This window comes from Paenibacillus sp. FSL L8-0470 (assembly GCF_038008625.1).
In the GTDB taxonomy this organism is placed as follows: Bacteria; Bacillota; Bacilli; order Paenibacillales; family Paenibacillaceae; genus Paenibacillus_AQ.
In genome coordinates this window covers 6,151,597-6,266,939 of the sequence record NZ_JBBOZM010000001.1, presented here as the reverse complement: position 1 = coordinate 6,266,939, position 115,343 = coordinate 6,151,597, and the positions used below count along the sequence as shown (strand labels likewise).

General features: G+C 50.5%; 93 protein-coding genes, 2 pseudogenes and 1 riboswitch (2 of these 96 only partly in view). Of the genes and pseudogenes, 69 read left to right on the top strand and 26 right to left on the bottom strand.

All coding sequences use genetic code 11. The annotated features are described in order from the left end of the window. Positions 1-2,928: the 3' portion of a GH32 C-terminal domain-containing protein gene (locus NST99_RS28485; RefSeq protein WP_341096199.1), read on the top strand. It extends 876 nt beyond the left edge of the window; only the last 2,928 of its 3,804 coding nucleotides appear in the window; the start codon falls outside the window, past its left edge; it ends in the stop codon at positions 2,926-2,928. Positions 2,929-3,034: 106 nt separating this feature from the next. On the opposite strand, the gene NST99_RS28480 is transcribed toward NST99_RS28485, so the two are convergent. Together NST99_RS28480 and NST99_RS28475 are read right to left on the bottom strand one after the other, a co-directional pair. Next, positions 3,035-3,403 carry a hypothetical protein gene (locus NST99_RS28480; protein WP_341096197.1) on the bottom strand — a complete coding sequence of 123 codons (369 nt, stop codon included), beginning with the start codon at positions 3,401-3,403 and terminating at the stop codon, positions 3,035-3,037. Between the two features lie 74 nt (positions 3,404-3,477). After that, positions 3,478-3,951 carry a DUF2798 domain-containing protein gene (locus NST99_RS28475; RefSeq protein ID WP_341096196.1) on the bottom strand — a complete coding sequence of 158 codons (474 nt, stop codon included), beginning with the start codon at positions 3,949-3,951 and terminating at the stop codon, positions 3,478-3,480. A gap of 351 nt (positions 3,952-4,302) precedes the next feature. Between NST99_RS28475 and NST99_RS28470 the strand changes: the two genes are divergently transcribed. After that, the gene (locus NST99_RS28470; protein WP_341096194.1) at positions 4,303-4,719 is read left to right on the top strand and encodes a MarR family winged helix-turn-helix transcriptional regulator; all 417 of its coding nucleotides are present in this window, start codon (positions 4,303-4,305) and stop codon (positions 4,717-4,719) included. Positions 4,720-5,450: 731 nt separating this feature from the next. Next, positions 5,451-7,697 carry an AraC family transcriptional regulator gene (locus NST99_RS28465; RefSeq protein WP_341096192.1) on the top strand — a complete coding sequence of 749 codons (2,247 nt, stop codon included), beginning with the start codon at positions 5,451-5,453 and terminating at the stop codon, positions 7,695-7,697. A 93-nt stretch (positions 7,698-7,790) separates the two neighbouring features. Here NST99_RS28465 and NST99_RS28460 read toward each other — a convergent pair whose 3' ends face one another. Beyond that, entirely contained in the window at positions 7,791-8,675 is an 885-nt protein-coding gene (locus tag NST99_RS28460; RefSeq protein ID WP_341096190.1) for a carbohydrate ABC transporter permease, read from the bottom strand. Positions 8,676-8,970: 295 nt separating this feature from the next. Between NST99_RS28460 and NST99_RS28455 the strand changes: the two genes are divergently transcribed. The 11 genes and pseudogenes from NST99_RS28455 to NST99_RS28405 all read left to right on the top strand — a co-directional run bounded on the left by NST99_RS28455 (position 8,971) and on the right by NST99_RS28405 (position 28,428). Further along, on the top strand, positions 8,971-9,912 hold the full coding sequence (locus NST99_RS28455) for an ABC transporter permease (RefSeq protein ID WP_341097778.1): 942 nt from the start codon (positions 8,971-8,973) through the stop codon (positions 9,910-9,912). An 86-nt stretch (positions 9,913-9,998) separates the two neighbouring features. Further along, positions 9,999-11,546: an extracellular solute-binding protein gene (locus NST99_RS28450; protein WP_341096188.1), complete on the top strand. Its 1,548-nt coding sequence runs from the start codon at positions 9,999-10,001 to the stop codon at positions 11,544-11,546. 102 nt (positions 11,547-11,648) lie between these two features. Then, complete coding sequence (locus NST99_RS28445) at positions 11,649-12,803, top strand: glycoside hydrolase family 88/105 protein (RefSeq protein WP_341096186.1); 1,155 nt, start codon at positions 11,649-11,651, stop codon at positions 12,801-12,803. A 10-nt stretch (positions 12,804-12,813) separates the two neighbouring features. Beyond that, complete coding sequence (locus tag NST99_RS28440; RefSeq protein WP_341096184.1) at positions 12,814-14,184, top strand: glycoside hydrolase family 28 protein; 1,371 nt, start codon at positions 12,814-12,816, stop codon at positions 14,182-14,184. Positions 14,185-14,217: 33 nt separating this feature from the next. Continuing rightward, a complete protein-coding gene (locus NST99_RS28435) occupies positions 14,218-15,804 on the top strand; it encodes a glycoside hydrolase family 43 protein (protein ID WP_341096182.1) in 1,587 nt (528 codons plus the stop codon). A 75-nt stretch (positions 15,805-15,879) separates the two neighbouring features. Beyond that, positions 15,880-23,253, top strand: a complete 7,374-nt coding sequence (locus tag NST99_RS28430; protein ID WP_341096180.1) for a pectinesterase family protein — start codon at positions 15,880-15,882, stop codon at positions 23,251-23,253. Positions 23,254-23,517: 264 nt separating this feature from the next. Next, positions 23,518-25,344 carry an APC family permease gene (locus NST99_RS28425; protein WP_341096179.1) on the top strand — a complete coding sequence of 609 codons (1,827 nt, stop codon included), beginning with the start codon at positions 23,518-23,520 and terminating at the stop codon, positions 25,342-25,344. Positions 25,345-25,415: 71 nt separating this feature from the next. Continuing rightward, positions 25,416-25,640, top strand: a complete 225-nt coding sequence (locus NST99_RS28420; protein WP_341096178.1) for a DUF6199 family natural product biosynthesis protein — start codon at positions 25,416-25,418, stop codon at positions 25,638-25,640. An 81-nt stretch (positions 25,641-25,721) separates the two neighbouring features. Beyond that, positions 25,722-25,886, top strand: a pseudogene (locus tag NST99_RS28415) (alpha-N-arabinofuranosidase); the annotation flags it as partial. Continuing rightward, positions 25,850-26,896 carry a LamG-like jellyroll fold domain-containing protein gene (locus NST99_RS28410; RefSeq protein WP_341096177.1) on the top strand — a complete coding sequence of 349 codons (1,047 nt, stop codon included), beginning with the start codon at positions 25,850-25,852 and terminating at the stop codon, positions 26,894-26,896. The pseudogene NST99_RS28415 and the gene NST99_RS28410, both read left to right, overlap by 37 nt. Before the next feature lie 782 nt (positions 26,897-27,678). Then, a complete protein-coding gene (locus tag NST99_RS28405; RefSeq protein WP_341096176.1) occupies positions 27,679-28,428 on the top strand; it encodes a hypothetical protein in 750 nt (249 codons plus the stop codon). Positions 28,429-28,674: 246 nt separating this feature from the next. Here the strand turns inward: NST99_RS28405 and NST99_RS28400 are convergent, their stop codons facing one another. Beyond that, positions 28,675-31,008, bottom strand: coding sequence for an AraC family transcriptional regulator (locus NST99_RS28400; RefSeq protein ID WP_341096175.1), 2,334 nt, complete (start codon positions 31,006-31,008; stop codon positions 28,675-28,677). Between the two features lie 214 nt (positions 31,009-31,222). On the opposite strand from NST99_RS28400, the gene NST99_RS28395 reads away from it, so the two are divergent. From NST99_RS28395 to NST99_RS28350, 10 genes and pseudogenes are all read left to right on the top strand, one after another. After that, positions 31,223-32,746 carry an extracellular solute-binding protein gene (locus tag NST99_RS28395; RefSeq protein WP_341096174.1) on the top strand — a complete coding sequence of 508 codons (1,524 nt, stop codon included), beginning with the start codon at positions 31,223-31,225 and terminating at the stop codon, positions 32,744-32,746. A 681-nt stretch (positions 32,747-33,427) separates the two neighbouring features. Continuing rightward, a complete protein-coding gene (locus NST99_RS28390) occupies positions 33,428-34,990 on the top strand; it encodes an extracellular solute-binding protein (RefSeq protein WP_341096173.1) in 1,563 nt (520 codons plus the stop codon). Between the two features lie 128 nt (positions 34,991-35,118). Continuing rightward, positions 35,119-36,087, top strand: coding sequence for an ABC transporter permease (locus NST99_RS28385; RefSeq protein ID WP_341096171.1), 969 nt, complete (start codon positions 35,119-35,121; stop codon positions 36,085-36,087). Between the two features lie 22 nt (positions 36,088-36,109). Next, entirely contained in the window at positions 36,110-36,985 is an 876-nt protein-coding gene (locus NST99_RS28380; RefSeq protein WP_038596255.1) for a carbohydrate ABC transporter permease, read from the top strand. 42 nt (positions 36,986-37,027) lie between these two features. Continuing rightward, positions 37,028-38,131: a glycoside hydrolase family 88/105 protein gene (locus NST99_RS28375; RefSeq protein ID WP_341096169.1), complete on the top strand. Its 1,104-nt coding sequence runs from the start codon at positions 37,028-37,030 to the stop codon at positions 38,129-38,131. Between the two features lie 59 nt (positions 38,132-38,190). Then, positions 38,191-38,612, top strand: a pseudogene (locus NST99_RS28370) (glycosyl hydrolase family 28 protein); the annotation flags it as partial. Positions 38,613-38,844: 232 nt separating this feature from the next. Then, the gene (locus tag NST99_RS28365) at positions 38,845-39,855 is read left to right on the top strand and encodes a ketoacyl-ACP synthase III (RefSeq protein WP_341096167.1); all 1,011 of its coding nucleotides are present in this window, start codon (positions 38,845-38,847) and stop codon (positions 39,853-39,855) included. Positions 39,856-40,191: 336 nt separating this feature from the next. Beyond that, positions 40,192-41,193 carry an ROK family protein gene (locus tag NST99_RS28360; RefSeq protein ID WP_341096165.1) on the top strand — a complete coding sequence of 334 codons (1,002 nt, stop codon included), beginning with the start codon at positions 40,192-40,194 and terminating at the stop codon, positions 41,191-41,193. Positions 41,194-41,236: 43 nt separating this feature from the next. Next, on the top strand, positions 41,237-42,469 hold the full coding sequence (locus tag NST99_RS28355; RefSeq protein ID WP_341096163.1) for an MFS transporter: 1,233 nt from the start codon (positions 41,237-41,239) through the stop codon (positions 42,467-42,469). An 89-nt stretch (positions 42,470-42,558) separates the two neighbouring features. Continuing rightward, positions 42,559-42,720 carry a hypothetical protein gene (locus NST99_RS28350; protein WP_341096161.1) on the top strand — a complete coding sequence of 54 codons (162 nt, stop codon included), beginning with the start codon at positions 42,559-42,561 and terminating at the stop codon, positions 42,718-42,720. A 2-nt stretch (positions 42,721-42,722) separates the two neighbouring features. Here the strand turns inward: NST99_RS28350 and NST99_RS28345 are convergent, their stop codons facing one another. Beyond that, positions 42,723-43,739 (bottom strand): LacI family DNA-binding transcriptional regulator, encoded by a 1,017-nt coding sequence (locus NST99_RS28345; protein ID WP_341097777.1) that lies wholly within the window; start codon positions 43,737-43,739, stop codon positions 42,723-42,725. Positions 43,740-44,028: 289 nt separating this feature from the next. Next, positions 44,029-44,586, bottom strand: a complete 558-nt coding sequence (locus NST99_RS28340) for a GbsR/MarR family transcriptional regulator (RefSeq protein WP_341096159.1) — start codon at positions 44,584-44,586, stop codon at positions 44,029-44,031. 254 nt (positions 44,587-44,840) lie between these two features. Between NST99_RS28340 and NST99_RS28335 the strand changes: the two genes are divergently transcribed. From NST99_RS28335 to NST99_RS28290, 10 genes are all read left to right on the top strand, one after another. Then, positions 44,841-46,040 (top strand): quaternary amine ABC transporter ATP-binding protein, encoded by a 1,200-nt coding sequence (locus NST99_RS28335; RefSeq protein ID WP_341096157.1) that lies wholly within the window; start codon positions 44,841-44,843, stop codon positions 46,038-46,040. Then, the gene (locus NST99_RS28330) at positions 46,037-46,867 is read left to right on the top strand and encodes an ABC transporter permease (RefSeq protein ID WP_038596241.1); all 831 of its coding nucleotides are present in this window, start codon (positions 46,037-46,039) and stop codon (positions 46,865-46,867) included. The genes NST99_RS28335 and NST99_RS28330 overlap by 4 nt, the downstream gene beginning before the upstream one ends. Before the next feature lie 21 nt (positions 46,868-46,888). Then, positions 46,889-47,749 (top strand): glycine betaine ABC transporter substrate-binding protein, encoded by an 861-nt coding sequence (locus NST99_RS28325; RefSeq protein WP_341096154.1) that lies wholly within the window; start codon positions 46,889-46,891, stop codon positions 47,747-47,749. Between the two features lie 178 nt (positions 47,750-47,927). Next, positions 47,928-48,599 carry a TVP38/TMEM64 family protein gene (locus tag NST99_RS28320; RefSeq protein ID WP_341096152.1) on the top strand — a complete coding sequence of 224 codons (672 nt, stop codon included), beginning with the start codon at positions 47,928-47,930 and terminating at the stop codon, positions 48,597-48,599. Between the two features lie 140 nt (positions 48,600-48,739). Further along, positions 48,740-49,873: a sporulation protein YunB gene (gene yunB, locus NST99_RS28315; protein ID WP_341096151.1), complete on the top strand. Its 1,134-nt coding sequence runs from the start codon at positions 48,740-48,742 to the stop codon at positions 49,871-49,873. Between the two features lie 122 nt (positions 49,874-49,995). Further along, entirely contained in the window at positions 49,996-51,483 is a 1,488-nt protein-coding gene (locus tag NST99_RS28310; RefSeq protein ID WP_341096149.1) for a hypothetical protein, read from the top strand. Beyond that, positions 51,480-52,751, top strand: a complete 1,272-nt coding sequence (locus NST99_RS28305; RefSeq protein WP_341096147.1) for a hypothetical protein — start codon at positions 51,480-51,482, stop codon at positions 52,749-52,751. Before NST99_RS28310 ends, NST99_RS28305 begins: the two co-directional genes overlap by 4 nt. Continuing rightward, the gene (locus tag NST99_RS28300) at positions 52,744-53,484 is read left to right on the top strand and encodes a glycosyltransferase (RefSeq protein WP_341096146.1); all 741 of its coding nucleotides are present in this window, start codon (positions 52,744-52,746) and stop codon (positions 53,482-53,484) included. Before NST99_RS28305 ends, NST99_RS28300 begins: the two co-directional genes overlap by 8 nt. 663 nt (positions 53,485-54,147) lie before the next feature. Then, positions 54,148-54,816, top strand: coding sequence for an alpha/beta hydrolase (locus tag NST99_RS28295; RefSeq protein ID WP_341096145.1), 669 nt, complete (start codon positions 54,148-54,150; stop codon positions 54,814-54,816). A 206-nt stretch (positions 54,817-55,022) separates the two neighbouring features. Beyond that, entirely contained in the window at positions 55,023-56,723 is a 1,701-nt protein-coding gene (locus NST99_RS28290; protein WP_341096144.1) for an alpha amylase N-terminal ig-like domain-containing protein, read from the top strand. A gap of 39 nt (positions 56,724-56,762) precedes the next feature. On the opposite strand, the gene NST99_RS28285 is transcribed toward NST99_RS28290, so the two are convergent. Beyond that, entirely contained in the window at positions 56,763-57,854 is a 1,092-nt protein-coding gene (locus NST99_RS28285; protein ID WP_341096142.1) for a M23 family metallopeptidase, read from the bottom strand. A 242-nt stretch (positions 57,855-58,096) separates the two neighbouring features. On the opposite strand from NST99_RS28285, the gene lipA reads away from it, so the two are divergent. Both lipA and NST99_RS28275 read left to right on the top strand, forming a co-directional pair. Further along, positions 58,097-59,059 (top strand): lipoyl synthase, encoded by a 963-nt coding sequence (lipA, locus tag NST99_RS28280; RefSeq protein ID WP_341096140.1) that lies wholly within the window; start codon positions 58,097-58,099, stop codon positions 59,057-59,059. A gap of 266 nt (positions 59,060-59,325) precedes the next feature. Further along, a complete protein-coding gene (locus NST99_RS28275) occupies positions 59,326-60,048 on the top strand; it encodes a YutD family protein (protein WP_341096138.1) in 723 nt (240 codons plus the stop codon). Between the two features lie 111 nt (positions 60,049-60,159). Here NST99_RS28275 and NST99_RS28270 read toward each other — a convergent pair whose 3' ends face one another. The 4 genes from NST99_RS28270 to ylbJ all read right to left on the bottom strand — a co-directional run bounded on the left by NST99_RS28270 (position 60,160) and on the right by ylbJ (position 65,193). Then, positions 60,160-61,596: a S41 family peptidase gene (locus NST99_RS28270; protein WP_341096136.1), complete on the bottom strand. Its 1,437-nt coding sequence runs from the start codon at positions 61,594-61,596 to the stop codon at positions 60,160-60,162. A 59-nt stretch (positions 61,597-61,655) separates the two neighbouring features. Further along, entirely contained in the window at positions 61,656-62,837 is a 1,182-nt protein-coding gene (locus NST99_RS28265) for a copper amine oxidase N-terminal domain-containing protein (RefSeq protein WP_341096134.1), read from the bottom strand. Between the two features lie 188 nt (positions 62,838-63,025). Further along, on the bottom strand, positions 63,026-63,829 hold the full coding sequence (locus NST99_RS28260; protein ID WP_341096132.1) for an NAD kinase: 804 nt from the start codon (positions 63,827-63,829) through the stop codon (positions 63,026-63,028). A 125-nt stretch (positions 63,830-63,954) separates the two neighbouring features. Beyond that, complete coding sequence (gene ylbJ / locus NST99_RS28255; protein ID WP_341096131.1) at positions 63,955-65,193, bottom strand: sporulation integral membrane protein YlbJ; 1,239 nt, start codon at positions 65,191-65,193, stop codon at positions 63,955-63,957. Positions 65,194-65,616: 423 nt separating this feature from the next. Here ylbJ and NST99_RS28250 point away from each other — a divergent pair, with 423 nt between their 5' ends. Both NST99_RS28250 and NST99_RS28245 read left to right on the top strand, forming a co-directional pair. Then, the gene (locus NST99_RS28250; protein ID WP_076112530.1) at positions 65,617-66,000 is read left to right on the top strand and encodes a globin domain-containing protein; all 384 of its coding nucleotides are present in this window, start codon (positions 65,617-65,619) and stop codon (positions 65,998-66,000) included. A gap of 31 nt (positions 66,001-66,031) precedes the next feature. Further along, entirely contained in the window at positions 66,032-66,736 is a 705-nt protein-coding gene (locus NST99_RS28245) for a DUF2225 domain-containing protein (RefSeq protein WP_341096127.1), read from the top strand. 104 nt (positions 66,737-66,840) lie between these two features. Here NST99_RS28245 and NST99_RS28240 read toward each other — a convergent pair whose 3' ends face one another. Both NST99_RS28240 and NST99_RS28235 read right to left on the bottom strand, forming a co-directional pair. Beyond that, the gene (locus NST99_RS28240; RefSeq protein ID WP_038596195.1) at positions 66,841-67,071 is read right to left on the bottom strand and encodes a hypothetical protein; all 231 of its coding nucleotides are present in this window, start codon (positions 67,069-67,071) and stop codon (positions 66,841-66,843) included. Then, the gene (locus NST99_RS28235; RefSeq protein WP_038596193.1) at positions 67,068-67,259 is read right to left on the bottom strand and encodes a YycC family protein; all 192 of its coding nucleotides are present in this window, start codon (positions 67,257-67,259) and stop codon (positions 67,068-67,070) included. The genes NST99_RS28240 and NST99_RS28235 overlap by 4 nt, the downstream gene beginning before the upstream one ends. Positions 67,260-67,468: 209 nt before the next feature. Here NST99_RS28235 and NST99_RS28230 point away from each other — a divergent pair, with 209 nt between their 5' ends. Continuing rightward, positions 67,469-69,259, top strand: a complete 1,791-nt coding sequence (locus NST99_RS28230) for a M3 family oligoendopeptidase (RefSeq protein ID WP_341096122.1) — start codon at positions 67,469-67,471, stop codon at positions 69,257-69,259. A gap of 415 nt (positions 69,260-69,674) precedes the next feature. After that, positions 69,675-70,082 (top strand): O-methyltransferase, encoded by a 408-nt coding sequence (locus tag NST99_RS28225; RefSeq protein ID WP_341096120.1) that lies wholly within the window; start codon positions 69,675-69,677, stop codon positions 70,080-70,082. A 124-nt stretch (positions 70,083-70,206) separates the two neighbouring features. Here NST99_RS28225 and NST99_RS28220 read toward each other — a convergent pair whose 3' ends face one another. Continuing rightward, positions 70,207-70,440, bottom strand: a complete 234-nt coding sequence (locus NST99_RS28220; RefSeq protein ID WP_038596187.1) for an alpha/beta-type small acid-soluble spore protein — start codon at positions 70,438-70,440, stop codon at positions 70,207-70,209. Between the two features lie 107 nt (positions 70,441-70,547). Beyond that, positions 70,548-71,516 carry an aldose 1-epimerase gene (locus NST99_RS28215; RefSeq protein ID WP_341096119.1) on the bottom strand — a complete coding sequence of 323 codons (969 nt, stop codon included), beginning with the start codon at positions 71,514-71,516 and terminating at the stop codon, positions 70,548-70,550. 433 nt (positions 71,517-71,949) lie between these two features. Here NST99_RS28215 and trpS point away from each other — a divergent pair, with 433 nt between their 5' ends. Continuing rightward, positions 71,950-72,939 carry a tryptophan--tRNA ligase gene (trpS, locus tag NST99_RS28210; RefSeq protein WP_341096117.1) on the top strand — a complete coding sequence of 330 codons (990 nt, stop codon included), beginning with the start codon at positions 71,950-71,952 and terminating at the stop codon, positions 72,937-72,939. On the opposite strand, the gene NST99_RS28205 is transcribed toward trpS, so the two are convergent. Together NST99_RS28205 and NST99_RS28200 are read right to left on the bottom strand one after the other, a co-directional pair. After that, positions 72,936-73,124, bottom strand: a complete 189-nt coding sequence (locus NST99_RS28205; RefSeq protein WP_341096116.1) for a hypothetical protein — start codon at positions 73,122-73,124, stop codon at positions 72,936-72,938. The genes trpS and NST99_RS28205 overlap by 4 nt on opposite strands. A gap of 242 nt (positions 73,125-73,366) precedes the next feature. After that, positions 73,367-74,371 carry a metal-dependent hydrolase gene (locus NST99_RS28200; protein WP_341096114.1) on the bottom strand — a complete coding sequence of 335 codons (1,005 nt, stop codon included), beginning with the start codon at positions 74,369-74,371 and terminating at the stop codon, positions 73,367-73,369. A gap of 258 nt (positions 74,372-74,629) precedes the next feature. Between NST99_RS28200 and cyoE the strand changes: the two genes are divergently transcribed. Further along, on the top strand, positions 74,630-75,562 hold the full coding sequence (cyoE, locus tag NST99_RS28195; protein ID WP_038596177.1) for a heme o synthase: 933 nt from the start codon (positions 74,630-74,632) through the stop codon (positions 75,560-75,562). An 18-nt stretch (positions 75,563-75,580) separates the two neighbouring features. Further along, entirely contained in the window at positions 75,581-76,198 is a 618-nt protein-coding gene (locus NST99_RS28190; RefSeq protein WP_341096113.1) for an SCO family protein, read from the top strand. 76 nt (positions 76,199-76,274) lie between these two features. On the opposite strand, the gene NST99_RS28185 is transcribed toward NST99_RS28190, so the two are convergent. Then, entirely contained in the window at positions 76,275-76,637 is a 363-nt protein-coding gene (locus NST99_RS28185; RefSeq protein ID WP_341096111.1) for a DNA primase, read from the bottom strand. Positions 76,638-76,925: 288 nt separating this feature from the next. Beyond that, on the bottom strand, positions 76,926-78,098 hold the full coding sequence (locus tag NST99_RS28180; protein ID WP_341096110.1) for an MFS transporter: 1,173 nt from the start codon (positions 78,096-78,098) through the stop codon (positions 76,926-76,928). A gap of 242 nt (positions 78,099-78,340) precedes the next feature. Between NST99_RS28180 and NST99_RS28175 the strand changes: the two genes are divergently transcribed. The 13 genes from NST99_RS28175 to NST99_RS28115 all read left to right on the top strand — a co-directional run bounded on the left by NST99_RS28175 (position 78,341) and on the right by NST99_RS28115 (position 92,511). Beyond that, positions 78,341-78,787 carry a hypothetical protein gene (locus NST99_RS28175; RefSeq protein WP_341096108.1) on the top strand — a complete coding sequence of 149 codons (447 nt, stop codon included), beginning with the start codon at positions 78,341-78,343 and terminating at the stop codon, positions 78,785-78,787. 36 nt (positions 78,788-78,823) lie between these two features. After that, positions 78,824-79,969 (top strand): transglutaminase domain-containing protein, encoded by a 1,146-nt coding sequence (locus NST99_RS28170; protein WP_341096106.1) that lies wholly within the window; start codon positions 78,824-78,826, stop codon positions 79,967-79,969. A 224-nt stretch (positions 79,970-80,193) separates the two neighbouring features. Beyond that, positions 80,194-82,305, top strand: coding sequence for a peptidoglycan D,D-transpeptidase FtsI family protein (locus NST99_RS28165; protein ID WP_341096105.1), 2,112 nt, complete (start codon positions 80,194-80,196; stop codon positions 82,303-82,305). Between the two features lie 73 nt (positions 82,306-82,378). Beyond that, on the top strand, positions 82,379-83,116 hold the full coding sequence (locus NST99_RS28160; protein WP_340896700.1) for a Cof-type HAD-IIB family hydrolase: 738 nt from the start codon (positions 82,379-82,381) through the stop codon (positions 83,114-83,116). Positions 83,117-83,150: 34 nt separating this feature from the next. Next, positions 83,151-83,636: a DUF456 domain-containing protein gene (locus NST99_RS28155; protein ID WP_341096103.1), complete on the top strand. Its 486-nt coding sequence runs from the start codon at positions 83,151-83,153 to the stop codon at positions 83,634-83,636. A gap of 21 nt (positions 83,637-83,657) precedes the next feature. Next, positions 83,658-85,283, top strand: coding sequence for a putative polysaccharide biosynthesis protein (locus NST99_RS28150; protein ID WP_341096101.1), 1,626 nt, complete (start codon positions 83,658-83,660; stop codon positions 85,281-85,283). A gap of 107 nt (positions 85,284-85,390) precedes the next feature. Beyond that, complete coding sequence (locus NST99_RS28145) at positions 85,391-85,735, top strand: thioredoxin family protein (protein ID WP_341096098.1); 345 nt, start codon at positions 85,391-85,393, stop codon at positions 85,733-85,735. Positions 85,736-85,871: 136 nt separating this feature from the next. Beyond that, positions 85,872-86,804 (top strand): COX15/CtaA family protein, encoded by a 933-nt coding sequence (locus NST99_RS28140; RefSeq protein WP_341096096.1) that lies wholly within the window; start codon positions 85,872-85,874, stop codon positions 86,802-86,804. A gap of 99 nt (positions 86,805-86,903) precedes the next feature. Then, positions 86,904-88,679: a UbiD family decarboxylase gene (locus tag NST99_RS28135; protein WP_341096094.1), complete on the top strand. Its 1,776-nt coding sequence runs from the start codon at positions 86,904-86,906 to the stop codon at positions 88,677-88,679. 144 nt (positions 88,680-88,823) lie between these two features. Continuing rightward, positions 88,824-89,564, top strand: a complete 741-nt coding sequence (locus NST99_RS28130) for a Cthe_2314 family HEPN domain-containing protein (protein ID WP_341096092.1) — start codon at positions 88,824-88,826, stop codon at positions 89,562-89,564. Positions 89,565-89,653: 89 nt separating this feature from the next. After that, positions 89,654-89,796: riboswitch (SAM riboswitch) on the top strand. A gap of 99 nt (positions 89,797-89,895) precedes the next feature. Next, positions 89,896-90,912, top strand: coding sequence for a methionine ABC transporter ATP-binding protein (locus tag NST99_RS28125; protein WP_341096090.1), 1,017 nt, complete (start codon positions 89,896-89,898; stop codon positions 90,910-90,912). A 38-nt stretch (positions 90,913-90,950) separates the two neighbouring features. Continuing rightward, the gene (locus tag NST99_RS28120) at positions 90,951-91,580 is read left to right on the top strand and encodes a methionine ABC transporter permease (protein WP_445745050.1); all 630 of its coding nucleotides are present in this window, start codon (positions 90,951-90,953) and stop codon (positions 91,578-91,580) included. A 52-nt stretch (positions 91,581-91,632) separates the two neighbouring features. Then, positions 91,633-92,511: a MetQ/NlpA family ABC transporter substrate-binding protein gene (locus NST99_RS28115; protein WP_341096085.1), complete on the top strand. Its 879-nt coding sequence runs from the start codon at positions 91,633-91,635 to the stop codon at positions 92,509-92,511. A 224-nt stretch (positions 92,512-92,735) separates the two neighbouring features. Here the strand turns inward: NST99_RS28115 and NST99_RS28110 are convergent, their stop codons facing one another. Next, positions 92,736-92,984: a NifU family protein gene (locus NST99_RS28110; RefSeq protein WP_038596139.1), complete on the bottom strand. Its 249-nt coding sequence runs from the start codon at positions 92,982-92,984 to the stop codon at positions 92,736-92,738. An 82-nt stretch (positions 92,985-93,066) separates the two neighbouring features. Between NST99_RS28110 and NST99_RS28105 the strand changes: the two genes are divergently transcribed. Beyond that, positions 93,067-93,321 carry a YuzB family protein gene (locus NST99_RS28105; RefSeq protein WP_341096083.1) on the top strand — a complete coding sequence of 85 codons (255 nt, stop codon included), beginning with the start codon at positions 93,067-93,069 and terminating at the stop codon, positions 93,319-93,321. Positions 93,322-93,356: 35 nt separating this feature from the next. Here the strand turns inward: NST99_RS28105 and NST99_RS28100 are convergent, their stop codons facing one another. Then, positions 93,357-94,418: an NAD(P)/FAD-dependent oxidoreductase gene (locus tag NST99_RS28100; RefSeq protein WP_341096082.1), complete on the bottom strand. Its 1,062-nt coding sequence runs from the start codon at positions 94,416-94,418 to the stop codon at positions 93,357-93,359. Positions 94,419-94,500: 82 nt separating this feature from the next. Beyond that, positions 94,501-95,607, bottom strand: coding sequence for an aminofutalosine synthase MqnE (mqnE, locus tag NST99_RS28095; protein ID WP_038596132.1), 1,107 nt, complete (start codon positions 95,605-95,607; stop codon positions 94,501-94,503). Positions 95,608-95,958: 351 nt separating this feature from the next. Here mqnE and NST99_RS28090 point away from each other — a divergent pair, with 351 nt between their 5' ends. Both NST99_RS28090 and NST99_RS28085 read left to right on the top strand, forming a co-directional pair. Further along, positions 95,959-96,318: a HesB/IscA family protein gene (locus NST99_RS28090; protein ID WP_038596130.1), complete on the top strand. Its 360-nt coding sequence runs from the start codon at positions 95,959-95,961 to the stop codon at positions 96,316-96,318. A gap of 174 nt (positions 96,319-96,492) precedes the next feature. Beyond that, positions 96,493-97,029 carry a GNAT family N-acetyltransferase gene (locus NST99_RS28085; protein WP_341096079.1) on the top strand — a complete coding sequence of 179 codons (537 nt, stop codon included), beginning with the start codon at positions 96,493-96,495 and terminating at the stop codon, positions 97,027-97,029. A gap of 411 nt (positions 97,030-97,440) precedes the next feature. On the opposite strand, the gene NST99_RS28080 is transcribed toward NST99_RS28085, so the two are convergent. Beyond that, complete coding sequence (locus tag NST99_RS28080; protein WP_076112514.1) at positions 97,441-97,650, bottom strand: hypothetical protein; 210 nt, start codon at positions 97,648-97,650, stop codon at positions 97,441-97,443. Between the two features lie 311 nt (positions 97,651-97,961). On the opposite strand from NST99_RS28080, the gene NST99_RS28075 reads away from it, so the two are divergent. Next, a complete protein-coding gene (locus NST99_RS28075) occupies positions 97,962-98,624 on the top strand; it encodes a YheC/YheD family protein (protein WP_341096077.1) in 663 nt (220 codons plus the stop codon). A gap of 325 nt (positions 98,625-98,949) precedes the next feature. Then, positions 98,950-99,093 (top strand): sporulation histidine kinase inhibitor Sda, encoded by a 144-nt coding sequence (locus tag NST99_RS28070; protein ID WP_076112513.1) that lies wholly within the window; start codon positions 98,950-98,952, stop codon positions 99,091-99,093. Between the two features lie 131 nt (positions 99,094-99,224). Here the strand turns inward: NST99_RS28070 and NST99_RS28065 are convergent, their stop codons facing one another. Further along, positions 99,225-100,199, bottom strand: a complete 975-nt coding sequence (locus NST99_RS28065; protein ID WP_445745049.1) for an NAD(P)/FAD-dependent oxidoreductase — start codon at positions 100,197-100,199, stop codon at positions 99,225-99,227. Positions 100,200-100,527: 328 nt separating this feature from the next. Here NST99_RS28065 and NST99_RS28060 point away from each other — a divergent pair, with 328 nt between their 5' ends. The 3 genes from NST99_RS28060 to NST99_RS28050 all read left to right on the top strand — a co-directional run bounded on the left by NST99_RS28060 (position 100,528) and on the right by NST99_RS28050 (position 108,597). Beyond that, a complete protein-coding gene (locus NST99_RS28060; protein ID WP_038596116.1) occupies positions 100,528-101,721 on the top strand; it encodes an NAD(P)/FAD-dependent oxidoreductase in 1,194 nt (397 codons plus the stop codon). A gap of 1 nt (position 101,722) precedes the next feature. Then, entirely contained in the window at positions 101,723-101,971 is a 249-nt protein-coding gene (locus NST99_RS28055) for a hypothetical protein (RefSeq protein WP_340896714.1), read from the top strand. Between the two features lie 200 nt (positions 101,972-102,171). Continuing rightward, complete coding sequence (locus NST99_RS28050) at positions 102,172-108,597, top strand: phosphodiester glycosidase family protein (protein ID WP_341096074.1); 6,426 nt, start codon at positions 102,172-102,174, stop codon at positions 108,595-108,597. A 122-nt stretch (positions 108,598-108,719) separates the two neighbouring features. On the opposite strand, the gene hemQ is transcribed toward NST99_RS28050, so the two are convergent. Beyond that, a complete protein-coding gene (gene hemQ / locus NST99_RS28045; protein WP_038596109.1) occupies positions 108,720-109,478 on the bottom strand; it encodes a hydrogen peroxide-dependent heme synthase in 759 nt (252 codons plus the stop codon). 257 nt (positions 109,479-109,735) lie between these two features. On the opposite strand from hemQ, the gene NST99_RS28040 reads away from it, so the two are divergent. The 3 genes from NST99_RS28040 (at position 109,736) to dnaI (ending at position 112,756) form a co-directional block, all read left to right on the top strand. Next, positions 109,736-110,032 carry a YuiB family protein gene (locus NST99_RS28040; RefSeq protein WP_038596106.1) on the top strand — a complete coding sequence of 99 codons (297 nt, stop codon included), beginning with the start codon at positions 109,736-109,738 and terminating at the stop codon, positions 110,030-110,032. 201 nt (positions 110,033-110,233) lie between these two features. Beyond that, positions 110,234-111,775 carry a DnaD domain protein gene (locus NST99_RS28035; protein WP_038596104.1) on the top strand — a complete coding sequence of 514 codons (1,542 nt, stop codon included), beginning with the start codon at positions 110,234-110,236 and terminating at the stop codon, positions 111,773-111,775. Positions 111,776-111,799: 24 nt separating this feature from the next. Continuing rightward, positions 111,800-112,756, top strand: coding sequence for a primosomal protein DnaI (dnaI, locus tag NST99_RS28030; protein WP_038600668.1), 957 nt, complete (start codon positions 111,800-111,802; stop codon positions 112,754-112,756). 266 nt (positions 112,757-113,022) lie between these two features. Here dnaI and NST99_RS28025 read toward each other — a convergent pair whose 3' ends face one another. Next, positions 113,023-113,181, bottom strand: coding sequence for a YqzM family protein (locus NST99_RS28025; RefSeq protein ID WP_144024388.1), 159 nt, complete (start codon positions 113,179-113,181; stop codon positions 113,023-113,025). Positions 113,182-113,532: 351 nt separating this feature from the next. Between NST99_RS28025 and trxA the strand changes: the two genes are divergently transcribed. Further along, positions 113,533-113,850, top strand: a complete 318-nt coding sequence (trxA, locus tag NST99_RS28020) for a thioredoxin (RefSeq protein ID WP_038596102.1) — start codon at positions 113,533-113,535, stop codon at positions 113,848-113,850. A gap of 130 nt (positions 113,851-113,980) precedes the next feature. After that, positions 113,981-115,343, top strand: the 5' portion of a protein-coding gene (gene uvrC, locus NST99_RS28015) for an excinuclease ABC subunit UvrC (protein ID WP_341096068.1). It continues 647 nt past the right edge of the window; 1,363 of the gene's 2,010 nt are visible here — the first part of the coding sequence; its start codon is at positions 113,981-113,983; the stop codon falls past the right edge of the window.

Sequence of the window (115,343 nt, the reverse complement as noted above, 5' to 3'; positions counted from 1 at the left end):
GCCTCTCTTGCGAAAGAAGGAAATCAGGTACATGTCACTTTAACAAAAGCAAACGGCACGGTAATTGCCAGCTCCAAGCGGACTTATTCGAGTCCAGCGGGGGCAAAACATGCGGTGGAAGTGCAGGCGAAGGGGAACCGGATTCAGATTTTCGTGGACGGGTATACTCCGGCAGCAATAGATGTTAAGGACAGTTCATATGCTACCGGATACGCCGGACTTGTCGTAAATCATGGAACCGCTTACTTTCAAGACACCTATGTTACGGACGCTGGCAGTTATAATAATGAAAAATACCGGCCTCAGTATCATTATACGCCGATCCGCGGTGCCGTTAGTGATCCGAACGGGCTTGTCTATTTCGAAGGGGAATATCATCTCTTTCATCAGGATGGAGGCACATGGGCTCATGCCGTCAGCAAAGATATGCTGAACTGGAAACGCCTGCCGATTGCCCTTCCATGGAATGAGTACGGACATGTCTGGTCCGGGTCTGCTGTGGCAGATTTGAAGAATGCCTCCGGTTTGTTCTCGGATTCAGGCGGCAAAGGCCTTCTTGCCTACTACACCTCCTTTAATCCGGATGCCTCTAACGGCAACCAGCGTATAGGTCTGGCCTACAGCAAGGATCAGGGGCGGACATGGGAAACTGCCAAGGATCGTCCAATTGTCATTGAGAACCCCGGAAAGAACGGAGAAGAACCCGGGGGATGGGATTTCCGTGATCCCAAGGTGATCCGTGATGAGGAGAATAATCGCTGGGTCATGGTGGTATCGGGCGGTGATCATATCCGCTTTTTCACATCAACTAATTTGCTTGACTGGACGTTGACCGATAATTGGGGTTATGGGGCTTATGTCCGTGGCGGGGTGTGGGAATGCCCCGACTTGTTTCCGCTTACTGTACAGGGAACGACAGAGAAGAAATGGGTTCTAATGATTAGTACAGGAGCGAACCCGGCAACAGGTGGTTCAGATGCGGAATATTTTGTAGGGAGCCTGACTAAGGAAGGTAAATTCGTGAACGACAACCCGGCTGGAACCGTGCTGAGGACAGACGCCGGCAAGGAGTTTTATGCATCCATGTCCTTCTCTGATATGCAAGACGGGCGCAGAGTGATGCTGGCCTGGATGTCCAACTGGGATTATCCCTTCGCCTTTCCGACATCTAACTGGAAGGGAGAACTGACGATCCCGAGAGAAGTTACCCTAATCAACACCCAAGACGGAATTCGTCTTGCCCAGAGTCCGGTGAAGGAGCTGGAATCCCTGCGCAGTGAACTCTATTCCGCAGCTAACAAGGTGGTCATTCCTTCTTCTCCTAATCTGCTGAAAGGCATGACCTCAGGTGCCTATGAAATTGAAGCTACCCTGGAGATTCCCGCCGGCAGCAGCGTATCGGAGTTCGGCTTCAACGTACGTGAGGGAGCGGATCAGAAGACAGTTGTAGGTTATAAGCCGGGCGGGAGCACAATGTTTGTGGACCGCTCTCTTTCCGGGGAAACAGATTTTTCCAGCCTGTTCAGTACGAGACATGAAACGAAAATGCCGACAGAGAACGGCCAAATCAAGCTGCGGATTCTGGTGGATGAATCTTCGGTTGAGGTTTTTGTAAATGAAGGGAAGTCTGTGTTCTCCGAGGTCATTTTTCCGGACCCGGCCAGCAGGGCAATGAGTTTCTACACCAAGGGCGGCAACGTGAAGGTTGTTTCTCTGAAAGTCTATAAGCTTGGGTCGGTATGGAATCCTGAGTCGGGTTCGGCAACACGGATTGCTCTGGATACCAGTGACCGTGAACTGGGGGTTGGGCAAAGCGAAACAGTGCAGGCGATCGTAGAAAACGGACCCGGCAACGGCGCCCAGCCTTTGAACTGGAAGTCCAGCAATGAAGATGCCGTAATCATAAAAGCGGCAGGCAATTCCCGTGCAACCCTTGAGGCAAAAAAAGCGGGCGAGTCCATCATTACGGTATCTACACCGAATGGAAAGGCATCCGCAAGTTTCCGTGTGAAAGTGTTCGGCGGAACATTTCATACCAACCTCAGCGGCTGGATGCAAGACGTGTCCATGGCTTCCTGGCTGGTTAGCGGGGACGGAATTCGCGGAAGTCACTCCAGCGACGCAAATTATGTTGCTGAGGAGAAGGCGGGAGACTTCTCGTATGAAGCCGAGATGAAACTTGGCAAGTCCGGCGGCGCAGGTTCCCTTCTGTTCCGTGCAAGTCCGGACGGACGCAACGGTTATTACTTGAATCTGGATCCTAATATGAAGGCAATCCGTTTGTTCTACAAAATCGATGGACGTTTTGAAGAACGGCAGGTTCTGGCGAAAGTTCCAGCCTTCATTCTGCCGGACCGGACGTATAGTTTAAAGATACAAGCGGACGGACCTCATATTGTGGTGTATCTGGGCGGGCAAAAAATAATGGATCTGCAGGACGGAACTTTTGCAGCAGGCCATTTTGGACTTCATGTCTTCGGCGGATCTGTCTCCTACCAGAATGTTAATGTGAACGGGGCAGCAGCGGAGAACTTGATAACATCAAGCCTGGTAAACGAAACGTTCCTGAAATCCATTTATACAGCAAATCCGGTGAAGGGTGAAGCCGTAACGGTTCAGGATGCAAATGAAATATCCGATCAGAAGTGGGTATTTGTGCCGACGGGAGATGACGTGGATTCCTACTCGATCCGTACGGCCTCAGGTCAAGCCCTTGATCTGAACATAGAACATAATTCAATTCAGCTTTATGACTATCTGGGTTACAATAATCAGCGCTGGATCATCCATAAGAATGGGGATGGTTCAGCGGCCATCCTCTCTGCCCATAATCAGTTGGCGCTGGCTGTATCTGAGGATGGCTCGAAACTGACGTTAGAGGCTCCTCAAACCGGTGAAGCCCGTCAAAAATGGCATATTAAATTCTGAATGTAATTTCAGCACAGTAGAAATTACTTGTAATACGTTAAACAGTCCCGATGCAGATCAAAGGCATCGGGACTGTTTTTATTGCTGGAAAGCAGGAACAGGGAATTTAAATTTGCTTGCCGTTCTCGCCCTTTGTCTCCTTGCGCAGCAGGAGGGATTCGGCATAAGTAATCATGGCCTGAAGGAAAAGGATCAGGATTTGATTAAGCCGTCCCATGTCCGAAGTGATGATGATGACGAAGGCGATGAGGCCGGTAAGCAGCGACAGAAGGATCAAACCTACAGACGGAGTCCGGCTTCTGCTGGACCTGAACAAATTCAGGAGAGTAATAAACACACCCTGGGAGAGGATACAATTCACTAATAAAGTGAATTTGGTCCACATCATTTCATCAAGTGAATTGCCAAATACATTAATGAGCACAAGCGCCACGACTAGAATAACAAGAGAGACACCGTCCTTTTTGTTAAGCATGGCGAACATCCTTTCTTGAAATGCTCTGAATATATACCCACTATTACCCATGGCGCCGGGCAATCAAGCAAAGCCTATGCGCTTTGCACAGCACTGTTTACCGGGTAGATCCGGGTGAACAGGAAGCGGGTCAGCGGCCCTACAACAATCAGCTGCAGCGGCAGGGCGCAAATGATGTTCAGTCCGGCAGTGGACAGATAGTGACGGAGGAAGTTGTCTCCGAATCCGTAGTGTGCTAGTGTGCCATATAGGGACATGCAGAGCACCATACCGCAGACCATGAAGAAGGAAATGAACAGCACCTTTTTAATCATGGGATCGGCCGTTTTAACCAATCTAAAGGCCAGACCTTTGGCCGCTTTACTGACGATGATAACATCACAGAATAAGGCGACGACGAGTGCCGGAAGTAAACCGACCGCAACATCACGGAATAAAGTATGGGTTAAGCCAGTGTTTAACATCACGTTGTAAAAGCTCATTCCTACGACCATCAACACACACATCATACAGGTGAATACTAAAGCTTCTTTCTTGTTTCTGCCCATTGTTCAAACTCCCTTAACATATAAGTTTTTCAAACTTCACTCATAGTATCAGGGGGTGGAATTATTGTCAACCTAGTTGACAATAATTCAATCTGTATAGAATGAACTTAATAACTACATAAAAGGGCAAAAGTAACGGAGGGGAATTTTGGAACTGTAGGAGCGATAGCGACCGCCTTTGTCACCGGATTCCCACCGCAAATAGCGGGTTAGATCAAGAAATCTGGGGACAACAGCGGCCGGAAGTCCAAATATTCACCGTAGTTACGTCCTCGCCCAAATGGGGAAATCTTAAATTCATTCTATATGGTTGTTTATTCTAATTGTATCTTTATATTGGGGGCCTTTTTTATGAAAGACTATATCCTTAGTTTGAACTTGATAGATTTAGTCAGTGAGAAGCATAATGCTCTGCGGGAAAAAGTAAATGAAACCAGCGGTGAGCAGCTGAACAAGACTGAAACGCATATTCTGGCGAAGCTGGAGCTGCATGGCATGCTCACGATTTCGGAAATCAGCAGGCAGATCAGCATTTCCCGCCAGGGTGCGCAAAAAACGATTAACGTTCTGCTGGCTGAAGGATATGTGGAAACCGCCGTGGTAGAAGGGAACTCCCGTGACAAGCATATCGTGCTCACTCCCAAAGGTATTGCGGTCTGCCGGAGCATGCTGGAGATCAAGCAGAGCATTGAGGCGGAGATCACCGCCAAAATTGGCCGGGACCAGGTGGAAACGTTGAGAAAGCTGCTTACGGAGGATTGGCTCTGAGACTGTACGGGTCAGCTGAGGAACTGAGGTGCTGAGGTTCTAAAAGACTCTGAGGTTCTAAGCACTAAGGTTTCTGGGTTCTAAAGCGCACAAGCGGGTTCAAGAAGAAACGTTACTTTGGAGGCGGCGGGCGTAAGTTATAACGGACTGAGGAGACGCTATTGTCCCGAAAAACGCCAATTATTCATCCAAGCGGACCTGAGAGGCAAAAAAGCAGCTGCCGCGTTGTGAAATAAGCAAATAAGGCCGCTGGGGTCTGCAAGACTCCGCCATTAGCCCGATTTCAGCAAATAGCATCTCTGGAGTCCGTTACGAGGAGAATGGTGGCCGGGGAGGGCAGTTTGGTCACCAGCAGAGCGAGCGCAGCTGTCCGTCTGCCTGCAGGATTTTCAAAGAAACCTTGCCCGGGAGCCTATGGAGACTTCGGATTCAAACGCACAACGCTGCGCATTAAGGATATGAGTGTTCCGATCCAATCCTCAGCTGCTCGCGAAGCCGGATGTGTGAATCCGATAAATATTTTTTTTCGGATTAGATGAGTTCGATAAATCAAGGTTCCCGGTGGCTTACGGTGAGCCTTTTTGTTTTGGGCGGGATGTTTCCTTTTCCTGTCTAGGCAGGGAAGAAGCTTGCAGGTTTCAGCGGGCGTTATGCACACGTTAAAAATCCTTGGATTTCGATTCGTGAAAACGCTATAATTGAAAATGATTACTTATTGAAGGAGCCTATGTATGAAAAAAGGCAGGATGTTTTATAAGATTTTTATTCCGATTCTGGTATTGGGCGTCGGCCTCGTCATCAGCTTCGGCAGCTATATTTATTTGACGACGATTCATTCGGTTATTGATAGTGTTGCCAGCGGCAAGCAAAGCCTGATCACCCAAATCAAAAATACGCTGGAGCAGAAAATTAAAACCATAGAGTATGCCTTCAATACTTACAGTACGACCAGTTCCTTCAGCGAGGTCGTCAACAATCCGATGACAGAGGAGGACTTTCAGGCGTACCGGGATATCAATTCCCAGCTCAACTATATCGCTACGATGGGGATGGATGTCGGCGTAAAATATTCACTGATCAGTCTGGTGCAAGACTGGAAAATTTCTGATGGAAGCCTTTCTCTTCTAACAGAGGAAAACCGGAAGAATCTGTACGAAAGTTATATCAACAATCAGAACAAGGGATTGTTCTGGATCAAGACAGATAAAGGAATCCGTTTTGTGAATACGCTTCCTGTATTCTCTCAGAACAAGCAGGCGATTGGCCTAGCCGATATTTCGCTGCAGACACTGCGGAATATCCTGCAGACGGAGGACAACACCACGGTGTTCATTCTGAACCGGCAGGGTGATCTGCTGTATGAATCGGCAACCGGAAAGAACCTGTTGACCAGCGGGCAAATGCAACGCATCACCAATATTGCCGAGAATGAAAGCCAGACTGGGACAGTAGCCCTGGAGAAGGCCAATTATCAAAAGGTTGAAGCCATTTATGCCAAATCTTCTTATAATAATTGGATTTATGTCACGCTTCTGGACCAGCAGGAAATCTCCAATGCCCTGGCCACGACCCGTGTCGGCTTAATCATCCTGGGAGTGGTGATCACCTTGCTAATTGTTGTGGTGGCCTATGTAATCTCCTTGCATTTCACCAAGCCGATCCGCCAGATTCAGCGCAGGCTGGCGGTCAGCACCCAGCCGGAGGACAAGAATGAGATCGACTGGATTATCAATTCGATTGATACGATTCTGTCGGAGAAGGAAAGTCTGGAGGGACTCTTAGAGTCAGAATTGCCGCAGCTGGAAACGCAGTTTATGCTGAACCTGTTCCGCAGCCGGATTACCGCCGAAGAGCTGGAGCTCAATATGTCCCGCTTCGGTTATTCCCCAACGGAGGATTCAGTGTATTCCACCATGCTGATCCAGCTTGATAATTACGGGGAACGCCAGGCCAGCGATAAGGATCTGCTGCTTGTCGCAGTCAACAAGATGGTGGAGGAATTGATTCCGAAAGCGCGGAGAATGATTCCAATCTTGCTGAATGACCGGACGCAGGCAACCATTCTGATCTATGAGGGAATGAACGAGCAGGAACACCGGAAGCAAGCGCTCGAGGATGCGAAGAAAATTATTAAAACAGTCAGGGATATCCTGAAGCTGTCAGTCAGTGTTGGCATTAGTAATCTCTATCAGGATCTGGCTTCCAGCAAGGAAGCCTGCGAAATGAGCAAGCAGGCACTGCATCATCGTCTGAATCTGGGCAAAGAGTCAATTATTTTTTATGAAGATATAGCAACGGTTATTTCAGGGCCTGTCCTGCTGCATTATCCGGTAGAACTGGAATCACAGCTGTTTGACGCCATCCGGCTCGGGGATGAGGAGCTGGTATCGCGATCCTTGTACCCGCTTCTCGGCGAAATGATGAAGCATAGCAAGAACCCGCTCAATTTCGAGGTTACGCTGATCCGGTTCGTGAACAATCTGATTCAGCTGGAACAACTGATCGGCGTAGAGGTGCTGCTGACCCAGGACAATTATGCTTTGTATCACCGGCTGCTGGATATCCGCAATCCGGAGGAGATTGAACGAATTCTGGTGAAGGAAGTCATCCAGCCGATGGTAACCAGCATGAAGGAGAAGACGACCCGCCAATTCCGCAGCCTCTCCGACCAGATTGCGGCCATTGTACGCGCTGAATTTGATCAGGAGCTGTCTCTGGAGATTATCGGCGAACGTCTGCATTACAGTCCGAACTATTTGAGCAGCATCTTCAAGAAGGAGTTTGGTATGACTTTCAGTGAATATGTCATGAGCTACCGGCTGGAAATGGCCAAGAAATGGCTGGTGGAGAGCGAGATGACCATTAAGGAAATTGCCGAGCGGTTGCAGTACCATAATCCGCAGAACTTCATCCGCTCCTTCCGCAAGAAGGAGCATGTGACACCCGGTGCGTACCGCGCAATGAAGCAGGACAAGTAGTCGGTGGAGCAGACCAAAACAGCCAGTCTCCGGGATACCGGAGGCTGGCTGTTTTGTTTACTGTAAGTGCGGGAAGGTAAAGGGGATAGCGTATCAGCCCTTTACCGCGCCCAGCAGTGCGCCTTTCGTGAAGTGCTTCTGCACAAACGGGTAAGCAATCAGCATCGGGACGGTGGCAACAACGATAACTGCCATCTTGATTGTTTGTGCAGGAGGAACGACATCGACCGAAGTGCCTTCCGCCTGCATCCCGCTGGAGACAATAACAATCTGGCGCAGCAGGACCTGAATCGGCCATTTTAAAGAGTCCGTGATATACAGAATGGCGGTAGTGTAGGTATTCCAGTAAGACACCCCGTAGAACAGGGAGAGGGTCGCAATCGAAGGCAGTGCGAGCGGCAGCATGATTTTGAGGAATACACCAAAATCATTCGAGCCGTCGATCTTGGCTGACTCCTCCAGACTGTCCGGAAGCGCCTGGAAGAAGTTGCGCATGATGATCAGGTTGAAGGCATTGATGGCCACAGGGAAGATCAGCGACCAGTAAGAATCAATCAGCCCGAAATACTTAACAACGAGGAAGGTAGGGATCATACCGCCGCTGAACAGCATGGAGAACACCACGACAAAATTGATGAAGTTTCTACCATATAAATATCTCCGGGATAATCCGTAGGCCATCAGAGCAGTAAGGATCATACTTACCACCGTACCTACCAGGGTTACTCCGATGGATACGGCCAGTCCTTTAAAGATCGTAGGAGTTGAAAGGATATAGCGGTAAGCGTCCAGGGAGAATGTAGTCGGAAATAGAATGAACCTCTTCTCTACTACCTCCTGCGTTGAGGCAAAGGAGCTGGCAAATACATTGATAAAGGGTAAAAGACAGACGAGGGCAATGAGAGTCAGCAGGGTGGTGTTTACTATGGTAAACAGCCGGGAGCCTAAAGTTTCTTTTTTGAATGATGATTGCGCCATGCGGTTTTCCTCCTTGTAATCGTTTCAATGAAACTTTATCAGGGGTGTTGTATTCCGTATATAATCATTAGCTATGGCTTTGTTTAGGCTATAAAAACGAGGTGAAAGGGACCATGATCTTTAGATATCATAGTAATCCGAATAAGGGATAGAATCCGGAAAAACAGCATAACAGCGCGGTTTGTGGCGCCTCCGTAACTAATGATTATATACGTAATCGGCAAATGACCGTAATCTGGGAATCGTAAAGAAACGCGATCAAGGAGGCCGAACATTGAAAGAGGCAAATGTCACCATGGAGTTGAATGCTGCGCCGGTGAGGAAAAAGCAAACGGCACACAGCCTGCTGAGTTTAAAAAGACACAAGCTATTGTATCTGATGATACTGCCGGGATTTTTGTATTTTGTTATTTTTAAGTACCTGCCTATGGGCGGAATGATTATTGCCTTTCAGGATTATCAGCCGTATCTGGGCATCACGGGAAGTCCTTGGGTGGGGCTTAAGCATTTCATCCGTTTGTTTACGGAACCTACTTTCTTTATGCTGCTGCGCAACACACTCATCTTATTTGCGCTGAATATTGTAATCTTTTTTCCGCTGCCGATTATTCTGGCACTGATGCTGAATGAGGTCCGGAACAAGATGTTTAAGAGTGCGATCCAGACGATCATTTATATCCCGCATTTCCTGTCATGGGTTATCATTGTCTCCATTACTTATGTATTCATGAATGTGGACGGCGGGGTGTTGAATGAAATCATTGCTTCGTTTGGCGGACAGAAGATCAGCTTCCTGACTTCGCCAGAGTGGCTGCGTATCGTGTATATCGGACAGATCATCTGGAAAGAGCTTGGCTGGTCGACTATTATCTATTTGGCAGCTATTACTGTAGTAGATACCCAATTGTATGAAGCTGCAGAGATGGACGGTGCAGGAAGATTGCGCAAAACCTGGCATGTCACCCTGCCGGCAATCCGCCCGGTAATCATCACCCTGCTGATTCTGAAAATCGGACATACGCTGGATCTTGGATTTGAGCACATGTATCTCTTGATCAACTCCCTGAACCGCGAAGTCGGGGAAATCTTCGATACTTATATTTACACCGCCGGTCTCAAGAATGGCCAATTGAGCTTCAGTACCACAGTCGGCCTGTTCAAGGGCGTGGTTGGCCTCGTCCTGGTCATGCTGTCAAACAAGCTGGCCAAGAAGGTTGGAGAAGACGGCGTATATTAAGCCATGCACACACTGAATTCAACCCCTGCCTTTGGCGGGGGTGGAAGATACAGCAACACCATTACGTATAAAAAGGGGTAGTGTACATGAATCGCAATTACAAGAAGCTGGCAGCTCTGATGTTGTGCAGCGGGCTTGTGCTCTCAGCTTGCGGAGGAAACTCTAATAACGCGAACAACGGACAGGCGGAAGCCACGAATGCAGGGGGGAACTCATCCGAGGCAACAACGGAGACGGCCAAAGCCAAGATTAGCTGGCTGAACATCCTGCATACGGCATCACCGCCAACGGACACCGTGCTGAACAAAATTGAAGAATTGACGAATACGGACATTGAATTCTCCTGGATTCCTGATGCTTCCAAAGAAGAGCGCATCAATACTTCACTTGCTTCCGATTCCCTGGCGGATATGGTCACGTTGACGATCCTGGATAACTCCTCAGTCCGCAATGCCTTGAAATCGGGCATGTTCTGGGAAGTAAGCCCTTATCTGGATGAATTCCCGAATCTGGCGGCGATTTCCCAGGATACCCGCACCTCGGCATCGATCGAAGGGAAGCTATATGGCATACCATTCCAGAAAGCGGTAGCCAGAAATGGTGTCATCATCCGCAAGGACTGGCTGGATAAGCTGGGTCTAGCGGTGCCGAAGACTACAGACGAGCTGATGGAAGTTGCGAAAGCGTTTACGGAGAAGGATCCTGACGGCAACGGCAAAAAGGATACAACCGGCTTTATGGACCGCAGCGACCTCGTCTACGGAGCATTCAAAACATTGAGCTCTTATTTCGGAACCCCAAACATCTGGGCGGCGGATGAAGCGGGCAAGTTGACACCGGAGTTCGATACGGAATCTTACATTAAAACCATGGATTACATGAAAGCCTTGTATGAAGGCGGCTACATCAACCAAGACTTTGCCGTAACGGCCAAAACCGACCAGCAGCAGAACTTTGCACAAGGTAAAGCCGGAATTTATGTAGGTGCTCTGTTTGACAGCAAAAACCTGATGAAATCGGCCAAGGGCATCCAGGATAACATGGAGCTGGTTATGGTCAATGACATCACCTCAACGGGCAATGAAGCGGACCGTGCGATTTGGGCGGGCGCCAACGGCATTGGCGGCTTGCTGTCCTTCCCGAAATCGGAAGTCAAGGATGAGAAAGAGCTGAAGCGTATTCTGAAATTTGTGAACGATACCATGAGCGATGAAATCTACGCCCTCATGACTTACGGCATTCAGGATGTTCATTATACGGTGGATGCCGATATGGCTGTTACGATTAAGGATGCCGATCTGTGGCAGCAGGAAGTGCAGCCGTTCGCGTCCTCCCGTGTGAAAGAAACCGGATATAAGATTCATGATTCCGATCCGCTCAAGGTTGAAGCAGAACGGCTGATTGAAGAAAATGCCAAGTATGGAGTGCTTAATCCTGCCTTTTCACTGGAATCCGAGACCCACACAACCCAAGGCTCCGAGCTGCAAAAGATTGTTACGGATGCCACTTATAAATATATCCTCGGAAAAATTGACCTGAACGGCTATAAATCTGAGATCGAAAAGTGGAAAAAATCAGGCGGCAGCAAGATTATTACCGAATATGAAGCTGCCTACAAAGCAGTTAACCCTTAATAGAGCGAAAGCTGCCGGTACTGTGAATTAAGCATAGCAAAGAGGTCCTATCTGCCGATGATGGCGGATAGGACCGTATTTTATCCAACCAAGGAGGAACACATGGCAAACACGACTAAATCTTCAGCAAACTTGAACTGGGCTGTAAAGATGGCGGATTCCATCATGGAACGGACGCCTAGATTATATGAGGACAAAGGGTATCAGGGCAAATGGTCTTATGATTACGGTGTTATTCTGAAAGGCTTCGAACTGCTGTGGAAACAGACCGGTGAAGCGAAGTATTACCATTATATTCAGGAAAATATCGACTATTTCATCGGGGAAGACGGCTCAGTGAAGGGCTACCGGCTCGAAGAATACAATATTGATCATCTCAATAACGGAAAGCTGCTGTTCGTTCTTCACCGGGAAACAGGCCAGGAGAAATACAAAAAGGCAGCCGCATTGTTAAGGAAGCAAATCACAGCGCATCCCCGGACCTCGGAAGGTGCATTTTGGCATAAAAAAATTTATCCCTACCAAATCTGGCTTGATGGCTTGTATATGGGATCACCCTTCTATCTGGAGCATTTGCTCACCTTCGAAGAAGGGAAAGGTCTGGATGATGTAACCCGCCAGTTCATCCTTTGCGCGCGCCATACCAAGGACGAACACACGGGACTCTTGTATCATGCCTGGGATGAACAGCGTGTTCAGCCGTGGTGCGATCCTGAAACCGGACTGTCGCCGAATTTCTGGGGGCGTTCCCTGGGCTGGTATGTGATGGCACTGGCTGATGTACTTGAGATGCTTCCGGCCGGACATGCCGATTACGGCACGCTGGTGAGTATTCTTCAAGATACGCTCTCCACTTTGCGCAAGTATCAGGATCAAGACAGCGGGGTATGGTATCAGGTTGTTAATGAGGGTGGACGCAAAGGCAATTACTTGGAGGCCTCCGCTTCCAGCATGATTACCTATGCGATCGCCAAGGGCATCCGGCTTGGTGTGCTGGATAACAGCTGGCTCGAAACGCTGGACAGCGCCTATCAGGGGCTGATCGCGGAATTCGTGCTTGTGACCAATAGCGGCTGGGTTAACCTGAACAAAAACTGCCAAGTCGCCGGACTCGGCGGGGATGACCGGAGAGACGGCAGCTACGCCTACTATATCAGTGAGCCGATCATCACCAATGATCAAAAAGGGCTTGGCGCATTCCTGCTCGCTTGCGGAGAGTACGAATTCCTGCAGCGTCCGGCCGCCGGGAAGGAATAGGTGAAGCCATATGTCATTCTACAGCATTGATGATTTTGGAGCACACAAGAACAGCACGGAGCTGTCGACGGCAGCTATTACCGGGGCGATTCAAGCGGCGAGCGAAGCCGGGGGCGGTACTGTTTATATTCCTTCCGGCACCTATCGTACAGGCGCGGTCATTCTTAGCAGCAATATCGAACTGCGTCTAAGCCCCGGTGCTGTCCTCTCCTTCAGCTCGGACCCTGAGGATTATCCGGTAGTGGAGTCCCGCTGGGAGGGAGTGAAGCAGGGGGTTCATGCTTCCTGCATCTTCGGCATGAACTTGGTTAATGTGTCAGTGACCGGCGGCGGCAAACTGGATGGTAACGGCGGGCCGTGGTGGGAGAAGCAGCGCAATTCCCCCGAAGAGCTGCAGTATCCCCGGCCGAAGCTGATCAGCTTCGACGGCTGCAACAGGGTTACGCTTAAAGATTTGACCTTGGTAAACTCCCCGAGCTGGACGGTCAATCCCATCCGCTGCCAGGATGTGACCATTGATAATCTTTCGATCCACAACCCGGCCGATTCACCCAACACAGATGGCATTGATCCGGAATCGTGCGTGAATGTGCGGATCAGCAACTGCCATATCGACGTGGGTGATGACTGCATCGCCATTAAGGCGGGGACAGAGGACACGAAGGAACGGATTGCTTGCGAGAATATTGCAATTACGAACTGCACCATGATTCACGGTCACGGCGGTGTGGTGCTGGGCAGTGAAATGAGCGGTGATATCCGCAATGTTGTCATCAGCAACTGCGTGTTCAAGCAGACGGACCGCGGCATCCGGCTAAAGTCCAGACGCGGGCGCGGGGGTGTGGTCGAAGACATCCGTGTCAGCAACATTGTGATGGAGGACGTAATCTGTCCGTTTATTCTGAACCTCTATTACTTCTGCGGTCCACGCGGCAAGGACAAATATGTCTGGGACAAAAATCCCTATCCGGTAACGGAGGAAACTCCAAACTTCAGACGGATTCATTTTGCCAATATTACCGCGCGGCAGGTTCATGCCGCAGCAGGTTTTCTCTACGGTTTGGCAGAGCGATATATCTCGGAAATTACCTTCTCCGATATCGATATTTCCATGGCGGAGAATGCCGTACCGGGGCGTCCGGCGATGATGTCCGGGATTCAGGAGATGAATAACCGCGGCTTCTATCTCGGTAATGTCAGGGATATCCGCTTCCGGCAGGTAACGATAGAGAATCATGAAGGGCCGGCGTTTTATATTGAGAACGGGGAAGAGGTGGAAATCAGCGGCTGCCAGTCCCGAAATACGCGCCAAGCGGAGGAACTGGTGCAGCGGGTTACAGTAGCCCCTTCACAGGAAGATCTCAGCAGTCTGGAAGAATGATGTTGGAACATGACAAACGGAAGGAGCCAGGGAATGATTTCAGAGCACACGAAGACCGGCATTATACAGAATCCAATATTAAGGGGCTTTAACCCGGATCCTTGCCTGGTACGGGCAGGAGAAATGTATTATATCGCGGTATCCTCGTTTGAATGGCTGCCCGGTGTGCGGGTGTACCAGTCCGCAGATCTGGCCGAATGGGAGCATTGTACGGATATTCTGACCCATCAGGTGGATCTGAGGGGGAATCCGAAAAACTGCAGTATCTGGGCGCCGCAGCTCAGCTATCAGGATGGATTGTTTTACCTGATCTATACAGATGTGAAGAGCACGAAACGGCCGTTCAAGGACTGCCATAACTACCTGATCACCGCCCCGGACATCGAAGGACCCTGGAGTGAGCCGGTGTATCTGAACAGCAGCGGCTTTGATCCGTCGCTGTATCATGATGAGGACGGGCGGAAATGGCTGCTGAATGAACTATGGGATTACCGCATCACCGAAGGCAATAAATCCTCCGGCATCGTCATTCAGGAATACGCTCCGGAGCAGCGCCGGTTAATCGGTGAACCGGTCAAAATCTTCGACTGCACCGAACTCAAGAAGACCGAAGCACCGCATATTTACAAGTGCAGCGGCTATTACTACCTGATTACCGCGGAGGGCGGCACCGGTTCCGGCCATGCTGTAACTGTGGCGCGTTCCACTTCACTGCTTGGACCATACGAAGTAGATCCGCTCAATCCGATGCTGACCTCCCGCAATAATCCTGAGCTGCCGCTGCAATGCGCCGGTCACGGCAGTCTGGTCGAGACACCGGACGGGGAATGGTATATGGCACATTTATGCACACGTCCACTGGAGGGTGAATATGCCATTCTCGGGCGTGAAACTGCCCTGCAGCAGGTATATTGGACCGAAGACGGCTGGCTGCGGCTGACCTCCGGGGGCAGCACACCTCTGCTGGAGGTGCAGGCACCGAAAGGAACGAAGGTCGGGAAGCAGAACCGCGCCTTAGATTTCGAGGATGATTTCAGCGGCCCGGTGCTGAAGAAGAACTGGAATACACTGCGGATAACGGCAGATGAAAGCTGGTGTTCTCTGGCAGAAAGACCGGGACGGCTGCGGATCAGGGCCGGAGAATCGGTGCAAAGCCTGTTCCGGCACCATATTCTGGCCATCCGCCAGACGGACAGCAGCTTCCGCGCAGAGACAGCGCTTGAAGCCGAGCCAGCCAGCTATCTGCAGATGGCCGGTCTCCTGCTGTACCTCAATGAAGATAATTATCTGTACGCCTATATCAGCCATGAAGAAGGACGCGGTAAAGTGCTGCGGCTGATGCGCTGCGCAGCCGATGAATTTACTGCCGAGCCTGTCATCATTGACCTGAATGCAGGTGAAACTGTGCAGATTGCAGTGGAAGTGAGCGAAGTGAACGCGCAGTTTATGTATCTCGCCGGTCAAGCGGCGGCGTGGAAGCCGCTGGGCGGAGAATATAATATAAGCTTCCTTTCTGGAGGCTTCACAGGCAACTTCGTAGGTATTGCTGCGCATGATATGGGGCAGTTCGGAGGCAGCAGCGCCGATTTCTCGTATTTCCGCTATCAAGGGAAAGCATAAAGAAGGCTTCACTTTCGGAGAGTTCCGGCAACTGCCGGAGCTCTCCGCATTCTCATATAACCTAGGAGGTTTTGTATGAAGAAAAAATGGTTGGCGAAGCTGCTGATAGCCGGTCTCCTTGCGACAAGTGTTCCATTCGGCACTGCTGAGGCCGCACTTTTGGAAGCGCTTCCCGCTTTCCCTGGTGCAGAGGGCGGCGGCAAATATGTAACCGGCGGCAGGGCACAGGCTGTGTATGAGGTTACAACGTTGGCTGATTACGGGCGCAACGAAACGCCGATTCCCGGTTCTCTCCGCGATGCGGTAAGCGGGAGCAACCGGACGATCGTATTCCGTGTGGGAGGAACGATCCGTCTGAAGGAGTCGCTGAAGATCACCGGCTCCAATCTGACGATTGCCGGCCAGACCGCACCGGGTGATGGCATTACCGTAGCCGATTATACGACATCCATAGAAGCCGACAATATCATTATGCGTTATATGCGTTTTAGACTCGGAGACCGGATTGTCAGTGAAGATGATGCCTTCGGTTCGCGGTATCACAAGAACATCATCATTGACCACAGCTCGTTCAGCTGGTCGGTCGATGAAGTGGTCAGCCTGTATGACAACGAGAATACTACGGTGCAATGGTCGATCTCCGCAGAAAGCATGCTGATGACCAGCCATCATAAAGGGCGGCACGGCTACGGCGGCATCTGGGGCGGCAAAAATGCCAGCTATCATCATAACCTTATTGCCCATAGTACCAGCCGCAATCCCCGACTGCCCACGATAACGAGGCTGGTTGATCTGACGGAAATGACGAACAATGTTATTTACAACTGGGGTTTCGCATCGACCTATGGTGGCGGAGCTGAAGGTTATTTGTACAATATCAGCAACAACTATTATAAAAATGGCCCCAATACTTACAGCAGCGTGAAAAAGCAGTTATTCGGGGAAGTAGCGCCGGTTACGAAGCTTTATCTGGCAGGAAATGTGATGGACGGCAGTCCGGAGGTCACAGCGGATAACTGGAAAGGCGTTCAGAGCTACTCGGACAGTTCAAAGCTGGCGGAGCCGGCAGTGATGCCGAACCCTTATGCGGAAGAGCCGGCCAGCGATGCGTATGCGAATGTTCTGGCCGATGCAGGAGCCACTTTGCCGAGACGGGATGCCTACGATGCGCGTGTGATGAATGATGTAAAGAACCGTACCGGGCAGCATATCAATTCTCCATTGGAAATTGGCGGGTATCCCGACTACCCGGAGACCGCTTCAAAGGTGGTTGACCAGGATCATGACGGAATGGCCGACGCCTGGGAAACAGCAAGAGGCCTGTCGCCGTCCGATCCTGCCGACGGCAACGGAACGTCGCTGTCAAGTGAAGGCTACACCAATCTTGAAGTTTATCTGAATGATCTGATTGTTCAGGCCACAGCAAGCGGAGAACATACCGACAATCCTGTAACCGCTATCAGTTATCCAACCAACAACCAGATTCTGGAGGCAGGCAGTGATGTCACCTTAACGGCTTCCGCCAGCGACAAAGACGGGATAGCCAAGGTTGAATTTATCGTAAATGGTGTGAAGCAGGGAGAAGCTGCCACAGCGCCTTACCGTTTCGAATGGAAAAATGTGCAGGACGGAACTTATTATCTCGTTGTTCAGGCCACCGACAACAAAGGCCTTAAGACGCAGTCGGACAATGTTGCAGTTCACGTCAATACCTCAGGCAGTACCGGTCCATGGACCTCAGCGGATATCGGAAATCCGGGCATTGCCGGACAGACCTCGGTTAATGCAGAGACCGGGCAGGTCACGGTTAAATCGGCGGGGCTGGTTGGTGCCACCTCGGAGAGCGTTAAAACAGAGGATAACTTCCACTTTGCCTATCAGACCCTGGAGGGCAACGGAGAACTGATTGCCAAGATTGATTCCGTAACGGCGACAGATGACGATGCGAAAGCGGGAGTGATGATCCGCGACAGCCTGCAGCCTGATGCCAAGATGGCGATGATGGCGATTCCTTATGTAAAATATGGCAAAAAAGGAGTTCTGATTACCCGCTCCGTTACAGGGGACAAGGTAGTTAGGACGGAACCTGATAGTTTTATCACCACCCCTTATTGGGTGAAGCTGGTCCGGCTTGGCGATGAAGTGACAGGGCTGATCTCGCCGGATAAGGTGGCATGGAGCAGGGTGGGCACAGTGAACCTTGGGCTGAAAGAGACGGTTTATATGGGTCTTGCCGCCGATGCTGCAAAGGCGGATAACGAAGTCAACCGCTATAATATCTCCCGCTTCAGCGGTGTGGAACTGAAAATCCTTGACGATAAGTACCCGGCAACACCCCTTGGACTTACAGCTGCGGGAGGCAGCAAGAAGGTGGAGCTGAAATGGGAGCCGGTCCCATATGCCAAGACCTACGGCATTAAACGAAGTGAGGTTTCGGGCGGGCCTTATACCCTGGTAAGCAAAGACAACTCAGGCAACCTCTATACCGATCTTGATGTAAGTCCGGGAAAAACCTACTATTACACGGTCAGTGCCGTGAACGAATTCGGTGAAAGCTTCGATTCGGACGAGGCGAGTGCCGAGCCTATGGCTGAAGCGGGCAATATCTATTATGTGGATGAGGATTTCGAGCGGGTGGCTGCGGGCACCACGCCGGAGTATTATGAGGTATCTCCGAATCCACAGACCGATGCGCAAAAATTGGTTGTGTCTGCCACACCATCCGGAAGCAAGGGGAACTCGTCGGCACAAGTGCTGAATGTGTATGATTCCGCGAACGGCAATGTGCAGTTTATCCGCAGGTTCACCCCAATGACAGGTGCGCTGGTGATTGATACCGATTTTATGTTCGCTGCGGAATCGGGCACTTCAGTGTTCCTGCAGGCCCAGAGTGCGGATGGAAGCAAAACCGCGTTCTCCATTGAGAGCCGCAAACCGACGCTTCCGGCCGCAGCGGGCAAATACACACTGACGATGAGCAGGGGGAGCAGCCAATACCATCAGCTGATGAACGCCTACGCACTCAACCAGTGGTATAACCTGAAGCTGAAGGTGGACGTGCAGGGTGATGAAGTCGATGTCTATATCGACAACCAGCTTGCAGGCTCTTTTCCGTTCACCACCACAAATTTTGCGGGATATGGTATCGGGCGGATCCTGTCCAAAACACCGGGCGGCGGGTCCGGCAATTATTATCTGGATAATCTGAAGGTTTACGTGGAGCCAGTCGCAACGCCGCTCGGCTTAAACGGTCTTCCCGGCAACGGAGCGGCGCAGCTGAAATGGCCTGCACTTGAAGGGGCAGCCTCCTATAATGTTAAACGGGCACTTACGGCCGGCGGCCCCTATGATACAGTTGCCAGTGCCATTACGGAGACTTCCTATGTGGATAAGGAGCTCACCAATGAAACCACGTATTATTACGTTATTACAGCCGTGGCTCTATCCGGCGAATCGGGCAACTCCAATGAAATCAGCATAACTCCTTCCGCTTCGGCAGTGAAATTGCCCGCGCCGGAGCAGCTTGCGGCGGTAAGCCGGAATGCCCAGCTAGAGCTGAGCTGGAATGCGGTGAAATATGCGGAGAGCTATACCGTCAAGCAATGGAATGCAGCAGCGGACCGCTATGAACCGGTGGCGGAGGGCCTCACGGATACCGCTTACCGCATCGGCGGGTTAACCAACGGGCAAACTTACCGTTTTATCATCTCAGCGGTCAATGTTGCCGGGGAGGGTGAGGACTCACTGCCTGTGGAAGCAAAGCCGCTCCCGGCCTTGGCAACGCCTGAAGTAACCGTCCAGGCCGGTGATAGTGCCGTTAAGGTAAACTGGACGGCCGTCGGGGACGCGCAAAGCTATAGAGTAACGCGGGCATTGTCGCCGGAAGGCCCATATGAATTGCTCGCTGCCGAGATCAGCGGCACCAGCTATGACGATACCGGACTGGCGAATGGTACGCCATATTATTATAAGGTGGCCGCCGCCGATGGTACCCGCAGCGGGCTGGCATCGGATGCAGCCGGAACGGTTCCGTTCCAGAATGCCGGCCAGCCCGGAATTCCTCAAGGGGTTGCGGCTGAACCTGGCAACGGGGAAGTGAAGCTGAGCTGGGCTGCATCTGCAGGCAACAGCAGCTACCGGATTATCCGTTCGGAGACTGGCGGCGACTATAAGGTAGTTGCTGAAGGAATCGGTGAAGCAGCGTATACCGATACCGGACTGGCAAATGGAACCGCTTATGATTATGCAGTAATCGCCGTTGACGGCAGCGGAGGCGCGGCAAGTCTTCCGTCCATGGCAGTCAGCGCGGTTCCGGCCCCGGTTATAGTAGTCGATCAGAGCGGGGCGGGAGATTACAAGACCCTCAACGAAGCAATCCTGGCTTCACCCGATAACAGCACGCTCATGACGATCATCAAGGTGAAGAACGGAACGTATCCAGAGAAGGTGCTGGTGCCGGCAGGCAAGAAGAATCTGCGCATCATCGGCGAAAGCCGGGAAGGCACCTTGCTCGTCAACGCAGACTCGGCCAAGACGATAGGGCCGGACGGCAAAGAAATGGGCACCAGCGGCAGTTATACGCTTAAAGTGGCGGCAACAGATTTCACGCTGGAGAATATGACGGTTCAGAACAGTGCTGGCCGGACTGCCGGGCAGGCTGTAGCTCTATATGCCGAAGGGGACCGGGGCGTATACCGCAACGTCAAGCTGCTCGGCTATCAGGATACGCTGTTCGCAGATAAAGGAAGAGCTTATTTCGTAGATAGCCATATTGAAGGGACTGTGGATTTCATCTTCGGCAACGCCGCTGCGGTGTTCGTGGACAATGTCATTCAAAGCGCGGGCGCCGGCTATGTAACTGCTCCTTCCACGGAAGCGGGTAAACCGGGATATGTATTCCTGAATAACCGCCTGACTGCCGGTGAAGGGGTGGCCGCGGGGAGCGTGGACTTGGGCAGACCGTGGAGAGACTATGGCAGCTCCACCTTCATCAATACGGATATGGGAGCCCACATTAAGCCAAGCGGCTGGCATGAATGGTATGAAGGCCGTTCCCGGACGGCACGTTTCTCCGAGTATATGAGCTATGGGGAGGGGGCCAACGCAGCCGCACGCTACAGCTGGTCCAAGCAATTAACGGCAGAAGAGGCGCAGGCCATTACCGTTCAGGCTGTGCTGGCCGGCAGCGACGGCTGGAATCCGCAGCCGCCGATGCGCCTCTTGAGCCAATCTCAAGTGCCAGGAGAGAAGGTCTCTTCCATTACTGTAAGTAGTGAAGAGGGGAGGAAGACGATCGAAACGGATAAAGGTGTTCTTCAGCTCCAGGCAGTTGTGCTTCCGGAGAATGCGGCCAACCGCAACGTGCACTGGACTGTGACGGAGGCTGACGGAATAACTTCTACCCCTAAGGCCTCCATTGATGAGAATGGGCTGCTTGCGGCAAAAGCAAACGGGACCGTTCTAGTGACCGCGGCTGCGCTCGACGGCAGCCGGATCAGCGGCAGTCTGGAGGTGGTAATTAGCGGCCAGGCGGAAGTTGCGGCCGGGTTGCCTTCGGCGACGCTGAACGGGCCTGTCACCGTGTCGCCCGGGCAGGAATTTGCCTACCGGGTCGGTATTGCCAATGTTACTGATTCCGTCTACAAGTCGGTATACTCCGCAGACTTTACGCTGGATTATGCTGCGGCAGGGATAGAATTTATCTCCGCCCGGAGTCTCGTTGAGGGGATTACGCTTACTCCTATCTCCGCAGATCATCCGGGGCAACTCAGCGTCAGTGCAGCAGCGGCGGAAGGAGTTGCTCTGACCGACGCCAAGGAATTTATCGAAATCAGCTTCCGGGCCAAGGAGACGGCAGCTGAAATTTCAGTGCCGCTGAAATTCGCTGCTTTCAGCGGTTCGAATGGGATCCTGAATTTCCCGATTAAGCATGAGACGCAGGCTGTTGTCCGGGTCATTCCTAAAGTTGCTACCCAAATAAACGTCACTTCTGCAGGCAACGTGAGTGTACTGCAGACCGGGCAAAAGCTGCAAATGCATGCGGCTGTCCTGCCCGTAGGTACCACCGGTACTACGGTTACGTGGTCCGTGTATAATGCCGACGGTTCTTCTACGGTCAGGGCAACCATTACGGAAACGGGTCTGGTCACTGCAATAGCTGCCGGAAAGATCACCGTGAAGGCAGCCTCCAGTGAGAGTCCGGGCGTTGCGGGGACGATGAATCTGGAGATCAAGGATGGCCAGACCCCGCAACCGGGCGGAAATCTGCCGTCTACCGTGACAGCCGGCAAACAACCGCAAATTGCAGCAGGTGCCAATGGAATTACAGTTTCCCTGGCAGCAAATGTGAATGGAAAAGCCACGGCAGAGCTATCCGCAATAACGATCACACAGGCGGTGGAAGCCGTTCAGACGGACACACTCCGGATTGAAGTGCGCTCCCCTGCGGATACCACGGCCGTGCAGCTGACGCTGCCGGCGCAGGCAATGGTTCAAGCCGTTTCCGGGAGAATCCGGACGGTGGAGATAGACTTGGGACTGTCCAGCCTCCGGCTGGATGCGGAACTTATTCGGCGGGCAGCCGGATCAGCTTCCTCAAGCCTGACATTTGCTGTTGCCAAATCAGGCAGTGAACAGATTGCGGTTCTGGGTAACCTTGGCAATATCTATGAACTGGGCTTCTCCGTTGACGGGCAGCCGGTGAAGCAATTTGACGGCGGCCTGAAGGTGTCGCTGAATTATGACCGTCCGGCTGCAGCTGCAGCCGAGAAAATAGTCATTTATCATATCCTTGATAAGGGTCAGGCGGAGGTCATCAGAAATTCCAAATACAACCTGCTGACCGGGAAAGTGGACTTCAGTCCGGCGCATTTCAGTAAATATGCTGCAGGTTATGCAGAGAGTACCTTCGGCGATATTGCCGGACTGGAATGGGCGAAGGGCAGTATTGAAGCACTTGCCGTCAGGGGAATCCTTGAGGGGCCGGATACACATACTTTCGGGCCCGGCTTGAAGGTAACCCGGGCGGAGTTCCTGAAGATGCTGATGCTGGCGCTGGATTTGGACGATAGCGAAGCGGCAAGCACCTTCACCGATGCGGCACCGGATGACTGGTATTACAGTTCCGTTGCGGCAGCCCAGCAGCTGGGCATCGCACTGGGCAGACCGGACGGAACCTTTGGTGCGGACACACCCATCACCCGTGAGGAAATGGCGCTGCTTGCATTCCGCGCAGCCCGGCAGGCCCATCTGCCGCTTCAGGGTTCGGGCCAATCCGCTGCATACAAGGATGCATCCAACATTTCCGGATACGCACTGGCAGCAGTTCAAGCCATGAGCGGAGCGGGGATTATTCAAGGCGTAGGCAATAACAGCTATGCGCCTAAAGCGCAGGCTTCCCGGGCGCAGGCGGCAGTTATTGTACAGCATTTGTTCCTGTTAAGACCGTAATTTCTTAAGCAATCCGTTGTCATCCACCAGTCAGCCTGAACCGCAGCTCACAACGAGCAGCCGGTTTAGGCTGATTGTTTTTGGCTGTCCAGAGATAGTCATAATTAAATCTATTGCGCAATCCGTTGCCGAAATGTATATTTATGGGATGGATTGTACCGATCAAGATACTTTAAGCAATAAGGTAATTTATACTCCGGTCGGACTCAGATTATTTTTTACTTCCAAGGGTAATATAACATTAAAAAAGTGCGGGTGAGGCTGATGATGTCTTCGGTAAAAAGATTGCTAATTGGACGTCCGCTTAAGTCGGATCAACTGGGCGACCAAAAACTGAATAAAACCAAAGCGCTGGCTATTTTATCTTCGGATGCTTTATCCTCTGTCGCTTATGGTCCTGAACAAATCCTGCTGGTTCTGATCACCATTAGTGCAGCAGCCTTCTGGTATTCCATCCCGATTGCCATCGGTGTTCTGGTGCTGCTGACGGCCCTGATTTTATCTTACCGGCAAATTATTTATGCTTATCCTCACGGCGGCGGAGCCTACGTCGTTTCCAAGGAAAACCTCGGGAAGTATCCCGGCCTGATTGCGGGCGGCTCGCTATTGGTCGACTATATATTGACGGTTGCGGTGAGTGTATCCGCCGGTACTGACGCGATTACTTCGGCTTTTCCAAGCTTGCATCCGTATAATGTAATTATTGCCGTTCTATTTGTCCTGCTGATTACGACGCTGAATTTGCGGGGGGTTACAGAATCGGCCTCCTTCCTTGCTTATCCGGTCTACTTATTTGTTCTTGCATTGTTTATTATGATCGGACTTGGTCTGTTCAATGTTCTAACAGGCCGGGTGCCTGCTGAACTGCATACCCCCATCGGTACACCGGTAGCCGGGATCAGCCTGTTTCTGCTCCTGAAGGCTTTTTCCTCCGGGAGCTCGGCGCTGACGGGAGTGGAGGCCATTTCCAATGCCATTCCTAACTTCAAGGCTCCGGCACCGAACAATGCGGCCAAAACATTGGCGGCGATGGGGATCCTACTTGCGGTCCTGTTTTCCGGAATTGTGCTCTTGGCTTATTATTACGGGATCATCCCTAATGAAGAGGTTACGGTGGTCTCACAAATTGCCGAGCAGGTCTTTGGCCGGAACTTTATGTATTTCTTTGTGCAAGGCACAACGGCCTTGATTCTGGTTCTGGCGGCTAATACCGGATATTCGGCTTTTCCGCTGCTTGCGGTCAATCTGGCCAAGGATAAATTTATTCCGAGAATGTTCACGGTCCGCGGCGACCGGCTGGGGTATTCCAACGGGATTGTCAGTCTTGGCGTATTGTCCATTATTCTGATCATTGCTTTTGAAGGCCGGACTGAACATTTGATTCCGCTGTATGCGGTGGGCGTATTTATTCCCTTCACCCTCTCACAGACCGGAATGATGATCAAATGGATCCGCCAGAAGCCGGAAGGCTGGGTTCCTAAGCTGATTATCAACACAACCGGGGCAGTCATCAGCTTTGTCGTCACGATGATGTTTTTCATGACTAAATTTACGCAGGTGTGGCCAGTGCTGATCTTTTTACCGCTGATTATCCTGCTCTTTTACCGTATCCGTAAGCACTATGAAGCGGTGGCTGATCAGCTGCGGATTACGACCTGCGAACCGCCTCTGGCGATTGAGGGGAATATTATCATCCTTCCGGTTGCCGGAATTACGCATGTGGTGGAGAATTCGCTGCGTTATGCCAAGTCGCTGTCCGCCGAACAGATTATTGCCGTCCACGTTCCTTTCGAGCGGGAGGATGATGCTATATTCGAAGAGAAGTGGAAGAAATTCCATCCCGAAGTGAGGCTGGTGACGTTGTATTCGCCTTACCGCAGCATCATTCATCCGCTGACCAAATTTATCGACACCGTGCAGCGCAAGGCGAGTGAATCGAATTACCAGGTGACCGTGATTGTACCGCAGTTTATTCCGAAGAAGGGCTGGCACAACATCCTGCATAACCAGTCCAGCCTGCTGATCCGTGCACATCTGCTTTACCGCAGGAACGTTATCATAACTACAGTGCCTTATCATTTGAAAAAATAGTATTCCGAAAAAAGGAATGGCAAGAAACACTTTCCGGGTATGCCCGTATAATCTCGAAAGGGGCTGATTATATGCTTACCGGAATTGTCATCATGATTCTCGGACTCTCCACTGTAGCGTTCGGGATATATATCCGCAAGAATCCAGCCAGTGGATGGCGGATGAATGTGGGATGGAAAGTGAAAGGGGATGCCGATCCCAGCGATTACTATCTGGAATCGGTTAAATTTTCCGGAACAATTGCCATATGTGCGGGTGCGCTTTTTACGATATTAGGAATCTTACCGATGCTTTAAATGCTTTAATTACAGGAAACCTTGATTGGCGAAATGCCTTTCAAGGTTTTTTTGTCGCTTTTGTATCCGGTTACAATTGGGAGGACGGTGGAGACCAATGAAGTGGCAACCAATGAATTTATCCGCTGGGCAAAAGAATTAAATGCCGAGGTGATGATGGCCGTCAACCTCGGAACCAGAGGTGCCGATGCTGCCCGCAACCTGCTGGAATGCCTGCACTGCCTGCCGGCGAGTGGAAACATGTGGCCGTGACGCTCACGGGTACTCAGGGTGTCCTGTATATCGACGGTGTGGAGGCGGGGAGAAATGACCACATGACGCTCCGGCCTTCCGACCTTGGCAAGACCAAAAATAATTACATCGGCAAATCACAATTCGCAGATCCGTATTTTGACGGTCTGGTTGACGACTTCCGCATTTACAGCAGAGCCCTTAGTGCTGCCGAAATTGCAGCTCTAATCGCGCCTGCCGGAAATATTGTTTCGGTCGAGGATGCCATGCTGACTACTCCGGCTCAGGATGCGCCGAAGCTTCCGGCAACGGTCAAGGCGACACTGGAGGACGGCAGTGTGTCCGAGGCTCCGGTACAATGGGAGCCGGTAGACCCTAGTCTGTATGACAAGGAATGCAGCCTGTTCACAGTGAATGGAACCGTTGTGGGCACGGAAACGAAAGTCCAGGCTCATGTAACAGTGACGAAACGGGTTATTGCTCCCTTCCCGGAGCTTGCACTCCGCTATACCTTTGATGAAGGTCAGGGAATTACGGTTCAAGATGTTTCGGGAAGCGGGCGTGACGGAACACTTCACGGCTCGCCCGATTGGAGCGGACAGGGACACAAGAACCAGGCGCTCACCTTCAGCGGAACAAGCGGCAACTTTGCCCATGCGGGCAACGATCCAAAGCTGCAGCCGGGCAGCCTGACGCTGTCCTACTGGATTAAGCGCACCGGCGCCATGAATGACAAGGAGAATGTGCTGTTATGGTTCAAACCGGAGGGCAGCTTTGCCGGCAACGGATTTTTTGTCACCTACAACGGCAATTCCAGCATTGTATTCGTTGACGGAGCTAACGGCTTCTATGTGAAGCAGTCACCGGAGGAGTTTCTGCCGCTGAATGAGTGGACGCATATTGTCTTTACCTATTGTGAACGGCACGGTGGAGGGAACGGGTGTGGCAGCCAAAGCAACAGTTACTGTAATTGGTGCTGCCCCAACGCCGACGCCAACGCCAGCACCACTTTGTTTAAAATATAAGCCTCTTTCTGAACACAGGATAAAATGATTGGGTTTGAAACCACGCCGCGAATGGTTTAGACTTCTACGAAGCGGACTGCTATCATTAGAACTGTGAAAGACCATAGAAAGCCACTCTGCCCATGGAATGAAAGCTTCGCACCGATATAAATGTATTTCCTGCAACTATATCAGGCCGAATCTGCTTTTTTTGAGAGATAGTTGCAGCTTGTGCAATTAAAAAATAGTTTTGTGTGTTTTTAGCTAGATTTGGTTCATATAAGTGTATGGAGTGCAACTAACCTCCCCAACGCAGCGAAACGGTCGGTTTTAGCTGTACAAAATACAACTATATAGATTGAACTAAAAACTTGAGATAAAGGAAAGGAGCAACGGAGGGGATTTTGGAACTGGAGGAACGGTAGTGTCCGTCTGAAAGCTTTCTGAAGGAAAGCTGGCATCGAAAGCATAAGCAGTCTTCGGATTTCTACCGCTAAATAGCGGTTAAAATCAAGAAATCCTTACGACAACAGCGGCCGGAAGTCCAAATATTCACCGCAGTTGCGACTGATCCTGTACTCTAAAACCACAAATTCAATCTATATAGTTTGCCCGGTAGAAGAACTACTCTGGCGGATGAATACCGGATGACTTGCTGACTTGCTGACTTGCCAGGATAAAGGAAAAAGAGGTGCAACTGAAGGAGAGCTTTTGGTGGGGCGGATATGAGGAATGATTAGAATAAACGCGTATCGCATATACAGCATCATAAAAAGACGAAAAAGAAGAATGGAGGTGCGGCATTGAACTTAAGACAACAGCAGCAATCGATGCTGCCCTCGTTAGGGCGGCGCAGACGTTACTTTGTGGTTCTGATGATTACAATGGTTGTTCTGCTTACCGGCTGTGCCAGTGGTACGGCGCATATGACGGTGAAGAAGGATGGGAGTTTGGAGCTTGCATTCAGCATTTTATTGGATTCCCGGGCGGAGGCGATGGTTGGCGGAAAGCTGGAAGAGGTGCTGACCACCAGGCTGGAGGCTGCCGGGATTGAATTGAAAAAAAGCCAGAACGGTAAATCTACAGAATATCAATTCCTCAAAGCCTATGCTTCGCTGCAAGACCTGCAGGCAAACGCTGGCAAGCTGGACATTGTGGACACGCAGGTTGAACAGGTTAATAATTGGCTGTACACCAAATACGATGTGGTAGCCCAGCCGAAGCTGAATGCCTATTCGGATGAAATTATTGACGGGATCGGAAGTCTGAGCGTGCCGAAATCTCTGGTCCGCATGCTGCTGCAGAACCTTGCGGTCGATTTTAAATTAACGCTTCCTTATGATTTGTATGGGGCCAACAATGCCGCCGAACAGGACGGAAATACGTTGACTTGGCATATTACAATGGCTGATTCGCAGCCGCTCGAGATGGTCGTTTACGTGCCAAACGTCAGGAATATCGTCATTGCCGGTGGCGGCGTAGTGCTAATCCTGGCAGTTGCCATCATTTGGTTCATAAGAGCAAGAAAAGCGCGCAAGCCTAAGAGTGCCTGAAAGTAACCCCAATGGGGCCAACACCCTATCCCTATTATCATCCAAAAGAGCCGTCAGCCTCAGCGTACACCTGCTGGAATGTTGACGGTTTTTGTCAAAATATAAGAATTTATATGTTTCACACGATAACTTATCCTTCTATTTCTCGCTGAAACGGTACCGTCCTTAAAAAGGACGGCAAAGCCGTTTCCACTTGTCTAAATCTGGCTGTTTAGGATTCACAACCGGCAGAGGATTCCCCGATACTTATCCGGTCCCGCCTTGGGCTCTGGAGCTTACGTTGTCACGGTACTGGCCGGGGGTCATCCCTTCCTGCTTCCGGAAGGAGCGGATGAAATTTTGCGAATTGTTGTATCTGAGCCTTGCGGCAATGTCCTTAATTGGCATGTCGGTTTCTTCCAGCCATTTTTTGGCCATTTTGAACCGGTACATCGCCAGGTACTCACTGAAATAATATTGGGTCTCCTTGCGGAAGACGCTGCTGAGATAGTTGGCGTTGTAATGAAGGCGTGAAGCGCACTCCTCTAGCGTAAGATCCTTGTCATAATCATGCTGGACAATATCAATAATTTTCTCTGAAATGTTGTGATATTGGGCATTTTGCCGGCTGTGAAAAATCCGGATCATCGGCAGAATAACCATACTCCAGAACCAGTCCTCGATTTCGGCTACAATGTGGAGGTCGGTCAGCTCTTCGAATAAGGAGCCGTTCACATGATAAATCTGCTTCAGGCTAATTCCCGATTCCTGCATCATAATCAGGATATTATTGAGCAGACGGGTCAGCGGAATCTGGTACTCCTGCGGGGACAGTCCCAGCGCAAAAATACACTTGAACAGCTTATGCAGCAGCTCCTTCGCTTTTTCAGTATCGGCCAGCTTGATGGCGTCCATCAGATCATTTTCGGTATGCGAAGGATAGTTTAAGTTCAGATAATGTTTGCCGGAGTTGATGTTCTCGTATTGGATAATGATGCCTTTGCCGAGCGTAATCCGGTATTTGAGAGCTTCCAGGCCTTCTCTGTAGGCGATAGATATTTTATCAAAGGAATGGAAGGGCAGACTCAGGCCAATACTGACCTGCAGCTTCAGGTAGTTATTGATCTCCTGCTGCAGATTCTCTGTCAATGAATAGAGCGACCGGTGAAAAGCTTCTGCATTGCCCTCCTTGCTGCCAATCAAGGTCACCACGGCATGATCCATAATGACAGGCGCAAGCCTGCTGTCCGGGGGTACCAGTTCCTCGATCATATTATGCGCGGCAAATAACAGCAGATGGAGATCCTTTTTCTCATAGCTGGTATCCTCAGAGAAGTCGATGCTCAACGTGATGACAGCCATCGTCTTCCATTCTTCCATCTGAGTGTGATAGCCATATTGCTCCAGCTCTTCGAGCAGCTCGCGTTTTTTGACATTGCCCTGAAAGGCTTTGGTCAGGAAAAAGGTGCGGACCTGCCGGATATGCTGGCTGACCTCCTTCTCCAGCTGTGATTTGGACTGAAATAAATGATGCACCTGTTCGCCGATAAACTGGAACTCATCCGTATGCCGGGATTTGATTCCGGGTCTGCGCAGCCCCATCTGGTTGAGCAGTCTTTCGATCGGGCTGTACATACGGCGGGAGCCGAGCCATGCGAACAGGATGGACAGCAGCAGCATCACGGCACATACATACAGGGTATAGGTTCCGATTTTGTTGGATTCCTTCGTCAAACTCTCAATGGAGGTGACCGAGAGATAGATCCAGCCGTTCAATTGGGAACGCAGATAAGTGACGGAATAGTCCTTTTCGTCCATGACGGCTTTGAATTGTCCCGAAGGTTTATTGAGATCGGAGACGAGCGAAAGATCCGCAAATCCGCCCTTTTGCACAGGCTCTCCGATCATCGAACGGTCCGGGTGAAGCAGTATGGTGCCGGACTCATTCAGCACAATAATGCTGTCCAGCGGATCTACTTCCGAGTTGATGAAGTCCTGCAGGCTGCAGGCTGGAATATTTGCCAGGGCAAGTCCGTATTTTTGCAGTTTGTTGGTCGGCAGCTTTTTAATCAGACTGATGCTGTAGTCGCAGCCCGTCACATTGATGCTCTCCTCACTGTAGAACAGCGAGGAAGGGTTCAGCACCCAGGAGGTGTTGTCGGGAACATTCATCAGATTGGAGAGCTGCTCATAATTCTTATATTCGTTCAGGCGGTAGAGGCCGGAGTTTTTGATCATCCAATTTTGCCGTTGATTTAACAGGATCACATCTTCGAGCTTTGTATCAAAGGACTGCATATTACGGATTTCGTTTCTTAAGTCATTATATAAAATGAAATCGGTTACATTTAACGGGTTATTTAGTGCTTTTTTTAATACCGAAGAATTCACAACCTGGTTTAAGGTTTGGTTGACAGTAGTCAGCTTATGCTCTACATTTGAGTTAATTTGTAAAATAAGTTCCATTTTGCTTTTGTTAACATTTTTTTGAATTTCGCTGGAGGATGTGAGATAGGAGAAAGAGCCAATGAACACCACAGGCAGCGTACTGATGACAAAGGCGAATAAAGTTAATTTACTCAGGAAGCTTAAGTGTTTCACTGATTTTCAGCACCTTTACTTGGGTAGTAGCAACCGCCTCATTTAAGTGTATTCATCAGCTAGGATAATAACAATAATCATCTGGTGCCGCAATAATCATTATCTCTAATTATTACTTTGTATAGAAGATTATTCAATAATTAGCAGTTATATTTCACAAATGGGCGTAATTATGCTAGGTATGTACTGACCAAACTTTTAGGAGGATAAAGGGATGTCCAGAGTTTTTGCAGGGAGAACGGTGCGCCGATATTGCTGTTGGGTGTTGCTGCTCTCGTTCATTTTGTTAAGCGCTTGCAGTGACAACGAGTCACCCCGGACCGGTCCCGGAGAGACCGCGCCGTTCATTTCCATCCTGGCACCTCTGCATTTCCCTCAGCAGCCCTCCAAGGATATTATGGCAGAACTTGAGAAGCTGACAGGGGCTAAGCTCGACATTACCTGGGTTCCTGAAGGCGTCTACACAGATAAAATGAATACAGCATTGACAACCAATTCGTTAGGCAAAGTCACCTTTGTGAAGTTCACGGATTATAATCTGCTGAAAAGTGCGATCCGCTCAGAAGCTTTCTGGGAGATCGGGCCTTATCTGCAGGAGTTCCCGAATTTGAAACAGCTGGACCCTGCGATTCTTAACCAGGCTGCTGTAGACGGCAAAATCTATGGATTGTATACCGAGCGCCCTTCCTCCAGGCAAGGAATCATCATCCGCCAAGACTGGCTGGACCATCTTCAGTTAAGCAAGCCGCAAACACTGGATGAACTGTATGAGGTCATGAAGCAGTTTACGTATAATGATCCGGACGGAAACGGCAAACAGGACACCATTGGCCTGGTCGACCGCAACGATCTCGTGTACGGCGTGTTTAAGACACTCAGCTCCTATTTCGGTACTCCGAATAACTGGAAGCTGGAGAATCATCAGTTTATCCCTGAGTTCGTGACCCCTGAATATATGAACACCATGAATTTCATGCGGAAATTATATAATGAGAAAATGATAAATCAGGATTTCGCCTTAACCAGCAAGGAGGTCCAGCGGGATAAGTTTATCCGGGGAACGGCCGGTGTTTTTATTGGCAGCATGACGGATGTGCAGCGGCTCTCCAGTGAGGCTCAGACGATCAATCCGGCTGCTGAATTTACACTAATTAACCGGATTAAGGGGCCAAACGGATATAAAGTATGGTCCATCCCGAACTACAACGGCCTTTACCTGTTCTCCAAAAAAGCCATAGCCACGGAGCAGGAGCTGAAGCAGGTGCTTGGTTTTTTTGACCGGACTATGGACCGGGATGTCGCCAATCTGATGAAATACGGGTTCGAGGGCCGGCATTATAAGCTGGAAGGCGGGAAGGTGATTCTTCCGGAGGAGACTTCACAGCTGCGTGTAAATGAAGTGAATCCGCTCTACTCCCTGATGATCGCCGACTTCGGCAACAAGAACATTATGGAAGTGGAGAAAAAAGAGCAGCTGACCGCCCTGGCCGACCAGTTCAGCAAGGACAACGAACAGTTTCTCGTGGATGACCCGACCCTGCGCTTAAGCTCTCCAACCTATGATGAGAAAAATGTGGAGCTGTCGACGATTATCGTAGATGCGACCTACAACTACATCATCGGCAATATTACTGTTGAGGAATTCAACGAGCAGGTGGAAAAATGGAGAACAAGCGGCGGCAACCTGATCATCCAGGAATACACCGCCGCTGAGGCCCGGGCAGAGGCGGGCAAGTAGGATAGAAGGGCGGGGGATTGTAATCAGTCTCTTGGATTGACCCAGCCAGACTGCAGATTTCTCTCATTAGTAACTGTACATGTTCCCAATAATCTCCCCGCCCATGCCATGACGTTTCAACTAACTGTTCCTTGCACGCCCTATTGTTCACTCTACCTAACCCATTCCCACTAACAACAACTGCTACACATCCTAAATTCCATCCATCGCAAGTAACTTCTCCCCACTGCTCCAGGTTTTCTTCCCGACTAATCCCCACCGATTGTCCCCCACCGCAGAAACCAGCGGTGGTTTTTACTCTGCTCCCTTTCCATATGAATGGAAAGGAAAACCCTTAGAGAGGTGAACGTAACGAAGGGGAAGTTTGATCCTTACGGAGCGGCAGCGTTCGCCTTTATGTTTGGATTTCTACCGCCGCCAGCGGTTCAAATCAGGAAATCCAAACATAACAGCGACCGGAAGTCCAAACATTCCCCGCAGTTACCCCCACCGCTCCCATAGCCCCATCCTAGTTACCTCCACCCAACCTCCGGTTTTCGTTTCCATTTATAACCCAGTAATCATTTGCTCACACCCCACCCCCAAACGCCCCATTATGAGTAAATGATTGTATTCGAAACCTGGCCGAGGCTGTAGTCTGTTGCTTGTAACCAATACAAGTCAAACGGAGGTCAAAATGGTATGAATAAAAAATCCTTCACCCTGCTCCTGAGTGCATTGTTAACGTTCAGCATGTTGACAGCGTGTTCAGGCAACAACAACAACAATAAGGAAGCAGCGGCGACAAAAGATCCCGGTACAAGCGGGGGGACCAACACCGCGACAACAGAACCGGCACCAGAGCCGGAGAAACCGACAGAAATTAAGATTATGCTTCCCCTGAACACGACAGAGACTCCACCGGACACAATCAAAGCGGAAGTGGAGAAATTGACCAATACGAAGCTGACCTATCAATTTTTCCCGGCGGATACCTATGAAGAGAAGCTGAATTCATCGTTTGCCACAGGTTCATTGCCGCAGGTGACCTATTTGAAGAATCAGACGACCTTCCTGCAGATGAAGGAAGCGATCAAGGATGGACAGTTCTGGGAGATCGGTCCTTATCTGACGGAATTCCCGAACCTGAACAAGCTGAAGCCGGAAATCCTCAATAACACCAAAGTGGACGGCAAGCTGTACACCGTGTATATCGGACGGCCGCTGGCGCGTCAAGGGATCATTTACCGCAAGGACTGGGCAGATAAATTGGGGCTGAAGGCACCTGCGAATCTAGATGAGCTGTTCGCCATGGCGAAGGCTTTTACGGAACAGGACCCGGATGGCAACGGCAAAAAAGACACCACAGGGATTGTGGACCGGAATGAGCTGGTATACGGAGCTTTCAAAACCGTCTCCTCCTGGTTCGGAACCCCGAACAACTGGGGCGAGAAGGATGGCCAGCTTGCACCGGAATTTATGTTCCCGCAATATATCGATGCGATGGACTACTTCAAAAAGCTTCGTGATTCCGAGTACATGAACCAGGATTTCGCGGCTACCAGTAAAACAGATGCTGTAAATATGTTCACCAGCGGTAAAGCGGGCCTGTATATCGGCGGATCCATGCCTGATATTGATAACCTCAATAAGGATCTGATCAAGAATGTCCCGGATGCCGTTTTGGATGCGCACAGTATGGTCGCCGGACCGGATGGCAAGATTACCCAATGGATGATTCCGGGCTATAACAACGTGGTCCTCTTCCCGAAAGGCGCAGTCAAGGATGAAGCCGAGCTGAAGAAGATTCTGGCGTTCTTTGACAAGATGATGACTCCTGAGGTTGCCAACCTGATGTACTGGGGGATTGAAGGCACACACTACACCGTTGAAGACGGCAAAGCGAAGCCGGCGGATGACAAAGAGCTGATTGAACGCGAGGTTAAAGGCTATAAGGACAGCGTTATCGGTGAATACGAAACCAACGGGATGTACCAGCCTTTGAACGTGCTGCCAGGCCGGATTCATGCTGATGAACTGGCGCTGGAGAACGTCAAATTCGGAGTGGCTGACCCTACGGCTGCCCTGGATTCGGCGACCTATACCTCCAAGGGCGTTGAGCTTCAACAGATTATTACGGATGCTACCTACAATTATATCTATGGACAGCTGGACAAGGCCGGATTTGAAAAAGAAGTGGAATCCTGGAAGAGCCGGGGCGGTGCAGCCATTATCGAAGAATACAACGCCGCATACAAGAAATAGGATGACAGTCGTGAACGGTTAGGCTAAGGCCCAGTGAAGAAGGCTGCCGAAGCAGCTTCAGCAGCCTTCTGATTCATACGAAACCGGCAGTCAGATGATCAATTTATGAAGCAGAAAGGAAGAGTATTATGCAGGAAGTCACCGCTCAGCCCAGCGCAATTCCTGAGCTGGAGCCCAAAAAATACAAAAGCAGCAGTGAACTCAAAAAGCGGCTGTGGAGAAATAAACTGCTTTACGTCATGCTGATACCGGGAGTGCTGTTTTTTGTTATTTTTAAATACTTTCCAATGTACGGCTTGGTCATTTCCTTTCAGGATTACAAGCCTTATCAGGGGATCCTCGGCAGCAATTGGGTAGGGCTTGAGCATTTCAAGCGGCTGTTCTCGGAGCCGGATTTTCTCAATATCCTGGGGAATACGCTGATTTTGTTCGGAATGAATATCATCTTTTATTTTCCGATTCCGATTATCCTTGCGCTGATGCTGAATGAGCTGAGAGGCACATTTTTCAAAAGATTGTTCCAGACACTCGTTTATCTGCCCCACTTTATGTCATGGGTTATCGTCGTTTCCATTACTTTCGTTATGGTCACGATGGACGGAGGAATTATTAACGAGCTATTGGTCTATTTCGGCCTTCCCAAGGTGAATTTCCTGCTGAATCCCGACTGGTTCAGGCCAATGTATATCATTCAGGTCATTTGGAGAGAAGCAGGCTGGGGCACCATCATTTATCTCGCAGCCATTGCGGCTGTGGATCCCGGACTTTACGAAGCTGCGCGCATGGACGGAGCCGGCCGGCTGAGACAGGTCTGGCACATTACCCTTCCGGCGATCCGAAGCGTCATTATTACACTGCTGATTCTGAAAATCGGTTCCGTGCTGGATCTTGGATTTGAACACGCCTATCTGCTGCTCAACTCCATGAACCGGGAAGTGGCGGAAATTATTGATACGTACGTGTATACCGCAGGTTTGAGACAAGGACAATTCAGTTACAGTACGGCTATTGGCTTCTTTAAATCAGTGATTGGACTCATTATGGTCATGTCGGTCAACAAATTATCGAAGAAAATGGGAGAAGAAGGCGTTTATTGAGAGAAATGCGGGAGGAATTCAAATGGTAGAAGACAGAACGATCGGCGGCCGGATCTTTGCTGCTGTTAACTTTACGCTGTTGGCCCTCATTGCACTTGTGACGGTGCTTCCATTTATCCACGTGGTAGCAGGCTCCTTCACAACCAGTGCGGAGCTCGCGGCCAACAAATTTGTACTGATTCCAAAAGTATGGAGCTTTGAGGCGTACAAGTTTATTTTCTCGACGGATACGATTTTTAGAGCGCTGGGAGTTTCGATTGGGGTTACGCTCATCGGTACAGCATTCAGTATGTTTATAACAGCTTTAATGGCCTACGGCCTCTCCAGAAGGGATCTGGACGGGCGCAATGTTATTAACTTTTTGGTCGTGTTCACGATGCTGTTTCACGGCGGGATGATTCCTACGTTCCTGGTGGTGAAGGAGCTGGGGCTGATTGATTCCTATGCGGCTCTAATTCTGCCTTCGGCAATCAGTGCGTTTAACATGATTATTCTCAAGAACTTCTTTCAGAATATCCCGGAGGGTCTTGAGGAATCCGCCAAAATTGACGGCTGCAACGACTTCGGCATCCTGTTCCGGATTGTATTGCCGTTATCTTTGCCCTCGATTGCGACAATTTCCCTGTTCTATGCGGTGACGTATTGGAACACCTATATGAGTGCCATTCTCTACCTGGATGACAGCGCCAAATGGCCGATCCAGGTGCTGCTGAGACAAATTGTCGTGCTGGCCAGCGGGATGGATTACAGCTCTTCGCTCGATGCTGCGGTTCCGCCGCCGGATCAGACGATCAAGATGGCCGTTATCGTGGTGGCAACCCTGCCGATTCTGATGGTTTATCCGTTCTTGCAGAAGCATTTTGCCAAAGGGGCTATGCTGGGATCAATGAAGGGTTAACCGCCAAAGGACAGGTATTCTTATGTTGGAAGGGGTAGTAAGATGATTGGCAGTCTGCCGAAAACACCCATGGAATGGGCAAAAAAAGCCTGTGACTCTTTAATGGATACTTATCAAGCGGGAGAGCTTCCTCCTGCACATCGCTGGCATTACCATCAAGGCGTGTTTCTATGCGGGATGGAGCTGCTCTGGGAAGCTGTCCGGGAGGACCGCTATCTGGAGTACATCGGTCAATATGTGGATGATCTGGTGGATGATCAGGGCAATTTCTATTTTGCCCGCGATGAGCTGGATGCGGTTCAGGCAGGACTGCTGCTGTTCACACTGCATGAACGGACCGGCAAGGGCAAGTACCGGACGGCTGCCGATAAGCTGAGAAATCTGCTGCTGACAGTAAACAGAACCGCCGAAGGCGGATACTGGCACAAGGATAAGTATCCTTATCAAATGTGGCTTGACGGGCTCTATATGGCTGGAGTCTTCTCGCTGAAATATGCTAATGCTTACGGGGAAGCCGGCTTGCGGCAAACCGTGCTGCATCAAGAGAAGCTGATGCGCAAATATATGAAGGATGAAGCTACCGGCCTCTTGTACCATGCCTGGGATGAGAGCCGGCGGATGCCTTGGGCCCATCCCGAAACGGGCTGCTCTCCCGAGTTCTGGAGCCGGTCCCTGGGCTGGTACGGTCTGGCATTGTCGCAATTTCTGGACCTGCTGCCGGCGGATGAACCGGGCCGGGCGGAGCTGGCTGCTGCGCTGAGCGAATTCGTGCAGGCCTTGATCCGTTATCAGGATAAGGACAGCGGACTGTGGTACCAGGTCGTGGATAAGGGCGATGAGCCGGATAACTGGCTGGAAACGTCGGGGTCCTGCCTGTTCGTCTACACCATCGCCAAAGCGGTGAAGTTGGGTCTGGCTACTGAAGAAGCAGCAGCGGTGACAGCAGCCCAAAAAGGCTATGAAGGCCTGATCTCGGTGCTTCAGCAGGATGATCAGGGCCGCGTGATCCTGCCGGATATCTGCATCGGCACTTCGGCGGGCGACTATGAGAATTATGTCACCCGGCCTAAGGTCAGCAATGATCTGCATGGAGTGGGGGCGCTCGTCATGGCTTGTGTGGAGATGGAGTCTTTGTACAGAATGTAAGAGGATGAAGCGGGAAGCTCTGCAGCGGTTGGAGCGCTGCTCGGGAGGAAGGGAGACCCATGTATAACATTGCGGATTACGGAGCGCTGCGGGATAGTCCAGTGCCGGCAACGGGAGCTATTGCGGATGCCATTGCGGCTGCGAGCAGAGACGGCGGCGGAACGGTAGTTATCCCGGCCGGGACTTTCCGGCTGTGGAATCCAGATGGGAAGGCGTGAAACGGCAAGTGCATGCGTCCTGCATTTACGGGGAGGATCTAGTGAATGTATCCATTACCGGAAGCGGAACTCTGGAGGGCAATGGCGCCCCCTGGTGGAACAAGCACCGGAATCACCCGGAGGCGCTGGAGTATCCCCGTCCAACGCTGATCGGATCTAACAACTGCACCCGGGTTACGATCAAGGATGTAATGCTGCTGAACTCACCGAGCTGGATGGTGAATCCGATCTGCTGCAGCAATGTGACGATCGACAATATCTCTTACACCGGAAGGTTCACGGTGCTGTACCTAAGCTATGCTGCTGCTTACCTTTACCTTTTGTTCAATAGGTTTACTAGGAACTGTGGCCCTTTTGGGCCATAGTTCTTTTTTTGATCTTCGGAGAGTCCAGGGAAATATTTACTTTACGGCTTTTTCCTTTGCAATATAAGCAGGTATCGCATATAATTAGTACCAAGTACTAATACCAGATACTATTAATGAGGTGATTTCATTGGCGGGTGCGAAAATTACAGCGATTGGATCTTATGTGCCAGTCCGGAGGCTAACCAATAGCGATTTGGAACAGATGGTAGAGACGAACGATGAGTGGATTGTCCAGCGAACCGGAATCCGCGAGCGGAGAATCAGCCGTGAAGATGAATATACCAGTGATTTATGTGTTTCTGCCGCGCAGGATCTGCTGAAGCGTTATGGCAAGTCTGCCGGGGACGTGGATATGGTTATTGTGGCTACCAGCACGCCTGACTTTTCTTTTCCTTCTGTAGCATCCATAATTCAGCACCGTCTTGGGATTCCGCTTACAGCCGGAGCTGTCGATATGAGTGCCGCCTGTGCAGGTTTTGTCTATGCCTTGCATACGGCCCACGCTTATGTCGCATCAGGATTGCACCGCAAGGTTCTGGTTCTTGGGGCAGATGCGCTGTCCAAAATTACAGACTATACCGACCGCAGCACCTGTATCCTTTTTGGGGATGGGGCCGGGGCGGTTCTTGTGGAGAGCGATGAGCCCGAGGACAGCTTCCTCGGCTTCCATCTGGGCAGTGACGGCGGCGGAGCACATCATGTGTACCGCACGGGCCTGTCGCATAAGGTGAACGGGATTGAACTGATGAATTCAGGCAAGCTGGTGCAAAATGGCCGGGAGGTTTTCCGCTGGGCGGTAAGAACCGTACCCCAAGGCATCCAGCAGGTGCTTAAAAATGCGGGGGCAGAGCTTGCGCAAGTGGACTGGCTGATTCCGCACAGCGCCAACCTGCGGATGATCGAGCCCATTTGTGAGCGCTTGGATTATCCTCTTGAGCAGGCACTGTACAGCCTTGAATATTTCGGCAATACGTCGGCCGCAAGCATACCACTCGCCCTGGACCTGGGTGTCCGCGAGGGCAAAGTGCTGAATGGCCAGCAGATTCTATTGTACGGATTCGGCGCGGGTCTGGCCCATGCAGGTCAACTTCTAAAGCTGGCACTGGACCCGCAGGTCGAGCTTCCGGCGCAGCTTTAACAGGTACCAGCCGTCTTCCCAGGAAGCGGCTGTTTTTATTGAAATATTAGAATTTAAATGCTTCAAGCTATAAATTATCCTTCTATTTCTCGCTGAAACGGATAATACACCGGCTCGGTTACTTCTGCTGAGTAAAAGTGTCAGGAACATTGTTAGTATTCTGCACAGTACAACTGGACTGCTGGGTGAAATTTGAGGCATAAGTGCATTTGAATTTGCCGCATTTGTGTTCAGATCTCCACTTGCCCCCTATAGTCTTGACAAGGACAGACTACTCGCTGCATACTAATTAAACAGGGTTTATTAAGTGACTTTATTATATGTCGGAGGATACTTATGGAGAAGGCTAACGGTTATTTAATCAAAGATATTAATCTCAACCTTGTGCGGCAGGCCATGAAGCAGATTGGAACGGGATCTAAGTCACAGCTGGCAGTTTTGACCAAGCTAAGCGTGGTTACTATTAATTCACTGGTCAAGGAATTGGTTCAGCTCGGTGAATTGTCGGAAGACGAAACGGTCCCATCCAATGGGGGCAGACCTGCGCTTACTTACCGCTACAATTACGGATTTAGCCTGGCGCTGGTCATTCATATGAATGAGAAGCAGGGTGAGGATGTAGTTGTTGTGACAGTAATTAATTTAGGGGATGAGATTATAGAGCAGGAAGAATACGGCATACCGCTGTTCAATCTTGAACGGTTTTTTAAATTGATTGAGCAATATTTGTCGAAACACCCTACCATCAAGGTGATTGGGATCGGTATTCCCGGCCAGTCAGTCAATGGGGAAATCAAAGTAAGCAGTCATGACCAGCTGAAAGGCGTAAGATTGAGCGAAGTTATACAGGAGCAATTTGGATTGCCGGTTGTGTTGGAAAACGATGTGAATGCTGCGATCAGCGGGTACTGTTCCCGAACCGAGAAAGATGATAATCAATGTGTGCTTGGTGTATATTTTCCAAGATCCTATCCTCCTGGCATGGGGATTTATTTGAACGGGAGTGTAGTGAAGGGCAAGGACGGCATGGCTGGTGAAATTAAGTTTCTTCCGGTGGAGGTGGACTGGAACAATCCGGTCAAGCCTGAGGTGTTTATTGAGGCAGCCTGCACGATTATTCATACGGTGAATGTTGTGCTTGCTCCGGATGAAATTGTTATTTACCAGAGCCTGATGGATGAGGAAACCTGGGGCAGCGCTTGGGAATTGTACAGAACTCAGCATGCAATGCCTTCCATGCCGAGCATCATTCTGCTTGATTCATTTCATGAAGACTTTGAGGCAGGGATGCGCTGGCTAACCTTAAAGCAGCTGGAGCCTGATATTTGGGGCAATTGATGCCCTGTTATCCGGGAAATCACAGAGAGGAAGAAACATAACTATGGCAACTTGGTTTCTAATCATTATCTATCTTTCATTTATCAGCTTGGGCATTCCTGATTCGTTGCTGGGATCGGCCTGGCCGGTGCTGCATCTGGAAATCGGCGCTCCCTTTGGATCGGCAGGTCTCATCTCTATGATCATTGCCGGAGGGACCATCGTCTCAAGTCTGGTAAGCGGCAGCATCATTAAAAAACTGGGCACAGGGACGATTACCCTGATCAGCTGCTGTATGACCGCTGGTGCGCTGCTGGGCTTTTCCTTTGCGCCTTCACTGGTTTGGTTGGCGGTTCTGGCCATTCCCCTGGGACTTGGAGGCGGAGCGGTAGATGCTGCGCTCAACCATTATGTAGCCGATAATTACAAAGCCCACCACATGAGCTGGCTGCATTGTTTTTGGGGTGTCGGTGCGACGGCGGGGCCGATGATCATGTCCTATTATATGGCGAACCACAATTCGTGGAGAGAAGGCTATTCGGCCGTTTCGATCATCCAGTTGGGTCTGGTAATCATTTTGCTTGTCACCCTTCCGTTATGGAAGCGGGTAGCGAAGCTGCATCATGCTGCAGAGGTTGTGAATTCGAACGAAGCCCAGTCTGACGGGCTCGAGGGGAGTAGAACCGGCATATCTTCCCCGCCTGCCAAAGAGAAGGTTCATCCCATTCGCCTCAAGGGCGTTAAATTCTCGCTTCTCGCATTCTTGTTTTATTGCGGTGTCGAATCCACAGTAGGGTTATGGGGGGCCAGCTATTTAGTAGGGGCAAGAGAGGTGTCAGCCGAATTAGCCGCAGGCTGGATTTCTATGTACTATGGCGGAATCACCATCGGCAGATTGATTACCGGATTTGTGACCCTAAAGATCAGCAACCGGGTGCTGATTCTGGCGGGTCAGCTTACAGCTGCCCTAGGTGGATTGCTGCTGCTGCTTCCACTGCCTGACGTTATGACCCTCGTTGGACTCATCCTGATCGGGCTGGGGCTTGCGCCGATATATCCCGGGCTGCTTCATGAAACACCGGCCCGTTTCGGCAAAGAGAACTCCGCGCAATTAATGGGGTACCAGATGGCAGTTGCCTATACAGGAACAACCTTGCTGCCCCCATTGTTTGGTCTGATTGCTTCCGGAATTAGCATCAGCCTGTTTCCGGCCATCGTATTGGCGTTTTTGCTATTGATGATGCTGAGTTCAGAGCAGGTGAACCGGGTCCTGAAACGAAGCCGGTCAGAAGCGTAGGCCGGGTGCAAGAGATCAGCCGGTATGATTATTCTTATAGGTAAAAGCTGTTCAAGCTTTTAATCTATAAGACAAAGGAGGCACGACTATTGCTAGTGATCGAAATCTTGTTTGGTATCGTATTTCTTATAGTGTTGTATTGGATCGTCCGTAAAATTGTCAATTCTCCTTCGGTGCAGAAACATGCGGCAGAGAGGGACAAAAAGTTTAAGGACGAATTCGAACACGGGGCTTATAAAGAGGATTGGTGAGGTTAAGCATTCAACCGGCTGCCGCAGGATTCGCGGACGATTAGCGCCGGTTCAACGACAAACGAACCGCCTTCTGATTGATTGTTAATTAGATCGAACAGCATATGAGCCGCAAGTACGCCAAGCCGTTCTTTGTTCTGGCGGATCGTTGTCAGCGTAGGACTGGTGTATTTGCAGGCCTCAATATCGTCACAGCCGATGATGGCGATATCTTCAGGGATGCGCAGTCCGTGTTCCTTCAAGGCGCGGATGGCCCCAAGTGCCAGCAAATCGGAAGCGGCAAAGACCGCTTGCGGCAGGCGGCCTTTCCCGATGAGCGTCTGCATGGCCGAATAACCGCTGGCTTCAAAGAAATCCTCTCCATGTACGAACCACGTGGGATTCATCACCAGACCAAAATCTTCGATTGCCTTGATATACCCTGCTTCCCGCCGGTTGGAAATATCTGAATCCGCCGTACTGCCGATAAAGCCAAGCTCCCTGTAGCCAAGCAGATAGAAATGCTCCACGACCTTGGAGGAGATTTGATAGTTGTCCGACATCACATATCCCGATTTTTTACCCTTAAGCTCCAAATCTACACCGATGCAGGGAATGCTGCTCATATCAAGGTCGCGGATCGAGGACTCCATCTTCTGCCCGGAGATAATCACGCAGCCGTCCACATGAAAATGCTGGCAGCGCGCGAAATAATCACCGCTGCTGATAAATTTCTCGTTGGAGAAAAAAATCAGATCGTACCCCAGCACACCCATCTGTTTCTTGAAGGAGTTCAGCACCTCGATGAAAAAGGGATGGGTAAATTCGACATTAAATTCACCGGCAAAAATGACCCCGATCAGACTCGACTTTTTGGTGGCCAGTGTTTTCGCAGAATTCGAGGGGGAATATCCGGTTTGTTCGATAATCTCCAGCACCCGCTGTTTCGTTTTTTCCGAAACATCGCTGTAATTATTCATGATTTTCGAGACCGTTGAGACGGAGACACCTGCCATTTCGGCAATTTTCTTAATATTCATTTGCATGGTAAAGCCACCCTCCGACTGATCATGAATTCTGGGAAAACGACTGATATACTGCGGTTTTGGTCCATCGATAACACTTTATCCGTTGCGAAAATCAGTTATTCCTAGTCTATTAAACTTGTTGGTACAAGTCAATCCGCAGCTGTTATTTCCGAAACCGATTTCGGCCTGGATTTACATTTATAAATCCGCAGCAAATAGTAAATAATAAACGGCCATGGCCCCTTTGCGGGGCCATGGCCGTATTTATTATGCGGAGCAGCAGGGAGCTCACGCTCCGTGTTTACTTTTCTTTGGGAATGAAGTCGAATATCTTGCCGGTTTCCAGGGCTTCAATCAGCTTCAGCAGCCAGCGGTAGTACTTAATGGCTTCTTCAATCTTTGCTTCATCTGTATTCAGGAGCTTCTCAATATCCGGATTGTCAGCATATTCGGTTTTTATTTGTTTGATTTCAGCAAGCGATTTAGCCAGTGCGGACATATTTCCCTCTACGGCTTTTCTCCATTTAATTGAAAAATAATCACTGAAATTCTGATGCCAGTCGGGAACGACCTCGAACAGATCCTTTCGGGTTCCTTTTCCCCACACCTTGTCGATCATCTTCAGGTCAAGTAAGGTGCGCACTCCTGTACTCATGGATGTTTTGCTCATTCCCATTGTACGGCTTAGCTCGTCCAGCGTTACGGGGCCTTGATTAAAGTACATGTAACCGTATAAATGCCCAATGGATAGGGTGATCCCGTACAAATCCATATTTTTGCCAATGGAATCAATGACCCGCTCGCGGACCTTGCTGATTTTCTCTATTTGCTCGGGCGGAAGCCCTTCTAAATCGTTCATGATGTCCCTCCTGAGGATTAGGCTAATAAACTGCAAACCTCTCCAATGTATTGTAATCAAATCTGCTGCAATAAGTAAAGAATTCATGCAGAACGGAATATGGCGTAAAACAGAGTATTCTATACGTAAAGTATGTAAAGTTAAAACTGTACACTAATTTTTTAGCGAATATGCACTTTGCGTCGCTTTTCACAACTCCGTTACACTTGTTGAGAAGCACAAACGTGAAATATAAGGGGAAGAAGGAGGTCACCATGGCAATTATAGAGGTAAAAGAACTTACCAAAGTATTCGGTCATGATGCGGGACGGGCACTTCCATTACTAGCACAAGGTTGGTCTAAAGAGAAGATTGCCCGTGAGGCCAAGCTGACGGTTGGTGTCAACAAGGCTGAATTCAGCATCAAAGAAGGAGAAATATTTGTCATCATGGGTTTGTCAGGCAGTGGCAAATCCACGCTAGTCCGTTTATTGAACCGTCTGATTGAGCCCACAGGGGGCCAGGTCTTTTTTAAAGGCAATGATGTGGTCAAAATGAATCCTGAAGAGCTGCGCCGGTTCCGGCGTAAAAATATCGGCATGGTCTTCCAGAAGTTTGCATTGTTTCCGCATCGCACGGTGCTGGCTAATGCCGAATATGGTCTTGAAGTACAGGGTGTGGAGAAAAAAGAGAGAACCCGGCTTGCCATGGAGGCACTGGAGCTTGTAGGACTTAAAGGCTGGGAGGACCACCGCCCTGATCAATTGAGCGGAGGCATGCAGCAGCGTGTGGGTCTTGCACGCGGTCTTGCCAATGACCCGGATATCCTGCTGATGGATGAAGCCTTCAGTGCGCTTGATCCGCTGATCCGCAAGGATATGCAGCAGGAGCTGCTGGAGCTGCAGGCAAGAGTGAAGAAGACGATCGTATTCATTACGCATGACCTGGATGAGGCCCTGCGGATCGGTGACCGGATTGCTTTGATGAAGGATGGTGTGATCGTCCAGATCGGCACTCCGGAAGAGATCCTTATTCAGCCTGCAAACAAATATGTGGAGCGGTTTGTGGAGGATGTAGACTTGTCAAAAGTCCTGACAGCTGCGCATGTGATGCGCCAGCCGGAAATGATCCGGCCGGAGCGCGGTCCGCGTGTTGCGCTTCAGCTGATGCGGGACAGCGGCGTATCCAGCCTCTATGTGGCGAGCAATGAAATGAAGCTGCAAGGTGTACTTACGGCAGAGAAAGCGCTGGAGGCACTCAAGGAGAATAAAAGCATTCTTGAAGTGATGGTCCGTGAAATTCCCCGTGTACGTCCGGACACGCTGCTGAACGACCTGTTCGAGCTGATGTCTGAGACACATCTGCCGGTTGCGGTAGTGGATGAAGAGGATAAGCTAAAGGGCATTGTGATTAAAGGGGCAGTACTTTCCGCCCTTGCAGGCAATGCGGTACCGGAAGGAGGCATCGGTTCATGAATTTACCTAAATTACCTATAGGCAAGGGGATTGAATGGCTGGAGGACTGGCTGACTACGTATTTCGGGCCGTTCTTTGATCTCATTCATGCGGTTATTGGAGGCATGGTGGACGGAATCGATGCGGCTTTAACCTTCCTTCCGGCTATCGTCCTCACGGTGATTATCGCCGCCTTGGCTTACTGGATCGGCAAATGGCGGATGGCTTTATTCGCAGTGATCGGGCTGCTGCTGATCGACAATCTGGGTCTATGGGATCCTTCTATGCAGTCCCTGGCCCTTGTGCTTACTGCATCACTGCTTGCTGTGCTGATTGGTGTTCCGGTTGGCGTGTTTTGCGCGCAAAGTAAGACTGTTCAAAATATTGTGACTCCGATACTGGACTTCATGCAGACGATGCCTGCATTTGTGTATCTGCTGCCGGCGGTATCCTTTTTCTCGCTTGGCGTAGTTCCCGGAGTCATTGCTTCTATTATATTTGCTATTCCACCTACGATTCGTCTGACGAACCTGGGGATACGCCAGGTGTCGCCGGAACTCGTAGAGGCTGCGGATGCGTTCGGTTCGACGGCGGGCCAGAAGCTGTTTAAGCTGCAGCTACCGATTGCTATGCCTACGATTATGGCCGGCATTAATCAGACGATTATGCTGTCGCTGTCGATGGTCGTCATTTCGTCGATGATCGGCGCACAAGGGGTAGGGGCCTATGTATACCGGGCGGTATCACAGGCTAAGACTGGCGCAGGCTTCGAAGCAGGGATTGCCATTGTAATTATAGCGATCCTGCTTGACCGTTTGACGCAGAAGCTGGTTAAACCTAAACAATAATGACGGGAGTGTTTTATTTAGATGAAGAAAAAAGGATTCGGATTGCTGTTGACGGCGTTGCTGGTATTTGCAATTGCCGGCTGTTCATCAAGTGAAGGAAAATCTGTGAAGCTGGCATATGTGGCCTGGGATTCGGAAATTGCCAGCACGTATGTAGTCAAAGAGGTTCTGGAGTCCAAGCTGGATGCGAAGGTGGAAATGCTTCAGGTTGATGCTGGACCGATGTGGGCCGGGGTTGCGGATGGAAGTGCAGATGGAATGGTAGCTGCCTGGCTGCCGAGCACCCATGCTTCCTACCTGGAGCAGTATGGAAAAGATATAGAGGATCTCGGGGCCAACCTGGAAGGAACCAAGACAGGTCTGGTTGTTCCCACTTATATGGACATCAACTCCATTGAGGATTTGAACAATCCGGAAATGGCAGCAGCGCTGAACAACCGGGTTATCGGGATTGAACCCGGAGCAGGAATTATGATGGCCACCGAAAAGGCGCTCACTGACTATAAACTGAGTGATTATAAGCTGCTGGAAAGCTCGTCGGCCGCTATGGTTCAAGAACTGGAGAAGGCATATACCAATAATGAGCCGATTGTAGTAACGGGCTGGACGCCGCACTGGATGTTCGCTAATATGGATCTGAAGTATCTGGAAGATCCCAAAAACGTATATGGCGGAGCAGAGCAGATTCACACTATGATACGAAAAGGATTGAAGGAAGATATGCCGGAGGTGTACAACTTCCTCGATAAGTTCACTTGGACACCTGAGGAAATGGCCCAGGTTATGGTGGAGATTCAAGCCGGGAAATCGCCTGAGGATGCTGCCAAGAGCTGGGTAGAAGCGAATGAGGATAAAGTGAATACTTGGATTGCTGCAGAATAATAATAACTGTGCCGGTACTGCAGAGTCATTTTGCAGCGGGTTAAGATGTGTGCTATGATTAGGCCAACATAAGGCTACAATTTTGTAACCTGTAGCCGGACATTGTTCCCGCCATAACACATTCTTTAGCAGGATCATCAACAAACACCCCGTAAGGGGTGTTTTTCTTGAAGAATTAGTGATTTATAAGGACTCAGCGGAGCTGATGCTGAAAGGAGTCACGAAAGGGGACGGCTCCATGACGGAGGTCATAAACGGCTGGATTGATTGGCTGCTGCAAAGTCTTGGGCTGAACGGGCCGTATATTCTGTTAGCGACGATTCCGCTTACGATTCTGCAGAGTTTGTTCGGATTTTTTCCGCTGGCGATATTGATTGTTCTGCATGTCTCCGAGTTTCATGTGATCGGCGGCATGCTGGTCAGCTGGCTGGCTTGTAATTTAGGCGCTATACTCGTGTATTTTCTCTTCCGGCGGTACCTCTATGGCTGGTTCGACGAGAAATGGAGATCCAAGCTGAAGCGCTATGACAAGTGGCAGCGTTATTTGGACCGCTACGGCATCTGGACGCTGGTGCTGCTTCGCACCATTCCGATTGTTCCCAGCAACGTAATCAATTTCATGGCGGCGGTCTCGCCGATCAAAGCCTCGTCTTATATTTGGGGTACGGTGCTCGGCAATCTGTCCTTCATCTGGCTGTTCGGAACGATCGGCTCTTCACTGGTTGTCCCCAGAGAGGAATGGAACGGATTTCTTGCCTGGTATGCGGTTTTTATTATTATTTTGCTGGGTATCTTTATCCGGCGGCATTGGGGCCATCTGCAGGAGGATAAGCGGAGCCGGATGCAGTGATAGCTTTAGGAATTATGGACATGAACGTTTCTCACGGTACTTCGCACCGTGAGAGGCGTTCTTCTTTTTTGTCCTCTTCCCGAATAGCTATAGTAAGGGGCGGCGGCTTGACCGCAGGAATGCAGGGGGGACTTAGACTCATGGGCAGAATAAAAAAATGGGGAAGCCGCAGGGCAGTTATGCCAAGCCTGCGCCTGCGGGTGCGGCTGCCGAAATTCAGCTTGGGCAGCATGCCAAGACCGGCCGGGCGAAGCCCCGCGTTTAAGGCGAAACCGGCCAAGCCGGGAATCAGAGCCGCTGGACAAGGAGCGCGGTTCTCGCCAAAAAGACGGGGGAGCAGGTTCAGCTTCTCCGGAGGAGGAGAGCGGAAGAAGGCGGTTTCCGTTTCCGTCCAGAAGCCGCAAAAGCCGCGCAGACGGGGCCGCTTCTGGATCATCCTAAGCCTGCTGCTGATATTGGCGGTGCTTCAAGGGCTGCGTTATGTCGAGCAGCATTTAAAGCCGCCGATTATTCATCTGGCGCAAATCCGGGTGAAGCAAATTGCCACGGAGTCGATCAACAAGGCGATTACCTCACAGGTGGCCGATGCAGGAGATGCCGAAGCGCTGATTGACTGGAAGACGGATAAGGAAGGCAAAATATCGGGCTTTATGCTCAATTATAGAGAGCATATGCGGATTACCTCGCAGGCTGCGGAGGTCATTCAGTCCACGCTGCAGGAGCTGCATAATCAGACGGAGCATATCCCGCTCGGCCAGGCGCTGGGCAGTCCGCTCATCGCTTCCTTCGGGCCGGATGTGCCGATCAAGATCGAACCGCAGGGTGCAGTTAAAGTAGAGCTGAACACCCGCCAAAAAAATGCCGGAATTAATATGATTCTGGTTGAGGTCTTCATTCATGTTGTCACTGAGGTTGCGGTCGTCATTCCGTTCGACATGGAGCCGCAGGTGGTGGATACGGAAATTCCCGTATCTTATCTGATGGTTGTCGGCGATGTTCCGATGTACTATTACGACAATCAAGGCCAGCCAGTCGGTGAGAATGGAAATAACGCACCGGGCATTGCCATTCCGGCTCCGCAGGCAAGCGGGGAGAAGAGCGGAGCTGGCGAGGGCGAGGGCGAGGGCGAGGGCGGTTCAGATACTGATGAAAGCGGCGAGAGCAAAGATCCGCAAAGCGGCAGCACGAATGATCCGCCCGCGGGCAGCAATACTTCCGGCAATGCCGGAAACGCAGGCAATGGCGGAGCGGAGACGGAAGGCGGCGGCGAATAGCTTAGGAAAATTGGATTTAATTTGGGATAATCAGGAAAAATCCGCCAATGGAACAGGGATATCACCGCGTAGCGTTCATACACTATAGTTAGCAAAGTTTTAACTAATGGAGTGTGAGCCTGATGCCGTATGATTCTATGGATTCTGTCCGCTTGGAGCGTCTGGCCGGAAGATACAGCTATCTGGAGCGTGAAGGATTACTGCCGCTTCCGGTAATAGACGGAATAACAATTGTGGTTGAACTGCGCTGTGCCGCGTGGGCGGAAGAATGCTTGCGGCTGCTGCTGCTGCATTCCGGCCCTGGCGTCCGTGTGATTGGCGTTCCGCTGGAAGAGGATTTTGCTTTGCTGCCCCTCTCGGAGCAGTTCTCTGGAGAACATGCCGTGTCTTTTCTCCCCTACAGGAATGGGGAGTATAGGGTGAATGAGGCCTTGGCATATGCCGAGACCTTATTTGTCGTATTGCTTCAGGATTCCGTCATGGTTACTGCAGGCTGGCTCGCAGATCTGCTCTGGCCGGCCATTGATGATCCGGTTGTCGGGGTAGTTGCCCCGCGTTCCTCTACGGAAGAAGCGGAAGGCAGGGAATTGCAGCTGTTTGACGATTTTTCTAAACTGTCCGCATACGTAAGCCATACCCGGCTTCGGCGGCAAGGCGAATGGCGTAGTGTGGATGTGCTGAGCGGTGCCTGCCTGCTCTTCACCCGGGAGCTGCTGCTCAGGGTGGGCGGTTTCGATGCATCGCTCCGCCAGCGGCGCCTAATGGTGGCCGATTGGTGCCTGCGGGCCCGGCAGCTGGGGAGAAGGCTCGCGCTCAGTGATGCTCTGTATGTTCACACGCTTCATCCGCTTGAAGACGGAAGTTATTCTTTGAATGGCATAGACCAAGGGGCTGAAGAGGAAGGCAGGCGGGCGTACTGCGCCAAATGGAATTTGCCCGGCGTCTCTGGGAGTGGAGGAAGTCTCCAGGTACCTGCGGAGCTTTCCGTCTATCCGCAGCAGCCCGCCATACCGCTCGGCCATTCTTCCGTGATCGTTCCACTGGTGACAGCGGTTGTTTATTTTGAAGAGAAGTGGAACACGGAAACATCGCTTAAGCGATGTCAGTTGCTGCAAGAACAACAGAGTTATGACAATATCCGCTGGGTATGGATCAGAGACAGTGCAAACGATGTTGCTTCCGGATTTCCGGTCCAGGAGAGGGACGCAGTGATTACGGTACAGGGAGAAAAACCTTGGCTGCATGCGCTGGAGAATGTATCCGCACTCTACGAAAGCGAAGCAGTAGTGTATTTGTCCGCTTCTGCAGAATATGACCACCGTTATGTGGAGAGAATTGTGCAGGCTGTGCGGCAGGGTTCAACCGATATTGTGGTGAGCCAGGAAGATGAGCTGCAGGGGCCATTGACCGGAGGTCTTCCGCTGTTTCTTCCGCTTGAGCATTCCGCCCACCGGGGCGGAATTATGCCTGGCCGAATTGGGCGGCGGGAGGAGCCGACCCGCCGCAGCCTGCAGCTCGTTCCCGCAGAAAAGCTGACTATAGGGTATACTGCCGGGCTTCGCGGCGGAGAAATATCGCCATCCCCGAGTAACGGAGGGGGACGGCTATGAACTATCTTATCCTCAGTTCTGTTCCCTGGGAGGCTTATAAATATAAGAGGCTGCTCGACCTCCTGTCAGACCGCGGGGAAGTTTTGTTTGCGGGGGGAATGACACCGGGCCAGCAGGAGGAATATGACATCCATTCCTTGAGCCTGGCGGAGATTTACAAGCTGAATGCCAAGGAATACACGGTGCTCGTCTCCTCCCCGTATTGGCTGCCGGATGTAATGACACTGGAGCCAGCCTATACCGTGGCACTACTGGAAGCTTGTCCCGAAGGCGAAGACAGCGGACTGTGGGACAAATACAGCGCGCTGCTTGCTGCCAGAGCCGATCTGGTGGCCACCGCTTCAGAACGGCTATATCTGGAGCAGAATCTGCGCAGAGACGGGGTCGTCTATCTCAGCGGGGACAGTCCCTTATCGTATGGAATCATCCGCCGGGGAGACGGGCTGTTCTTTCTCTCCGGCTATGAAGCGATATGGACGAGAGCGCTGGGAGAACTGTGGCAGCCATCCGCAGGATCGCCTGTGTCTTGGCTTGATATCCAGCGGCGGCATCGTGCGGATTTCTATCTGTCCATGTGCGAGAAGCTGCCCGATCAGCCGACCGTGCATTATCTGGCAGCCTCCTATTTATATTTGCTTGGGGACGAGGCGGCCTCCCGGTATTTGACGCAATCCTTCGAGCTGATGCTGCTGCATGATTATACGGACTGTCTGCATTCCCATTACCGGTTTTTCTCGGCTATTGAAGCCAAGCAGGGCCATCTGGAGCTTGCTGCCGCGCAGTATGCCATTACAGCCTTTACAGACGAAGAAAGGGCGAGGGCAGCGGAGATGCAGAACTGGCTGGACCATGGCCAAAAAGAGCTGCTTCAGGCGGAAATCTGCCGTGTGAACGAGGATTCGGCGGCGGCGATCATAATTTTGTCCGGTTCATCCTATACGGAGGCGAAACTGCTGCTGCTGCTGAACTACATTGAAACCTATCAATGGGAAAAAGCACTGCAGCTCCAGCGTGAAATGGAAGCCGGCAGCGATGCGGGGGTAGGTAATGCTGCGGCAACGTCACCTCCAGCAAAAGGCGCGGCGGCGGCAAGCCAGCAGCTGCCGGTGATCGAAGGTACGCTGCATCTGCTGCATGGCAGGCGGCATGCCGCCATCCGCAGCTTTCTGCGGGCGGCCGGAGCAGACCATCAAGCCCGGCCACTGTTTGCCGAAATGGCCGATCTGGAAGAGGCAGTCGGACGACTGAGGGGGAGAGTAGATGAGTAACCGTGAACCTCTGCGCAAATCCTCCGGCAACCGGCTGACCGCGATGATGCAGGTGCGCAATGAGAGCGGGCGACATCTGGAGCGGGTGCTTGAGGAACTGAGCGATTTTGTAGACGATATCGTCATTGTCGATGACGGAAGTACGGATGGTACGGCGCGGCTGTGCAATTCTTTCGCCAAGGTGTCAAAGCTGGTGACGCTGGAAAGCTCGCTGTTCAGCCGGGAATGGGTGCTCCGGCAGACGCTCTGGGATCTGGCGGTGTCCACCGGACCAGACTGGCTATTATCTGTCGATGCCGATGAATTCTACGAGGAAGAGGCGAAGCGGGAGATGCGGCGCCTTATTGATCAGGATGTTTACGACTGGGTAGCCTTCCGCCTGTATGATTTTTGGGGCGGAACTACCCATTACCGTGAGGATGAACATTGGAATATTCACATGAAGCATACCCGCACGCTGGTCCGCTATCTGCCGCATTTTCATTATTTTTCGCCCCGGATGGATCATCATGTTCCCCGGCTCCCGCTTTCCTACGCCATCCTGCCGGGTTTTCTAGCCGAACTGCGTGTGAAGCATTACGGCTGGGCTGTGCCGCCGGAAGAGCTCCGGCAGAAATACGAGCGTTATCTGGAGCTTGATCCTGAGGGGAAATGGGGGAGTCTGGAGCAATACCGTTCCATTCTGGATGAGAATCCCCGTGTAATAGAGTGGAAAGAAAAGCGCGGCACGTAAACAGCCGTAGTAAGGGGAAGATCATTAAGTGAGACGGGGTCCCGGCCGAAAATAAGCGTGCGCAAATTATCCGGATTGGACTGAAACGAACTAAAGTTAGGCAAAGTTATTCATCCTTTCTTCATAGAATAGGAACAGCAGGCTTACCCGTAAAAAGACCCAAACCGTCGTCTGGGTCTTAAACATTTTTGCTTCCATCCTAGCTAGAACACAGCCTGTACGGATAAAATATGGTGGATTGAAGAGGATGACTGGGTTAACATAGCAAAATACGCAGATTCCCAAACAAGCCGGTTAAAACGGCATAATAGGAGAATATTATTAATGACATAATGATGAAGTGAACCTTAACGATTGGACGTTAAGGTTTATTTTTCTTAAAATGGTTAAAATAAGGCAGATACATATAAACCTATATAGATTGAACTTGAGAATTACATGTAGGGAAAAGTGGTGGAGGGGAATTTTGGAACTGTAGGAGCGACAGCGTCCGCCTTTAGGTTTGGATTTCTACCGCGATTCGCGGTTAAATTCAGGAAATCGAAACCTAACAGCGGCCGAAAGTCCAAACATTCTCTGGAGTCACGGCCAATCCCAAAATAGAAGAATTATAAGTTCAATCTATATAGCTTTAAAAAAATCTAAACGAAAAGAGGGATGGTTATGGATAGCTGTTTGTTTATTCATGGCTTCACCGGGGGAGAACACGAAATCTCTCCGTTGTCACGGTTTATGGAGCAGCATAATTACCATTCCAGGACCTTCACGCTTAAAGGGCACGGCGGCAGCAGAAAAGATCTGCTTCACTCGGACAGGCATGATTGGCGGCAAAGTGCCGAAGATGAATTAAAGAGTTTGCTGAACCAGACGGAGAGCGTTCATCTTATTGGTTTTTCTACCGGAGCGTTGATCGCTTCCCATCTTTCGGTACAATACCAAACCCGGATTAAGTCGCTTACGCTGCTGTCGGCGCCTGTGTTTCCGCTGAACGTGCTTGAGATTCTCAGAACGTTGGGCAGCCCAGCCATGCTCAGAAATTATTTCAGCAAATTCGGCTCGACGCCGGCGAAGGCCACCCGGGAGTTTCAACGGCTGGTCCGCGAAAGCTTTGAGGTCTATCCGCGCATCGAGATTCCGACCTTGATCGTGCAGGGCAGAAGAGATCATCTGGTGAAGACCAAAAGCGCCGGTTACCTGCAGCAGACCATTCCTTCCGGCCGCAAACAGGTGCTGATGGTGGAGAACAGCGGTCATATGGTTTGCCATTGCGATGATAGTGAGCGGATCATGAACGAAGTACTCCAGTTTATCGAGCGCTCAGGGGTTTCCTGAATAGTGTGTGGAAATAATATATCAAGCGCGGCTTGCAGAGCCTCTTTCACCGATTAGTGTGAAGCAGGCTCTTTCTTATTTATCAGAGTTGATTTGCATTGACAACGTATATAGTGCATGGTAATTTTTAAAGGGAAACCGGTTTCCCTAACGGTTGAGTTTGTCCGGAAAATTCCGGGAATGATAACAAAAAGGAGACTGAAAAAATGTCAAACCACTGGTTTTTGTACCATACGTCAGAAGATCCTTTTGCCTTTCCCGCTGGACCGGGAGCCCTGAAATTGCGGCTGTTTGTGCCTGCCGGACAGCATTTAAGCTGTACTGTGGTTCACTCCGACCGCTATGATTCCCCGGGCAGTGAACAACCACAGTCTATGGAGAAAATCGGTTCAGCCGGTGCCTATGAGATTCATGAGGCGGTAATCCGGACGGAAACCGGCAAATGCAGATATTTGTTCTATGTAAAAAATCCTACGGGTGATTATACATGGTACGGAGAACGGGGAGAGTCCCAAAACCGCGAACGTGCCGGGTCTTTTCAATACGCTTATCTGCATGCCGACCAGGCGCTGGAGCTGCCTTCATGGACGAGCGGAGCCATTGTTTATCAGATATATCCCAGCAGCTATAACCGTGGAACACTGCAGGGAATTACAGAAAAAATACCCTATCTGCAGGAACTCGGCGTGACCGCCGTCTACATGACACCTATCTTTGAATCTCCTTCAGAGCATAAATATAATACATCGGACTATTACAAGATTGATCCTGATTTTGGTACAGCAGAGGATCTCAAGGAGCTCGTCGCTGAGGCACACCGTCACGGGATCAAGGTGCTGCTTGATGCTGTGTTTAACCATTCCGGCGATACTTTTTTTGCTTTCAGAGATGTGCTTGAACATGGGGAGAATTCGCGGTATAAGGATTGGTTCTTTATCCATTCCTATCCGGTTGAGCAGTCTCCGGTTCCAACCTATGAGACCTTTGCAAAGGCCGAAGCCCAGATGCCCAAGCTGAATATGAATCATCCTGAAGTTGCTGATTATATGCTCGGTGTGGCCAAGCATTGGATTCGTGAAGCGGGAATTGACGGCTGGCGTCTGGATGTGGCCAATGAGGTCCATCCGCTGTTCTGGTCCCGGTTCCGCCGCGAACTGAAGGATGAATTTCCCGAACTGCTGCTGATTGGGGAAATCATGCATGCGTCCGGTCCGTGGTTAAGGGGTGACCAGTTTGATGGCGGGATGAATTATGTGCTGCGTGATGCGGTGCTGGAATTTTTTGCGGAACAATCCACGGGCCCGCAGCGGTTCATGGAGCAGCTGCTCCATATCGAAGCACTCTGCAATGATCAGGCTAACTCGGCAATGTTCCAGCTGCTTGGCAGCCATGATACCCAGCGGTTTCTGACAGCCTGCAAGGAAGGCGGCCGCGGCTGGAACCGGGCGGGTACGGCCCTCCAGCGGATGAAGCAGGCTATATTTTTTCAGATGACCTATATTGGCCTGCCAATGATATATTACGGAGATGAAGTCGGAATGGAAGGGGCCACCGATCCGCATTGCAGAAGACCGATGCTTTGGCACAGGCAGGAGCAGAATGAGGAACTTCGCAATTGGTACAAGGAGCTGATTGCCCTGCGGAAAGCACATAACGTCCTGCAAAAAGGCGCATTCCGTCCCTGGTTCACTGATGAGGCGCGTAATGTTCTCGGCTTTGTGCGGCAGGGTGATCAGGACCCAATAGGGCTGATTCTCAACAACTCCCCGAATCATTATCAGCTTGAGCTGAGCAGTTTCCGCCCTGACCCAAATGAACTGACCGACTTGTTGAGTGGAAGGACCATCCGGAATGCCAAACAGATTCTTGTGGAGATTGAACCGTTCGGCTGCCTGATGTTGAACTAGCCGAACGGTGCGGATGAAATTGCAAGGCCGGGCTCAGGTTCATGATTTGTTTTTCTTATTTTTCCTAAGTGTCCGGTACTCCTGATTCTCCCATTGCTTGAGCAAAGGATAAGGATCGAAGGCCCACTCTGTAATTCCCCGGTCGCGGTAGATGCCGTAATGCAGATGGGGAGGGAATTTGCCCTGAGTTCCGGGTTTGCCGTACCCCGAGCTGCCGACCCAGCCAAGAGTTTGCCCGGGTGTGACGATATCTCCGCGGGAGATGGATTTCTCATACCCGGCCAAATGGGCGTAATAATGATACCGGTTCTCGATATCGCGAATGCCTATTCTCCAGCCGCCAAAGCGGTTCCATCCCTTCGTCTCCACTACTCCAAAGCAGGTGCTGCGCACAGTCATTCCATGCGGGGTGAACAGATCCGTTCCCTCATGAATGCGCGCACCTCCCCAGCTTCTGCCGGTGCCCCATGTACTGCGGTAGGCATACAACGTTCCGACGGGCAGCGGAAAAGCGCTGCCTGACAGGTCGAGCCGTCCGAAATGCTCATACAGCTTAGAGAATTGCGCCACCCGCTGGGCCGCGCGGCCATTATGATAATACTCCCAAACTCCAATATTGAAGTCATTCACAGAGTTTCCATAATTCAGAAGGTGACGTGCCATGCTGTAGAGCACGTCGGCATCATTTGTGGGATCGGCGAGATCGTCCCCGGACCCGTCCTGCCCGAAACCGCCGAAGAAGCTGATGGAATCAGGCGATTTATCGGCCTGATCCGGATTCAGCGGACCGGACCATACCGGTGCAGGAATGGTGATGCTGGTAAGACGGGAAGAAGCGGACACTTCCGTGCTTCCCTTCTTCTTAGCAATCGTCCGCTCATACTGGTCAATCGCAGCGAATCTGAACCAGGGAATGCCGGTAGCAGCACTCATTTGCTCATAAAGCTCCTTGCGTGCAGTCTCAACATTCACCTTGCTGCCGGCAGGAACGCCGCTGGATTTGACGGGCGGGGGGTTATGCCCCCGGGTGGCAGCCGCAACAGCCGCTTCCCCGCCGCCCGACAGCAATAGGGCAGCCGACAAACAGGATACGGTGATCACTTTTCTATAATTTCTGAATGGGGCCAGCATGATAATAACCTCCTAAGTTCCGCCGTGGAATTGTATAATACATCGGACAGGTATTGACAGATGCACTTATTTTCTTTTAATTTGAAGCAAAAGGGATGTTTTTATCCGTACTTGTCTAAAGCTGCCAAGTTTGAACAAAATACCCTGCAGCTAGAGCAGCCGTCTGTCTGAAGTACAGAGCAATCAAGCTTGCAAGCTGTATTTCACAAAAACAGGCAAATGCCAATGGCACATGCTATAATATGAGGCAGCAACTTTTTAACAATGGAACTTATATTCAGGCGAAAGCGGGGTTCACCACTTTGACTAATAGAACAGCCAAACAACCCAAGCCGGAATGGATTAAAATCAAGTTAACGACCGGTGATAATTATCAGGATATTAAAGGCATGATGCGATCCAAAACTTTACATACCGTATGTGAAGAAGCACGTTGTCCCAATATTTATGAATGCTGGGCGAACCGTACGGCTACATTTATGATCCTGGGAGACATTTGTACACGGGCCTGCCGTTTCTGTGCCGTGAATACAGGTCTGCCCACGGAGCTTGACCTGCTGGAGCCGGAGCGTGTTGCTGAAGCTGCAGAAGGCATGAAGCTTAACCATTGTGTGGTGACAAGCGTGGCCCGCGATGACTTGAAGGATGGCGGTGCGGCGATTTTTGCCGAGACTGTTGCTGCTATTCGAAGACGTCTTCCGCTATGCAGTGTGGAAGTACTGATCCCGGATTTTCTCGGAGACCGGGACAGCCTGGAAATTGTAATGAACAGCCGCCCGGACATCCTGAACCATAATATAGAGACGGTAGAGCGGATGTCGGACCGTGTGCGGGCCAGAGCCAAATACCGCCGCTCTCTGGAGCTGCTGAGCCGGGCGAAGGAGATCAAACCAGATATTCCTACCAAATCCAGCATCATGCTAGGCGTAGGAGAAGAATGGGACGAAATACTTCAGGCGATGGATGATCTGCGGGCGGCAGATTGTGATATATTGACATTAGGGCAATACCTGCAGCCTTCCCCTAAGCATTTAAATGTGGAGAAATATTATCCGCCGGAGCAATTTGCTTTGCTCAAGGAAGAAGGACTGAACCGGGGCTTCAGTCATGTAGAAGCGGGCCCGCTCGTCCGCAGCTCTTATCGTGCGCATGAGCAGGTCAAGTCCGCTGCGAAAGCCCGTGAGGAGCGTTCAGTTTCACAGTAATAATTAAAATTTAGGGAAATAAAATTGCCTTCGTGACGGAGTCATAGGGTTTGTCTTTAGTCTTTAGTCTTTAGTCTTTAAGGTTTAGGTTTAAGGTTTTAGAGGGAAAAGGGCCGATTGTGAGCCGTAGGTGATCAGAGGCCCTTGGGTTAATGTTGTAGGTCCACCCCATCACGCGTTGATGGAGCCGTGGAGCTGAATTTCGAAATTGGAGGAGCGCCAGCGTTCGCCTTTGTTGTCCGATTTCAACCGCATGGCGGTTTAAAATGAAGAAATCGGACAACAACAGCGGCCGGAAATTCGAAATTCCGCGGAACGGCGGCTTATCAACGCCCCCGCTCCCATTATGCAAAAGAAAGGCAGGCGACACACGCTTGATCGTTATAGGTGGAAAAGGCTACGAGCTCATGTTGGATCATAAGGACGGCTGGAATCCGGAGGCGTTTCGCGGGAGATACAGCGAGGTGCTGGACCGTTACGATTATATTATCGGTGACTGGGGATACAGCCAATTACGTCTGAAAGGCTTTTACCGGGACAACCATCCGAAGGTGAACCGGGATACAGCTATTTCTGGCATGGTGGATTACATTAATGAATACTGCAATTTCGGCTGTGCCTATTTTGTTCTGCACAAATTGAAAGAGCAGCCGAAGGAAGGTACATTCAAGGATATCTTGATTAAAGAAATACCGGAGCCGGTGCTGGAGGAAGACCTTGAACAAGAGCCTGCCGAACCGGATGCTGTAATTAAAGAGCAGCGGGAATCGAAATCTTCCTACCCTAACCCGGCCCGCGACAAGGGTACTGGCGGAAACGGCAGGGATCATTCGTCTAAGGATAGACCTGTGCGGGAACATCAAAGCCGGAACCACCGGAATAAAGACAAAAAAGGCAATAAAGATTTTCAGGGCAGACAGCAGCAGAACCAACAAAGCCCGCAGAACCCGCAGAACCCGCAGAACCCGCCCCAGAATTCTTCCAACTAAGCAAAGGCGGCAACTGTCTTCTGTTCTGGGATTGGTACAAAACAAGGATGCCCCTCGCCATACATACATGGCTGCAGGGCATCCTTTGTTTCTGCTGTGCGATATAATCCGCTATTTAACGGATAATTTCAATTGTTTGAGTGCGGCGTCGTAGCTCCAGGTTAGCGCAGGGAACTTCTTTTTGAATGCATTGAGTTCAATGTAGGTCTCATCATTCTGGGACAGGGCTTCTTTGGAGGCCAAGGCGAAGCTGGAGATGCTGCCGGCTCCGTTCGTGACAAGCACTTTTTTGTTCTTTGCATCCCAGGCAACATCGCTCTCGACAAGGGTTGCCAGCACGCGTGCCGAAGCATAAACCTTGTCCCCTTGCTTCAAGAGACCGACATTTCCGGCAAAAGGACTTCCATTGATGTTCAGAATATGGTTATCTCCGGACGCTGTAATGTTGGTCATTCCAGCAATTTGCAGGGCGGTAATCAGCTGCGCGGTTTTGCTTTGGACTTCAATATCCGGCTTCAGGCCGATCTGGTTAAAGTCCTCCTTGTTCGGGGTCAGGTACTTTAAAGTCGTGAGCTTCAGTTCCCCGCCGTTGGATACGGGCACAAGGTTTTGAATTCTGGCTTTGCCGTATGTGCGGGTACCGACGATAGTCGCGAGCTTATTATCGCGCAGAGCACCGGTCAGGGCTTCGGAGGCACTGGCGGAGTTCTCATTCGTCAGGACGACGACAGGCACGCCGATTTTACTGCCACCTTTTATAATTTCCGGAGTTAGAGCGCCACTTTGGTCAGAGGTGTACATCATAATGCCCGATTCCATAAACTTGGCGGTAATGTTCTTGGCAACATCGATATAGCCGCCTCCGTTATTGCGCAGATCCAACACGAGCGATTTCATCCCGGCTGCCCGCATCTTATCCAGCATAGCGGAGAATTCCTTGTCGGCATTCTGCGTGAAGCCGCTTAATGCGATGTAAGCGATTTTCTGGCTGATAATTTTGCCGGTGACAGAGGTTGTTACCATACTTTTCAGGGTTACGTTAACGGATTTGGCCGCCCCGTTTCGGTTAACGGTTAGGGTCAGCTTGCTGCCTGGCGCTGCGCTAAAGGGATCGGCCTCAAGATCAGCGATGCCCGTACCGTTGATCTTCAGAAGAACGTCACCGCGTTTCAGACCCGCTTGTTCGGCGGGAGAACGGGGGGTGATTTCTTCAATGTACACCTCATTCCCATTTCTCGCCAGCGAAAAACCGATACCGACATATTCAAGCTCAAGCTGATGTTGAAATTCAGCGGCTTCGTCACTGTCGAGGTACATGCTGTAAGGATCATTGAGCGTATAGATCATTCCGTCAATTGCACCACGGATCAGGGTATCCTTGTCTACCCCTTCCACGTTGTAGGATTCAATATAGTCCATAATTTCGTTAATAATTTCTGTGTTTGAATCGGTCTGTGCGCTCTCTGCCGCTGAAGCAGCAGGTGCTAAGAGGAGGGAGAACACAAGACAGCCGCTAAGAACGGCCGACATGATTTTTCCGGATTTCATAAGTGCATACGCCCTTTTTTATTATATTTGATGATGCATTACAGCTGTCTGTCTTAAGATTATAATTGATCACCATCAAAACTAAGATTATAGGTTTCGTCAACCGTCCACGCACCGTCTTCTGACTTCACAAAGAGGAAGATGAGTGACTGCTTGTAGCTCTCCCCGCTATCGGCATCCTTAATGGTGGTTTCCGCATACACAGCGGCTTCTTCGTTAGAATAATAGAAGATATTCGAGTTATCCAGGGTATAGCGGTGATCATAGGTATCAAAATAGTCCTGCATATCCGACTTTGTTGCCGCATCGTACTCCTCCCCGTATGAGGTCATCAGGGCGGAGATAGCATCCGTATTCTCAGCACTCATATATTGATAATACTTGCTGAGGTTATCTTTGAGGGTTGCTGCTGTAGCTTGCGGCACAACTGCTGCTGTCATTCCCTGTTCACGGGTAAGGAGCACCGTTCTGTCTTGCACCTCCATCGAGGCGATCTTCCATTTCCCGTCCTTACGGACGAGCTCATACAAATATTCAATGTTCTCGTCAGGAATATAAACGCCGCCGGTTCGAACGGCTTTCTCAACCGTGACGGCAGTTGCTTCATTTCCCTGGATTTGCAGCACCATAAGGCTTTCAATTGTATTCTTGACATCATACAGCTCAAAGGATGAATCCATATCGGCTACCATTCCCTTAACGTCCTCACCTGCCTCCACAAGCGAATAAAAGCGACTGGCTTGTTCAGTATTATAATATTGATTGGCCAAATGAATTAAGGCCGTAATATCCTTCTCGTCGGTGATAGTGGACACAGCGGCTTTGATCTTGACGCTTCTGCTGCCTGAGTCCCAGACGGCTGTGCCGCCGGTAGCTTCAGCAATGAAACGCAAAGGAATATAAGTAGTGCCGCCGATGGAGAGGGGCGCTGTACTCATTTTTTTGACGGTTCCGTTCAGGGTAGCCCGGTTGCTGCCGATTTTGAGGCTGAGCTTAAGCGAGGAGCTGGTGCCGGTGATGGTTCCCGTCTGGGCATTATAGAGCACCTGAAGTCCAAGCTTTTCGAAGATGACACGGAATGGAACGAGTACAGTATTATTCTTAAGGTAAGGATTACCCGCAGTGAATGAAACATTGCTGCCGTTAATATAGACCTTAATCGGTTGTTCTGCGGCAAAAGCGGGGACTGCCAGCACAAGTGCCAGCAGGCTGGTGCCTAATAAAGATATTAATTTTTTCAACGGTTGTTCTCTCCTTTAAAATAAACATAACTATGTAAAATAGGTTCATTATACCAATGGAAATTCTCCCTGTCTATCAACTTGTGTTAGCTGTAATAGAAGAGTTTGTTAAACACCCCCAAGCATAAAAGAGCCGGGAATGTCGTTGCATTCCCGGCTTTCCCACCTCTGAAATTAGGACCAGCTCCCTAGACCAGAAAGGCTTCACGGACACGGTTCCAGAAAGGAAACGGGCGGTATCTGGCAAAGCTGATTTTTTTGTCGGATACCTGGCAACGGACGGAGACCAGGTCATCCACTGGAATATTGTTATGGTCAATCGTCAGCAGCAGGCGCTGGTCTTTGCGGGAAAAGATGTCGCAGTGATGGTGCTTGGGCAGCAGCAACGGCGAACCCATCGTACGGAACACACGATTGTTGATCGATGCAATTTCGGCAATTTGCAGCGCTTCAATCGACGGATGCACCATAGCACCTCCAAGACTTTTGTTGTAGGCGGTGCTGCCTGATGGCGTGGAGAGGCATAAGCCATCGCCGCGGAACATCTCGAAGGTTACGTCATTAATGTCAACCTGGATGACCACCGTTCCGTCAACACCTTTAAGGGTGAACTCATTCAGGGCAATATGCGAGGTGGAACCTGATTTTTTATGAATTTCCAGTTCTAGCAGCGGATACTGCACGATACGCGGTTTATGTGGCATGGAGTCACCCACTCCGCACATATAGTCGATCAGTGTCGGAAGCTCTTCCGCTTTCCAATCCGCATAGAAGCCCAAATGTCCGGTATGCACACCTACAAAAGCCAAATTGGAAATCTGATCGATAAAGGTATGAAAAGCGTGCAGCATAGTTCCGTCACCGCCAATGGAAATGACGATTTCAGGAGATTCGGCATCCAGCTCCAGGTTCCGCTCCGCCGCCAGCTTGTGAAATTGCTCCGCAAGTTTAATGGACAATTCGTCTCCGCGGTCCAGAACATAATATCTCAAGATGTACAGGCTCCTTTGTATGATTCAGTCATACACCGATCATAATCAATCTTGACCCGGAACACAATATTAGAGCGATGAAAAGACTGTCCTTCTTGCGTATATTGTTCAGTATCCTTTCAGGATTAATGCCGCCGCCATGTGCGTGCTGCTATGCCGGATAACATTATAAGCAGCGACAGCAGCAAAGCCCCACCCAGCAGCAGGCCAAGCAGGCTTAGACTGGAAACGAAAGCAGAGGCGGGAGAAGCAAGCCCGGAAGCGGCAGGCAGTGCATTCCAATGCTCTGACAACCCTGAGCTTATAACAGGCTTCCAGAGCAGCAGCAGCAAGCCCGCTGACAGAAAGGCGTGGACCAGTCTGGCAAGCATGAAGGGGAGATAACGCAGTCCTGTGCCATTCAGGATGCTTGCGACCTGGGCATGTACGGATAATCCGCCCCAGGAGAGAATAAAAGCAGCTGCAGCTGCTTTGAAATGCAGCGGAATTGAAGCCGTCGCCTCACCGGCGGAACGGGCACCCAGGGTAACCTCGAACAGGCCGCTGACCAGAGCCGCCGACAATTCAGGCGGGAATCCTGCCAGAGAGAGGATACGGTCGGTCAGTCCAAACAGTGTCGACATGATTCCGGCTCGGGCCAGCAGCTCCATCAGCACGGTGAAGAATACAACCAGCCCTCCTACGACAATAATAAGCAGCAGCGAGGATTGCACAGCACCCATAAGCAGCTCGCCGAAGCTCCGCCCGTCCCTGTGCCGGGCTTCGGCCATGGAGCTCAGTGCCATGCGCAGCCGCCCGGAGTTTTGTCCACTAGGGGGAGTCTGATTTTTAGCGGATAATGTATGCTCTTTCCGTCCATGGAAGGACATCAGCAGGCCTACGATCAAGCCCCCTCCGTAATGGGCAAGCGCCAGGACTAGTCCTAAAGAAGCATCATGAAAAAAACCGACCGATACGGCACCCAGCAGAAAAATAGGATCGGAGGAGGTGGTGAACGCAACGAGGCGCTCCCCTTCTACCCGGTTGACCAGGCCCTGTTCCCGCAGCTTTGCGGTTAATTTGGCACCAACTGGATATCCTGATACATATCCCATGGCCGCCACAAATCCGCCGCTGCCGGGAATATTGAACAGCGGCCGCATCAAAGGGTCCAGCAGCGCCCCGAAGAGATGAACTATGCCGAGGCCGAGCATGATTTCGGAAATGACAAAGAACGGAAACAACGAGGGGAACAGCACGTCCCACCAGATGGCCAGCCCGCGCAGCGCTGCAGCCAGAGCGCTTGCCGGATGAACCAGCATCAGCAGCATGCAGCCGGCAAAGATGAGGCCTAGCAGGGGGCCGGTAATCTTCTTCAAGATCATAGTCAACGCCTCCAAGCTCTATGGTTAGATGTATGCCAAAAGAAGGACAAACAGCACAAAAAAAATGCAGAAAGCGGTTACAAGACGCGATGCATTTTTGCTTGAATTATGATATTATTAAATTAATCAATGCACACCTTTTTTAGAGTAATAATTAGGGATGGAGTGATGGTGATGAGCGTAGTTGCCGGAGTTCTCGTTTGTGCTTTTGTATATGTTATCCGGATCTCTCTCGTCCCTCCTGGTGATGAGGAATTTCGGACCTATTAAATATGATGTGACGCTAAACACCGGGTTTAGCGTCTTTTTTTTGCGTTCTACAGGATGAGATAAGCCTAAAGTCATTGTTTAACGGTGCAATGCTTTTTTTGGTATAATAAAAAAGACGCTTCAATTAAAATGAAAGAAAGCTGGTAACCTCCAATGAATCCAAATGACAGCTTATTCGACAATCTGGGGGGCGCAGAGGGGCTTCACCGTCTGGTTGAAGTATTCTATGCAAAGGTGCAGCTTCATCCGCAGCTGAGCCCGTTATTCCCTGCTGATATTACTCCTGTCCTGGAGAAGCAATATCAATTCCTCAGTCAGTTTTTCGGCGGACCGGCGCTCTATTCCGAGCTCCATGGCCATCCGATGATGAGAGCAAGGCATATGCATATTCCTATCACGCCGGCACATGCCGAGCAGTGGCTGGGGTGTATGAAGGAAGCACTGGAGGATACCGGTGTTCAGGAACCGCTGCGTTCATTTGTGCTCAGTCGGCTTGCAGGACCTGCACACCATTTTGTTAACATGCCCCAGGAGTAAGGAGCAGTTGATCGCGAAAGGATGAGGGCATTTGCCAGAATTAATACCTTTGTACTCGATTAAAGTTATGTGCTGCAACTGTGAACAGGAGTTCTCAACCTCACGGGTACGCCCGAGCCTCAAAAGAGCAATACGCCGGGATGCGGATTTCTGCTCCTATTACAAGGAGGAAAATCCGGATTATTATGTTGTGCGTGTCTGTCCGAAATGCGGTTTTGCCTCTACGGAGAACTCTGCCGACAAGCTGGTCGACTGGCAGCGCAAAGCTTTTAATGAGCAGGTGGGGACCCGTTGGAAGACCCGGGATTTCGGGGAGAAACGCAGCTGGGAGCTCGCACTTGAATCGTACAAGCTTGCACTGATTTGCGCTCAAAGCATCAAGGATAAAGACCGGATTATCGCTAGCCTCCTGCATCATATTGCCTGGATGTACCGCTACCAGGGGGATTCTGCACAGGAGCAGCGCTTTTTGCGTTATTCGCTGGATGAATATGTAAAGGTGTTTGAGAATGACGGGATGGGTGGAAATGACGCCCGGCTGATGTATCTGATCGGTGAGCTGAACCGCCGTATCGGGGAGTTCCATAGTGCGGTGAAATGGTTCTCACGTCTGATCAACGACCAGAGAATCACCGATGCCGCGATGATCCGGGCTGCGCGCGAGCAGTGGGCCCTGCTGCGCGAACAAATGCGTGGAGAAGATATTGACCCGGACACATTGTCTGCGGGAATCTGATGCTTTTCCGCAGCTCCATGAACGGCAAAAAGCGCAAAAGCGACAAACTCGCTTTTTGCGCTATGCAGGTGTGCCTGATTGAGGGAATGGGAGACCATAGGCGGTCAGCGGACCGCACGGTCAAACAGCAGATAGTCCCCATCGTTGTCGATGACTGTCGGGCTAGTGCTGCAGCATGGAAAGACAAGCAGTTTCTTTTTGCCGTCGCGCACGATTTGCAGTTCCTTCGGTTTCATGGGGAGAAGCACATTCTCCGAGTTGCAGAACGGGCAGTACTGCACGTACAGATCTCCAAGAATAATGTCATAAGGCCAGGTATGGCTGAAAGGGATCATTGCTCTTCCTTCTCAGCTGGCGGCGTCTCTGCAGCCTTACCATCGGTCTCAGCGCTTTGCTGCTTCGATAATTCAGCGATCTTTTGCAGCAGGATATGTTGAGGCATATGCATCAAGTGTTCCAGGGGAACGCCGAGCTGTTTGGATAAAGTTATAGCCGTTTCCGGTGAAATTTGCAGTGGCTTCATGTTGATGCCCTCCTAAAGGTTTAATGAGCATAGCTGCTTAGAGTCATTTCGTACAAAGCTGCCTCAGAAGCATATGGCGGTACCCATTAGAATAAATATGACTATTTGGCCTCGAAAGCAGAGGCTTGGGGTTATCGTAATTCACTTTACCATGGCTTCAGGCCAAATACAAAGAAAACCAATTCAGAGCAAAGGAATGGTGGGAAGACATGAAACAACCATTATCACTGACATGGGAGCTGGAGTCTATTTTTCCGGGCGGTTCATCCTCTCCCAAGTTTGAAGAATTCTTGAAGCAGCTTGAAGCGGATATTGAGACCTTGCGGCAGCAGGTTGCCGCTTCCGTCTCCCCGGCTGATTCCGAATCCACCAAATTCCTGGATGCTGTGATCGAATTGCTGCAGAGCTGTTCCGGACGTCTGATCCAGGCGTCGGAATTTGCCGGCTGTCTGGGTGCCCAGAATCAGCAGGACAAGGGTGCTGTCCGGTTATCCTCCAAAGTGACCGGTTTGCGCGCCGGATTCGAAGGCATCAGTTCGCAATTTGACAATGTGCTGCGTCAAACGTCGGATGCGGTATGGACGGAGTGGATGGCCCGGCCGGAAATTGCTCCGCTTGCTTTCGTACTAAGCGAAAGCCGTGACTTAGCCCGCGAGAAGATGAGCCCGGAGCTGGAAAGTCTGGCGCTTGAGCTCGCCGTTGACGGATACCATGGCTGGAGCGAGCATTACGAAACGATTGTCGGCTCCATTCAAATCCCGTATGAGGATGAGGAAGGAACCAAACAGTTGTCTGCCGGGCAGGCCTTCAATAAGCTGGATGATGAAGATCCGAAAGTACGGAAGGCCATGTTCCGCAAATGGGAGGAAGCCTGGGGCGGAGCCGCGGATTATTGCGCGGATACCCTGAATCATCTGGCAGGATTCCGGCTGAAGTTGTACAAAGGCCGGGGCTGGGAAGATGTGCTGAAGGAGCCGCTTGGCATCAACCGCATGTCACACACAACATTGGACGTGATGTGGGACGTCATTACCAAGAGCAAACCGGCGCTTGTCTCCTACCTCCAGCGCAAAGCCAAACTGCTGGGTATGGATGCACTGGCTTGGGTGGATGTAGAAGCGCCTGTCGGCAAATCCTCCGGCAAAATCCCTTATGATCAGGCAGCAAAAGACATTGTTACGCAATTCCGCAAATTTAGTCCGAAGCTGGCGGATTTTGCTGAGCATGCCTTCGACAATAACTGGATCGAGGTCGAAGACCGTCCGGCCAAACGTCCCGGCGGATTCTGCGTCTCCTTCCCGGAGAGCAAGGAATCCCGCATATTTATGACATACAGCGGCACGCCTTCCAATGTGTCGACATTGGCGCATGAGCTTGGACACGCCTATCACTCTTTCCTGCTGGATGACCAGCCGCTGTTCAACCAGAATTACGCGATGAATGTAGCAGAGACCGCCTCTACCTTCGCAGAAGTCATTGTATCTGATGCACAGGTGAAGGCAGCTGCTGATCCGGAGGAGAAGCTGGCGTTGCTTGAGGCGAAAATACAGAACAGCGTAGCCTTTTTTATGAACATCCACGCCCGATTCTTGTTCGAAACCCGCTTTTACGAAAAACGCAAGGAGGGTCTTGTGAATGCGGAAGAGCTGTCGGCACTGATGGAGGAAGCTCAGAAAGAAGCCTTCTGCGGTGTGTTGTCAGAGTATCACCCGCATTTCTGGGCCTCTAAGCTGCATTTCTACATTACGGATGTGCCGTTCTACAACTTCCCTTACACCGTAGGATATATGTTCAGCACGGGATTGTACCGGCTTGCGCTGGAGCAAGGGGCTTCATTCGCTGACAAATATGATAATTTGCTGCGGGATACAGGAGTAATGACACTGGAGGATCTGGTCTCCAAACATCTTGGGGTAGATCTTGCAGAGCCGGATTTCTGGCAGGGAGCCGTAGATCTGATTGTAGCGGATATCAACGAATTTCTTGCAATGACAAACTAATCGACCGAGAATATGACAGAACTAAGACGAGAATTTTTTGTCGAATGGAAATCGATCCGCTCAGAATTGGTGTGAATACGCAAAAGCCCCTTGATCGGGGCTTTTTTTTGCGCTGTATAGTGTCGAAAGCGATCGGTTTATAGTGGAATTTATTGGATTTTTAATAAATTTTGCGCACATATAGGGATTTTAACCCAATTATGTTGAATAATGTTGTACCTTGTAAAGTACTGCCCTATAATGAGCCTAAAGCCTTATATAAGGCCTGCTAGGAAAGAAATACGAAGGCAGTTTGTACGAAGAATAATCAAGAAGCAGTGCTCTCACAAAACGAAGCGGAAGCTTACGAAGCAAGTTTTGTACGAAGAATAGAACTTCAAGAAGCAATGCTCACAAAACTTTTAGGAGGTACAATATGCTCAGGACAGAAGAGCTATCGCTGGCAAGACAGATGGATTTGGTATTCAAGGAACTGCAAGAGGAATTGTCTGGACTGTCTTCCGGCACGGTTTTTGTGCAAATCAGAAATAATGTCATCGGTAAGTTTGGGATCCGCCATAATCCGCTGTCTGGACGAAGTGGTGTATTTAAGGAAGAGCAGGAGGGGTTGAACTCAGGCCAGTTGTCCTCCTTCCGGCTTATGGCTCTGGAGAGTCTGAAATACAAACGTCGCTGGACGCATGGTGAGATCAGCTATGAGTTCGCCATCCGCCAGGGGATGGTGGTTGTAGATGCGATCCTGGAGTCCAATTACAATATGGCCAACCTGATGATCCGCTATCCCCGTAATTCTGCTGACAATTCTGATCAAAATTACGGCTGAAATTATACATAGCGACACAAGCTAAAAGCCCGCCTGCGCTTCGACGAGAAGCGCAGACGGGCTGAGAAGCTACTCCGTTTCAGGCGTTAAGCCCTACCGGATAAATCACTTAATGATAAGGCGATTACGAACGACCGGACAGTTGTTGCTCTGCCAGTTGTACCAGACGTTTGGTGATGTATCCTCCCAAAGAACCGGTTTCGCGGGAAGTGTAGTTACCATAATAACCGTCTTGAGGAATCGTTACTCCAAGCTCTTGTGCTGCTTCATATTTCAACTGCTGCAGCGCTGCATTCGCTTGAGGCACGACCAGGTTATTACTACGGCTGCTACGACCTTGTTGACCTGCTTGACCCATGTGTGTCACCTCCTTCGCCCGTTGTGAAGATAGTATGAGCGCGAGGAGATGAAATCATGCACGATTTCGAAAGGATTTAAGGATGGTAATTATATGAAATTAAGAAGTTAAGGATAGAGTATTTCGAGCATGCTGGAAAGCGCAAGCGTCTGGCCGGGCTGCAAGGTAATGAGTCCTGTAAAGGAAGGGCACTTTGGAATATTCGGTGCATCCGGCAGCCATGTGTAGGGCTCGATGCACAGAAACTGCTCTGCAGGCCCTTTCGTATATACCACCCAATGACGGAAGTAATCTTTGTCTGCAGTATAGCGAAGCCCATATCCGTCATCGCGGATCAGCAAGGCTTCAGCGGGCTGCTCTTTTCCGATCCTTAGCACAGTATCCAAATTAGTACCTTGAAGATTCATACCTTGGTTCAAGGCTTCCAAATCACCAAGTGGCAGCAGGCTGCCGCTGGGCAGGAGCTCGTTATTCAGTTCATAAATGCTTTCTACGGGCAAATTCAGTTTCCAGCGGCCGGGCTCACCGTCAATCATGAACCATGTGTGATAGCCAATCCCGAATGGAATGACTGTGTCTCCTAAGTGAGTGACCTTGAGTGTTTGCTGAACGCGGGCATCCTGAAGCCGGAACGTCATTTCGAATCTCAGAGGAACAGGAAATTGTCTCATCCAGTTAGCGTCGTCGCCGGTATTGAATTCCGTCGTCACCGCACAGCCTTCTTCGTCCTCTTCAATATCGCTGACACACCAGCTCTGCGTCCGGTGCAGTCCATGAATATGATTGTCTCCGGCCGTATTCTGATCAAACTGGTAGCTTGTGCCCTCAAACTGAAATTGACCCTTGCGGATTCGTCCGGGCGGAACTAAGAGCGGAATACCGAAATGGTAAGGCTTCTGCAGATAAAAAGATATGTCGCTTTCATCAGGCCGGCGCAGGATTTCCCGATTCTCCTTACGGTCCCACAAGGAGATAATGTTGTTTCCCAGTCGCGGCAAAAGCGTGAGTTCAAGTTCGCAGCTATGCAAAATATAGGTATCATAGCCGCCCCACTGCCCTTTGGTCACCTGTTTCATGAGAGATATGCTCCTTTAACTTAATCTGAAAGAATGCGAATAACCTTATCATAACAGATTTATATTTTTGTGGTTAACGGATTTGACATCTTCTCAGTATCGCTCTATGATGAATGCATTAATGAACGATGACAATGCGATGACAGGGACAAGTAGGCGGGAACTGCACCTTCAGAAAGCCGGTGGCTGATGTGAACCGGCGGGACACTTCCGTATGAATGGACCCTTGAGCGCCGCGCTTGAACGGGCTGGAGAGCCTCAGTAGACCGGCCGGCACTTCCCCGTTACCGGAAGCAAAGGCTGTTTGCTGATGTCCTCTATGGACTCCTCAAGCAGCGAATAAGGGTGGTACCACGGTCTCACGTCCCTTGCGGATGTGGGGCCTTTTTGTGTTCTTCGAAAGTGGAAATTACATTTTATGGAGGGTAATTCGATGGCTAAAAAAGTATTGTCGGGCATTCAGCCCAGTGGTTCACTGACACTCGGGAACTATATCGGAGCAATCAAAAATTTCGTAAAACTGCAAAAAGAGTATGAATGCTTTTTCATGGTAGTGGATCTCCATGCCATTACTGTTACTCAGGAGCCTGCCGCACTGCGGGAAAACTCAGAATCGGTAGCGGCACTTTATCTTGCTGCAGGCATTGATCCGGCAATCTCAAATGTCTATATGCAGTCCCATGTACCACAGCATGCCGAGCTGGGCTGGATCATGACTACGCTGACTGCAATGGGTGAGCTGGAGCGGATGACCCAGTTCAAGGACAAGTCTTCCGGGAAGGATTCTGTGGGCTCAGGCCTGTTCGTTTATCCATCGCTGATGGCTGCCGATATCCTCATTTACAATGCCGATCTCGTACCGGTTGGCGAGGATCAGAAGCAGCATCTGGAATTGACTAGAGATCTGGCCGGACGTTTCAATCACCGGTTTGGGGAATTCTTCACGGTTCCGGAGCCGTATATTCCTGAAGTAGGCGCACGCATTATGTCGCTGGACGACGCCAGCAAAAAAATGAGCAAAAGCAATCCAAACGCGGGCAGCTATATCGCACTGCTTGATCCGCCGGATGTAATCCGCAAAAAAATCAGCCGTGCTACGACCGACTCCGGCCGTGAAGTGGTGTATGATCCCGCTAACAAGCCTGAGATAAGCAATTTGATGAGCATTTATGCCGAGTGCTCGGGAATGAGCCTGCAGCAGATTGCCGACCGTTATGAAGGCCAAATGTATGGAGGTTTCAAAAAGGATCTTGGTGAAGTGCTGGTGGCTACGCTAGAGCCGCTTCAACAGAAATATTATGAAATACGCAGCTCCGGCACGCTTGGTGATATTCTTGCCGAAGGCGCAGAACGCGCCCGCATCGTGGCGGCGCAGAACCTTGCCGGTGTTAAGGAACGGATGGGCTTCCTCCCGCTACGTTAAGAGGCCTGCCTTGTCTCCGCTTTGCGTCTCAGTCTGGCTTTGAGAATAAACCCCCAGCCGATGTTCAGGACACAGAGAACGCCAAGCAGGAGCGCCAGCCAAATGTTAAAGCTGATGGAGATAGAAGCAGCTGTTAGCATTAGAATCGAAGAACATGCGAACCAAAGCGACAGACCTTTACCCATAATTGCCAGCCTTCCTTTCTAATGGTAGTAAGTGAATGATCCCGCAGCGCTTATGTGCTGCGGAGTTTTTTTATAATATAAGGAACTATATAATATACAGTAATAAATGATGCTTAAAAACATCTAAAATTCATTGAAAACGCTTTATGGTGATTGTGCCTTATGTTGCGGCAGGCGTCAAGAGCGGTAATTCATGGCAGAGCAAAGAAGGCGTCCGGAAACCGGACGCCTTCTGCTATTGACTACAGCTTTACGGAGCCCGGATCAATGGCGAACCGTTCATCCAGTTTCTCGCTGCTGAGCCAGCCTACATAAGTGTTGAGCGGATGATATTGGTTATCCATTACAAGCACCGCTACGAAAGGGAATTGCTTGCGGTGTAAATAACGCACATCGCCCCAGCGTACAATATAACCGGAGGGCAATTCCTCGACCTCGGCTACAGCATAAGAGGTGAAATAAAGAAATGCCTGAATGTCCGGATGGGATTTGGAATGTTCTACAGCGGGGTGGGTGGAGCACACCGCATGTTTGAACCATTCCAGCCGCCCGCCGCTCAGCAATCCGACGTTATAGCTGCCGTCCGGTTTGGCTTTGACCACATTCCAGCGCGATGGCGAGATCGTGGGGATGACATAATAATGGTCGCCAGTATTATGATGCATATCTTTGTTCTTGATATTGCGCGTAATCCGGGCATGCACGAGGGTCCGCCAAATATAATAAATCACGATACTGGCATACAGGGTGATAAATAAAGGTGCCGGTGGAATCATCCCGCTGATCCAGAGAATAATTGCCGCGGCATGGCTGCCGAATATAAACGGATCAAAGATGTGGATAATGTTCCAGGCAATCCATTTCTCTGTGAAGGGACGCGCGGCCTGTGTCCCATACGTGTTGAACAAATCGGAGAATACATGAACGGCTACGCCGATGAAGCTCCACAGAGCAATATGGCTAAGAGAATGTACATCGGTAAATCCGAATAGCGGTCCGATCACCAGTGTGATCAAAGCCGGCCACAGCAGCAGGAATGGCAGGGAATGGGTGATTCCCCGGTGATTGCGGATATAAAGCGCATTGTCCTTGAGACGCAACGCAGTATCGGCATCCGGTGCTTGCGAGGCCAGTACAGTGGCTACCATGACAGCCCCGGCCAGTGTTCCATGGGAGGCGACGGCGGGATCAACGAAGGAAAGGCCGGCCAGTCCCAGGCCCATAACAAAATGTGTAGCAGTATCCATTGGTCAGATCTCCTTTGTACGGAAGTTCTCTATTAATAACTACCCAATTTTGCGTCCAGTTATTTAGGGAGGAGGAAATAAATAATTTCACGTAATTGTCAAATTGATGAACATCTTGGTCAATGATTGTCAAAGTCTTTCCCTGTTTGATATGATAAAGTTAACAGCGGAGTGGTAAAAATTCTTAATTAAGAACGGAAAAATGGTTCTTGACTCCGGCGGAACGTTAGAAGTCCCTTAGAAGGAGGAACACCAAACGTGGACAATCAATTGAGATATCAAGCTTCTTCTGATTCCGCAGCCATGTCTGCCAAATCACCCAAGGAAGGTGCAAGCTGGCGTGACTTTATTACAGTGACGAAACCCGGTATTATCCGCTCCAATCTTATCGCTGCTTTTGCAGGATACTGGGTGGCTTCGGGCTGGGACGTGCAATACGGCCGATTAATTCTGACCTTGCTCGGTACTATGCTAGTCATGGCTTCGGCCTGTGTATTTAATAATTATTTTGACCGCGACCTGGATATGAAGATGGAACGAACACGTGAACGCGGACTGCCTACGGGCCGACTTAAACCGAATACGGTTCTGCTCTATGCCATCGGGCTTGGCATTGCCGGTCTTGCTGTGCTGTTTGCATTCTCCGGTGTGCTCAGCGGGCTGTTCGGCATACTCGGCATGTTCGTTTACGTAGTAGTTTACACCCTTTGGCTGAAAAGAACATCTACTTGGAGTACTTCTGTAGGTGCAATCTCCGGAGCCATGCCTCCGGTTATCGGATATGTTGCAGTTACAGGTAATGTGGATCTCGGTGCCTGGCTGCTGTTCGCAATGCTGTTTCTTTGGCAGCCGCCCCATTTCTGGGCTCTGGGCATCCGCCGGAAAGAAGAGTACAGAGCTGCGGGATTTCCGCTGCTTCCAGTCGTTAAGGGAACACGCCGCACCAAGTTCCAGATGATTCCCTATGTGGCATTGCTGCTGCCGATTCCGGTTCTGATGTACGTTTATGATTATGCAGGGATATTCTACCTTGTTATTTCTGCCGCGTTGTCCGTGGCCTGGCTGTACTTGACATTGACGGGCTTCAAAGCAAAGGATGACGATGCCTGGGCGAAGAAGAACTTCTTCTTCTCCATTAATTACCTGACCGTCAGTCTGATTGTGCTTGTGCTGAATACGACTCACGTTTAAGAGGGGGAGAGTACACCTGTGCATACCTTGAAACGTTACAAATGGACCTGGCTGCTGTTGGCTCTGGCTTTGGGTATGGCCCTTTACTTAGTGATTCAATCCTTGGATTTAGGGGAAAAGCAGCTGCCGGTCATCGGGGAGGTACAGGACTTCTCTCTTGAAAATGTGGATGGCAAGCAAGTAACACTTGCGGACACGCAGGGGAAAGCACGGTTGGTTTATTTCTTCTTTACGGAATGTCCGGATGTATGTCCCATCACTACCTATATGCTGTCACAGACCCAGGATTTGCTGGTTAAGGACGGCAGCTTCGGCAAGGATGTGGAATTTGTCTCCATCTCATTTGATCCCAAGAATGATACACGCGAGGCCATCAAGACGTTCGCAGACCGGTTCCACGCCGATTATAACGGTTGGTATTTTCTGCGCGGAGATCAGGAGCAGGTGCGGCAATTGGCTGCCGATTCGTTTAAAGTGCTTATTTATGGAAATGACAAGGATAACTTTGCCCACGCTAATCTTATAGGTCTTGTAGACCCGGAGAACCGGTTGCGCGGACTATATGATGCGGGAGATACAGAAAATGTGACACCTGAATTCCTTGCCGATGCTTTGAAGAAGCTGGCACCCAATTAAATGCAATGAACTTAAAAACGCCTTACTTCATCCTCCGGTTACATGCGAAGGGTGAACAAGGCGTTTTTTTCTGCCGCTATGGTTCCAGAAAAGGGAATGGCTGCGGCTGCGGATAGATGATATATTCCTCCAACCCCGCTTTTTCAAGCTGGGTGAGATTGTATTCATTGGGAGTGCCTTCTACTCCCGCATAGCCTTTCCGGGTATAAATATGGACTGCATCCGGAAAGGCGTCGCGCAGAATTCCGCGGATTTTCTTACCCGAGCTGTCGTTGTCCATATACAGATAAACTTCTCCGTCTCCGATTTTACGCCGCAGCGATTCCAGCTTGAGTGTATTCAACGTACCGAAGGTGCACAGGATGTCGACCTCCGGCGCCAGCAGTCGCCGCAATCTGCTGCGGTCGTTTTTGCCTTCGACAATGATGGTAATGGACATAATTTGCCGCCCCCCGGATAATAAGTGGTAATAACGGGATTTGTGATCTTAAGCATGTTAATGAACACGGTCATATGCTTATTAAGTATATTACCTAAGCTTCGTCATTTTTAACAAGTTGAGGGACAAAAAGCGTTCATTCCCCGGGAAATGTCGTAAAAAGCAACAATCACCCGGCTCAAGGAGAGGCAGGGTGATAGCGGTTTTGACTGGCAGATTTAATTCTGCGGGCTGAATCATTATCTTCAGCAGATAAACGAGGGGAACTGTAGCTCTTTTTTTGCCGGATCAAGCGGCATGGCTGTTCAAGTCCGCACGGTAGGCCGCGCTTTTCCCGGTATCTCTTGGAGGTAACAGCAGAAGTGCGGTCATGAGCAGGACAAATGCAATGAAGTAAGGAGAAACGAAGTCCCTTAGCTGTCCTGCAGCCACCGGTCCGGCAAAAGCGCCGAGAGACATCGCAATGGATTGCAGCGAGAAGGTGCGGCCCAGATGGCCGCCTGCCCCGAGACTGATGAACAGCGAAGCCATCGCCGGAAACAGTACACCTTTCGCTGCTCCCAGCAGGAAGAGGACAACCCCTGCGGGAATGCTGGTGAATGCTGCAAGTGCGAAGAAACACAGCGCCATGCCCAGCAGTGCCACAGCAATTCTTGCAACCGGAGAGAGCCGGTTCAGGAAAAACAGGCTGAGCGTTAAGAGTGCCCCCAGACTGAGAAGCGAAAGCAGAATCCCGGTGGATACGATCCCGTTGCTCCCCTGTGATAAAGGAAGCTCAAAGAACAGTACCCCCTGTGAGCAGGAGACGAAAAAGGGCAGCAGATAATATCGCTTGGTAACGGATGAATGGGGTTTTTCGGATGCAACCTGGTGCTCCTGCAGCGGCTGTGATGGTTTGGCGGCTGCCATACTGCCGGAGAATTTAGGTACACTGAAGAAAGCCATCACGCCAGTGGCGATCAGCAGCCAGCCCAAGGTGGTAAAGGTGCCGGAATATCCGGCCTGGTGGACGATAAAGGCTCCGGCAGCTGGTGATACGACCGAAGCCAGCGTATGGATAATGCCATGGCCGGACATATACTTGCCCTGAGTAATGGGATCTGACGAGAGGGAAGCCAGCAGGGTCATGCAGGCCGGGGACAGAAATGCCAGGGCGAAGCCGCTGGCCGCCCGAAGCAGCAGCAGATGCCAGGGAAGCTGAGCGTGGGCCTGAAGCAGCAGGATGGCGCCTGCAACCGTCAGGCTGAAGACGATATAGCGGCGGCTGCCGTTGCGGTCAACCAGTACCCCGGCCAGAAGGTTGCCGGGAAGATGGGTCAGGGAATACATGCCCATCATCCAGCCGATGAAGGCCGGTCCCGCCCCCAGTGAGATAGCAAAGGGGGTAAGAATGGGATACTGGGCGTGCAGATCAAAGAATGCCAGGAAAAGAAATAAATACAGCCACAGTGCGGTTTTCACGGAATACACCTCCGAAAGGGCCGTTTCTGCGCAGGCGCAGGGTGGCGCTTTTTAATGGGGAATGGTTAAGCCTACTTGTACTTTACGTGAGTCGAGGGGGGCTTATACCATTTTATTGGGGGATTCCACCTGAACGGGCGGGTAATCATGAATTATAAGAGGCATTCATGTATAATAATTAGTATTAATGGGGACTCGCTCCCTGGTATGACGAAATTTTTGATAGGGGTGTTGGGAAATTGATGGATCCAGAAGTATGGTCACAGTTTATTAGAGAGAATTGGCTAGTTATCGTTATTGCGCTTGTGCTGCTGTTTGCCGTTGTTAATCTGGTCAAGACGGTTCTGAAATGGGCGATTGTTATTGTTATCGTTGCGGGTCTGTTCATTTACAGCGGGGTTACAATGGATCAGATTGGAGACGCTGTGAATAAGGTGGCGGATGGAACGGTCAGCACCCTGAAGAGCGAAGCGCAGGAAGTTATGCTGAAAGAAGCGAAAGAAGCAAAATATACTTCCGGCGGTGACGGTACGTTTACGATCACAACGCCCAATCTTGAAGTGAAGGGTGAAGCCGGTGAGGATAAAGTGGAAGTGACTTTCCGCGGAGTCAGTCTTGGAAAGTGGAGTGTTAACGATACTACCAAAACCTTTATTGATGAAGCCCGGAAGAATGGGGCCGGGAATTAAAATACAAGTTGATGCGATGGAAAGGGAGGAGAGGTTATGCTGAACAGCTGGATGGACAGTATTAGTGATGCCAATATCATCACTATCCTCCTTCTGCTGATCGTGCTCTTCTCGCTGCTGCAGGGCTGGAGCCGGGGGTTTGGCCGCTCAGCGGGAAGGCTGTTTGGGCTGCTCGGAACCGGGCTGCTTGCCATAGCTGCATTGGCCCTGGCCATTCCGGCCGCCTTTTACCTTTCGCCCCGTGTACAGGCCTGGGCAGGTGGAATTGAGCTTCCGGGTATCCAATTAAGCCAGTGGCAACAGCTATACTATACGGTGGTGTCTGTTCTGGCGGGTTCACCGCTTGTGCGTTTTTTGCTGCTGCTGCTCTTGTCCTACAGTCTCATCCGCCTGCTGCTGGGCCTGCTGTTTATGCTGCTTCCGATTTCCCTTCCGCGCCTTTCGGGCAGGTCCGGAAACAGGAGGATTACTCAGGTGAGCCGTCTCAGCGGAGCTGTCATCGGTCTGGCTACCGGCCTTGTGCGCTCCCTGTTGCTTGTTTTTGTCTTGTACATCGGTGTGGGCTTGAACCCGGACAGCACGTTCAGCCGTTATGTGGAATCATCCCCGATCTACCGGCAAAGCGCATCTGCGGTCTTCGAACCCCTTACCGGTGAGAATGTACGCAGTAAGTTACCGGTTCTGACCAAGGCGGTTGCCGCCGAGATGACGGATATCCTCCGGCGGAAATACGAAGTGCTCGACCATGAGATTTCACCCGACATTGTGGGTGCTGCCTCCGATATAGCGGGACAAGCCGGGGACGATGAGAAGAAGGCCAGACTGCTCTATGATTGGGTCGGCTCCAGGATCTCTTATGATTATGCCAAAGCCGAGAATTATGAGCAGAACCGGATTTGGAAGGAGCAGTCTCCGCAGGATACCTTTGATACCCGGATCGGTGTATGTATTGATTATGCACGTCTTTATGCAGTGATGGCCCGCTCCCAGGGGCTTCAAGTGCGCGTAGTGACCGGTCAGGGCTACGACGGCCAAGGGGGATCCGGCCCTCATGCCTGGAATGAAGTGTACATCACGGACCGGCAGGCCTGGATTCCACTCGATTCCACCTGGGCAGTCAGCGGGGAGTGGTTTAATCCCAAGGATTTCGATAAAACCCATGTCAAAGAAAGTATGCTCTGAGCAAGGAAGCAGAATGGCTTAAATCTATGATACAATACAGCATGTGAAACGATGTTGAGGAATAATATGATCACTCTCGTGCGCAGTACTGGCCGCACGTGCAATTTTTGATGCCTGTGACTGGAATAGAGACTGGACTCAAGCGCCTGTAAGGAACCTTCCGGCGTTACATGGAGTCAGCACAGGTACAAAGGTTTATTTTAGATGTAGAGGAGTGAAAAACTGTGAGTTTTTTCCGTAAGCAGGCCTCACCCCCAGAGGAAAGCAACAGCAAAAGTTCGCTTGGCCTACGGATCAATGTATTCTTTTTTAGCACATTTGTGATCTTTTGTGTAATCATTGTCCGTCTTGCCGTTTTACAGTTCGTCGAAGGGCCAACTCTGACTGAGGTGGAGACAAGCCGTGATACCAAAAATGTGCCGCTCGCCGCAATAAGAGGGAACATTCGTGCAGCGGGAGGGGAGCCCATTGCTTACTCCACTTCTGTGCAGTCGCTGTATATTACACTTACTAAAGAATACACGGCCAAGGTTACGGATAAGGTGACGGGAGAAACCGTGCTTACGCCGGAGGCGCAGGCCCAATCAGATGCCCTTGCGGCCAAGCTGGTTAAGGACTTTAGCGCCTATGGTGATCCGAATGCTGAGAAGCTGACTGAAAAAGATATTATTGATTCCCTGGATTTGTACTTCCGGAAATATTCGGGTTTTATGGCGCGGCGCATCAAGGCCGGCCTTACTTCGCAGGAAGTGGCCTACTTTATGGAGCACAAGAGCGAATATCCCGGACTTGAGATTGTGGAGGAAAGTAACAGGCATTATGACAAGGAATCTGTAGCCGCACAGACTGTCGGATATATCAAACCCTTTAAGTCGTCCAACAGCTTGAATATTTATAAGAATATTCAGAATGCGATGAAACAGTTGGATGCGGACCCCGGCCTCACTTATAAAGACGATGAATTTGTCGGATTCGATGGCCTGGAACTGCAGTATCAGCGGGAGCTGCGCGGCAAGAACGGATATCAGGTGATCTCGGTGAGTCCGCAGAATATGGCTGAGAAGGTGGAGGCGGTCGTGCCCCCCGTCAAGGGTAACGATGTCTGGATGACGATCAACAAGAACATTCAGCTCAAGACCGAGCAGGCTATTACAGAGCAAATCAGATGGCTGCACTCGAATTCGGTACAAGGCAAGACACACCCGAATGCATTGACCGGCTATGCCGTAGCTATGGAAGTCGATACTGGCAATATTGTTGCGATGGCCAGCATGCCTGATTATGACACCAATGTGTGGACTGCCGAGAAAATGGACACCGAGGTATGGAAGAAAATAATGGGCAACTACCAGAACGGAACCATTACACCGTATTCCTCCGGGATGTCGGGTCATGAGTTCGGCTCCACGGTACTGCTCGGTTCAACCATCAAACCTCTGAGTGTGCTTGTAGGACTGAATGAAGGCCTTTTTACTACTTCGACTATCTATACAGACAGAGGGATTGCCCACTTCGGGAAAAATGACAAATCCTCCGTGCGAAATTCTTCCGGCCACGTGTATGGCTCTATGGACCCGGCCAGAGCGATTGAGAAATCCTCCAATGCGTTCATGGTGGACATGGTCGGCAAGAAATTGTGGGAGAAATATCATAGTGAAGGTATTAATATCTGGGATAAATATATGAAGGAATTCGGCCTCGGTGTATCTACAAAAAGCGGACTGCCCAATGAATATCTCGGACAGATCAACTATACCGATACCAAGGCTGCCGGCAGTGCCCAGGCTGCGCTGGTGTATGCTTCCTTCGGACAGCAAGGACGCTATACAGTGCTGCAGCTCGCCCAATACGTAACGACACTGGCGAACGAAGGAGTACGGATCAAGCCTCAGCTGGTGAGCAAAATCACCGATGCCAAGGGCAACGTGGTTAAACAGTTCAACCGCGAGGTACTTGATGAAGTAACAACCTTTGATAAGTCTTTCTGGAACGAAATCAAAAAGGGTATGAACAGTGATGTTACTGCGTTTAACGATTTCCCTTATGACTTTGCCCGCAAAACGGGAACCTCACAGCAGCTGGGTAAAGGGGAATTGCGCGATAACGGGGTATTTATTGCCTATGCTCCGCGCGAGAATCCCAAGCTTGCTGTAGCGGTTGTTATACCGGAGGGCGGGTTCGGCTCCAGTAGTGCCGCTCCGGTTGCACGGAAAATTTTTGACGCGTATGACTATGAATACGGACTGGATGGAGTGCCGAAGAAAAGTCTGAAAACCGACGACAATGCAGAGGGCTCAGACTCGGCAAGCGGAACAGACGGAACGACGAACAACTGACGCGGCCATGCTGCCGGGTCGAGTGACCAAATAATTAGCTCTTAAAATGAGCATACAAATTGGAGGGGTGGCAATGACTGCCAAATACCGCCTGTTAGCACTGGATATGGATGGAACCTTACTGAATGATGAACAAATCATTACCCCCAAAACGGTAGAATGGATTCAAAAGGCAGTTGATGCAGGCGTTCACGTCTGTCTCTCCACAGGCCGCGCTTCCAAAAGCGCCATGCCTTATGCTGAACAGCTTGGACTTAAGACCCCGATGATTATGGTGAATGGTAGTGAAGTATGGCGGGCTCCGTATGAGCTGTACCGCCGCTCGCTGATGGACCCGGTGCTGGTGCAGCAGATGTATGATATTGCCCAGGAATACGATATCTGGTTCTGGGCATATTCGGTGGATGAAGTGTACAACCGGAACAACTGGGATGGGGAGATTCTAAGCAGGGAATGGCTCAAATTCGGTTATTCCACAGAGGATGATGAGATCCGCCATAAGCTGCTGATGCGGCTTCAGGATATGGGCGGTCTCGAAATTACCAATTCATCGCCGCATAATCTGGAGATCAATCCGCTTGGTGTCAACAAGGCATCCGGTATACGCGAGGTTTGCAAGCTGCTGGGTCTCGAGATGTCACAGGTTGTGGCCGTTGGCGATAGCCTGAACGATCTGGCTGCCATCCAGCAGGCCGGATTTGGGGTTGCTATGGGCAACGCCCAGGAGACCGTCAAGCAGGAGGCGGATGCTGTGGTAGCGTCTAATAATGACGATGGGATTGCTGAAGTGATTCAAAAGTATATCCTGTAGTAAATGCTATCAAAACTTTGAAGGAGATGAGCCAATGGCCATTCTGGGTTGGATTCTGATTATTGCTTTATTCGCGGTCGGACTGGCCGGGGCTGTATACCCGATTCTCCCTGGTGCGCTGGCGATTTATCTGGCCTTCTTTGTATACGGGTGGTTCTTCAGCTTCGGACCCTTCGGAGTCTGGTTCTGGATTATTCAGACACTGATTGTCGTCGTATTATTTGTAGCCGATTATGTCGTGGGAGCCTGGGGGGTCAAAAAGTTCGGAGGCTCACGTTCTTCGGTCATCGGCAGCACCATCGGTCTGATTCTAGGTCCGTTTGTCATTCCGGCATTTGGACTGATCCTCGGTCCTTTCATTGGGGCGTTTGTAGGTGAACTGATGGCTGGCTCAAATCCCGGCAAAGCAGTCAAGGTTAGCTTCGGTGCATTGCTTGGCCTATTCAGCAGTACGGTAGTCAAAATCATACTGCAAATTGCCATGGTGATCCTTTTCTTTATCTGGATCGTAATAAATTAACAGCGAAGAAGGCGAAACAGTTTGTCCAAGAAAGAATCTTTTGTCAAAGGCACGCTTATTCTGGCTGCGGCTGCGCTCGTGGCCCGGGTGCTCGGGCTTGTCCAGCGGGTGCCGCTGGAGCATTTATTTGATGTTAAGGGGAACGCTTCGTTCACGCAGGCGAACAACGTCTACCTGCTGCTGCTGCCGCTGGCAACAGCCGGAATCCCCAGTACACTAAGCAAAATGGTATCCGAGCGTTACGCCCTGAACCGGCCGCATGAAGCGCAGCAGGTGTACCGGGCCGCACTTATATTTGCCGCTATTGTAGGTGTGCTGATGAGTACAATCTTGTACATAGCTGCTCCTTATTATGCGGAACATACCAAGGTTCCTGAGAGCACCCTGGCCATCCGTGCTATTGCCCCGGCGCTGCTGCTGTTTCCCTGCATCGCGATGATGCGCGGTTATTTCCAGGGACGTAACAATATGATGGCTGGAGGAATCTCGCAAATTGTCGAGCAGATTGCCCGGGTATCCACGGCCGTGCTGCTCGCTTTTATTTTGCTCCGCCAGGGATACAGCAATACATGGATGGCAGCCGGCGCTTCATTCGGCAGCGTGCTCGGCAGTATCGGCGCATTTGGCGTCATGCTTTATTATGCAGTAAAGCTGCGCCGCAGTGAGGAGCAAGTGGCCCTCTATAAAACCAATGAAGCCAAATTGCCGCTGCTGGGCATTTACAAGGATATTTTTAAGCTTTCTATACCCATTGTGTTATCTTCAATTACAGTTCCGGTAGTGAACTTTATCGATACTTCCTTCATTGTGCCACTGCTTAGTGGACAAATCGGCATGGCAGAAGCGACCCAGGCTTTGGCGATCTTTGGCAGCCGGGCGCAGAGTATCGCGGGAATACCTCCTGTGTTGTCCATTGCGCTAAGCACCTCGCTGATTCCGATTATCTCAGCCGCCTACGCCCGGCGCGATGAAGAGCATTTGAAACGCCAGGTGACGCTCGCGATGCGCATTTCGATATTAACGGGAACACCGATTGTACTTGCTCTCGTTGTCTCAGCCTATTCTGTGAACGGACTGATCTTCAGCAGTCTTGATGGCAGCGGGATTGTTGCGATGCTGACGCTTGGAACGATTTTTCAGATTACAATGATGACGACCAACTCCATTCTGCTGGGAATGGGGAAATCACGAATTTCCATGTATTATGTTATGGCAGGTCTTCTCGTGAAATTGGGTTCAAACTTCCTGCTGAGCCGCGCCTTCGGGATATACGGCATTATCGCAGCAACGGCGCTTTGCTTCTTCATTATTACTTATCTAAATCTGCGCATGCTCAAAACGATTGTTCCTTTTGAGATTATGGGTAAACGGTGGGGCGGATTTGCCATTGCGGTCCTCGCTTCCGGCGGAATTGGTTACGGCCTGAACGAAGCTGGAGTTATGCTGACCCATCTGATGCCTGCACGGATTGCTTTCCTGATTACCTGTCTGGTTGTGGGAGCGGCTGTTGTTGTAATTTATCTTGTACTCCTGATTGTGCTGGGTGTGCTGAGCCGCCAGGAGGTTGCCAGTTATCCGCGTGCTTTGCAGAAGCTGCTCAAACCACTGATGAAGCTTCAGCCTGAACGTGTTCGTACTAACGAATAATGCTATGATTAATATCTTATTTCGTCTATTTTATTTGACTTCCTGAGCACATTTTGCTTCACTTAAAGGGTAACCGACTCAATGATGAAGAAAGGATTGGATAATCCATGGATAAAATTTCTTCCCCTGCGGAATTTCAGGTAGCGATTCAATCACCGCGCTTGAGCGTAGCTATATTCAAGGCGGATTGGTGCTCCGATTGCAAGTTTATTGATCCTTTTATGCCTGAAGTGGAGCAGAAATACGATGGACGTCTTACGCTTGTAGAGGTGGATGTTGATGCGGTAGGCGATGTCAGCCAGGAACAGAACATTCTTGGAATTCCCAGCTTTGTCGCTTACACCGACGGGCGTGAGCTTGTAAGATTCGTTAATAAGCTGCGCAAATCCCGTGAGGAAATTGAGAGTTTTCTGAATACGGCGCTTGAGGTTTATCTGAGTATTCACAAGTAATGATGTTTGCACACCGCTTTCGCCTTGATAGAGCAGAAGCGGTGTTTTTTTTAAAATAAAAGAATTTATATACTTCATGCTATAAATTATCCTTATATTATCCAGTTCATTCCTATGAAAAAAGCGGGTGATCCTATTGACGACAAATCAATTGAAAACGCTTAGCTATATCACTTGTCTCACAATGTTTTTCGCCTTGCTTGGAGGCGCTGTGGTCACGAAGACGGGATCGGGACTGGAGTGCGGACATGATTGGCCGCTCTGCCACGGAAAGCTGATTCCAGCCTATACCGTGGGATCAATGATCGAGTACACCCACCGCTTGTTCAGTGGGTTGGCGGGTTTGATGTCGTTAATATCGGTGTTTGCCTTTTGGCGTTATGCCCGCAGACAGAAGGAACTGCTCGTTTATGCTGGGCTGACACTTTTTTTTGTAGTGGTACAGGGTGGAATGGGAGCGCTTGCGGTCATGCAAGCGCAGTCTGCTGCGGTGATGGCCCTGCATATGGGCTTCTCTTTAATTGCTTTCGCCAGCTCACTCATGCTCGCGCTGGGGACGAAGAGGCGGCATGAATCTAGAGCCGTAGAGGAAGCTTACGGTCAAGGGGTAAGCCGGGGGTTCCGCAACTTAACGTGGTTTACGGCGTTATATTCATATATTGTCGTTTATATCGGAGCTTATGTTAGCCACACAGATTCACAGGGAGGCTGCTCCGGCTGGCCGCTCTGCAATGGGGAATGGATTCCCGAGCTGTCTGGTGGTGTAGGCATTGTGTTTGTACACCGGGTTGCGGCGGCGCTGCTGTTTGTTCTGATTGCACTGCTTGGACATTTAGCCTATTGGAAACACAGAGCATGGCCTGAGCTGAGGGCTCTGGGCGTTGTCGCGGTTGTGCTCTGCCTGCTGCAGGTACTCAGCGGTGCGGCTGTGGTGCATACGCTGTATAACGAACAATTGTACATATTTGCTGCGCTGGCCCATATTTTGCTGATTGCTGGACTGTTCGGAGTCTTGTGCTACATGAGTGTGCGTGTAGGGCAGCTGAGCAGAAAGAATAAATCAAACTAAATGCAGGGGAAATGTTCGTCTGTCCTGTATCGTTAGTTCTCAGTAGAGACTGCCAATCAGACTTTGGGCACTCAGCCAGGTTTGAGGAGGAACAATAAAGTGGGATACGATAATTTGCGTCAATGGATCGAGCAGTTGAGAAAGGATAAGGATCTCGCTGTGATTGATACTCCGGTGGACCCCTATCTTGAACTGGCGGAGATTCATCGGCGTGTGGTTCGGGAAGAAGGGCCGGCATTGCTCTTTACCCATGTAAAAGGAACACCTTTTCCGGTCGCGACAAATTTATTCGGGACGGTCCGCAGGGTAAACCAGGCATTTGGGACCCGGCCCGAACAGCTGATGAAGTCGCTGACGGGGGCGGTGGAAACTTTGCTGCCGCCCACCCCCTCGGCGATATGGAAAGAAAAAGGGCTGCTGTATGATCTGCTCAAGGTCGGCGTCAAAGATGTGCCGCAGGGTGAAGCGCCTGTGCTGGGCATATGCCGCAGTACCGACCCGCTGCAGGAGTTGCCCAGAGTGACAAGCTGGCACGAGGATGGCGGGCCGCTGATTACCCTTCCGTTAGTATATACCGAGAGTATTACCAATCCGTTGAACCGTAACCTTGGAATGTACCGTGTGCAAATTTATGATGATAATACAACAGGTGTCCATTGGCAAATCCATAAAGGCGGCGGTTTTCATCACCGTGAGGCTGAACTGCTCGGCGAGGCGCTGCCAGTCTCCGTATTTCTCGGCGGCCCGCCGGCGCTGATTGCCTCAGCCATTGCTCCCCTGCCGGAGCGGCTGCCTGAACTGCTGCTGGCTTCGCTGATGCTTGGCCGCCGGCTGCCCATGGTTAAGGATCCCATGGGCGGACACCGGATTCCCGCTGAATCCGAATTTGCCATCCGCGGTCTTGTAACGCCGCTGGAGCGTCGCCCGGAGGGACCTTTCGGAGATCCCTACGGATATTATTCCCGGCAGCATGATTTCCCTGTCCTGCATGTTCAGCGGATGTGGCATCGCAAGGATGCGATTTATCCGGCAACGATTGCCGGCAAACCCCGCCAGGAGGACTATTATTTGAAGGATTTTCTTCAGCGCCTCCTGTCCCCGGCCTATCCGCTGCTGATGCCGTCAGTCAAGGCGCTGTGGTCTTATACCGAAGCCGGCTCGCATTCGCTGGCAGCCGCCGTTGTGCGTGAAAGCTATTCGCGCGAAGCGCTGGCCTCGGCTTTTCGCATTCTGGGAGAAGGCCAGCTGTCTTTGACCAAATTTCTGCTGCTGACGAATGAGCCGGTGGATCTTTGCGATTTCCCCAAGCTGCTGGAGACGGTACTGGAGCGTTTCGATCCGAAAACTGATCTGGTTGTGCTGAATAATACGGCTCAAGATACCTCTGATTATACTGGACAGCAGCTGAATCGCGGCAGTAAAGGCATAATGATGGGAACCGGCTCCCCGGTTCGGGTCCTTCCCCGTATCTATAATGAGGGAGTGCTTCCCGGAATTACCGGCGTTGTTCCTTATTGCGGAGGATGTTTAACGGTATCGGGTGCATCCTATATAGACGACCCTGAGCTTCCGCTGAGACTGATCGCCGAACTGCGCCAGAACGAAACGGAATGGCCGCTCGTCATCCTGGTGGATCACGCCGCTGAAACTGCTCAGACGCAAACCTCCTTTCTGTGGACTGTGTTCACCCGGTTTAATCCGGCGAGCGATATTTACGCAGAATCCGAGGTTAACCGCCATCACATTGGCTATAAGCTGCCGATTGTTATCGACGCCCGCATGAAGCCCGATTATCCGGATGAGCTGGAACCATGCGGGGATATTGTGAAGGTGGTCGACCAAAACTGGAGGAACTATTTCCCGATGCTCACATAACTAAGCGAATGCTTCCGATGTTAGTTTTGTACGAAGAAGAATCAGGAAGAATTGCTCACATAACTAAGCGAATGCTTCCGAAGCGAGTTTTGTACGAAGTAGATTCAGGATGTAATGCTTACAAAACTTTAAGGAGGACAAAACATGCTGCGGATATTACTGGGAGAACCGCCGCGCGAGAACGGCGGTGTACTGGCTGAAGCCATGGACAACATGGCGAAGCTTGCAGCGATGCTGCGCAAGGAGATGAACGCGCATGAGGACCACGACCATGAATACCGCAAGCTGGAGATATGGACGCGCGGGCTGATTTCCTCCCTGGACGAGTTGGAGCAAAGCTGGTTCGCGGCAGCCTTTTACAGGAAATTGGTTGTTGCCGGTTATATGGATGATATGACGGTGATCGAGCAGGGCGATTATGCCCGGTACGTTTATTTTTATAAAAACGGCTTTATTCGTGTCTTCTCACTGCTGGACAAGCTTGGAACTGTATTGAACAGTCTGTATAATCTCAACACGACCAAGGTCAAAGCCCATTTCTCGTATTTCACCGTGCTGCGGCAATTTCAATTGCTCAAAGCGCATGCGCCGCTGGCGGAAGAACTGGAGAATATCAAGAACTCTTACCGGGAGCCGCTGCAGAATCTGCGTAAACGCCGCAACGCCGAAATTCATTATATGAATGCAGAAATGCAGGATGATCTCTGGCAAAGACATCAAGGGCTGCATGACAAAATTCAGCTTGAAGATTTGGACAGTCATCTGGAGGATTTAAAGCAGTGCCTTGAGATGGTGTGCAAATCTTTAAGCGCTTCGTTCCGTTACAGCAATGAGCAGTGGCGTAAAAACGCGGCAGCCTTGAAAGCAAGAGACGGCTCTAAGTAAAACTTTCCCTTTGACAAAAAACCTGAAACTTACTATACTTAGGCATGCATTCGTTTCTCACAGAGAACGGCAACTAATTTCATATCATAATCTTATCGAGAGCGGCGGAGGGATAGGCCCGATGAAGCCCGGCAACCGATTTGTGTAATACGCGTCAACCCGCGTTTTAGATGAATGTCATGGTGCTAATTCCTACAATACCGCGTGGTTTGCGGTCTTTGGCAGATGAGAAGGCATTGTTAATAAACGCACAGGGCCTCTTGCGATCTGCAATCGATCGTAAGAGGTCTTTTTGATGTTATAGAAAGAAATAAAGAGAGGGGGACATCAATTGATAGAGCTAAAAGGTTTAACCAAGGTCTACGGAAAAGGCAGCAAGGCCGCTACAGCGCTCTGGGATCTGAACCTGTCCATCAAAAAAGGTGAGGTTTTTGGAGTAATCGGTCATTCCGGAGCGGGAAAAAGCACCCTAATCCGATGCATTAACCTGCTGGAGCGTCCGACAGAGGGTGAGGTATGGGTGAACGGTGTGGATCTGACGGCGCTGAATCAGAGGCAATTGCAGGAGCAGCGGCGCAAAATCGGAATGATTTTTCAGCATTTCAATCTGCTCACTTCGGCTACAGTATACGATAATATCGCTTTTCCGCTGCGGCTGATGGGCACTCCGGGAAAAGAAATTGACCATAAAGTGAAGGAACTGATAACACTGGTTGGTCTCGAACAACATCTGAACAAATATCCTGCCCAGCTGTCCGGTGGACAGAAGCAGCGGGTGGGCGTGGCCCGTGCCTTGGCTAGTGATCCCGATGTGCTGCTATGCGACGAAGCGACCTCAGCGCTGGATCCGCAGACAACAGATTCCATTCTGCGTTTGCTGCTCGATATCAACAAGCGATTTAATCTGACCATTGTGCTGATTACGCATGAAATGCATGTTATACAGAGCATCTGTGACCGGGTCGCAGTCATTCATGGCGGCGGTATTATCGAGCAGGGGAATGTTGCAGAGGTATTCCTAAAGCCCAAGCATGAAGTAACCAAGGAATTTATCCGTAGTGAAACTCAGCAGGACGGGCCTCTTCGGGCGGCCATTGATGCGGTGAACGGTGAATTCGGCAAGGCCGTCAAGATTACCTTTTTGGGACAAAAAACGTACGAGTCTACCTTGTCCCATGTGGCCCGCGATACCGGAGTCAACTTTGCGATTTTGCAGGGGACAATCTCCACAATTAAAGATGTGCCTTACGGCCAGCTGATTGTCCGTTTTGAAGGGTCTCCTGAAGCGGTTGAAGCCACAATCGCCGAGTTAACGGCGCAGGGGCTTGATGTGGAGGTGATTTCATAGTGGGCGGATTGAATTTTAATACGATTAATTGGGAAGAAATGCTTGATGCATCAGTGGCTACACTAAAAATGTTGGCATTTTCCGGAATATTCACAATTATTCTTGGTTTACCACTCGGAATTGTGTTATATTTATGGGGAAGATCAAATAACATTGTTATCAGGGTTATTTACTCGGCATTATCGCTGCTTGTAAACATCCTGCGTTCCGTTCCATTTCTTATTCTAATGGTAGCATTGATTCCTTTCAGCAAGTCAATTATGGGGACTTCGATAGGCGTGCTCGGTACAATTCCGGCGCTGGTCATCGGTGCGGCTCCGTTTTTTGCCAGGCTGGTAGAGACAGCACTGCGTGAGGTTGACCGGGGCGTGATTGAAGCAGCACAAGGAATGGGAGCTTCCACAGGGCAGATCGTTATGCGTGTACTTTTGCCCGAGGCTCGTCCAGGCTTGCTTGCCGGAGTGACCATCACTCTCGTTACGCTCGTTTCCTATACCGCGATGTCGGGTATGATCGGCGGCGGCGGTCTTGGTGACCTGGCAATCCGCTACGGTTATTACCGGTATGAGAAAGAAGTTATGATTATCTCCGTAGTGCTGATGGTTATACTAGTTCAGCTGCTGCAAATGGCCGGAGACCGGCTGGTCAAATTTTTTACCCGGAAATAAGGTACGTCCATATATAGCCTTATTCATACACTTAATAAAGGGGGATTTACAGATGAAGAAAGTACTGCTCACATTTTTCAGTTTGACCTTGGTATTGGTGCTGGCTGCTTGCGGCAACAATAACAATACCAATAACGTGGCTAATTCCGCCGCAACGAATGCACCAGTAACAGATGCTTCTGCAGAGCCAACGACCGAACCAGCTGCAGAACCTGTAACCCTCGTGGTCGGCGCATCTCCTGTGCCGCATGCTGAAATTCTCAAGGCTATCGCTCCGCTGCTTGAAGCACAAGGCATCAAGCTGGAAATCAAAGAATTTACAGACTATATCCTGCCGAACACACAGCTTGCCGAAAAGGCACTGGATGCGAACTTCTTCCAGCACAAGCCTTACCTTGATGACCAGAACAAAAAGAACGGCTCGGAACTGGTATCGGTAACTGCTGTTCACGTTGAACCTTTCGGCGCTTATTCCAAAAAAATCAAATCGATTGATGAACTGGCTGACGGCGCGAAAGTAGCCATTCCGAACGATGCCACCAACGGTGGACGCGCACTGATCCTGCTGGCCAAAAACGGTCTGATCACCTTGAAAGACGACACTAATATTACTTCCACCAAAGCGGATATTACCGAAAACAAAAAGAAACTTGAGATCATTGAATTGGATGCAGCAATGCTGCCACGCCAGCTTGATGAAGTGGATATTGCTCTGATCAACACCAACTTTGCACTTGAAGCGGGCCTTGTTCCAACCAAAGATGCATTGTTCATTGAAGGAGCAGATTCCCCTTACGCCAACCTGCTGGTATCCCGTCCTGATAACAAGGATTCCGATGCTATCCAGAAACTGGCTGCAGCTTTGAACTCTGCGGAAGCTAAAGCATTTATCGAAGAGAAATACGAAGGTGCGATTATCCCTGCATTTTAAGCTAGTGCCTTAGCCGACTTAACAGATTACAACGAAAACCCCCGCATGCCAGAAAAAGGCATGCGGGGGTTTTTAGCACTCCGGTTGTTGCGAAATGTGAAATCCTCTATAATATATATAACAAGTGGAAACGATAATTTATAGTGTAAAGCCTATAAGTTCTTATACTTCAAAAAAATCCCGGGTCTTCTTCTCAGAAGATCCGGGATCGGTATCAAACGGGATTAGAATACTTGAACAACTTCTTCTACGCCTTCTACTTCTTCAAGGAGGGCGCGTTCGATCCCGGCTTTCAACGTGATCGTGGAGCTGGGGCAACTGCCGCAGGCACCCATAAGCTTCAACTTAACAATGCCGTCTTCAACATCGATCAGTTCGACGTCACCGCCATCGCGCTGCAGGAACGGACGAAGTTTATCGAGCACTTCCAGTACTTCATCATACATGGTGGTGCTTTGTACATTCTCACTCATTTCTCAATCACTCCTTTCGTAAGTTCATTATAGTACAAAAAGTTAAAAAATAAAATGGTTAGTGCAGAATAGGGAGAGCATCATGAGACCAATTATTGAATTTTGTGCCAGTAATATTGGCCATGGCACGGAACCGCTGAAACAAAAGCTGGAACAAAATCCGGAATACGATGTAATTGAATACGGTTGTCTGAACAACTGCGGCGAGTGCTACCTGCAGCCATTCGCCATGGTTGACGGCGAAATTATTGAAGCAGCTTCTCCGGAGGAACTGGAAGCAGCTATCGAGGCCGCAATTAAGGAACAGGAAGCATGGGACAATCTGGAACTGGACTAGCCAAAGGCTAGTCCTATCCTTGGCCTACCCTTAACTTAACCCAAAGGCCGTTTGGACATCCAAAGTACGCCGCTTTTCAGCAGACGGGGGACACGTCCCATGACGGAGCGGCGGCCCATCAGCCCGAAACCGGCATGTTTGCCCAGGGAACCAAGCGTTCCCTTCAGCTTGATCGCATGGAGCTTCGGCGTTTCGCCGCGCCACAGCGCCTGAAGGATATGTGCTACCTGTTCCCCTTGCGCTCCGGCTGCCTGGGCACTTGGAGCGAATGGAAGGCTGGCGCAGTCGCCGAGCACGTACACTTCCGGATAATCCGCTATATTGTAATATTGGTCCAGCATGATCCGGCCACTCCGGTCTTTCGCTACTTCGAGCTGCTGGACTACCCGGACCGGCTGAATTCCGGCGGTCCATACAGTAACATCAGCAGGAATAGCCTGGGTGCCATTGTAGATGGCATCCTTTTCTACATGAGATACGGAAATTTTGCCTAGCGTCTCGACATGGTGTTCGCTGAACCATTCTTCCACATACTTGGACAGCTTCGCCGGAAAAGCCGACAGCACCCGTTCCCCGCGATCCAGTATAGAAATATTCAGGTCAGGACGGCTTTCACGCAGCTCTGCAGCAATTTCCACTCCGCTTAATCCCCCGCCTACAATATTAACTGTTCCATAAGGCTTCACATCATTCAGCCGCCGATACGTTTCCCGCGTTCCCGAGAAGCTCTGGATACTGCAGGTATATTGCTCTGCTCCTTGAATGCCATGATAATTATCTGTACAGCCGAGAGCGATCGCCAGGATATCATAGGAAACCGGCTCACCGGTCTCCATGAATATCATTCTGCTCTCCAGATCAATGGAGCCTACCTCACCATATCGGACGGTCAGACGCGGATGCACGGGAAATTGGATGCGTAAATGGTAATCGTTCACCGTCCCTGCAGCAAGCGCATAATACTCCGTCTTGATTCCCTGATAAGGCATCCGGTCGATTAGGACGATCTCCATATCATGAGGGAGATGGTTGTTGAGCAGTTCTTGGATAAGGGCAAGGCCGCCGTAGCCGCCGCCCAGGACGAGTAGTGTTCTCATGCAGACCGATCTTCCTTTCGAGTAGTGCTCAAATATGGTTTTCCCAGCAGCGAAGGACAATTCCGGTAACTCAGTTGTTTATTTATTCGTAAACCTTAATTTCATTGTAGAAGGTATCCCGTTCAACCGGAATCCGACCGGCGCCTTTTACGAGCCAGATCAATTCTTCGCGTGTCAGACCTTCGGGCGTTAAAGCACCCGCGGCGTGACTGATCCGTTCTTTTAAGATCGTGCCATGCACGTCGGAAGCTCCAAAGCTTAAGGCAACTTGAGTGAGCTGCGCGCCAATATTAATGAAGTAAGCTTTAATATGGTCAATATTATCCAGCATCAAACGGCTGATCGCAATCGTCTTAAGATCCTCGTACGCGGAGTTGCGGCGCATAATCCCGGCGTTTTTGTTCTTGGGCTGCATGGACAGCGGGATAAATACCATAAATCCATTCGTCTCATCCTGCAGCTCGCGGATTTGCAGCATATGGCGGATGCGGTCCTCATGCGATTCGATGGAGCCATAGAGCATAGTGGTGTGCGTCTTCATGCCCATCTGATGGGCAACCCGGTGCACTTCCAGATACTCTTCGACGTTTGCTTTATCAACACGCATTTTTTTACGGTATTGGTCAGAGAGAATTTCAGCTCCGCCTCCGGTAAGTGATTGGAGTCCGGCTGCGCGCAGCTGCTCCAGCACTTCACGGATGCTGAGTCCGCTGATCCGGGTGAAGAAATCAATTTCCGCCGCAGTATAGGCTTTTAAGGTAACTTCAGGAAACCGCTCATGCAGAGCTTTCAGCGAATCAACGTAATATTGGAAGGGCACCTTATCATTATGGCCGCCGACAATATGGAATTCGCGTACGCCGGGATGAATATGCTGTTCGACATATTGCACCATTTCCTGACCGGAAAGCGTATAAGCGCCTTCTTCTCCGTCATCCTTGCGGAAATTGCAGAATGCACAGTGGGATTCGCAAACATTGGTGAAATAAAGACTCATGTTTTCGATAAAATATACCTTGTTTCCATTCTTGCGCTGGTTGACCTCATTAGCCAGCTGGCCGATCGTTAGCAAATCGTTGCTCTCATATAAATAAACGCCGTCTTCCAAATTTAATCGTTCTCCGCCGCGAACCTTTTCGATAATGTTCGCCATTCTGGCGTCTGTGTGGGGGGTGATAAGAGTAGACATATGATTTCCTCCTGAAGGTTTGGCGAGGTGAATACACCCGCAGAATCGTAACCGAAAATTACTAAAACACACGTTGTCCAGCGTAAAAAATGGAGGCTTTGATGGCCTCCGTGACAATTTTCCGAATTTTTACGTATATTGCTTCCCCTATTATAAACCTCTCTCCAAGGGTGAGCAACCGCTGAGACTTGAAGTATAGAGCGGATAAATCGTATCCAAGGCAGCAGATATGACTTGAGGGCATGGGAAGAGTGGGGTATACTTAATTTAATATAGAAAATTACTTTTGGCCGGAAGGCTGTCATAGCATAAGAAGCAGATAGGCTAACAAACTTTCAGGAGGTTGAGATCATGATTACAATTAGTGAAACAGCGGCAGAACAACTCAAGACAATGCTGGCTGAGCAGGAGCTTCCCAACATGTTCCTTCGTCTTGGCGTAACCCCGGGGGGCTGCAGCGGGTTCTCCTACGCTATGGGCTTTGACGATAACGAGAGCGAGCAGGATGTCTACCTGGATGTCGCTGATCTCAAGGTAGTTGTAAGTAAAGACGACATCCGTTATCTCAACGGTCTGGAGATCGACTTCGAAGAATCCGGCATGACCGGCGGGTTCACCATTAATAACCCGAATGCCACCGCCACCTGCGGCTGCGGTTCCTCCTTCCGAACGAAGGACGATGCCGGCAAGCCTGCAGCTGAGCCTTGCTGAATGGGAAGAGTCGTTTAGTGTCAAAGATACAACCCTTCATGACATACAAAATAAGACTTCAAGGTTAATCGCCTTGGAGTCTTTTTGTATTTCCAATATTTGGTGTGCCTGATATACTGGAGCATAAATGAACCATACGGCACATTACTATTCTTATTAAGGAAGTGATTTGAATTGATCATTGAAACGCAGCGGCTGATCATCCGGGAATTTACAAGTGAGGATTGTGCAGCAGTTCACGGCTACGCATCGGACCCAAGGGTAGTAAAGCATATGATGTGGGGGCCCAACACCGAAGAGGAAACAATAAACTATCTTCATTTAACAATCAGCCAGCAGCATCAGGAGCCGCGTAAAGCTTTTGAATTTGCAGTGTTTCTGAAAGAGACCCATCAGCTGATTGGCGGCTGCGGAATTCATACGCCTGAGCAGGGCCAGGGAGAGATAGGTTATTGCTTTAATTCCCGGTATTGGGGGCAGGGGTTTGCGGCGGAAGCTGCTTGTGCTCTAATATCTTTCGGCTTCCGGCAGCTTGCTCTTCACAGAATATATGCGACCTGCCGTCCGGAGAATACAGGCTCTGCCAAAGTACTGCAAAAGGCCGGAATGAGGTACGAGGGGCATTTGAGAGGACATAAGTGGTACAAGGGAAGTTGGCATGATTCTTACCAGTATTCCATTCTGGAGGAAGAGTACGTATCAAGCAAATAATTACATATAAGAACAGGAGCGGCCACATGGAGCGATGGGAATACAGAACAATTAAATTTAAGACCGGCGGATTTTGGGGCGGCAGAGTTGATAATTCGGAATTCCAGGGGGGCTTCCAGAGATATTATTGTTGTCTTTAAGAGAAAGCTGATCGGGTCGTAAAGTACGGGAATAGGCATGAACCCTGCTATTTGTGGTAAAAATCAAGAAATCCGAAGATAACAGCGGCCGGAAGTCCAAATATTCACTGCAGTTGCGTTCTATGCCGGCTCGGTAAGTCTAAAGTTCAACTTATATATATAAGTAGGTTAATAGATCTCAGCGAATGAAGCTGTCCATCTGCACAAGCCATCCTCTCACTCCTTCATAGAGTATAGTATCTGCAATGAAGGAGTGAAACGATCGCCGCAATCAGGCCGGAAGGATAAACTTGAAGTTAATCATAAACACAATTAAAGCGGCGGCTCCCATAGAGAAGGCGATACAACTGGCGCCAAGCACTCTGCGGCGGTCTTTTATAAACTTGAAGCCGAGCGCGCAGACAAGGATGGTGGTACCCGCCAAGACAACAGACATGCCAATCATAGCCACCCAATACAATACCTCGAACAATTGTGCCACTAAGGATCCCTCCTCTTACCGCAATAATACAATGAATTTTAAGATTATTCCAGTCAGTCTGCAGAAGCTCTACATCGAATCATTTCTATTGAATCGTCAAAATAACCGCGCTGTTGCCGTCGAAAAAATGATTGTCGGATGATGCGGATGAATACAGCGCAGTGCGGATAAAGTCCCAGGACATACGGCCCCGGAGCCATATGCCCTTTTTTGCTGTGAACGCCTTCTTACACGGACAATCATACAGGAAGGCGGGGCCGCTCCTGAGTAATGTATAGGGTAGGCTGGGAATCGAAAGGAGCGGGATTAAAATGGCGGGAAGACAACTGGCCAGCAAATGGCTGAAGACCGAAGCGCTGCTTAGCGATGCGCGGGTTGCCGGTTACATTCCGAGAACAAGGGAATACAGTGCTGCCGGGCTGCTTAAAATGCTGAGAAGTTATGGGAATGTTGTGATTAAACCTGTCGTAGGCGGCGGGGGTTACGGGGTAATTAAAGTGTTTCTGGACGGGCGTGGGTACGGCTTCACGTATATGGACAAAACACGCGTGTACCGGGATTTCTCTTCCATGAGGCAGGCGCTTGAGCGTGTGAAGGTAAGACGGAAATATTTGATGCAGCAGGGTATCTCACTGGCCCGGATTGCCGGGCGCCCGATTGATTATCGGGTTAAGGTAGTAAAAAACGGAGCTCGTTGGGAGTTTCGTTCCATGGTGGGAAGATTAGCCCGTCCGGGGCTATTCGTGACCAACTTGTGCAAGGGCGGAACGATGATGAGCTGCCGTGAAGGGCTGAGAAAATCGTTGCCACGCAACAGAACGGCTACCAAAAAAGCGGAGATGCGGCGACTAACCTTGGTATGTACAGAGCTGATGGAACGTCATTTTCCGGGAATAGGTGAGTTGGGCTTTGATTATGCTATAGATAATTCCGGGAAAATTTGGATTCTGGAAGTAAATACAAGACCACAATAAATAAACATTATTTTAAGAATTGACGATAGTAATAGTAATAAGATAGAATAGCGTTTAGTTATGCCACTCATGAGGTAATATGAGGTAATAAATGTTAAATATTTGAACATAACAAAAATATTTTTGCTGAATATCCTGTGATTTGTTCCTGTGCATAACTATTATCCCCATATTCCACTGCGGAGCATGGGCCTTCGCAACCCTTACTCACATATTATGCACAGGATTTCCACAGTTGGCTGTGGATAATGAGAACGCTTGTTCGAAAAATGATAGTTTGCTATGATAGATTCAGATCCAAATAAAGGAAAGGTAGGTGAACGTTATGGTTGAATTGTCGGATGAGATGTTGTTGGACTCTTATCAGAGAGCTATAGAGCTCCAATTAGAGCATGATTTCATCGCTCTTTTACTCGCTGAAATTCGCAAACGGAACTTACACTCTCCAGTACACGCGGTTTTACATTAAAGATCATAGAATATTTCTGCAGCAGCTGCTTATCTTTAACCGCAAGCGGCACTAAATAGGGTATCTTTTCAAGTTGAAGTGGAATCAACCTGAAAGGATACCCTTTTATTGTGAAAGTATTGGCAGTTGGCTTAGAGCTTAAGATTGCTGCTATGTCCCGGTGAAAGCTTGGCTTCAGGGTCGATATATACCTTGGCATTGTTCACAGCGGTAGGCGCCTCGCCGAATCCTACAGCGATCAGCTTCAGCTTGCCCGGATAGGTGGTAATATCGCCGGCAGCGAAGATTCCCGGAATGCTTGTTTCCATACGCGAGTCAACAACGATGGAGTTGCTCTCAATCTTAATGCCCCACTCGGCGATAGGTCCAAGAGAAGAAACGAAGCCGAAATTGACGATTACGCTGTCGACTTCAATTTCCTGTGTCTCTTTGGTCTTAATATGGGACAAGGTGACCTTGGTAATAAATTCTTCACCATGCAGCTCTGTGATCTCCGAAGGGGTAATTACATTCACCTTGGAGGCCATGAGATTCTCTACACTGTGCTCGTGGGCGCGGAATTTATCGCGGCGGTGAATCAGGGTTACCTGCTCGGCGATCGGTTCAAGCATAAGTGCCCAGTCCACTGCAGAATCTCCGCCGCCGCTGATCAGCACCTTTTTGCCTTTAAATGCATTCAAATCGTTTACAAAATAATGCAGATTGGCTTTCTCAAAACGCTGTGCATCTGCTACCTCCAGACGACGCGGTTCAAACGCGCCTACGCCGGCGGTAATGATGACAGCCTTGCTATGGTATTCCGCTTTATCGGTAGTGACGACGAAATGGCGTTCGTCACGTTTCTCGACAGATACGACCTTTTCTTCCAAACAGATGTTAGACTGGAACAGGTCCATTTGCCGTGAAAGGTTGTCAACCAGTTCCTGTCCGGTAACTTTGGGGAATCCTGCCACATCGTAAATATATTTTTCGGGATAAAGAGCAGCGAGCTGCCCTCCCAATTGGGGCATACTTTCAATAAGGGTTACTGATGCCTGACGCATTCCGCCGTAGAAGGCAGCAAACATGCCGGCCGGACCGCCGCCTATAATCAGAAGGTCGCTCATAGGAACGCCGGATTGCTCTAGTGTCACGTAATATTACACCTCCGAGTTGATATATTCAATTTGCCATACTAGGGTACTTACTCATTATAAACATTGTGGGACCACCCTGCAAAGGCTTTAAATGACCTGAAAATTGTGACGTTTTTTTGCATGATTATATTTGATTAAAACGATACTAAGGTTTACAATGGATATGGTTATTTTAGAAATCCTTTAAGTTTAATTGGAAATTCTTCTGAATTTAAGTGTATAAATTCACAAAAGAACGCTAAATATTTTTACAAAAAATAACACATAGACAGATTTACCTGTTGGAAGGAGCCGGAACATGAGCAGTATTCCAAAAATCGTTATCCTAGGCGCGGGATATGGAGGTATTTTAACTGCCCAGCGGCTGCAAAAGGCTTTGAATTACAATGAAGCCGATGTGACGCTAGTTAACCGACATGAGTATCACTATTTCACTACCCACCTGCATATGCCTGCTGCGGGAACGGACAGCATTGAACATACACGCGTATCTATCTCCAAACTGATTGATGAATTTAAGATTGATCTCGTGAAATCTTCCGTGCAGGAAATCCGTACCCAACAGAAAAAAGTCATTCTGGAGGACGGTACGCTCTCGTATGATTATCTTGTGATTGCGCTAGGCGGCGAGCCTGAAACGTTCGGCATTCCGGGACTTGATAAATATGCGCTGACGATTCGCAGCATCAATTCGGTACGGCTGATCCGCGAGCATATCGAATATCAATTTGCCAAATACAAGAATGAGAATAATGCACAGGAGCATATTAATTTCGTTGTGGGCGGCGCGGGTTTCAGCGGCATCGAATTTGTAGCTGAGCTGGCTGACCGTATCCCTGCGCTGTGCAAAGAATATGATGTAGATCCTAGTATGGTGAATATCTACAACGTGGAAGCGGCCCCGACGGCGCTGCCGGGCTTTGCCCCTGAACTGGTTGAGCATGCGATGACGGTGCTTACGAAGAAGGGGGTAACCTTCAAGATCGGAGTAGCCATTAAGGAATGTCTGCCGAATGGCGTTATTCTCGCAACCGGCGAGGAAATCAAGGCTTCCACAATCGTCTGGACCGGCGGAATCCGCGGCAACCGGCTGATCGAAGCAGCCGGTTTTGAAGCGATGCGCGGACGTGTGAAGATAGATGAATATCTGCGCGCACCGGGACATGAGAATATCTTTATTATTGGCGACGGCTCCCTGATGATTAATCCGGAAGGACGCCCGTATCCGCCGACTGCACAAATTGCCATGCAGCAGGGCGAATGTTGCGCATTTAACCTGGTGGCGGCGATCCGCAGCCAGCAGCCGAAGAAGTTCTCCTTCAGCAACAAAGGCACCGTAGCCTCCCTTGGAAAAGGACAAGGCATTGCCGTTGTAGGCGATAAGACGTACAAAGGCTGGACCGCGGCGCAGCTGAAGAAGGTTGTGGATATGCGTTACCTGTTCATTATCGGCGGCATCCCTCTGGTGCTCAAAAAAGGAAGATTCCTTTAAGATGCGCCACTGCAGCGTGCAAGTTCGCGGACTGTTGACGCGTGAAGAGCTGGACCGCTATAACGGCCTGATTGAGGCCGGTTCCTATCTCGAGGATCAAAGCCGGTATGATCTGGCTTATCATGTCCAGAAGGAAATTGATGTGCTCATTCTCCCGGCAATCGAACGCCTGAAGGATAAGGGCCGGGCCCGCGACCGGGCAACGGCTGAATATCTGGAGAGCTTGCGGGAAGATGACGCGGACGAATAGCAACAAGCCTAATATGAAACGGAAAGCTTCCGGTGACGGGGAGTTTTCCGTTTTTTTCTGCGCACTAACAGATTCATGCCAGTGTTAACAATACACCCTACCGTATTTTATTCTCTCCTGATGTTCAGCACATAAGATGTACCCTATGAGATTGTCCGAATTTAGACATAATGCGACAACCACTGGGAGGGTATAACGAAGTGCAAAGACATCTGCGAAAGTTCAATCCGGCAATCATTTTTCTGTTGCTCTTATCTATGTTTCAGCCAGGTGCAATGGCGAATGCTGCAATTGCTGAACTGCCAGCCAGCGAATACGGCACGGTTATGGATATGCGCAAGACGGAGTTGGCACCGGGTGCGATCTATACCTGGATGGATATTAAAGATGAAAGAGGACGGCAAAAAGTACATACTGTGGAGTTCAATCCGCAGAATACAGGGCTGCAGCTGCGGGCCGGAACGAAAAACGGCAAGGTATACGGAATGCAGGGTGTAACAGGTATGGCAACGTATGCGGATGCACCGGGTAACCGTGTAATTGCAGGCATTAACGGTGATTTCTATGAAATATCCGGCTATGCCACCGGTGTTCCGAATGGCCTGTTTATGGATGAGGGGGTTATCCTGAACAGCGGAGGCTCATATGCTTTTGGGTTAAAAGCGGATGGCACCTCCATTTATGGACAGCCGGAGCTGTCAATGAGCGTGACGCTGAACGGGAAAACAACGCCGCTGAACAGTATCAACCGTTACCGGAATACGGATCAGCTTGTACTCTATACGAAGGATTATAACAGCTCAACGAAATCAACTGCTGATGGCGATGAAATCGTACTGGATATCGCTGAAGGCGAAGTCAAAAGCGGACAAACCCTGAAGCTGAAGGTATCGGAGGTCCGGACAAGCCAAGGCGATACTCCGCTTGCCCAAGGCAAGGTGGTGCTGTCCGCACATGGCGCCTCCAGGGCCGTTTTGCAAGGATTGGCACCCGGCGATGAAGTCACCGCCGCATTTGCACTGAAGGGCGAATGGAAGGATGTCGCACTGGCAATCGGCGGGCAGGGACCGCTAATCAAAGACGGGGTTGTACAAACGGGCGTAGGGCCGTCAGGAGTGCATCCGCGGACAGCCATTGGTACGAAAGCAGACGGCAGTGTGGTGCTTTTTGAAATTGACGGCCGTTCTCCCGGGTTCAGCGAAGGGGTGGAAACAGAGGAACTGGCAAGAATCCTCAAGGATCTCGGTGTCGTATACGCCATGAATCTGGATGGGGGAGGATCTTCGACCTTTGTGGCGAGAATGCCGGGGACGAATGGAGTCAAGATGCTGAATCAGGGGTCGGACGGCTTTGAACGGCAGACCGGCAACGGATTGCTGCTCGTCAACACCGCTCCTGAATTGGCCGTGGCCTCGAAGCTGGCGATCCAGCCGAATGCTGAGAGGATTTTGAAAGGTTCCAGCTTTACCTTCACTGCTGCAGGCATGGATGAAAATGGCCACCCTGCTGCGTACACGGGGGCGTTGAATTGGCAGGTTGATCCGGTTCTGGGGACTATTAATGAACAGGGTGTCTTTACTGCCGGCTCTACAGCCGGAGTAGGCAAAATTAGCGCAGGAGCCGGGAATGCGCAGGGAGAAGGCGAGATTGAAGTCGTCGAAACGCTGACGGAGCTGAAATTCCCCGATGAAATCAAGACATACACATCCGGCCAGTCCGCTCAGTTGTCGGTAAAGGCGCTGCGGGGCGGACAGACCATCCAGGCTGACAACCATAGCTTTGAGTGGCGTGTAGAAGGTGAAATTGGCACAGTGGATGAGAACGGGTGGTTTCAGGCAAGCCATGAGAACGGAAAAAGTGGTAGGATTTACGTGAAATATGACAGTGTGGAAACCTCCTTTGAAGTGAATGTCGGTTTGCCGCCAGTTATGCTGGAGAATTTTGAAGCGGGGAGCGACAAATATAAGGCAGCCAGTGCGGCAGCCAACAGCGTAACGCTGGAGGAAGTGACAGATCAGGACTTTATCCGCAGCGGAGACAGGGCGCTGAAGCTGGAATATGATTTTATTGGAAAAACAGGAACCTCAGGAGCTTATGTCGCGGCAACGTCGGTAGAGAACAGGATTCAGATACCGGGTTACCCGGAGAAAATCAGTATGTGGATCTATGGAGACGGGCAGAAGCACTGGCTGCGCGGCCAGATCCGCGACGGCAACAATGCCGCGGTTCCGGTAGATTACACTGATCAGGTGAACGGTGTGAATTGGACAGGCTGGAAATATGTCGAAGTGGCAGTGCCTAAAGGTAAAACAACCCCGTTGTCGATGGATATGCCTGTCCGTTATATGGAGACCAGCAATCTGAAAAAAACAAAGGGTGCCATTTATGTGGATGATATCCGTGCCCTCTATGGCCCCTTGGAAGAAGACCAAACACCGCCGGTCATTAAAAATGAGTATCCTGGCGCTAATGAGATGGTCAAGACGGCAACGCCGGCCCTTTCGGTGAACGGAGAGGATGCCGGCTACGATCCGGTTGCGCATCCGGGAACTACTTTAATCGATGCCTCAAAAGTGCGGTTATTTATTGACGACCAGCTCGTAGAGCATGGCTTCTATCCTCCCAAGGGACAAATTACGTACAAGCCCAAGCTTCCGCTTGCGGAAGGCCGGCATAAGGTGAAGCTTGCAATCCGCGACCTCAGCGGCAATCAGACGATTAAGGAATGGTATTTCACAGTGAATCTGGGATCTCCCTTCTATAAATATGTCACGCCTGAGGTTGTATACGCCGGGAATTCGTACACTGTGGATATAACGGCGGAGAAGGCGGATAAGCTGAAGGAGGGTTCAGTTGCTTTTGCCTTTGACCCTGCGGCTATCCGCGATCTGAAAGTAATTGCAGGCAGCAAGCTGACAGAAGGCCAGCTCGAACCGGTTATCGACGCGGCCAAGGGTACAGTGCTGCTGAAATTAAACCGAATTCATGAAGCAGGGCTTGAAGACAGCGACCTTCTGGGCCAGATTCAATATACGGTCCGCAATGATTATATCGGGCCTTATACATTGGAACAGCTTGGAGGACAGCTAAGTAAACCGCTGACCATTGAGAATACCTCCGGCTCTGTCACCTCGACAGAGGGCAGCGGAACGGCGATCAGCTTCATTGGTGCTTCACTTGTAAGTACAGTGACGGCGCAGCTTAAGCTGACCTGGAATCATTATGAGATCGCCAAAGGCCTGGCGGCTTCCTTCTCGGTAAGTGAAATGGAGGGGGGAGCGGCCTTCCAGGGAGCCGAACTGCTGATCGACGGTGTAGAAGCAGAGGAAGTATCCGGTGAGGATGGACTGCTGACCACGAAGTCCGCTACTGTAGCAGAAGGGACGTTCAAGCTGCAGGCGGTAAAAGGCAACGCCTATAGTCCGGTGATGACGTTTAAGGTAGCGCCTTATGACGGGACAGCAGCCCCGCGCAACATCAATGTGACCATGGGTGAGGATGCCGATACCAGCCGGCGTTTTGCCTGGCAGACTCAGCCGCAGACGGAGGGCAGTGTAGTTGAATTGGTCAAGCAAGCTGAGTTCACCGGCTTTGAAGACAGCAACGTGCTCAGAATTGAAGGCGCGAGCACCATCTACAACAGCAATAACGACGGAACGATGCGTGTGCATAAAGCGGAAGCGGCTAATCTTGAACCGGGAACGGCCTATGTATACCGGGTGGGGGATGGAGCGGCGAATGTAAGTGCCCAGGGTACATTTGTAACGAGCGGTGGAGACCGTGAAGCCACCAAGTTCCTCTTTATTGGAGATTCGCAGGCGGATTCGCAGGCAGGCTTCGAGCTATGGAAGAATACTGCGCAGCAGGCTTTCCAGTACATGCCGGATGCGGAAATGCTTGTGCATGCAGGAGATATGGTCGACAAGGGCTTCGAGCAGGAGCAGTGGAACTGGTGGTTCGGAGCTGCACAGGAACAGCTGCTGCACACTTCGCTTGTGCCGATTATCGGGAACCATGAAGTGATGGGCACGAACGGTGACGGGGATTATCTGGCCCAGTTCAATAACCCGCAGAACGGTGCGGCGGGTGCCCTGGGAACAAATTTTTCATTTGATATCAAAGACACCCATTTTGTGGTGATGAACACGGAGCATGGCGAGGCGGAGTATAAGGAGCAGGCCCAGTGGCTCGATCAGGATCTGTCAGCCACGGACAAGAAGTGGAAGATCATTTTCTTCCATCAGGGACCTTACGGCAGCATCTATGCCAATGAACGGGTGCAGCAGGTCTGGGTGCCGATATTTGACAAGCATAAAGTAGATCTCGTGATGAACGGGCATGATCACATCTATATGCGCTCCTATCCGATGAACGGAGGCCAGCAGGCTCCCGAAGGCGAGGGCACCCGGTATGTCATCGGCGGATCATCCGGTCCCAAATTCTATGCGCTGACCGAAAGGTTCTGGCAGGAGAAAATTTATGACGAGGACGAGCAAATCTTTACTGCGGTTGAAATAAAAAATGACGGGATTACCGTCACTGCCCGAACGGTTGACGGACGGGAGATTGATCAACTGGTCATTGCTAAAGTGGCTCCGGAATCCGTTACACTGGACCGTACGGAAGCATTGCTTGAGCCTGGACAAAGTATGCAGCTGCATGCGCAGGTGCTTCCTGCCAATGCCTCCAAGGTAAAAATCCATTGGTCTGTTGTTTCCGGGCAGCCGGAGAACACGGTAACGGTTAATACTTACGGATTAGTGACCGCCCTTAAGCCGGGGACGGCAGTCGTAAGGGCAGCCGTTGAAGGCTACCCTGCTATATATGCGGAGAGCAAGATAGACGTGGATGCTCTAGAGTCGCTCTCTCTGCAAGGCAAGCAAGTATTACAGGCGGGAGATACCGATCAGACGGTAACTGAAGCTGTGTATGCCTCCGGAAAGCGGATAGCCGTAGTTGAAGGGCTGAGTTATTCCAGCCAGAATACTGATGTGGCCACGGTTGACGATCGAGGACAGGTTCAGGCGCATGCTGTTGGTTCAACTGTGATCTCGGTAACGTACAGAGAACTGGCCGCCCAGTACAAACTTACGGTGTCAACGGACGGTGCGCCAGTGTTGACCGGTCTGAAGATTGAAGGCCCGGAAACACTGGAACAGGGAAGCAAGGGCGTTGCAGTAGTTCAAGCCGTGTACAGTGACGGCAGCCTTGTGAAGCTGGCCAAGGGGGTTCTGTTCGAAACCTCTGATTCTAAAGTGGCGGAAATTAGCGAGTCTGGGGAAATACACGCGCTAAGTGCAGGAACAGTAAAAGTCCGTGGGGAGTATAACGGGATGAGTGCAGAGTACGGGCTGGTGGTGACCGCTGCCGGACAAGAGCCGACGCCAGTACCAACGCCGATACCGACGCCGATACCGACGCCAACACCAATGCCGAGCTCACCCCCGGCACCTGGCGCGGTGATCTCCCCTACTCCTTCTCCGACAGCTGCGGCAACGCTGGAACCCGGAGTCGTGGAGATTGCAGCTGCCCGGTTATCCGGAGAGCGGAATGCGCAAGGGGAAGTTGTAATTACGGCTGATCCAGCCTGGACGGAATTGATCCTGCCAGGGAATGCCGGTGAGTTGCTTGGCAAGGCTCCGCTTAGAGTCCAATCGGCCGCCTTGTCCGTGGTGATTCCCGCCGGAGTGCTCGCCGAATTAAGCAGCAAGGTACCCGAAGGAGCAATCCCTGGCAGCACCATCTCATTGGCTGCTGAAGCGGTTGGCAGCGATAGCGCACAGGCCTTGATCACCCGTGCAGCGCAAATGTCGGGAGCACGGCTGGAAGCGGCAAGTGAAGTGAGGGAATGGAAGCTTAGCCTTACAACGAAGCAGGGTCAGGAATATGTCTTATCGCAATTTGCACAACCGGTTACTATTGCTTATGAGGCAATTCCACAGGGGAATAAAGAGCTGCTGGGTATTTACTATATTGGAGAAGACGGGGCGCTTGTGTATGCCGGCGGTAGATGGACCGAAGGCAGGCTGAGCGCAGCCGTGAGCCATTTCAGTAAATATGCCGTTCTGCATTACGACAGAAGCTTTAGTGATTTGCCTGCAGAGCACTGGGCAACCGGTGCAGTGAAGCAGCTGTCTGCCAAACAGCTTGTGCAGGGAGTGTCTAGAGAACGGTTCGATCCGAACCGGGCGGTTACCCGCGCAGAGTTCACAGCAATGCTGGTGCGTTCACTGGGACTCAGCGGGCATACGGCTACAGGGTTTGCCGATGTGCAGCCGGACAAGTGGTACGCAGAGGCAATTTCTGCGGCGCAGCAGGCCGGAATTGTGAACGGTTTGTCGGGTTCCGTCTTTGGGCCGGAAGCTGAAATTACCCGTCAGGAAATGGCAGTTATGCTCATTCGCGCTTACGGGTATGCAGCGGAGACACAGGTGACCACAGCCTCGACTGCGGCAGTTTTTGCCGATACAGCAGACGCTCCGAAATGGGCCAAGACGGCTATTGAAGAGGCCGTGCACCTAGGTCTTTTGCAGGGTCGTGCCGCAGGACGCTTCGAGCCGAAGCAGAACGGTACACGTGCCGAAAGTGCACAAATGATTATGAATCTGCTCCAGTATATGAAATAGGTAGTAACAGAAAGCAAACACACAAACAGACCGCAGCGGTTAGGCTGCGGTCTGTTTGTGTGTTTCTATGAACCCGGCATAAAAGCCATGATATGAAATACAGTGTGCGGCTGTCCGCGGGATTACAGCTTCAGCATCTCTTCGAAGCTCTCCGGAGTCAGCAGATTGCCGACATAGAAAGGGCCGAATTCACCGTAGCGGGCACTGACTTCGTCGAAACGCATTTCGTAGACCAGCTTCTTGAATTGAAGCGCATCCTCGGCGAACAGTGTAACGCCCCATTCCCAATCATCAAAACCGACGGAGCCGGTAATAATCTGTTTTACCTTGCCGGCGTAGCCGCGTCCGATTAGGCCGTGGGAATACATAAGCTCACGGCGTTTCTCCATATCGAGCATGTACCAGTTGTCAGCAAGCTCGCGTTTCTTGTTCATCGGATAGAAGCAGATATGCTTGGCTTGCGGCAGAATCGGCTTCAGGCGGGCTGCCACATGCGGATTCAGCATGGGATCACTGCCATCCCCGGCGCTTCCGCCGGCAGCATAGTTGCTAAGTTCAACAATACTGACGTAAGAGTAGGACTTGGTCGTATATTGGGCAAAGGCGATTTTGTTGAAGGCGGTCTCAAGGCTATTCAAAGCTTCCAGGCTTTCGCGCAGAAACATCATCACGAAATCAGCCTTCTGGCCGACAATGGCGTATACAGCGGAGCTTCCTTCCTTGGCTTCTTCAACCGGGCCCCATTCCTGCATAAAAGCATGCAGCTCCTCCAGGGCAACGGCACGCTCTTCATCGTCGGCAGCCGTCCAGGCCGTCCAGTTCAGCGAGCGGAAGTCATGCAGTGCATACCAGCCTTCCAGTGTCAAAGCGGCTTCGTTCATGTTCTCACTCCTTAAAAGTAGAAATAACTTTGCTTAAAACCAGCTTCGAAAGCATACGCTTCTATGTATGATCCGATTGATCTATTTGCATTGTATCGCATGCGGGAGGCCCAGAGCAAACCCTGACACCGGCATTTGAGTTGAATGGAGCGTGAGCTGCAATAATGTTCATTGCTTCGTTACATTTTTTCTAGTAAACTTACTATTAATTAAGGCTTAGTGTGCGGTTCTTTATAGAGAGAGGGGATGGCGGTACGATGGGATTTATTCCTGTGTTGGTTCTGGCCGTTTTATTCTTTGTCATGATGTTCGGCATTGGCTTTATCCTCAATATGTTAATGAAGACCACCTGGTTTCCTGCATATCTGTTCGTGATTGTCATTCTGCCGATCGTAATTTATTCTATCTGGGATAGAAGCGCCATGACGCTCTGGGAGCATTTGTCCACCTTTCATATTGTGGATTATCTTACGGGGATTGCCGGACTTGCGGGTGCGGTGCTCAGCGGCTGGACGATCCAGAAACTGCGGCTTGGCGGCTATAAAATGTTCTGATAAAGATTACATCACACAGAAACGGCTGCACTCAGGCCGTTTTTTCTTTTTTGCCCGCTATCGCCAGCAAGTGTTCATAAGGGGACGATAATGCGGCGAAATGCGCCTTATTTGGTTCTTTTTTTACATTTCCGGCCGGGTGTTTTGTGATAGAATAGAAATCTATATGAATTCGTGTAGAAAAGGGGGAGGTATCCGCAGATGCGTATGAGCAACTTGCATCATTTCACCGAACATCATCGGTACTGCGTTTCCCGCGAATTCGGTCTAAGCAGTGTGGATGGACGTATGCTGGGTTCGGTCTATCAGCCGATGGTCGGAGCCTTTGCAATCAGCCTTTACAGGCTGTTGTTTGAACATATTCCGGCTGAAGCAATCGGCTACTCCACAGTGGAGCAGCAGCGCAGGCTGTTTATGACGCTTGGAGTTGAACCGAATGAGAAGGGCCGCAAATATTTAGTGGATCAGGCTTCCCGGCTGGAAGCGGTGGGGCTGCTTCAGACCTGCCGGATCTATGTAGGGGAAACCGAGGATTATATGTATGAATACGAGCTGCTGCCGCCGCTGTCGCCGGCTGACTTTTTTGCAACTCAGCATTTGACGCTGCTCCTGCGGGACAAGATCGGCAAATTCGCTGTGCTGTCGCTGCGCGAGCAGTTCTGGAACCGCGAGCCGGAGGAATGGAGCCGCCGGTCGATTGGCAAAGAGAATATTTCCCTGCCCTTTTATGATATCTTTCAATTGAATACCCATGTGATAGATTATGAGCTGGAGCAGGCGCTGGCCGAGGTAGCTACAGTCCGCCAGCCGGGGACGCGCGAAAGCGGCGAGCCGGCCATCGGCTACAGCGATATTATTTTGCGGTTCCCCAGGGAATCGGTCAACCGGGTTCATGTTGAGAAGCTGCGTTTTGATCATACCCAGATGGGTGTCATTAATTATGTGGCCCATAAGTATGAGCTGAGTCCCCAGGATTTAAGCCGTCTGCTGGATGAGGACGGGGTCTTTACGCCGGACGGCGAGGTCATTCTTGATACGCTGCAATACAAGGCGAGCCAGCATTTCCGCCAGGATATGAAGCGGCAGGAGAAACGGGAGATCGCTGCGGCCAAGGTAGTCTCGCTGCGCTCAGCAGCGGCTGAGGAAGGCGATGATTCCATTGCTCCGCCGGAACAGTCGGTTGAGATGGAATATTATGTGGAGGTTCCTCCGCAATTCATGTCCAAATGCGATATTCACCAATATAATATGATGCTGCGCAACGAGCCTTATACACGACTGCTGCAAACCTTTTTTCCGGGTGCGGTGCCGGGCCAGCTGATGGATATTTTTGAGAAAATAGATCTGAACTACAAACTCAGCGGTGAAGTCATCAATGTGCTGATTCACTATCTGATGACGATGGTGGCTTCGGGCGGCGATCAGCGGATGAACCGCAATTTCGTTGAGGCTATCGCCTCCAATATGCTGGTGAAGCAGGTGAACACTTATGAGAAGGCGGTGCGCTACATCCGTGACCAGTCGAAGGTCAAGGGCAAAGGTGCGGCATCCGGCTCCACCGGCGCGTCCGGGACACGCCAGCGTTCTTATGCGAAGAACGGGCGCTCCGCCAAGCCGGAAATTCCGATGGTGCTGGATGACGGCAGTGCCGGAACCGTATCGGAAGAGGAATTCGCGGCGATGATGAAGAAAGCTGCAGAGATTAAGGCCAGTAAGAAAAAGGGCGTTTCGAAGACGCCGTAAAGAAAGCGAGGTGCGGAAATGGCAATGGAGTCTATGGGCGAAGTGCTGCGTTCGATGAACAATTCCGCTCTGCGCCAGCGTTCGCGCGATCTTGAGCAGAATCTGCTGAACCATCCTTTGGTGAAGCAGCTGCAGGCTGAGCATCCGGAGCTGGAGGAGTCGCGGCTCAAGGTTCACTTGAGCCGGTTATATCAATATGTCGAGGAGAGCCGCCACTGTGCAAACTGTCCCGGCCTGGAGAAATGCCCGAACGATTTCCCCGGGCACTACAGCAAGCTTACAGTTGAGACCGTTAACGGCTCGTCGGATCTATATGAACGCAAGACAGCCTGTAATCTTAAGGTGGCACAGGATAATCAGGACAGCATCCGCAAACGGATCCGCAGCTTCTATGTAGACGAACGGGTGCTGAACGGCGGTTATGACGAGATGGATATTATGGGCAAGGACCCGCGCAGGGCCTCAGCCGTGAATAAAATATTTGATTATATTGAAAGAATCAAAGAAAACGGACTTACTTCGCAGGGGATTTACCTGCACGGCACTTTCGGAACAGGCAAAACGTTCCTGATGTGTTACCTGCTCCATGAGCTGGCGGTTGCAGGGTATAGCGGCGTAATTGTATACATGCCCGATTTTATCGAGGATCTGAAGTCGATTATGCTGGACGGCCAGAAATTGAAGGAAACCGTCGATACCCTGAAGAATTGCGATTTGCTTATTTTTGATGACATCGGTGCGGAGAACCTGAATCCGTGGGCACGCGACCATGTGCTCGGGGCAATCCTCAACTACCGGATGAACCGTAAACCTACCTTCTATACCTCAAATTATCCGCTGGACGGTCTGGAGAAGCATTTGAGCTTCACCAGCAAGGACGGCGAAGAGCTCTACAAAGGCCAGCGGCTGATGGACCGCATCGCTCCGTTTGTGGAGGTTATTCCCCTGCACGGGGAGAATCAGCGCGGAACAGGCCGATAAGGCGAAGAGCCAGCTTTATAATAAACATACAAACAGCGGCAACCTGGGACGTTAAGTCCAAGGCGCCGCTGTTTTTTTGAAAATATAAGAATTAATATGTTTCACACGGTAACTTATCCTTCTATTTCCCGCTGAAACGGTACAGTCCTTAAAAAGGACGGCAAAGCCGTTTCCGCTTGGGCCCTAAACCGGATTGACGCAAACAAACCTCCAGCGTTTCCTTGTGGGAAAGGCTGGAGGTTTGCGCTGTGATAAAACCTGCCTGTCTATTCGGAGAGAATGAATTTGACGATTACCATTCCGAAGAAAACAAGCGTCATAAATCCCGTCATTCCAAAAAAACCGGCCAATAAATCACCTAAATCGTTGCGGGGCTCCTCATTGAAGTGCTCCCGCGGGTCCCGGACCTTAGCATTGACATCCATAGCTTGCTCCTCCTTGCGGTTGCATGCCTGCACTTAAATAGGTTACAGTTATACATGTGAGAGAAGTCATTGACAATTAATGCGCTTTCCTCAAGTATACGAACTCAGCGGTGAGATGTAAAGATGAGTTTCTCTTACAAAAAATAGATTTTATACAATGTAATTGTCTAAAACATTTCCCAAAAGCATTGTATATATGTTATACTGTTGATGTGTCGGTAAATGGTAATTTGGTTATCATATTACATGAAACATTTTTATCCCGCTAACATTTCGGAGTGAATTCGCTCGAACTAGCGTACGCTATAGAAGCGGATATTGCTTCGCAAAACTTAAAGGAGGAACAATATCATGGCTATCGTGAACGTGTCTGACCAATCCTTCGTCGGCGAAGTGGAAGGTCAAGGTACTGTTGTAGTAGATTTCTGGGCACCTTGGTGCGGCCCTTGCAAAATGCTTGCCCCTATTCTGGAGGAATTGTCCACCGAGCTGGGAGACAGCGTTAAAATTGCTAAATTGAATGTAGATGAGAATCCGGAAACGGCTTCCCGTTTTGGAGTAATGAGCATTCCTACGCTGATTTTCTTCAAAGACGGCCAACCTGTGGATAAAGTTGTAGGACTGAACTCCAAGGATTCCCTTAAGAATATCGTAGCTAAACATCAATAATTTCATTTGATGCTGCTGTACTTGGGCCGTTTTCGGCCCAATCGCCAAAGCGCCTCCGGTTTATCCGGAGGCGCTTTGTGTGCTAAACTTACCTTATAAGCTGCAGCCAAGTCTAGGTGGGGGAGAAATCATGGACTATAACGATAATATCCGCAATAAGCTGGCACTGCTGCCCGACCTGCCCGGGTGCTATCTGATGAAGAATGAAGAAGGCACCATCATTTATGTGGGCAAGGCCAAAGTGCTGAAGAACCGCGTCCGCTCTTATTTTACAGGCAGCCATAATGGTAAAACCCAGCGGCTTGTCGCCAATATTGTTGATTTTGAATACATTGTGACCTCCAGCAATATGGAAGCGCTCATTCTGGAGTGCAATCTGATTAAGAAGCATATGCCGCGTTACAATGTGCTTTTGAAGGACGACAAGACGTTCCCGTATTTGAAAATAACGAATGAAGCTCATCCGCGCCTTGAGGTTACGCGCCGGGTGATTAAAGATAAAGCGAAATATTTCGGGCCCTATCCGAATGCTTATGCGGCCCATCAGACAAAAAAGCTTCTGGACCGGATGTATCCGCTGCGCAAATGCGGAGTAATGCCGAAAGAGGTCTGTCTCTATTATCATATGGGCCAGTGCCTGGCACCTTGCGAGAAGGAAGTGCCCAAATCCGCCTACGAGGAAATCACGCAGAATATTGCCGCTTTTCTCGGGGGCGGCCATGAAGCGGTTAAGAAGGATTTGCAGCAAAAGATGCAGGAAGCCGCAGAGGAGCTGTACTTCGAGCGGGCCAAGGAATTGCGTGACCAGATCATCCACATTGATGCCCTGATGGAGAAGCAGAAGATCAACACTGCGGATACCAAAGACCGCGACGTCTTCGGCTATGCTGTGGATAAAGGCTGGATGTGTGTGCAGATTCTGTACATACGGCAGGGTAAAATGATTCAGCGCCATTCGTCTGCTTTTCCGTTCTACGGAGAGGCATACAGTGACTTTATGTCTTATGTGACGCAGTATTACAGCGACAATCCGGCGTTGCCGCAGGAGATCCTGCTGCCGGATAAGCTGGAGGAAAACACGGATAAACCGGCTCAGGCCACGGCTTCCGGTGACATTGGGATGACCGGTGCGGGTGCGTTCACAGCGCTTGTTGCCGAGGCGGCCTCCGCTGATGAAGCTGCGGCGGAGACTGCTCAGGTAACGGCGCAGGATATGGCAGAGGATGCAGAAGAGCGTGAAGCCGCAGCGGCCGAAGCTGCTGCAGCCGGCACCGTGGATGCGGCCGGAGGAGCGGCGGCCTTGCAGGAATGGCTGAACGTCAAGGTGCTTGTGCCGCAGCGCGGGCTCAAGAAGCAGATGGTCGGCATGGCCTGCCAGAACAGCCGTGTGGCGCTTGACGAGAAGTTCCGTCTCATTGAACGGGACGAGGAACGGACCTCTGGAGCGGCCCTCAGCCTCGGCCAGAGCCTGGGTCTGGAATCGCTCAGCCGGA

Bases quoted from the DNA above. Each gene is read 5' to 3' on its own strand.
- NST99_RS28480 (WP_341096197.1), bottom strand. From the start codon at position 3,403: ATGCTTAACAAAAAGGACGGTGTCTCTCTTGTTATTCTAGTCGTGGCG.
- NST99_RS28475 (WP_341096196.1), bottom strand. From the start codon at position 3,951: ATGGGCAGAAACAAGAAAGAAGCTTTAGTATTCACCTGTATGATGTGT.
- NST99_RS28470 (WP_341096194.1), top strand. From the start codon at position 4,303: ATGAAAGACTATATCCTTAGTTTGAACTTGATAGATTTAGTCAGTGAG.
- NST99_RS28465 (WP_341096192.1), top strand. From the start codon at position 5,451: ATGAAAAAAGGCAGGATGTTTTATAAGATTTTTATTCCGATTCTGGTA.
- NST99_RS28460 (WP_341096190.1), bottom strand. From the start codon at position 8,675: ATGGCGCAATCATCATTCAAAAAAGAAACTTTAGGCTCCCGGCTGTTT.
- NST99_RS28455 (WP_341097778.1), top strand. From the start codon at position 8,971: ATGGAGTTGAATGCTGCGCCGGTGAGGAAAAAGCAAACGGCACACAGC.
- NST99_RS28450 (WP_341096188.1), top strand. From the start codon at position 9,999: ATGAATCGCAATTACAAGAAGCTGGCAGCTCTGATGTTGTGCAGCGGG.
- NST99_RS28445 (WP_341096186.1), top strand. From the start codon at position 11,649: ATGGCAAACACGACTAAATCTTCAGCAAACTTGAACTGGGCTGTAAAG.
- NST99_RS28440 (WP_341096184.1), top strand. From the start codon at position 12,814: ATGTCATTCTACAGCATTGATGATTTTGGAGCACACAAGAACAGCACG.
- NST99_RS28435 (WP_341096182.1), top strand. From the start codon at position 14,218: ATGATTTCAGAGCACACGAAGACCGGCATTATACAGAATCCAATATTA.
- NST99_RS28430 (WP_341096180.1), top strand. From the start codon at position 15,880: ATGAAGAAAAAATGGTTGGCGAAGCTGCTGATAGCCGGTCTCCTTGCG.
- NST99_RS28425 (WP_341096179.1), top strand. From the start codon at position 23,518: ATGATGTCTTCGGTAAAAAGATTGCTAATTGGACGTCCGCTTAAGTCG.
- NST99_RS28420 (WP_341096178.1), top strand. From the start codon at position 25,416: ATGCTTACCGGAATTGTCATCATGATTCTCGGACTCTCCACTGTAGCG.
- NST99_RS28410 (WP_341096177.1), top strand. From the start codon at position 25,850: ATGCCTGCACTGCCTGCCGGCGAGTGGAAACATGTGGCCGTGACGCTC.
- NST99_RS28395 (WP_341096174.1), top strand. From the start codon at position 31,223: ATGTCCAGAGTTTTTGCAGGGAGAACGGTGCGCCGATATTGCTGTTGG.
- NST99_RS28390 (WP_341096173.1), top strand. From the start codon at position 33,428: ATGAATAAAAAATCCTTCACCCTGCTCCTGAGTGCATTGTTAACGTTC.
- NST99_RS28385 (WP_341096171.1), top strand. From the start codon at position 35,119: ATGCAGGAAGTCACCGCTCAGCCCAGCGCAATTCCTGAGCTGGAGCCC.
- NST99_RS28380 (WP_038596255.1), top strand. From the start codon at position 36,110: ATGGTAGAAGACAGAACGATCGGCGGCCGGATCTTTGCTGCTGTTAAC.
- NST99_RS28375 (WP_341096169.1), top strand. From the start codon at position 37,028: ATGATTGGCAGTCTGCCGAAAACACCCATGGAATGGGCAAAAAAAGCC.
- NST99_RS28360 (WP_341096165.1), top strand. From the start codon at position 40,192: ATGGAGAAGGCTAACGGTTATTTAATCAAAGATATTAATCTCAACCTT.
- NST99_RS28355 (WP_341096163.1), top strand. From the start codon at position 41,237: ATGGCAACTTGGTTTCTAATCATTATCTATCTTTCATTTATCAGCTTG.
- NST99_RS28345 (WP_341097777.1), bottom strand. From the start codon at position 43,739: ATGAATATTAAGAAAATTGCCGAAATGGCAGGTGTCTCCGTCTCAACG.
- NST99_RS28340 (WP_341096159.1), bottom strand. From the start codon at position 44,586: ATGAACGATTTAGAAGGGCTTCCGCCCGAGCAAATAGAGAAAATCAGC.
- NST99_RS28335 (WP_341096157.1), top strand. From the start codon at position 44,841: ATGGCAATTATAGAGGTAAAAGAACTTACCAAAGTATTCGGTCATGAT.
- NST99_RS28330 (WP_038596241.1), top strand. From the start codon at position 46,037: ATGAATTTACCTAAATTACCTATAGGCAAGGGGATTGAATGGCTGGAG.
- NST99_RS28325 (WP_341096154.1), top strand. From the start codon at position 46,889: ATGAAGAAAAAAGGATTCGGATTGCTGTTGACGGCGTTGCTGGTATTT.
- yunB (WP_341096151.1), top strand. From the start codon at position 48,740: ATGGGCAGAATAAAAAAATGGGGAAGCCGCAGGGCAGTTATGCCAAGC.
- NST99_RS28310 (WP_341096149.1), top strand. From the start codon at position 49,996: ATGCCGTATGATTCTATGGATTCTGTCCGCTTGGAGCGTCTGGCCGGA.
- NST99_RS28305 (WP_341096147.1), top strand. From the start codon at position 51,480: ATGAACTATCTTATCCTCAGTTCTGTTCCCTGGGAGGCTTATAAATAT.
- NST99_RS28300 (WP_341096146.1), top strand. From the start codon at position 52,744: ATGAGTAACCGTGAACCTCTGCGCAAATCCTCCGGCAACCGGCTGACC.
- NST99_RS28295 (WP_341096145.1), top strand. From the start codon at position 54,148: ATGGATAGCTGTTTGTTTATTCATGGCTTCACCGGGGGAGAACACGAA.
- NST99_RS28290 (WP_341096144.1), top strand. From the start codon at position 55,023: ATGTCAAACCACTGGTTTTTGTACCATACGTCAGAAGATCCTTTTGCC.
- NST99_RS28285 (WP_341096142.1), bottom strand. From the start codon at position 57,854: ATGCTGGCCCCATTCAGAAATTATAGAAAAGTGATCACCGTATCCTGT.
- lipA (WP_341096140.1), top strand. From the start codon at position 58,097: ATGAGGCAGCAACTTTTTAACAATGGAACTTATATTCAGGCGAAAGCG.
- NST99_RS28275 (WP_341096138.1), top strand. From the start codon at position 59,326: ATGAAGAAATCGGACAACAACAGCGGCCGGAAATTCGAAATTCCGCGG.
- NST99_RS28270 (WP_341096136.1), bottom strand. From the start codon at position 61,596: ATGAAATCCGGAAAAATCATGTCGGCCGTTCTTAGCGGCTGTCTTGTG.
- ylbJ (WP_341096131.1), bottom strand. From the start codon at position 65,193: ATGATCTTGAAGAAGATTACCGGCCCCCTGCTAGGCCTCATCTTTGCC.
- NST99_RS28250 (WP_076112530.1), top strand. From the start codon at position 65,617: ATGAATCCAAATGACAGCTTATTCGACAATCTGGGGGGCGCAGAGGGG.
- NST99_RS28240 (WP_038596195.1), bottom strand. From the start codon at position 67,071: ATGATCCCTTTCAGCCATACCTGGCCTTATGACATTATTCTTGGAGAT.
- NST99_RS28235 (WP_038596193.1), bottom strand. From the start codon at position 67,259: ATGAAGCCACTGCAAATTTCACCGGAAACGGCTATAACTTTATCCAAA.
- NST99_RS28230 (WP_341096122.1), top strand. From the start codon at position 67,469: ATGAAACAACCATTATCACTGACATGGGAGCTGGAGTCTATTTTTCCG.
- NST99_RS28225 (WP_341096120.1), top strand. From the start codon at position 69,675: ATGCTCAGGACAGAAGAGCTATCGCTGGCAAGACAGATGGATTTGGTA.
- NST99_RS28220 (WP_038596187.1), bottom strand. From the start codon at position 70,440: ATGGGTCAAGCAGGTCAACAAGGTCGTAGCAGCCGTAGTAATAACCTG.
- NST99_RS28215 (WP_341096119.1), bottom strand. From the start codon at position 71,516: ATGAAACAGGTGACCAAAGGGCAGTGGGGCGGCTATGATACCTATATT.
- trpS (WP_341096117.1), top strand. From the start codon at position 71,950: ATGGCTAAAAAAGTATTGTCGGGCATTCAGCCCAGTGGTTCACTGACA.
- NST99_RS28205 (WP_341096116.1), bottom strand. From the start codon at position 73,124: ATGGGTAAAGGTCTGTCGCTTTGGTTCGCATGTTCTTCGATTCTAATG.
- NST99_RS28200 (WP_341096114.1), bottom strand. From the start codon at position 74,371: ATGGATACTGCTACACATTTTGTTATGGGCCTGGGACTGGCCGGCCTT.
- NST99_RS28185 (WP_341096111.1), bottom strand. From the start codon at position 76,637: ATGTCCATTACCATCATTGTCGAAGGCAAAAACGACCGCAGCAGATTG.
- NST99_RS28175 (WP_341096108.1), top strand. From the start codon at position 78,341: ATGGATCCAGAAGTATGGTCACAGTTTATTAGAGAGAATTGGCTAGTT.
- NST99_RS28170 (WP_341096106.1), top strand. From the start codon at position 78,824: ATGCTGAACAGCTGGATGGACAGTATTAGTGATGCCAATATCATCACT.
- NST99_RS28160 (WP_340896700.1), top strand. From the start codon at position 82,379: ATGACTGCCAAATACCGCCTGTTAGCACTGGATATGGATGGAACCTTA.
- NST99_RS28155 (WP_341096103.1), top strand. From the start codon at position 83,151: ATGGCCATTCTGGGTTGGATTCTGATTATTGCTTTATTCGCGGTCGGA.
- NST99_RS28145 (WP_341096098.1), top strand. From the start codon at position 85,391: ATGGATAAAATTTCTTCCCCTGCGGAATTTCAGGTAGCGATTCAATCA.
- NST99_RS28130 (WP_341096092.1), top strand. From the start codon at position 88,824: ATGCTGCGGATATTACTGGGAGAACCGCCGCGCGAGAACGGCGGTGTA.
- NST99_RS28120 (WP_445745050.1), top strand. From the start codon at position 90,951: ATGCTTGATGCATCAGTGGCTACACTAAAAATGTTGGCATTTTCCGGA.
- NST99_RS28115 (WP_341096085.1), top strand. From the start codon at position 91,633: ATGAAGAAAGTACTGCTCACATTTTTCAGTTTGACCTTGGTATTGGTG.
- NST99_RS28110 (WP_038596139.1), bottom strand. From the start codon at position 92,984: ATGAGTGAGAATGTACAAAGCACCACCATGTATGATGAAGTACTGGAA.
- NST99_RS28105 (WP_341096083.1), top strand. From the start codon at position 93,067: ATGAGACCAATTATTGAATTTTGTGCCAGTAATATTGGCCATGGCACG.
- NST99_RS28100 (WP_341096082.1), bottom strand. From the start codon at position 94,418: ATGAGAACACTACTCGTCCTGGGCGGCGGCTACGGCGGCCTTGCCCTT.
- mqnE (WP_038596132.1), bottom strand. From the start codon at position 95,607: ATGTCTACTCTTATCACCCCCCACACAGACGCCAGAATGGCGAACATT.
- NST99_RS28090 (WP_038596130.1), top strand. From the start codon at position 95,959: ATGATTACAATTAGTGAAACAGCGGCAGAACAACTCAAGACAATGCTG.
- NST99_RS28075 (WP_341096077.1), top strand. From the start codon at position 97,962: ATGGCGGGAAGACAACTGGCCAGCAAATGGCTGAAGACCGAAGCGCTG.
- NST99_RS28070 (WP_076112513.1), top strand. From the start codon at position 98,950: ATGGTTGAATTGTCGGATGAGATGTTGTTGGACTCTTATCAGAGAGCT.
- NST99_RS28065 (WP_445745049.1), bottom strand. From the start codon at position 100,199: ATGAGCGACCTTCTGATTATAGGCGGCGGTCCGGCCGGCATGTTTGCT.
- NST99_RS28060 (WP_038596116.1), top strand. From the start codon at position 100,528: ATGAGCAGTATTCCAAAAATCGTTATCCTAGGCGCGGGATATGGAGGT.
- NST99_RS28055 (WP_340896714.1), top strand. From the start codon at position 101,723: ATGCGCCACTGCAGCGTGCAAGTTCGCGGACTGTTGACGCGTGAAGAG.
- hemQ (WP_038596109.1), bottom strand. From the start codon at position 109,478: ATGAACGAAGCCGCTTTGACACTGGAAGGCTGGTATGCACTGCATGAC.
- NST99_RS28040 (WP_038596106.1), top strand. From the start codon at position 109,736: ATGGGATTTATTCCTGTGTTGGTTCTGGCCGTTTTATTCTTTGTCATG.
- NST99_RS28035 (WP_038596104.1), top strand. From the start codon at position 110,234: ATGCGTATGAGCAACTTGCATCATTTCACCGAACATCATCGGTACTGC.
- dnaI (WP_038600668.1), top strand. From the start codon at position 111,800: ATGGAGTCTATGGGCGAAGTGCTGCGTTCGATGAACAATTCCGCTCTG.
- NST99_RS28025 (WP_144024388.1), bottom strand. From the start codon at position 113,181: ATGGATGTCAATGCTAAGGTCCGGGACCCGCGGGAGCACTTCAATGAG.
- trxA (WP_038596102.1), top strand. From the start codon at position 113,533: ATGGCTATCGTGAACGTGTCTGACCAATCCTTCGTCGGCGAAGTGGAA.